Origin of the sequence: Pararhizobium capsulatum DSM 1112 (assembly GCF_030814475.1) — a bacterium.
Classification (GTDB): Bacteria; Pseudomonadota; Alphaproteobacteria; order Rhizobiales; family Rhizobiaceae; genus Pararhizobium; species Pararhizobium capsulatum.
This window is the reverse complement of sequence record NZ_JAUSVF010000002.1, coordinates 747,158-862,500: the sequence shown is the minus strand read 5'-3', so window position 1 is coordinate 862,500 and position 115,343 is coordinate 747,158. Positions and strand designations below refer to the sequence as shown.

General features: G+C 60.8%; 97 protein-coding genes (2 of these 97 running past the window's edge). 52 read left to right on the top strand and 45 right to left on the bottom strand.

Features of this window, described 5'->3' with window-relative positions; genetic code table 11:
• Window positions 1–1,395 carry the 3' portion of a beta-galactosidase gene (locus QO002_RS24325; protein ID WP_307234701.1) on the top strand. Its footprint begins 621 nt before the window's first position, so only the last 1,395 of its 2,016 coding nucleotides appear in the window; its start codon lies off the left edge, out of view; its stop codon occupies window positions 1,393–1,395.
• Between the two features lie 188 nt (window positions 1,396–1,583).
• Complete coding sequence (locus tag QO002_RS24320; protein ID WP_307234699.1) at window positions 1,584–2,552, top strand: HD-GYP domain-containing protein; 969 nt, start codon at window positions 1,584–1,586, stop codon at window positions 2,550–2,552.
• Window positions 2,553–2,792: 240 nt separating this feature from the next.
• On the opposite strand, the gene hutC (QO002_RS24315) is transcribed toward QO002_RS24320, so the two are convergent.
• Window positions 2,793–3,560: a histidine utilization transcriptional repressor HutC gene (gene hutC, locus QO002_RS24315; protein ID WP_307234697.1), complete on the bottom strand. Its 768-nt coding sequence runs from the start codon at window positions 3,558–3,560 to the stop codon at window positions 2,793–2,795.
• 212 nt (window positions 3,561–3,772) lie between these two features.
• Here hutC (QO002_RS24315) and QO002_RS24310 point away from each other — a divergent pair, with 212 nt between their 5' ends.
• From QO002_RS24310 to QO002_RS24280, 7 genes are all read left to right on the top strand, one after another.
• Window positions 3,773–4,591 (top strand): transporter substrate-binding domain-containing protein, encoded by an 819-nt coding sequence (locus tag QO002_RS24310; protein ID WP_370878592.1) that lies wholly within the window; start codon window positions 3,773–3,775, stop codon window positions 4,589–4,591.
• A gap of 160 nt (window positions 4,592–4,751) precedes the next feature.
• On the top strand, window positions 4,752–5,474 hold the full coding sequence (locus QO002_RS24305; protein WP_307234693.1) for an ABC transporter permease: 723 nt from the start codon (window positions 4,752–4,754) through the stop codon (window positions 5,472–5,474).
• Window positions 5,475–5,504: 30 nt separating this feature from the next.
• Window positions 5,505–6,215, top strand: coding sequence for an ABC transporter permease (locus QO002_RS24300; protein WP_307234691.1), 711 nt, complete (start codon window positions 5,505–5,507; stop codon window positions 6,213–6,215).
• Between the two features lie 47 nt (window positions 6,216–6,262).
• Window positions 6,263–7,033: an ABC transporter ATP-binding protein gene (locus QO002_RS24295; RefSeq protein WP_307234689.1), complete on the top strand. Its 771-nt coding sequence runs from the start codon at window positions 6,263–6,265 to the stop codon at window positions 7,031–7,033.
• A gap of 2 nt (window positions 7,034–7,035) precedes the next feature.
• Window positions 7,036–8,529, top strand: a complete 1,494-nt coding sequence (locus QO002_RS24290; RefSeq protein WP_307234687.1) for an HAL/PAL/TAL family ammonia-lyase — start codon at window positions 7,036–7,038, stop codon at window positions 8,527–8,529.
• 21 nt (window positions 8,530–8,550) lie between these two features.
• Entirely contained in the window at window positions 8,551–9,708 is a 1,158-nt protein-coding gene (solA, locus tag QO002_RS24285; RefSeq protein ID WP_307234685.1) for an N-methyl-L-tryptophan oxidase, read from the top strand.
• A gap of 2 nt (window positions 9,709–9,710) precedes the next feature.
• Window positions 9,711–10,634 (top strand): arginase family protein, encoded by a 924-nt coding sequence (locus tag QO002_RS24280; protein ID WP_307234683.1) that lies wholly within the window; start codon window positions 9,711–9,713, stop codon window positions 10,632–10,634.
• 6 nt (window positions 10,635–10,640) lie between these two features.
• Here the strand turns inward: QO002_RS24280 and QO002_RS24275 are convergent, their stop codons facing one another.
• From QO002_RS24275 to hutI, 5 genes are all read right to left on the bottom strand, one after another.
• Entirely contained in the window at window positions 10,641–11,174 is a 534-nt protein-coding gene (locus QO002_RS24275) for a HutD/Ves family protein (protein ID WP_370878591.1), read from the bottom strand.
• Window positions 11,175–11,281: 107 nt separating this feature from the next.
• On the bottom strand, window positions 11,282–12,955 hold the full coding sequence (gene hutU / locus QO002_RS24270) for a urocanate hydratase (RefSeq protein ID WP_307234680.1): 1,674 nt from the start codon (window positions 12,953–12,955) through the stop codon (window positions 11,282–11,284).
• On the bottom strand, window positions 12,952–13,770 hold the full coding sequence (gene hutG, locus QO002_RS24265; protein WP_307235065.1) for an N-formylglutamate deformylase: 819 nt from the start codon (window positions 13,768–13,770) through the stop codon (window positions 12,952–12,954). Before hutG ends, hutU begins: the two co-directional genes overlap by 4 nt.
• Before the next feature lie 2 nt (window positions 13,771–13,772).
• Entirely contained in the window at window positions 13,773–15,308 is a 1,536-nt protein-coding gene (gene hutH, locus QO002_RS24260) for a histidine ammonia-lyase (RefSeq protein ID WP_307234678.1), read from the bottom strand.
• Window positions 15,309–15,359: 51 nt separating this feature from the next.
• The gene (hutI, locus tag QO002_RS24255) at window positions 15,360–16,610 is read right to left on the bottom strand and encodes an imidazolonepropionase (RefSeq protein WP_307234676.1); all 1,251 of its coding nucleotides are present in this window, start codon (window positions 16,608–16,610) and stop codon (window positions 15,360–15,362) included.
• 99 nt (window positions 16,611–16,709) lie between these two features.
• Here hutI and QO002_RS24250 point away from each other — a divergent pair, with 99 nt between their 5' ends.
• Together QO002_RS24250 and hutC (QO002_RS24245) are read left to right on the top strand one after the other, a co-directional pair.
• A complete protein-coding gene (locus tag QO002_RS24250) occupies window positions 16,710–18,050 on the top strand; it encodes a formimidoylglutamate deiminase (protein ID WP_307234674.1) in 1,341 nt (446 codons plus the stop codon).
• Between the two features lie 211 nt (window positions 18,051–18,261).
• Window positions 18,262–19,008, top strand: a complete 747-nt coding sequence (hutC, locus tag QO002_RS24245; RefSeq protein WP_307234671.1) for a histidine utilization transcriptional repressor HutC — start codon at window positions 18,262–18,264, stop codon at window positions 19,006–19,008.
• A gap of 27 nt (window positions 19,009–19,035) precedes the next feature.
• Here the strand turns inward: hutC (QO002_RS24245) and QO002_RS24240 are convergent, their stop codons facing one another.
• Window positions 19,036–19,962: an AraC family transcriptional regulator gene (locus tag QO002_RS24240; RefSeq protein WP_307234669.1), complete on the bottom strand. Its 927-nt coding sequence runs from the start codon at window positions 19,960–19,962 to the stop codon at window positions 19,036–19,038.
• A gap of 191 nt (window positions 19,963–20,153) precedes the next feature.
• Between QO002_RS24240 and QO002_RS24235 the strand changes: the two genes are divergently transcribed.
• The 6 genes from QO002_RS24235 to QO002_RS24210 all read left to right on the top strand — a co-directional run bounded on the left by QO002_RS24235 (window position 20,154) and on the right by QO002_RS24210 (window position 29,164).
• Window positions 20,154–21,626 (top strand): alpha-glucosidase/alpha-galactosidase, encoded by a 1,473-nt coding sequence (locus tag QO002_RS24235; protein ID WP_307234667.1) that lies wholly within the window; start codon window positions 20,154–20,156, stop codon window positions 21,624–21,626.
• Window positions 21,627–21,738: 112 nt separating this feature from the next.
• The gene (locus QO002_RS24230; protein WP_307234665.1) at window positions 21,739–23,826 is read left to right on the top strand and encodes an ABC transporter substrate-binding protein; all 2,088 of its coding nucleotides are present in this window, start codon (window positions 21,739–21,741) and stop codon (window positions 23,824–23,826) included.
• A 128-nt stretch (window positions 23,827–23,954) separates the two neighbouring features.
• The gene (locus QO002_RS24225; RefSeq protein WP_307234662.1) at window positions 23,955–24,968 is read left to right on the top strand and encodes an ABC transporter permease; all 1,014 of its coding nucleotides are present in this window, start codon (window positions 23,955–23,957) and stop codon (window positions 24,966–24,968) included.
• Window positions 24,965–26,092 carry an ABC transporter permease gene (locus tag QO002_RS24220; protein WP_307234661.1) on the top strand — a complete coding sequence of 376 codons (1,128 nt, stop codon included), beginning with the start codon at window positions 24,965–24,967 and terminating at the stop codon, window positions 26,090–26,092. Before QO002_RS24225 ends, QO002_RS24220 begins: the two co-directional genes overlap by 4 nt.
• Window positions 26,093–26,105: 13 nt before the next feature.
• A complete protein-coding gene (locus QO002_RS24215; RefSeq protein WP_307234658.1) occupies window positions 26,106–27,776 on the top strand; it encodes an ABC transporter ATP-binding protein in 1,671 nt (556 codons plus the stop codon).
• A gap of 17 nt (window positions 27,777–27,793) precedes the next feature.
• Entirely contained in the window at window positions 27,794–29,164 is a 1,371-nt protein-coding gene (locus QO002_RS24210) for an alpha-glucosidase/alpha-galactosidase (protein ID WP_307234656.1), read from the top strand.
• Window positions 29,165–29,231: 67 nt separating this feature from the next.
• Here the strand turns inward: QO002_RS24210 and QO002_RS24205 are convergent, their stop codons facing one another.
• The 8 genes from QO002_RS24205 to QO002_RS24170 all read right to left on the bottom strand — a co-directional run bounded on the left by QO002_RS24205 (window position 29,232) and on the right by QO002_RS24170 (window position 38,497).
• Window positions 29,232–30,737: an aldehyde dehydrogenase gene (locus QO002_RS24205; protein ID WP_307234654.1), complete on the bottom strand. Its 1,506-nt coding sequence runs from the start codon at window positions 30,735–30,737 to the stop codon at window positions 29,232–29,234.
• A 21-nt stretch (window positions 30,738–30,758) separates the two neighbouring features.
• Entirely contained in the window at window positions 30,759–31,547 is a 789-nt protein-coding gene (locus tag QO002_RS24200) for an ABC transporter permease (RefSeq protein WP_307234652.1), read from the bottom strand.
• Between the two features lie 10 nt (window positions 31,548–31,557).
• Window positions 31,558–32,427: an ABC transporter permease gene (locus QO002_RS24195; protein ID WP_307234650.1), complete on the bottom strand. Its 870-nt coding sequence runs from the start codon at window positions 32,425–32,427 to the stop codon at window positions 31,558–31,560.
• Window positions 32,424–33,518, bottom strand: a complete 1,095-nt coding sequence (locus QO002_RS24190; RefSeq protein ID WP_307234648.1) for an ABC transporter ATP-binding protein — start codon at window positions 33,516–33,518, stop codon at window positions 32,424–32,426. Before QO002_RS24190 ends, QO002_RS24195 begins: the two co-directional genes overlap by 4 nt.
• 81 nt (window positions 33,519–33,599) lie before the next feature.
• A complete protein-coding gene (locus tag QO002_RS24185) occupies window positions 33,600–34,658 on the bottom strand; it encodes an ABC transporter substrate-binding protein (protein WP_307234646.1) in 1,059 nt (352 codons plus the stop codon).
• A 28-nt stretch (window positions 34,659–34,686) separates the two neighbouring features.
• Window positions 34,687–36,099 carry a sigma 54-interacting transcriptional regulator gene (locus QO002_RS24180; RefSeq protein WP_307234644.1) on the bottom strand — a complete coding sequence of 471 codons (1,413 nt, stop codon included), beginning with the start codon at window positions 36,097–36,099 and terminating at the stop codon, window positions 34,687–34,689.
• The gene (locus QO002_RS24175) at window positions 36,099–37,253 is read right to left on the bottom strand and encodes a PAS domain S-box protein (RefSeq protein ID WP_307234642.1); all 1,155 of its coding nucleotides are present in this window, start codon (window positions 37,251–37,253) and stop codon (window positions 36,099–36,101) included. The genes QO002_RS24180 and QO002_RS24175 overlap by 1 nt, the downstream gene beginning before the upstream one ends.
• Before the next feature lie 314 nt (window positions 37,254–37,567).
• Window positions 37,568–38,497: a helix-turn-helix domain-containing protein gene (locus QO002_RS24170; protein WP_307234640.1), complete on the bottom strand. Its 930-nt coding sequence runs from the start codon at window positions 38,495–38,497 to the stop codon at window positions 37,568–37,570.
• Window positions 38,498–38,692: 195 nt separating this feature from the next.
• Here QO002_RS24170 and QO002_RS24165 point away from each other — a divergent pair, with 195 nt between their 5' ends.
• The 11 genes from QO002_RS24165 to cydX all read left to right on the top strand — a co-directional run bounded on the left by QO002_RS24165 (window position 38,693) and on the right by cydX (window position 49,168).
• Window positions 38,693–39,841 carry an amine dehydrogenase large subunit gene (locus tag QO002_RS24165; RefSeq protein WP_307234638.1) on the top strand — a complete coding sequence of 383 codons (1,149 nt, stop codon included), beginning with the start codon at window positions 38,693–38,695 and terminating at the stop codon, window positions 39,839–39,841.
• Complete coding sequence (locus QO002_RS24160) at window positions 39,838–40,383, top strand: MauE/DoxX family redox-associated membrane protein (RefSeq protein ID WP_307234636.1); 546 nt, start codon at window positions 39,838–39,840, stop codon at window positions 40,381–40,383. Before QO002_RS24165 ends, QO002_RS24160 begins: the two co-directional genes overlap by 4 nt.
• A 45-nt stretch (window positions 40,384–40,428) precedes the next feature.
• Window positions 40,429–41,028 (top strand): redoxin domain-containing protein, encoded by a 600-nt coding sequence (locus tag QO002_RS24155; RefSeq protein ID WP_307234634.1) that lies wholly within the window; start codon window positions 40,429–40,431, stop codon window positions 41,026–41,028.
• Window positions 41,029–41,053: 25 nt separating this feature from the next.
• Window positions 41,054–41,587 (top strand): methylamine dehydrogenase light chain, encoded by a 534-nt coding sequence (locus QO002_RS24150; protein ID WP_307234631.1) that lies wholly within the window; start codon window positions 41,054–41,056, stop codon window positions 41,585–41,587.
• A complete protein-coding gene (locus QO002_RS24145) occupies window positions 41,580–42,035 on the top strand; it encodes a c-type cytochrome (RefSeq protein WP_307234629.1) in 456 nt (151 codons plus the stop codon). The genes QO002_RS24150 and QO002_RS24145 overlap by 8 nt, the downstream gene beginning before the upstream one ends.
• Window position 42,036: 1 nt before the next feature.
• On the top strand, window positions 42,037–42,486 hold the full coding sequence (locus tag QO002_RS24140; protein ID WP_307234627.1) for a c-type cytochrome: 450 nt from the start codon (window positions 42,037–42,039) through the stop codon (window positions 42,484–42,486).
• A gap of 383 nt (window positions 42,487–42,869) precedes the next feature.
• On the top strand, window positions 42,870–44,552 hold the full coding sequence (gene cydD / locus QO002_RS24135; protein WP_307234625.1) for a thiol reductant ABC exporter subunit CydD: 1,683 nt from the start codon (window positions 42,870–42,872) through the stop codon (window positions 44,550–44,552).
• Window positions 44,549–46,237 (top strand): thiol reductant ABC exporter subunit CydC, encoded by a 1,689-nt coding sequence (gene cydC, locus QO002_RS24130; protein ID WP_307234623.1) that lies wholly within the window; start codon window positions 44,549–44,551, stop codon window positions 46,235–46,237. The genes cydD and cydC overlap by 4 nt, the downstream gene beginning before the upstream one ends.
• Before the next feature lie 48 nt (window positions 46,238–46,285).
• The gene (locus QO002_RS24125; protein ID WP_307234622.1) at window positions 46,286–47,866 is read left to right on the top strand and encodes a cytochrome ubiquinol oxidase subunit I; all 1,581 of its coding nucleotides are present in this window, start codon (window positions 46,286–46,288) and stop codon (window positions 47,864–47,866) included.
• A gap of 6 nt (window positions 47,867–47,872) precedes the next feature.
• Window positions 47,873–49,027 carry a cytochrome d ubiquinol oxidase subunit II gene (gene cydB, locus QO002_RS24120; protein WP_307234620.1) on the top strand — a complete coding sequence of 385 codons (1,155 nt, stop codon included), beginning with the start codon at window positions 47,873–47,875 and terminating at the stop codon, window positions 49,025–49,027.
• Between the two features lie 12 nt (window positions 49,028–49,039).
• Window positions 49,040–49,168, top strand: coding sequence for a cytochrome bd-I oxidase subunit CydX (cydX, locus tag QO002_RS24115; RefSeq protein WP_307234618.1), 129 nt, complete (start codon window positions 49,040–49,042; stop codon window positions 49,166–49,168).
• 102 nt (window positions 49,169–49,270) lie between these two features.
• On the opposite strand, the gene QO002_RS24110 is transcribed toward cydX, so the two are convergent.
• Window positions 49,271–50,290 carry a LacI family DNA-binding transcriptional regulator gene (locus QO002_RS24110; protein WP_307234616.1) on the bottom strand — a complete coding sequence of 340 codons (1,020 nt, stop codon included), beginning with the start codon at window positions 50,288–50,290 and terminating at the stop codon, window positions 49,271–49,273.
• 278 nt (window positions 50,291–50,568) lie between these two features.
• On the opposite strand from QO002_RS24110, the gene QO002_RS24105 reads away from it, so the two are divergent.
• The 5 genes from QO002_RS24105 (at window position 50,569) to QO002_RS24085 (ending at window position 56,173) form a co-directional block, all read left to right on the top strand.
• A complete protein-coding gene (locus tag QO002_RS24105; protein ID WP_307234614.1) occupies window positions 50,569–51,615 on the top strand; it encodes an ABC transporter substrate-binding protein in 1,047 nt (348 codons plus the stop codon).
• 71 nt (window positions 51,616–51,686) lie between these two features.
• Entirely contained in the window at window positions 51,687–52,505 is an 819-nt protein-coding gene (locus QO002_RS24100; protein ID WP_307234611.1) for an ATP-binding cassette domain-containing protein, read from the top strand.
• A complete protein-coding gene (locus QO002_RS24095; RefSeq protein WP_307234608.1) occupies window positions 52,502–53,752 on the top strand; it encodes a sugar ABC transporter permease in 1,251 nt (416 codons plus the stop codon). The genes QO002_RS24100 and QO002_RS24095 overlap by 4 nt, the downstream gene beginning before the upstream one ends.
• Window positions 53,753–53,770: 18 nt before the next feature.
• Complete coding sequence (locus QO002_RS24090; RefSeq protein ID WP_307234606.1) at window positions 53,771–54,499, top strand: SDR family oxidoreductase; 729 nt, start codon at window positions 53,771–53,773, stop codon at window positions 54,497–54,499.
• 39 nt (window positions 54,500–54,538) lie between these two features.
• Window positions 54,539–56,173, top strand: a complete 1,635-nt coding sequence (locus tag QO002_RS24085) for an FGGY-family carbohydrate kinase (RefSeq protein ID WP_307234604.1) — start codon at window positions 54,539–54,541, stop codon at window positions 56,171–56,173.
• Window positions 56,174–56,179: 6 nt separating this feature from the next.
• On the opposite strand, the gene QO002_RS24080 is transcribed toward QO002_RS24085, so the two are convergent.
• Together QO002_RS24080 and QO002_RS24075 are read right to left on the bottom strand one after the other, a co-directional pair.
• Window positions 56,180–57,358 carry a low temperature requirement protein A gene (locus QO002_RS24080; RefSeq protein WP_307234601.1) on the bottom strand — a complete coding sequence of 393 codons (1,179 nt, stop codon included), beginning with the start codon at window positions 57,356–57,358 and terminating at the stop codon, window positions 56,180–56,182.
• 86 nt (window positions 57,359–57,444) lie between these two features.
• Window positions 57,445–58,902, bottom strand: a complete 1,458-nt coding sequence (locus QO002_RS24075) for an aminotransferase-like domain-containing protein (RefSeq protein WP_370878574.1) — start codon at window positions 58,900–58,902, stop codon at window positions 57,445–57,447.
• A 109-nt stretch (window positions 58,903–59,011) separates the two neighbouring features.
• Between QO002_RS24075 and QO002_RS24070 the strand changes: the two genes are divergently transcribed.
• Window positions 59,012–59,875 (top strand): DMT family transporter, encoded by an 864-nt coding sequence (locus QO002_RS24070; RefSeq protein ID WP_307235061.1) that lies wholly within the window; start codon window positions 59,012–59,014, stop codon window positions 59,873–59,875.
• A 183-nt stretch (window positions 59,876–60,058) separates the two neighbouring features.
• Entirely contained in the window at window positions 60,059–61,207 is a 1,149-nt protein-coding gene (locus tag QO002_RS24065; RefSeq protein ID WP_307234596.1) for a ceramide glucosyltransferase, read from the top strand.
• Between the two features lie 80 nt (window positions 61,208–61,287).
• Here QO002_RS24065 and QO002_RS24060 read toward each other — a convergent pair whose 3' ends face one another.
• From QO002_RS24060 to QO002_RS24045, 4 genes are all read right to left on the bottom strand, one after another.
• On the bottom strand, window positions 61,288–62,529 hold the full coding sequence (locus QO002_RS24060; RefSeq protein ID WP_307234594.1) for a D-arabinono-1,4-lactone oxidase: 1,242 nt from the start codon (window positions 62,527–62,529) through the stop codon (window positions 61,288–61,290).
• Window positions 62,530–62,744: 215 nt separating this feature from the next.
• A complete protein-coding gene (locus tag QO002_RS24055) occupies window positions 62,745–63,566 on the bottom strand; it encodes an arylamine N-acetyltransferase family protein (RefSeq protein ID WP_307234592.1) in 822 nt (273 codons plus the stop codon).
• An 87-nt stretch (window positions 63,567–63,653) separates the two neighbouring features.
• Window positions 63,654–64,115, bottom strand: a complete 462-nt coding sequence (locus QO002_RS24050; RefSeq protein WP_307234590.1) for a cupin domain-containing protein — start codon at window positions 64,113–64,115, stop codon at window positions 63,654–63,656.
• Between the two features lie 216 nt (window positions 64,116–64,331).
• The gene (locus tag QO002_RS24045; protein WP_307234587.1) at window positions 64,332–65,789 is read right to left on the bottom strand and encodes a CYTH and CHAD domain-containing protein; all 1,458 of its coding nucleotides are present in this window, start codon (window positions 65,787–65,789) and stop codon (window positions 64,332–64,334) included.
• A gap of 277 nt (window positions 65,790–66,066) precedes the next feature.
• Here QO002_RS24045 and QO002_RS24040 point away from each other — a divergent pair, with 277 nt between their 5' ends.
• Together QO002_RS24040 and QO002_RS24035 are read left to right on the top strand one after the other, a co-directional pair.
• On the top strand, window positions 66,067–66,771 hold the full coding sequence (locus QO002_RS24040) for a GntR family transcriptional regulator (RefSeq protein WP_307234585.1): 705 nt from the start codon (window positions 66,067–66,069) through the stop codon (window positions 66,769–66,771).
• Between the two features lie 120 nt (window positions 66,772–66,891).
• Complete coding sequence (locus QO002_RS24035; protein ID WP_307234583.1) at window positions 66,892–67,854, top strand: dihydrodipicolinate synthase family protein; 963 nt, start codon at window positions 66,892–66,894, stop codon at window positions 67,852–67,854.
• Between the two features lie 77 nt (window positions 67,855–67,931).
• On the opposite strand, the gene QO002_RS24030 is transcribed toward QO002_RS24035, so the two are convergent.
• The 3 genes from QO002_RS24030 to QO002_RS24020 form a co-directional block, all read right to left on the bottom strand.
• A complete protein-coding gene (locus QO002_RS24030; RefSeq protein ID WP_370878573.1) occupies window positions 67,932–68,966 on the bottom strand; it encodes an Ldh family oxidoreductase in 1,035 nt (344 codons plus the stop codon).
• A 176-nt stretch (window positions 68,967–69,142) separates the two neighbouring features.
• Window positions 69,143–69,361 (bottom strand): hypothetical protein, encoded by a 219-nt coding sequence (locus QO002_RS24025; RefSeq protein WP_307234581.1) that lies wholly within the window; start codon window positions 69,359–69,361, stop codon window positions 69,143–69,145.
• Window positions 69,362–69,757: 396 nt separating this feature from the next.
• The gene (locus QO002_RS24020) at window positions 69,758–70,552 is read right to left on the bottom strand and encodes a TIM barrel protein (RefSeq protein ID WP_307234579.1); all 795 of its coding nucleotides are present in this window, start codon (window positions 70,550–70,552) and stop codon (window positions 69,758–69,760) included.
• A gap of 337 nt (window positions 70,553–70,889) precedes the next feature.
• Between QO002_RS24020 and QO002_RS24015 the strand changes: the two genes are divergently transcribed.
• From QO002_RS24015 to QO002_RS24005, 3 genes are all read left to right on the top strand, one after another.
• Window positions 70,890–72,254, top strand: a complete 1,365-nt coding sequence (locus QO002_RS24015; protein WP_307234577.1) for a glutamine synthetase family protein — start codon at window positions 70,890–70,892, stop codon at window positions 72,252–72,254.
• Between the two features lie 37 nt (window positions 72,255–72,291).
• Window positions 72,292–73,581, top strand: coding sequence for an NAD(P)/FAD-dependent oxidoreductase (locus QO002_RS24010; RefSeq protein WP_307234573.1), 1,290 nt, complete (start codon window positions 72,292–72,294; stop codon window positions 73,579–73,581).
• A 279-nt stretch (window positions 73,582–73,860) separates the two neighbouring features.
• Window positions 73,861–78,516, top strand: coding sequence for a beta strand repeat-containing protein (locus QO002_RS24005; RefSeq protein ID WP_307234571.1), 4,656 nt, complete (start codon window positions 73,861–73,863; stop codon window positions 78,514–78,516).
• Window positions 78,517–78,624: 108 nt separating this feature from the next.
• On the opposite strand, the gene QO002_RS24000 is transcribed toward QO002_RS24005, so the two are convergent.
• The 12 genes from QO002_RS24000 to QO002_RS23945 form a co-directional block, all read right to left on the bottom strand.
• Window positions 78,625–79,713 carry an ABC transporter ATP-binding protein gene (locus QO002_RS24000; RefSeq protein ID WP_307234568.1) on the bottom strand — a complete coding sequence of 363 codons (1,089 nt, stop codon included), beginning with the start codon at window positions 79,711–79,713 and terminating at the stop codon, window positions 78,625–78,627.
• A 9-nt stretch (window positions 79,714–79,722) separates the two neighbouring features.
• On the bottom strand, window positions 79,723–81,969 hold the full coding sequence (locus tag QO002_RS23995) for a glycoside hydrolase family 2 protein (RefSeq protein ID WP_307234566.1): 2,247 nt from the start codon (window positions 81,967–81,969) through the stop codon (window positions 79,723–79,725).
• 9 nt (window positions 81,970–81,978) lie between these two features.
• Window positions 81,979–82,794 (bottom strand): carbohydrate ABC transporter permease, encoded by an 816-nt coding sequence (locus QO002_RS23990; RefSeq protein WP_307234564.1) that lies wholly within the window; start codon window positions 82,792–82,794, stop codon window positions 81,979–81,981.
• Window positions 82,791–83,687 carry a carbohydrate ABC transporter permease gene (locus QO002_RS23985; RefSeq protein ID WP_307234562.1) on the bottom strand — a complete coding sequence of 299 codons (897 nt, stop codon included), beginning with the start codon at window positions 83,685–83,687 and terminating at the stop codon, window positions 82,791–82,793. Before QO002_RS23985 ends, QO002_RS23990 begins: the two co-directional genes overlap by 4 nt.
• Before the next feature lie 203 nt (window positions 83,688–83,890).
• Window positions 83,891–85,159 (bottom strand): ABC transporter substrate-binding protein, encoded by a 1,269-nt coding sequence (locus QO002_RS23980; protein WP_307234559.1) that lies wholly within the window; start codon window positions 85,157–85,159, stop codon window positions 83,891–83,893.
• Between the two features lie 133 nt (window positions 85,160–85,292).
• On the bottom strand, window positions 85,293–86,339 hold the full coding sequence (locus QO002_RS23975) for a LacI family DNA-binding transcriptional regulator (protein WP_307234557.1): 1,047 nt from the start codon (window positions 86,337–86,339) through the stop codon (window positions 85,293–85,295).
• 279 nt (window positions 86,340–86,618) lie between these two features.
• Window positions 86,619–88,328: a dihydroxyacetone kinase family protein gene (locus QO002_RS23970; RefSeq protein WP_307234555.1), complete on the bottom strand. Its 1,710-nt coding sequence runs from the start codon at window positions 88,326–88,328 to the stop codon at window positions 86,619–86,621.
• Window positions 88,325–89,278 carry a sugar phosphate isomerase/epimerase family protein gene (locus QO002_RS23965; protein ID WP_307234553.1) on the bottom strand — a complete coding sequence of 318 codons (954 nt, stop codon included), beginning with the start codon at window positions 89,276–89,278 and terminating at the stop codon, window positions 88,325–88,327. Before QO002_RS23965 ends, QO002_RS23970 begins: the two co-directional genes overlap by 4 nt.
• 42 nt (window positions 89,279–89,320) lie before the next feature.
• Window positions 89,321–90,871, bottom strand: a complete 1,551-nt coding sequence (locus tag QO002_RS23960) for a tripartite tricarboxylate transporter permease (RefSeq protein ID WP_307234551.1) — start codon at window positions 90,869–90,871, stop codon at window positions 89,321–89,323.
• Window positions 90,872–90,997: 126 nt separating this feature from the next.
• On the bottom strand, window positions 90,998–91,498 hold the full coding sequence (locus QO002_RS23955; RefSeq protein ID WP_307234549.1) for a tripartite tricarboxylate transporter TctB family protein: 501 nt from the start codon (window positions 91,496–91,498) through the stop codon (window positions 90,998–91,000).
• Between the two features lie 67 nt (window positions 91,499–91,565).
• Window positions 91,566–92,555 carry a tripartite tricarboxylate transporter substrate binding protein gene (locus QO002_RS23950; RefSeq protein WP_307234546.1) on the bottom strand — a complete coding sequence of 330 codons (990 nt, stop codon included), beginning with the start codon at window positions 92,553–92,555 and terminating at the stop codon, window positions 91,566–91,568.
• Between the two features lie 70 nt (window positions 92,556–92,625).
• Window positions 92,626–93,657, bottom strand: a complete 1,032-nt coding sequence (locus QO002_RS23945; protein WP_307234544.1) for a 4-hydroxythreonine-4-phosphate dehydrogenase PdxA — start codon at window positions 93,655–93,657, stop codon at window positions 92,626–92,628.
• A gap of 172 nt (window positions 93,658–93,829) precedes the next feature.
• Between QO002_RS23945 and QO002_RS23940 the strand changes: the two genes are divergently transcribed.
• Window positions 93,830–94,519, top strand: coding sequence for a GntR family transcriptional regulator (locus QO002_RS23940; protein WP_307234542.1), 690 nt, complete (start codon window positions 93,830–93,832; stop codon window positions 94,517–94,519).
• 161 nt (window positions 94,520–94,680) lie between these two features.
• Here the strand turns inward: QO002_RS23940 and QO002_RS23935 are convergent, their stop codons facing one another.
• The 6 genes from QO002_RS23935 to QO002_RS23910 all read right to left on the bottom strand — a co-directional run bounded on the left by QO002_RS23935 (window position 94,681) and on the right by QO002_RS23910 (window position 101,472).
• Window positions 94,681–95,991 carry an extracellular solute-binding protein gene (locus QO002_RS23935; protein ID WP_307234540.1) on the bottom strand — a complete coding sequence of 437 codons (1,311 nt, stop codon included), beginning with the start codon at window positions 95,989–95,991 and terminating at the stop codon, window positions 94,681–94,683.
• An 80-nt stretch (window positions 95,992–96,071) separates the two neighbouring features.
• Window positions 96,072–96,923: a carbohydrate ABC transporter permease gene (locus tag QO002_RS23930; RefSeq protein WP_307234538.1), complete on the bottom strand. Its 852-nt coding sequence runs from the start codon at window positions 96,921–96,923 to the stop codon at window positions 96,072–96,074.
• Complete coding sequence (locus QO002_RS23925) at window positions 96,920–97,801, bottom strand: carbohydrate ABC transporter permease (RefSeq protein WP_307234536.1); 882 nt, start codon at window positions 97,799–97,801, stop codon at window positions 96,920–96,922. The genes QO002_RS23930 and QO002_RS23925 overlap by 4 nt, the downstream gene beginning before the upstream one ends.
• 1 nt (window position 97,802) lies before the next feature.
• Window positions 97,803–98,900: an ABC transporter ATP-binding protein gene (locus QO002_RS23920; protein WP_307234534.1), complete on the bottom strand. Its 1,098-nt coding sequence runs from the start codon at window positions 98,898–98,900 to the stop codon at window positions 97,803–97,805.
• A 26-nt stretch (window positions 98,901–98,926) separates the two neighbouring features.
• Entirely contained in the window at window positions 98,927–100,435 is a 1,509-nt protein-coding gene (gene arfA, locus QO002_RS23915; RefSeq protein WP_307234532.1) for an arabinosylfuranosidase ArfA, read from the bottom strand.
• 116 nt (window positions 100,436–100,551) lie between these two features.
• On the bottom strand, window positions 100,552–101,472 hold the full coding sequence (locus QO002_RS23910; protein WP_307234530.1) for an ArsR/SmtB family transcription factor: 921 nt from the start codon (window positions 101,470–101,472) through the stop codon (window positions 100,552–100,554).
• Between the two features lie 253 nt (window positions 101,473–101,725).
• Here QO002_RS23910 and QO002_RS23905 point away from each other — a divergent pair, with 253 nt between their 5' ends.
• The gene (locus QO002_RS23905) at window positions 101,726–102,502 is read left to right on the top strand and encodes a siderophore-interacting protein (protein ID WP_307234528.1); all 777 of its coding nucleotides are present in this window, start codon (window positions 101,726–101,728) and stop codon (window positions 102,500–102,502) included.
• 117 nt (window positions 102,503–102,619) lie between these two features.
• Here the strand turns inward: QO002_RS23905 and QO002_RS23900 are convergent, their stop codons facing one another.
• On the bottom strand, window positions 102,620–103,201 hold the full coding sequence (locus QO002_RS23900; RefSeq protein WP_307234526.1) for a TetR/AcrR family transcriptional regulator: 582 nt from the start codon (window positions 103,199–103,201) through the stop codon (window positions 102,620–102,622).
• Between the two features lie 234 nt (window positions 103,202–103,435).
• Between QO002_RS23900 and QO002_RS23895 the strand changes: the two genes are divergently transcribed.
• From QO002_RS23895 to QO002_RS23855, 9 genes are all read left to right on the top strand, one after another.
• A complete protein-coding gene (locus tag QO002_RS23895; RefSeq protein WP_307234524.1) occupies window positions 103,436–104,428 on the top strand; it encodes an SDR family NAD(P)-dependent oxidoreductase in 993 nt (330 codons plus the stop codon).
• 439 nt (window positions 104,429–104,867) lie between these two features.
• A complete protein-coding gene (locus QO002_RS23890) occupies window positions 104,868–105,632 on the top strand; it encodes an amino acid ABC transporter ATP-binding protein (RefSeq protein ID WP_307234521.1) in 765 nt (254 codons plus the stop codon).
• Complete coding sequence (locus QO002_RS23885) at window positions 105,629–106,273, top strand: amino acid ABC transporter permease (protein WP_307234518.1); 645 nt, start codon at window positions 105,629–105,631, stop codon at window positions 106,271–106,273. The genes QO002_RS23890 and QO002_RS23885 overlap by 4 nt, the downstream gene beginning before the upstream one ends.
• Window positions 106,273–106,935, top strand: a complete 663-nt coding sequence (locus tag QO002_RS23880) for an amino acid ABC transporter permease (protein WP_307234516.1) — start codon at window positions 106,273–106,275, stop codon at window positions 106,933–106,935. Before QO002_RS23885 ends, QO002_RS23880 begins: the two co-directional genes overlap by 1 nt.
• A 25-nt stretch (window positions 106,936–106,960) precedes the next feature.
• On the top strand, window positions 106,961–107,800 hold the full coding sequence (locus QO002_RS23875) for an ABC transporter substrate-binding protein (RefSeq protein ID WP_307234514.1): 840 nt from the start codon (window positions 106,961–106,963) through the stop codon (window positions 107,798–107,800).
• Window positions 107,801–107,867: 67 nt separating this feature from the next.
• Window positions 107,868–108,602: an aspartate/glutamate racemase family protein gene (locus QO002_RS23870; RefSeq protein ID WP_307234512.1), complete on the top strand. Its 735-nt coding sequence runs from the start codon at window positions 107,868–107,870 to the stop codon at window positions 108,600–108,602.
• 41 nt (window positions 108,603–108,643) lie between these two features.
• Complete coding sequence (locus tag QO002_RS23865; RefSeq protein ID WP_307234510.1) at window positions 108,644–109,783, top strand: aldo/keto reductase; 1,140 nt, start codon at window positions 108,644–108,646, stop codon at window positions 109,781–109,783.
• A gap of 55 nt (window positions 109,784–109,838) precedes the next feature.
• The gene (purU, locus tag QO002_RS23860) at window positions 109,839–110,729 is read left to right on the top strand and encodes a formyltetrahydrofolate deformylase (protein WP_370878590.1); all 891 of its coding nucleotides are present in this window, start codon (window positions 109,839–109,841) and stop codon (window positions 110,727–110,729) included.
• A 123-nt stretch (window positions 110,730–110,852) separates the two neighbouring features.
• Entirely contained in the window at window positions 110,853–112,136 is a 1,284-nt protein-coding gene (locus QO002_RS23855) for an NAD(P)/FAD-dependent oxidoreductase (protein ID WP_307234505.1), read from the top strand.
• Window positions 112,137–112,179: 43 nt separating this feature from the next.
• Here QO002_RS23855 and QO002_RS23850 read toward each other — a convergent pair whose 3' ends face one another.
• Complete coding sequence (locus QO002_RS23850) at window positions 112,180–113,127, bottom strand: LysR substrate-binding domain-containing protein (RefSeq protein ID WP_307234503.1); 948 nt, start codon at window positions 113,125–113,127, stop codon at window positions 112,180–112,182.
• A 95-nt stretch (window positions 113,128–113,222) separates the two neighbouring features.
• Between QO002_RS23850 and QO002_RS23845 the strand changes: the two genes are divergently transcribed.
• Window positions 113,223–115,343, top strand: partial view of a GcvT family protein gene (locus QO002_RS23845; RefSeq protein WP_307234501.1) — the 5' portion only. The gene runs 321 nt beyond the window's last position; only the first 2,121 of its 2,442 coding nucleotides appear in the window; it begins with the start codon at window positions 113,223–113,225; its stop codon lies beyond the right edge, outside the window.

Below are 115,343 nucleotides of genomic sequence, written 5' to 3'. Positions count from 1 at the left end.
AACAGCTTCGAGGAAATCGATCTTCCCAACAACCTCGTCGAGGAGCCGACGCCAACCCATCTCGTCGACTATTACCGCTTCTCGTCGGATCAGGTGAAGAGCTTCAACAAGGCGCAGGTCGATATCATCCGCGCCCATTCGCCCGGTCGTCCCGTCACCCACAATTTCATGTCGCAGAACACCGACTTCGATCACCACAAGCTGGGTGAGGATATCGATATCGCTTCCTGGGACGTCTATCCGATGGGTGGTCTCATCAACGGCCGCCTAAGCCCGGAGACCAAGGCGCGCTACCTGCGCGTCGGCGATCCCGACCAGCCCTCCTTCAACCACGATCTCTACCGCGCCGTCGGCCGTGGCCGCGTTTGGGTGATGGAGCAGCAGCCGGGTCCGGTCAATTGGGCAGCACACAACCAGTCGCCTGCCGATGGCATGGTGCGGCTGTGGACCTGGCTTGCCTATGCGCATGGCGTCGATATGGTCTCCTACTTCCGCTGGCGCCAGGCACCCTTTGCACAGGAGCAGTTTCATGCCGGCCTGCTGCTGCCGAACAGCGAGGAAGATCAGGGATATGTCGAAGTGGCGCAGGTGGCCGAAGAAATGAAGAGGTTGCCGAAGGGGGAGGTAAAGGCCAAGGCTTCGATTGCCATCCTCCTCGACTATGAATCCCGTTTTGCCACCCGCGCTTTGCCGCAGGGCCGCGGCTATGTCGCCTCGGCCATCGCACTCGACTGGTATTCGGCCGTCGCCCGTCTTGGCGTCGACGTGGATTTCATCGGCCAGCATTCCGATGTCGAAGGCTACAAGCTCTTGCTGGCACCTGATCTCGTCATCCCGGATGCGGATTTCATCGCCCGCCTCAAATCTTCGGGCGCCAAGGCGCTGTTCGGCGCCCGCAGCGGCAGCAAGACCCGCGACATGCACATTCCGGCCGATCTTCCGCCCGGCCCGCTGGGCGATCTCCTCGATTTCCGCGTCGCCCGCGTCGAATCCCTGCCGGATTTCCACCGCGAAACCGTGCTCTATGGCAACACCAGCCACCAGACGACCGGCTGGCGCGAGACAATCCGCACCACGGAGACGGTTCTCGCCACCTTCGAAGGCGATCATCGCCCGGGTACGCCGGCCGTGATCGGCAACGACAAGGCGCGTTACTGCGCAACGCTTCCGCGCGGCGAGTTCCTGTCGAAGCTGATGGGCGACACGTTGGGCTGGGCCGGTGTCGAGGGCTTGCCGGACCTCGGTGATCTCCGGATTGCTCGCCGTGGAAACCTGCACTTCGCCTTCAATTATGGCGGCGTTACCGCGACCGTGCCGGCGGCGGATGATGCGACGTTCCTCGTCGGGGGGCGTGACCTTGCGCCGGTGGACGTGGCGATCTGGACGCAAAGCTAAAGGCATAGAGGTGAAGGCAGTCGAGATTTCCTGATATGCAAGCGGGTCGGCCTTGGCTGGCCCGCAACAGGTCACATTGGGTCAATTGCAACCAATTTCATCGATCAACGCATCAAATTCTCAATGTCGATTTCGTACATTTTAATACATTCTGATGTATGAAAGTTGTAACGACGTTGGAGGGGGCGGTGGTCAAGAGAATTGAAAAGCACGAGCTTCGGGTTGGGATGTATATCGAAGCTTTGGAAGGCATGTGGTTGAATAGTCCAACGTCTGAGCGGCGTTTTCTTGTAAGCCGCCAGCGCGACGTGGAGGTGCTGAAGGCAAGCGATGTAACGGGCATCTACATTAATACCTCCAAGGGCCTGGACAGGGATGGACGACGGCCGAATAGCGCGGCTTCGGCAAACGGCCGGGAGGAGGCCGCCGGCAATGTCGTTCAACTTGAAAAGCAGCGCGCGACAGCCAAGGTTCTTCAGGAGTCGGTAGCCAGCCTGGAGAGTGTTTTCCTTGCAAGTCAAAGCGGTGCAGAGCTTGATACCGAGGCTTGCATGGCGGTGGCTGGAGAGATTGCCAATTCGGTCAAGGATGGTCCCTCCATTCTTCTTGGCATGACGCGGCTGAAATCGAAAGACAAGGTGACGTTCCTTCATTCCATCGCGGTGTCGGCGCTTCTTGTCCACCTTGGCCGGGAAATGGCTTTCGATGAGGCCACGGTTCGTTGCCTGGGGCTTGCGGGCCTCGTGCATGATATCGGCAAGCTTGCCATTCCGGTGGAGGTCCTGCAGAAGCCTTCCGGTTTGACGGAGGAAGAGCGCGCCCTGATCATGAACCACACCGTGCTCGGTCACGAGATTCTTGTGCAGCAGGGGCAGCTGCCGGACCTCGTTCTCGATATCTGTCTCAACCATCATGAGCGCGTCGACGGCAAGGGCTACCCCAACAGGGTTCCCGGAGCAAACCTGTCTATCTTCGCACGCATGGCTGCAATTTGTGATGTCTACGAGGCGACTACCTCGGTGCGCCCCTACAAGGAGCCGTGGTCGTCGAAATATGCTTTCAACTGGATGCTCCAGAGAGAAGGGCATTTCGACCACCAGCTATTGTGGCGGTTTATCTTGAGTTTTGACGCAACGGATCAGCGGGAAACCGCCTGACATGCGGGTTGCTGGGAGGGATTTAATTACCCGAAACCCGATTGCCGTCGAGCCGCTCAAATTAGGCGCGCGACGAGTTTTTGCACCAGAGCCCGGCCGTCGATGTTCGCGTTGATTCGGAGCTTGATCTCGGAATCGGGCGAGCTTAGTTTGTGGTCTTGCTGCGCGCTATGGGCGCTATGGCAAGATGAAGGGTTGCGGAAAACTAATCGTTTAGTTCCATATACAACCAATCGTTATTCAGTCCTCAGACATCACTCCGCTGCGCGATTCAAGTCGATAGCGGTTACCAGGATAAACGAGACGCGCGAAGGAAACGGCGCGTTTTGACGACCATGTGCGCCGGCGGATCAGCAGGCACGGCTCAGTGCGCAGGATTACCAGCAGCTTGCATTCCCAAGGCTGCGGCATTGCAGCTTCGACGATATGTTCGGATCCGCTCAAAGGCGCCTCCGCCGTTAGATAGGCGTTGGGCGTCAGCGTGGTGAAATCCTGATCGAGGTAACCGGGCGCAGCCTCGGGGTTCACAAAACGATCCTCAATCTGGACGGGAACGCCGTTTTCGCTGTGTACGATCAGCGAATGAAACACGTCTGCGCCGATCTGCAGTCCAAGGGCGTCGGCGACATCCGGGGAGGCTTTCTCGTTTGCCAGAACGATCACGGAGGCCTGATGCGTATGGCCTCGCTCGTTGATTTCCTCGGCAATGTTGCGCACTTCGAACAGTTCGGAATAGCCCTTCCGCTCGGCCACAAAGGAACCGACGCCCTGGATGCGGACAAGTTCGCCTTCGCTCGCCAGCTCGCGGAGCGCCCGGTTGGCGGTCATCTTGCTGACCCCAAGTTCCGCCACCAGTTCGTTCTCCGAGGGAACCCTGTGTTTCGGGGGCCATTCGCCGCTCTGTATGCGGTCGAGGATCATCTGCTTGACGCCGGCATAGAGGGGGGCGCCGTCATTGTCGGCGGTGTCCCACTTCAGTTGAGTATTCGGTTCGTTGTTGCGCTTCATCTGCTCATTCCTTGGGCGAATATAAATTTGCATCCAAATGTGACCGACCTCTTGCATAGCATAAAAATATGCATATGGTACCATATACAACATGGATGTTCAGGATCATTTATCCGCATCCATCAGGCCCTTTGTAAAGCCGGCGCAAGATCGGTGGACGTTGTTGAAGATAAACCTCAGAGGACGAGAACATGACCCTTTCCAAATTCCTGATGGCGGGTGCCGTCGCTTTCGCAACCTTGTCTGCTCCCCTGGCGCAGGCCAAGGACTGGAAGACCGTGACGATCACGCTCGAGGGTGCCTATGCGCCCTGGAACCTGACCAATCCGGACGGCACGCTCGGCGGCTTCGAGCCTGAGCTTGCCAAATATCTCTGCGATCACATGAAAGTCGAGTGCACGCTCGTCGCGTCCGATTGGGACGGCATGATTCCGGCGCTCAATGCCGGCAAGTTCGACGTGATCATGGACGCGCTGTCGATCACCGATGAACGCAAGCAGATCATCGACTTCACCATTCCTTACGCCCATACCCACGCTGCTTTCGCGACGCTGAAGGATAGCCCGCTCGCCAATGCGGCCGGCACCGGCACGGTCATCAAGCTCGATCCGGGTGCGACTGGCGTCAAGGAAATCGATGCCATGAAGGAAGCCTTTGCCGGCAAGACGATCGGCATCCAGGCAGCGACCGTTTATTCGAAGTTCATCTATGACAACTTCGGCGATATCGCCACGGTGCGCGAATACAAGACCGGCGCGGAACGCGACCTCGATCTCGAAAGCGGCCGTATCGACCTCGTGTTCGACGATGCCGTCTACCTGATCTCCGCGTTCGAGAAAGCCAATGGCACACTCGGATTTACCGGCCCTGAAATCGGCGGCACGATCTTCGGGTCCGGCGAAGGCCTCGGCATCCGCCAGGCAGACACCGACCTGCGCGATATGTTCAACAAGGCTATCGAGGCAGCCCTTGCCGACGGCACCATCAAGACGCTGTCGATGAAGTGGTTCAAGACCGACGTAACCCCCTGATTGTAACGTGCCCGTCGCTTGCTATTTCGCTTGCGGCGGGCACACTTTGCTGCGACAGGCCGCTCCAATTTGATAATTGGTCCGGCCTTCCACTTCACCTGATCATCGGGAAGCCGGCCTTGCCTGAAACGAGGCCCGGAAACGACGGGATGCCTGCGGCATGGCACTATTTCAATTGATCGGATTTGGTCCCACCGGATGGGGCGGGCTGCTTCTCGTGGCGGCATTGATGACGCTGTGCGTTACCGCGGTGGCGCTTCTGATCGGCGCCATTATCGGTGCTCTTGTCGCAAGTGCAAAGCTATCCGCAAGCAAGACATTAAAAACTCTCGGCGGGATCTACACCACGGTGTTCCGGGGTGTTCCTGAACTGCTGATCATCTATCTCGTCTATTTCGGCGGATCGAGTGCGGTGACAGCCATCGGCAAGGCGATGGGGTACGAGGGCTTTCTCGGCCTTCCTTCCTTCGTGGCCGGTTCGCTTGCCGTCGGCATCATCTCGGGGGCCTATCAGGCGGAAGTGTTTCGCGGGGCGTTTCTCGCCATTCCCAAGGGCGAGCTGGAAGCAGCACAGGCGATCGGCATGAACCGGGGCTTGCGCTTGCGCCGCATCATCGGCCCGCAGGTCTTCCGCTTTGCGATCCCGGGTATCGGCAATGTCTGGCAGCTCAGCCTCAAGGACTCGGCGCTGGTATCGGTCACCGGTCTTGCCGACCTGATGCGCACCAGCCAGGTCGCGGCAGGCTCCACACGACAGCATTTCGTCTTCTTCATCGTCGGCGGCTGCCTCTATCTGATCCTGACAAGTTTCTCCGACCGGCTTTTCACCAGCGCCGAAAAACGCGCCAACCGCAGCATGCCGACCAGTCTCGGCCAGGCCTGATCAACCCAAGCCCGATCAAGGAGAATAGCCATGGATATGGCCTTCATGTTCGAGACCATGAAAACGCTGTTGGCCGCGCTGCCGATGACGCTGGCGCTGTTTGCGCTGGCTATCGTCTTCGGCGGATTGCTTGCGCTCGTTATCGTCTGGATGCGAGTGAGCGGCAATGCCATCGCCCGCAATTTTGCTAAGGGATACATCTTCGTCTTTCGCGGCTCGCCGCTTTTGATCCAGATGTTCCTGATCTTCTACGGCCTCGGCCAGTTCGGCTTCATCCGCTACAGCTTCCTGTGGCCGGCGCTGCGCGAACCGTTCGTCTGTGCCGTCCTGTCGCTGGCGCTTTGCACCGCCGGCTATACGGCGGAAATCTTCCGCTTTGGCCTGCGGGCCATTCCGGCAAAGGAGATCGAGGCGGCGCGTTCGATTGGCATGTCGGGCTTCCTGCTCACCCGGCGCATCCTTGCCCCGATCGCTTTTCGCCATGCGCTGCCGGCCTATTCGACCGAGGTGGTGATGATGGTGAAATCCACCGCCCTTGCCAGCCTCGTCACGGTCTGGGAAGTAACCGGCGTTGCCCAACGGCTGATCTCGCAGACCTACCGCACGATGGAAGTCTTCCTCTGCGCTGCGGCCATCTACCTCATTCTCAATTTCATAATCCTGCAGGCCATGGCGTTTCTTGAATACAAGCTGACCCCGCACCGCCGCGCGGCACCGCTTTTCCCGGTACCGCAACGATGATCATTGCGCCACTCAATCAAACGACCCTCAACCAGACTGGAACGACCATGGCAGGCACGACTCGGCTTTCCGTCCGCAACATCCGCAAGAGCTTTGGCACCCATGAAGTGCTGCGCGGCATCTCGCTCGAGGCCCGCGATGGCGACGTCATCTCGCTGCTTGGCGCCAGTGGCTCGGGCAAGTCGACCTTCCTGCGCTGCATCAACCTACTGGAGATCGCCGATCACGGCGAGATCTCCGTCGATGGCGAGCTGATCCAGATGCAGCAGCGCGGCGGCAAGAATGTTCCCGCCAATCGTAAGCAGGTCGATCGCATCCGCTCCGAGCTCGGCATGGTGTTCCAGTCGTTCAATCTCTGGTCTCACATGACCATCCTCGAAAACGTCATCGAGGGGCCAGTGCACGTGTTGAAGCGGCCGCGGGCGGAAAGTATCGCGGAAGCAGAAGCGCTCCTCGAAAAGGTCGGCATTGCCGAAAAGCGCCATGCCTATCCCGCCCATCTTTCCGGCGGCCAGCAGCAGCGGGCGGCGATCGCCCGGTCGCTGGCAATGAAGCCGAAGGTCATGCTGTTCGATGAACCCACGTCTGCGCTCGATCCGGAACTGGTCGGTGAAGTGCTGCGCGTCATGCGCTCGCTGGCGGAAGAAGGCATGACCATGCTGGTCGTCACTCACGAAATGAGCTTTGCCCGCAATGTCTCCAACCGGGTGATCTTCATGAAATCCGGCGAAATCGACAGCGACGGCGCACCCGACGAGCTGTTCGGCTCCGGCGGTTCGCCCAGCTTCCGTCAGTTCATCGGCAATTTCGGAGGCTGATCGTGCATTCCATCAAGCTTGAGACGACGCTCGACTGGCGCGCCGTGGCAGCCGTTGCCGAGGGTGCCGCCCTCTCCCTTTCCGATGTTGCCGTAGCGCGTGTCGAAACGGCAAGCCGCATCGTCTCGGCGATTGTCGAGAGCGGTGTTCGCGCCTATGGAGTCAACACCGGCGTCGGGGCGCTGGCCGATACGGTCGTCGATCGTCCGTCGCAAAGCCGGCTGTCGCGCAACATCATCCTGTCCCATGCCTGCGGTGTTGGTCGGATTCTGGATGTGCGTGAAGTCCGTGCCATCATCGCGGCCCAAATCGGCAATTTCTCCCACGGTCACTCGGGCGTACGGCTGGAGATCGTCTCGCGGTTGCAACTGTTTCTCCGCGAAGACTGCATTCCCGATGTCCCCTCCAAGGGATCGGCGGGCTATCTTAGCCATAACGCCCATATCGCGTTGGTATTGATTGGCGAAGGCACGGCTCGGCTGAAGGGAAAGTCGGTGACGGGCGCAGAGGCGCTAACCGCGATCGGCGTCGAGCCGTTGGTTCTGCAGGCCAAGGAAGGCCTCAGCCTCGTCAACGGCACGGCCTGCGCCACGGGCCTCGGCTCCGTGGCACTTTCGCGGGCGAAGCGGTTTCTCGATTGGGCGGATGCTATCGCCACGCTGACGATCGAGGCGCTCGGTTGCCAGGCCGCCGCCTTCGACGAAGCGGTCCTTGCGATGCGCAAGTCGGACGGTATCCAAAAGGTTGGCCGGAGCCTGCGCGACCGTCTGGCTGGCAGCCGCCTGATCGCGGCCGCAAAAGGTGCGCGCACGCAGGATGCGCTGAGCCTTCGCTCGGTTCCACACGCCCATGGCGCGGGCTGGGACGTGCTGGGTTTCGCCGGCGCGGTCGTCGATCGCGAGCTTGCCTCCGTTACCGACAATCCGGCCGTTTCCGGCACACCGGAAGCGCCGGTCGTCTCCTCCGAGGCCCATGCCGTGGCCCCTGCGCTCGCGCAAGCGCTTGATAGCCTTGCCGTAGCGATTGCGCAGATTTCGATGATGAGCGAGCGACGCATCGATCGCCTCGTCAACCCTCTGGTAAGTAATCTTCCGTCGTTTCTCGCGGCCGACCCGGGTGCGGGTTCCGGTTTTATGATCGCGCAATACACGGCAGCCGCGCTTGCTGCGGAAAACCGGCGGCTTGGTACACCAGCAAGCCTTGACGGCGGCGTCACCTCAGCACTGCAGGAGGATTTTCTGGCGCATCCGACGGCGGCGGCCAACAAGCTTCTGGCCGTCATCGACAATGCGGAGCAAATTCTCGGTATTGAGTTTGCCGCAGCCGCCCAGGCGCAGGACTTCAAGGTCGGTGTCGCATCCAGGGCTGTCGGCACCGATCTGCTCTACCGCCATATCCGCGCCACTGTGCCAACCTACGCAGACGACCGGCCGCTCGGCTGGGATCTTGAAAAGGCGCGCGATCTCCTGCGTGCATCCCCGCCGCCCGGCCTGTGAACTCCCGAAAGGATACCACCCATGACTGCCCATTTCGACGTCGCCGTTGTTGGTCTCGGTGCCATGGGCAGTGCCGCCCTGGCGCATCTGGCTGCCCGGGGCGTCAAGGTCATCGGCATCGATGTCTACTATCCGGCCCATGCCCTGAGCTCGTCGCACGGCGACAGCCGACTGATCCGCCTCGGATATTTCGAAGACCCATCCTATGTGCCGCTGCTCCAGCGGGCCTACGAGAACTGGCGGGCGCTGGAGGCGCGGTTGCGCGAGGATATCCTGACGATCACCGGCGTCCTGCAGATCGGCAAGCCGGACAGCAAGATCGTCAGCGGCACGCTGAAAAGCTGTGCGCTCCACAATCTGCCGCTGGAAACCCTTTCGCCGGATGAGATGCGCCGCCGTTTTCCGGTATTTTCGCTGGATGCGGACGAGGTGGCCCTGCTTGATCCGCAGGGTGGCTATCTGCGACCGGAAGCGGCCGTCATGGGGCATCTTAAACTGGCAGCCAGTGATGGTGCTGCCCTGCACTTCGGCGAAAAGGTAACGGAAATCGAAACAGGCGCGGGCGGGGTCATCATCACCTCGAATACAGGACGCTACAGCGCCGCAAAGGTCATCGTCGCGACCGGCTCGTGGATCGGTGAGCTGGTGCCCGATCTGCGCGGACATGCCGTGCCGATCAAGCAAGTCGTTTCATGGTATAAGCCGACAGATGGTTTCGTTACCACGCCGCAGCGCATGCCGGTGTTCATCCGCGACGAGGGCGACAATGGTTCGTTCTTCGGTTTTCCGGCGATCGGCGTCGATGGCGTCAAGGTTGGCCGTCATGCGCATTTCCGCGAGCCGATCGATCCGAACCAACCCAATCCTGACGTCAACGACCGCGATACCGACCTGTTAGACACCTTCATCAAGCGCCGGCTACCCGCGGCGGCGGGCCTTCGCGTGCGCTCCACGACCTGCCGCTATACCATGCTGCCGAGCGAGGATTTCCTGCTCGATCTGTTGCCGGGTGATAACCGCGTCGTCGTGGCCTCGCCATGCTCCGGCCACGGCTTCAAGTTCACCAGTGTCGTCGGCGAAATCCTTGCGGATCTGGCTTTGGAAGGCGGCACGCATCTGCCGATCGGCGCTTTTTCCTTCGCGGCGATGAACCGGTTTCTCGCAGCGCGGGCGGCATGAGCATGGCTTACAAGCTTCGACCTGCAATGGAAACTTTTCTCGGCATAGGGTCGGGTACCAAGGCCACCGCCGGATCGGTCGTCCTTTTCGGCGCGGTGCATGGAACGGCCTATCCTAATGCCGTCGATATTCCATCTGACGTCGCGGCTCCCGATGCCGTGCGTCGTGCGATCACGGCGGCTTCCGTCCAAATTGACCATTGGGATTTCGATTTCGACGGGCCGTTGCTCAATGATGGTGGCTTCGAGGTTCTCGACCTCGGCAATGTTGCGACGTCATTCGGCGACAATGCGGGCAACCGCTCGGCCATCGAGGCGGTAACGCGCGATATCCGGGCGGCAGGAGGCGTGCCGATCCTGATCGGTGGCGACGATTCGGCGGCCATTCCCTTCATGGCGGGCCTTGGCGATGTCGAGGCGCTGCATATCCTGCAGATCGACGCCCATATCGACTGGCGCGACCGGATCGGCGACGAGCCGCTCGGCTATTCCAGCACCATGCGTCGCGCGTCCGAACTGCCGTTCGTGCGCTCGATGACGCAGGTCGGTATCCGTGCGGTGGGGAGTGCGCGGCGCGAAGAGGTCGAGGCGGCGCGGGCCTGGGGCTCGCGGCTGGTGACGGTGCGGCAGGTCAGGGCAAGCGGTGTGGCTGGGATTGCCGATGCCATCCCGCGTGACGGTGCGCTGCTGATCCATATCGACGTCGACGCGCTCGATCCGTCGATCTGCCCGGGTATCAACGCGCTGTCGCCCGGTGGTCTATGGCTGGAGGAAGTGACCGATCTCATCGCAGCAGGAATGGCCGGACGCCGTCTCGCCGGCTTCTCGATCGTCGAGTTCCAGCCGGCGAACGATGTCAACGACATTACGGCGACCGTCGTCGGCCGGCTGATCTGCCATGTGCTCGGCCATCTTGCCCGCAAATGATGGCTATCAACCTTCGACGATACGGATGATGTAAGCTTCAGTCGGCATATCCGACGTGATCGACACGATCCTGTCGATAAAGGCGCAATCGAGCCGGCCGAGTTCTTCGGCGTGACCGGCACTGTCGATCCGCAGGTTTCCCAGCGAAAGCAGCATCGTGACGCCGCCTTCAGCATCGAGCCGGTGTTCGCCTTCAAATTGGTGGCGTTCGACCCTATGCGACCATTGCCCGCGCCGTGTCATAACGTTCAGATCCGTGATGGTGCCCGACACCAATCGCGCAGAGGTGGCCGCATCAGCGGGGAAGGCGAGGGGTGCGGAAGACTGCGTGAGCATGGTGGGTGCACGACCCGCGATGTCGAGTTCCACACCTTCGCCGCTCAGGATCGAGAGGGTGCGGTCGATACCGGGGAAAGCCGAAAACGGCCCGTCGTTCGCCACCGTCGCCATACTGATGCGCCAGCCGAAGCCGGCGAGATCGGCATCCGGTGGGTACACGGCGATCTCGGTGGTTTCTCCGCCGCCATTCTTCCACGGCATGCGGCGATAATCGCTGTTGCGCAATACCTTCACTGCAAACCTCCTTTGACGCCGTGCTTGTCGTTCATCACCGGCGTCGAGAACGACCCGACGCCGGTGATGTTAACTCAATTCCCAAGAATCCCAGGCAACCGGAGACCCTTTTCCCTGGCGCAATCGATGGCGATGTCATAACCGGCATCGGCATGGCGCATGACGCCGGTTGCCGGGTCGTTCCAGAGAACGCGCTCCAGACGACGGGCCGCGTCGTCGGTGCCGTCGGCGCAGATGACGATGCCCGAGTGCTGGGAGAAGCCCATGCCGACGCCGCCGCCATGGTGCAGCGACACCCAGGTGGCGCCCGATGCAGTATTGAGCAGGGCGTTCAAGAGCGGCCAGTCGGACACGGCATCCGAGCCATCCTTCATCGCTTCCGTTTCGCGGTTCGGCGAGGCGACCGAGCCACTGTCCAGATGGTCACGGCCGATGACGACGGGGGCGGAAAGCTCGCCGGTCCGGACCATTTCGTTGAAGGCGAGACCGAGGCGGTGGCGGTCACCGAGACCAACCCAGCAAATGCGCGCCGGCAGGCCCTGGAACGCGATGCGCTCGGCAGCCATGTCGAGCCAGTTGTGCAGGTGCTTGTTGCCGGGTGTCAGTTCCTTGACCTTGGCGTCGGTCTTGCGGATATCCTCCGGATCGCCGGAGAGAGCCGCCCAACGGAACGGGCCGATGCCGCGGCAGAACAGCGGGCGGATATAGGCGGGAACAAAGCCCGGGAAGGCGAAGGCGTTTTCGAGGCCTTCGTCCTTGGCGACCTGGCGGATGTTGTTGCCATAGTCGAAGGTTGGCACGCCCATGTCCTGAAAGGCGATCATCGCTTCGACGTGCTCGCGCATGGAGGCGCGGGCGGCCTTTTCGACGGCCTTCGGATCGCTCTCGCGCTTTTCCTTCCACTGCGCCATCGTCCAGCCCTTCGGCAGGTAGCCGTTGACCGGGTCATGGGCCGAGGTCTGGTCGGTGACCATGTCGGGGCGGATGCCGCGGCGGACCATTTCCGGCAGGATTTCGGCGGCATTGCCAAGCAGGCCAACGGATTTCGCTTCGCCAGCAGCGGTCCAGCGGGCGATCATCTCCATCGCTTCGTCCAGCGTTTCGGCCTTTTCGTCGACATAGCGGGTGCGCAGGCGGAAATCGATCGAATCCGGGTTGCATTCGACCGCAAGGCAGCAGGCGCCGGCCATGACGGCCGCCAGCGGCTGTGCGCCGCCCATGCCGCCGAGACCGCCGGTCAGCACCCATTTGCCCCTGAGATTGTCGCCATAATGCTGGCGTCCGGCCTCGACAAAGGTCTCGTAAGTGCCCTGGACGATGCCCTGCGTGCCGATATAGATCCACGAGCCGGCCGTCATCTGGCCGTACATGGCAAGACCCTTCTTATCCAGCTCGTTGAAATGATCCCAGGTCGCCCAGTGGGGCACGAGGTTGGAGTTGGCGATCAGTACGCGCGGTGCGTCCTTGTGGGTGCGGAACACGCCAACCGGCTTGCCCGACTGCACCATCAGCGTCTCGTCTTCGTTGAGATCGCGCAAGGTCTCGACGATCTTGTCGAAATCCGCCCAGGTGCGGGCGGCACGGCCGATGCCGCCGTAGACGACCAGTTCGTGCGGGTTTTCTGCGACCTCAGGGTCGAGGTTGTTCATCAGCATGCGAAGCGGCGCTTCGGTCATCCAGGATTTCGCTGTCAGTTGTGTGCCGCGCGCAGCGCGGACATCGCGGATGTTGTGACGAGGATTGGTCATTTGCTTCCCCTTGTTTGCTTTGCCAGTGTCAGCGCCGCATCTTCGATGCGCGTGAGAATGTCCTTGAGGTGAGTGCGAAGCTTGGCCGCCTTTGTCGCGTCATACGCGAAGGGCGGGGCCTCGGTTGTCAGATGGCTGGATTGGGCCAGCTCCATCTGGATGGCGTGGACGCCGGTTTCCGGTCGACCGTAGTGGCGCGTCGTCCAGCCGCCCTTGAAACGGCCATTGAGAATGCTGGTGTAGCCGTCCGCATAGAGGGCCACATCCACGGCGGCGTTCTGGATCGCTGGATCGCAGGTCTTGCCGCTATCCGTGCCGATGTTGAAATCCGGCAGGGTGCCTTCGAACAGGAACGGGATGTCGGAGCGGATCGAATGGCAGTCATAGAGCACGGCGATGCCGTGGATTGCCTTGACCCGTTCGATTTCCGCGGCAAGGGCCGCATGGTAGGGCGCGTAAAAATCGGCAAGCCGGGCGGCGATATCCGCCTCGGTCGGCTCTTCACCATCCGCCCAGATCGAGACGCCGTCGAAATTCGTGCCCGGAATAAGGCCGGTGGTGTTCTGGCCGGGATAGAGGCTGACGCCTTCCGGATCGCGATTGGCGTCGATGACATAGCGATGGAAGGTGGCGCGCACCGTCGTCACGTCCGGCAGCAGGCCATCGTAGAGGTGATGGATATGCCAGTCGGTGTCGGCAAGGATGCGGCCATTGTCGTTCAGCCGTTCCCACATGGCGGCGGGGACGTCGGTTCCAGTATGGGGGAAGCCGAGGATAACGGGCGATGAACCTTGTCTTGTTTCGAAGACGGCCATCATCAAGCCTCCAGAACCGGCAGGATGCCCGACGATACGGCAGTATTCAGCCCGCCCGAAGCGATAAGCTCGCTTGCGGCCTTCAGGTCGGTTGCCATGTAGCGGTCGATTTCCAGCGTGGGCACGACCTTGCGGATCGCTGATATGGCAGCTGTGAGTTCCGGGCTGGTGACGAGCGGTGCACGGAAATCGATGCCCTGGGCTGCCGTCAGGGCCTCTATGCCGATGATGGCGAACAGGTTGTCAGTCATCTGGAGCAGGCGGCGGGCGCCGTGGCAGGCCATGGAGACGTGGTCTTCCTGATTGGCCGAGGTCGGGGTGGAATCGACCGATGCCGGATGGGACATCTGCTTGTTTTCCGACATCAGCGCCGCCGAGGTCACTTCGGCGATCATTAGGCCGGAATTGAGACCCGGTTTTTTTGCGAGAAAGGCCGGCAGACCATAGGAGAGGGCCGGATCGACCAGCAGAGCGATGCGGCGCTGGGAAATCGCGCCGATCTCGCAGATGGCAAGAGCGATCTGGTCGGCGGCGAAGGCCACCGGCTCGGCGTGGAAATTGCCGCCGGAGACGACGGAATTGTCCGATAGCACCAGCGGATTGTCAGTGACTGCGTTGGCTTCGATTTCCAGCGTACGGGCAACCGAGCGCAGGAGATCGAGGCAGGCGCCATCGACCTGCGGCTGGCAGCGGATGCAATAGGGGTCTTGAACGCGCTCATCGCCCTCGATATGGCTTTCGCGGATCACCGAGCCCTTGAGCAGGCCACGCAGGGCGGCGGCGGCATCGATCTGGCCCTTGTGGCCGCGCAGCGTGTGGATATCCGGATGGAACGGCGCCGACGAGCCCATGGCCGCATCGGTGGACAGCGCGCCGGTGATCAGGGCCGATTGGGCGGCGCGGTGGGCGCGGAAGAGCCCGGCAAGCGCGAGCGCAGTGGAGACCTGTGTCCCATTGATGAGTGCCAGACCTTCCTTGGCGGCGAGAACGACCGGTACGAGACCGGCGCGTTCGAGCGCGGTCCGGCCATCGAGCTGTTCGCCGTCGAAAAATGCTTCGCCTTCACCCATCATCACAGCGGCCATATGAGCAAGCGGCGCGAGGTCGCCGGAGGCGCCGACGGAGCCTTTTTCCGGAATGACCGGGATGACACCCTTGGCGAGCATACCTTCGATCAGCCGGACGAGTTCGAGCCTGACGCCCGATGCGCCGCGCCCGAGCGAGACGAGCTTCAGCGCCATGATTAGGCGCACGATGTTTTCGGCGAGCGGCTGGCCGACGCCGCAGCAATGGGAGAGGATCAGGTTGCGCTGCAGGGTGGCGACATCGGCGGCATCGATCTTGATCGAGGCGAGTTTGCCGAAGCCGGTGTTGATGCCGTAGACCGGCGCATTGCCGGCTGCGATCTCGGCGATGCGGGCAGCCGCCTTCTCGATGCCCTTGTCGAACGAGGGATCGAGACGGGCGGGTTCGCCTGTCCAGTAGATGGTTTCGAGGGTCGAGAGCGGGACAGAGCCCGGCTGAAGAACAAGGGTCATGGCAACTCCTCAGATGCGATGCGCGGAGCGGGGCTCACGCAGCTTGAAATGTCAGTGTCCGTTGCGGATGCGGGCATGGAGCGGGTTGAACCCCATGCGGTAGACAAGTTCGGCGGGCCGATCGATATTCCAGATGGCGAAATCGGCCCATTTGCCGGGTTCGAGCGTCCCCACCTCGTCGACGAGACCGAGCGCGCGGGCGGCTTCGCGCGTCGTACCGGCGATGCATTCGGCGACCGTCATGCCAAACAGTGTGGCTGCCATGTTCATGGTCAGCAACAGCGATGTCAGCGGCGAGGTGCCGGGGTTGCTATCGGTCGCGATCGCCATAGCGACGCCTGCCTTGCGGAAAAGATTGACCGGCGGCTTCTTCGTCTCGCGAATGAAATAGAAGGCGCCGGGCAGGATGACAGCCACGGTTCCGCTTTTTGCCATCGCTTCCGCGCCGGCTTCATCGGTATATTCGAGATGATCGGCCGAGAGCGCACCGTATTCGGCGGCAAGTGCGGCGCCATGCAGATTGGAAAGTTGATCGGCATGCAGTTTCACCGGCAGGCCGTGAGCCTTCGCCGCATCGAACACCTGCCGCATCTCGTCGGTCGAAAAGGCAATGCCCTCGCAAAAGCCGTCGACGGCATCGGCGAGCCCTTCGGCCTCGATGGCCGGCATCATTTCGTCGATAATCTTGGCGACGTAACCGGCCTGGTTGCCCTTGAATTCCGGCGGCAATGCATGGGCGCCGAGGAAGGTCGTGCGGATGGCGACATCGCGCTCTTCGCCGAGACGGCGGGCGGCGCGCAGGGTCTTGGCTTCGTTTTCGAGGTCGAGGCCATAGCCGGACTTGATCTCGACTGTGGTGACGCCTTCGGCGATCAGCGCGTCCAACCGGGGGAGAGTCTGCTTCACCAAGTCGTCTTCGCTTACCTTACGAAGCGAACGAACGGAGGACACGATGCCGCCGCCGGCACGGGCGACTTCCTCATAGGTGGCGCCGGCAAGGCGCATTTCGAATTCGTTGGCGCGGTCGCCGGCATGGACGAGATGAGTGTGGCAGTCGATCAGGCCTGGGGTAATCCAACGGCCTTCGCAATCGATGATCTCGCCTGCGTCTTTGATGGGAAAGGGCAGGTCCGTCGCGTCGCCGGCAAAAAGAATGCGTCCGTCCTGAACGGCAATGACGCCGTTTTCCACAAGGCCAAGACCCGGCAAGGCGGGGTTCAAGGTCGCGAGTCGGGCGTTTTTCCAGAGGCGGTCGCAAGCGGGCGGTCGGCTCTCGTCGGGTGCAGATTTTGCGGAAGACATCGTTTTCTAGCCTTTCCTTTTCGTGCTATTATGTATAGACATAAAGAAATGAAGCGCAAGTGGTTTTTTTGAGCGCGCAGTCGGGAAGGGGATGAGGTCTTGACCAGCATTCATGTGAAATCGGCTCTGACGTCGGCGGGATGGCAGAGCGATGTACGGTTGACGATCGCGGGTGGGCGGATTGCCTCGCTGGACGCTGGCGTTGATGCCGAGGCAGGCGACGAACGTCACGATATTCTCGTCCCCGGCATGCCGAACCTGCACAGCCACGCCTTCCAGCGCGGCATGGCAGGCCTTGCCGAAACGCGCGGCCCCGGCACCGACAGTTTCTGGAGCTGGCGCAATGTCATGTACCGCTTCGCGCTGACGATGACGCCGGATCACGTCGAGGCGGTTGCCGGCCAGCTTTATATGGAAATGCTGGAAGCGGGCTTTTCCCGCGTCGGCGAGTTTCACTATTTGCACCACGATATCGACGGTCGCCCCTACGCAGATATCGCCGAGATGGGGCAGCGGATTGCGTCCGCCGCCTCCGACACCGGCATCGGCCTGACGTTGCTTCCCGTCTTCTACGCCCATTCGACCTTCGGTGGTGCTGCGCCAAACGAGGGACAGCGCCGCTTCATCAACAACGTAGAAAGTTTCGAGCGTCTGCTCGAGGGCTGCCGTGCCGCCGTCAAGGATCTGCCCGAGGGGCGGGTCGGCGTCGCACCGCACAGCCTGCGGGCGGTAACACCGGAAGAGCTTGCCCATGTCGTTGCCATGGCAAAGGACGGGCCGATCCACATCCACGCGGCCGAACAGGTCAAGGAAGTCGAGGATTGTATCGCCTGGTCGGGCGTGCGGCCGGTAGAATGGCTGCTCGACAATATTGGCCTCGATAGCCGCTGGTGCCTGATCCATGCGACCCACATGACCGATGACGAAACGCGGCGCATGGCTGAAAGCGGCGCGATTGCCGGTCTCTGCCCGATCACCGAGGCCAATCTTGGTGACGGCACATTCAACGCCGTGCTGTTCGGGGAGGCGGGCGGCAAGTTCGGCATCGGCTCTGATTCCAACGTGCTGATCGGCCTGCCGGACGAGCTGCGCCAGCTCGAATATTCGCAGCGCCTGCTGCACCGCTCGCGCAACGTTCTGGCAGCGCCCGGCCAATCAACTGGCCGCGCGCTGTTCGACGGCGCCCTGGATGGCGGCGGTATCGCGCTCGCGGCGAAAACGGGGCTTGCCGTGGGCAGTCCGGCGGATTTCGTCAGCCTGCAGGTGCCGGATGGCGACCTGCGCGACGACGCAGGGCTCGATTCCTGGCTGTTTGCCAACGGAACCAAGCCGGATTGTGTCTGGGTGGCCGGCAGGAAACAGGTCGAGGGCGGCCGGCATCGCAAGCGCGGGGAGATTTCGGCCCGGTTCCGTTCGGCAATGACCAATCTGCTGGCATGATCGCCTCGATCGCTACGAATTTTTTCGCACGGGCGGTGCCCCGAAATTTCTGCTAGAGGTTGTCAGAGAAAAGTGGGAACCGGTGTTCCCGAAAAGACAAACGAAAACAAGAGAATCAAAAGGATGTCTGGTTCAATCTGAACCAGACATCCTTTAGGAGCGATCAGGTTTCAATGAGAATGGGCGTGTCGTGAAATCGCAGGATGCAGAGATGGATTTGGGGACAACGGTTGCCGAAGGGGCAAGCGACCTGTCGCTGCATCAGCGCATTCTCGGCGATATCGAGGAGCGTATTCTTTCCGGAGAATGGCAGCCAGGCTTTCGCATTCCCTTCGAGGTGGATCTCGCCGAGCATTACAAATGTTCGCGCATGACCGTGAACAAGGCGTTGACCCAGCTTGCCAAGACCGGGCTGATCGAACGGCGGCGCAAATCCGGAAGCTATGTCACCCAGCCGCGTGCCCAGTCCGCGGTGCTCGAAATCCGCGATATCAAACTGGAAGTGCAGTCTCTTGGCCTCACCTATGAGTACAAGCTGATCGAGAAGGTGAAGCGTCGCAGCAATGCGGACGATCGATCGCGGCTCAGCCTTGAGACGGCAGCCCCTGTGCTGGAGGTACTCTGTACGCATTTTGCCGCAAACAGGCCGTTCTGCGTCGAGGAGCGCCTGATCAATCTCTCCGCCGTGCCGGACGCGGCGGAAGAAAGCTTTGAGGATGTCGCACCGGGGCCCTGGCTCCTGAACCGGGTGCCATGGAGTGCAGCCGAACATACAATCCGTGCGGTCTCGGCGGATGCGCAGATCGCAACGGCTCTCGGTATCGCGGCCGGAACCGCTTGTCTGGTCGTGGAGCGTCGTACCTGGAGCAATGGCGCCTATGTGACGCATGTGCGGCTGATCTACCCCGGCGACCGTCACGCTCTCGTCGCCAATTTCACGCCGTCGCAACCCAAATAACGCGGCAGGTAGCCGGGGAAATCCCCGTCAGGTTTTTGCAGTGAGGGGCGTTTCCGCTCGCGGTTCTCTAACCGCGATGCTGGAATACATGCCGGTTGTGCGGAACTCGGTGGGGCTGGCGCCGAAATAGCGACGGAACACTTTGGCAAAATAATTCGGGTCTTCGAAGCCGGACATAACAGCCACTTCTTTCACCGAAAGATCGGCCGCTTTTGTCAGAAGCTTCGTCGCCCGCTGCAGACGCTTGCGCAGCACGAACTCCGCCGGCGGGATGCCTTCGCTTGTGGTAAATACCCGTGAGAAATGGGCACGGCTGAGGCCTGAAACATCTGCCAGCGTCTCGACGGAAAGCGGCTTTTCCAGATTGGCTGATATATGGTCGATGACGTGCTGCATGGTGCGATATTCCTGGCTGAGCACCGGATGGGACCCGAAGACATCGTCGTAAAGCACCATCGCCGCCTCATAGGCGATCGCTGACGCGCTGCCGGGTTGGTCGGCTCCGCCGGAGATCAGCCGCAGGCTGCAATCGGCGAGACGTTCTATAGTTTCGGGCTTCAGGTTGAGGATCGGGCCGGTCGTCGCAAGGATCGCCTTGTGGATGCGAAGCGCTTCCTCGCCGTTCATGGAAATCCAGAAGAATTCCCAGCGGCCGTTTTGTTCCAGCCAGTAACGGTGGTTGTGGGGTACCAGCACCAGTAGGGTCTCGCCCTCCTTGACACGGTAATTGCGGCTCTCGTAGCGCAGGTTTCCCGCACCTCCGATCGTGTGCTGCAGTACCGTGAACGGCGTTTCGCCGCGCTTGCGCCCGTCCCAGTCGTAGCTGGCGTCGGTGCGGATTTCATAGCCTGTGCTGGTCGGCATGGTGTGGAGGCTGTGGCGTCCGCGCGGCAAGGATACGGTCCTCATGACAGGCCCGTTCTCGATCAGTTTTTTCAGCACAAAATTACCCATAAAAGCATAATACCTCTCTGGCGACCTCCTGCATTATACGCATAATGCCCCTCAACAAAGCAAGATGACCGGGTTGGAGCGGCGTCGACAGGGAGAGCGGGAGGGCTGTGGCATGAGAAATGCCATGTTTTCTGTGCATTGAATTTACCCTGTTCGTTTTTCCCGGCCGAATGACCAGCGACGAGGACAGCATGAGCAGCTTCAAGATTGCCATTATTGGCGCCGGCAGCGTCGGCTTCACCAAGAAACTCTTCACCGATATTCTCTGCGTGCCAGAGTTCCGCGATGTCGAATTCGCGCTCACCGACATGAGCGAGCACAATCTCGGCATGATCAAGTCGATCCTCGACAAGATCGTCGAGGCCAACGACCTTCCGGCGAAAGTCACGGCATCGACCGACCGCCGCGAGGCGATTGCCGGCGCGCGCTACATTATTTCCTGCGTGCGGGTCGGCGGGCTCGCAGCCTATGCCGACGACATCCGCATCCCCTTGAAATATGGTGTCGACCAGTGCGTCGGCGACACGATCTGCGCTGGCGGCATCCTCTATGGCCAGCGCAACATCCCGGTCATTCTCGACTTCTGCAAGGATATCCGCGAACTGGCCGAACCGGGCGCAAAATTCCTGAACTATGCCAATCCGATGGCGATGAACACCTGGGCGGCGATCGAATATGGCAAGGTCGACACGATCGGCCTCTGCCACGGCGTCCAGCACGGCGCAGAACAGATCGCCGAAATTCTTGGCGCCGGCGAAGGCGAACTGGATTACATCTGCTCTGGCATCAACCACCAGACCTGGTTCGTGGATGTGCGCGTCAAGGGCCGCAAAATCGGCAAGGATGATTTGGTTGCAGCCTTCGAGGCGCATCCCGTTTTCTCGCAGCAGGAAAAGCTGCGCATCGACGTCCTGAAGCGTTTTGGCGTCTACTCCACCGAGAGCAACGGCCACCTGTCAGAATACCTGCCCTGGTATCGCAAGCGGCCGGAGGAAATTACCCGCTGGATCGATATGTCCGACTGGATCCACGGCGAAACTGGCGGCTATCTTCGCCATTCGACAGAGACCCGCAACTGGTTCGAGACCGAATATCCGCAGTTTCTGGAAGACGCCAACAAGCCGATCGATCCGGCCCGCCGCTCCAACGAGCATGCGAGCCACATTCTTGAAGCGCTGGAGACGGGGCGTGTCTATCGCGGTCACTTCAACGTCAAGAACAACGGCATCATCACAAACTTGCCGTCGGATGCGATCATCGAGAGCCCCGGTTTCGTCGATCGCTTCGGCCTCAACATGGTCGCCGGCATTACCCTGCCGGAAGCCTGCGCCGCCACCTGCATTTCCTCGATCAACGTCCAGCGCATGTCGGTGCATGCCGCCATCACCGGGGATATCGATCTGTTGAAGCTCGCCGTGCTGCATGATCCCCTGGTCGGCGCCATCTGCACGCCGGAGGAGGTCTGGCAGATGGTCGACGAGATGGTCGTGGCCCAGGCGGAATGGCTGCCGCAATACGCCCATGCGATCCCGGCCGCCAAGGAGCGGCTGAGCAAGCCGACCGTCAAGACCCGCGAATGGAACGGCGTTGCCCGCCGCGAAGTCCGCTCGATCGACGAACTGCGTGCGGAGAAGGAAGCGACGAAGCTGCGCGCTGCAAGCTGAGTGAATGACGGAGAAGGGGAGTGGCAAAGGAGAGCCGCGCGCCTTTCCTCCGGACTGAAATGCTGAGGAGCAAGCCGGTCCGCCGGCGTGAAACATAAGGGAGAGAGGAACGATGACATCCATTCGCAACATGACGCTGAGAGCCGGGCTTTTGCTTGGCGTCTCGGCTTTTGCCGTACACGCCTGGGCTTCCGAGCCAACGGTTGTACCCGAGCAACCGCCATTTCCCGCGCAGGGCAAGATCACCTATGTCCCGCGCGATTCCATCCTCGAATACAAGGCGCTGCCCGCGTATCACGAGCCGGATTGGGTCAGCGAGAAATTCGTCAAGACCGGCAAGCTGCCGCCGGTGGCCGAGCGCCTGCCGAAGGAGCCGATGGTCTTCAAGACCGGCAACATGCCGGATGGTATCGGCGTCTATGGCGACACGATGCGCCACGTCGTCGGCGGCCGCCCGGAAGGCTGGAACTATTCCGCCGGCCAGACCCAAGGCTGGGGCGGCATCGACATCGAAATGTTCGAATGCCTGACGCGCACCGCGCCGCTTTACCAGGTCGAGGCGAAGGACGTCGAGCCGCTGCCGAACCTGGCAAAAAGCTGGGACTGGTCCGAGGACGGCCACAAGCTGACCATGCACCTGATCGAAGGCGCAAAATGGTCTGATGGCGTTCCCTTCTCGTCGGAAGACGTGATGTTCTACTGGGATGACAACGTCGTCGACCCGAACGTCTCGCCGCTCAATGGCGCAACACCGGAAACCTTCGGCGAGGGCACGACGCTGAAGGCAATCGATGCCAACACGGTCGAGTGGACCTTCAAGGAAGCCTTCCCGCGCCAGTATCTCTATTCGATGGCCTATGGCACCTTCTGCCCCGGTCCGGCGCATATCCTGAAGACCAAGCATCCCAAATACAACAAGGACATGACCTACGATCAGTACAAGAACGGCTTCCCGCCGGAGTATCTGAACATGCCGGTCATGGGCGCCTGGGTGCCGGTCGAGTATCGCTCCGACGATATCATCGTCCTGCGCCGCAACCCTTACTACTGGAAGGTTGACGAAGCCGGCAACCAGCTGCCCTACCTGAACGAGATGCACTACAAGCTCTCGACTTGGGCCGACCGCGACGTGCAGGCAATTGCCGGTTCCGGTGACTTCTCGAACCTCGAGCAGCCGGAAAATTTCGTGGAATCCCTGAAGCGTGCGGCGGATGAAGCAGCACCGGCCCGTCTCGCCTTCGGCGCCCGCCTGATCGGCTACAATCTGCGCATGAACTTCTCCGGCAATGGCTGGGGCGAACCCGACGAACGGGCGCAGGCTGTGCGCGAACTCAACCGCAATGAGGACTTCCGCAAGGCCGTCACCATGGCGCTCGATCGCAAGAAGCTCGGCGAATCCCTCGTCAAGGGACCTTTCACCGCGATTTATCCGGGCGGCCTGTCCTCTGGCACGAGCTTCTATGATCGCCAGTCGACGGTCTACTATCCCTACGATCTGGACGGTGCGAAGGCACTACTTGAAAAGGTCGGCCTGAAGGACACGGATGGCAACGGCTTCGTCAACTATCCGGCCGACAAGCTGGGTGGCAAGGATGTCGAGATCGTGCTGCTGGTTTCGTCGGACTACAACACCGATAAGAACCTTGCAGAAGGTGTCGTCGGTCAGATGGAGCAGCTTGGTATCCGGGTCGTGCTCAATTCGCTGGATGGCAAGCAGCGTGATGCGACCAACTATGCCGGCCGCTTCGACTGGCTCGTTCTTCGCAACGGTGCGGAGCTGGCATCCGTAGTGCAGAACACGCCGCAGCTTGCTGCGACGGGTCCGCGCACCAGCTGGCACCACCGCGTGCCGGAAAGCGGAAAGCTTGACCTGATGCCCTTCGAGCAGGAGCTTGTCGATATCGTCAACAAGTTCATCGGCAGCCAGGACAATGACGAGCGGGCGCAGCTGATGAAGGACTATCAGAGGGTGGCCACCACCCACATCGACTCCATTGGTCTCACCGAATATCCGGGTGCGCTGATCATCAACAAGCGGTTCTCGAACATCCCGACCGGCGCGCCGATCATGATGTTCAACTGGGCCGAGGATACGATCATCCGCGAACGGGTCTTCGTGGCTGCCGACAAGCAAGGCGACTACGAGCTGTTCCCGCAGCAGCTTCCGGGCAAGCCGGGCGAAGGCGGCCCGATCAACTGATCTCTCCCAGAGACCGCCTCGGCTGCAGACCACCGCGGCCGGGGCGAGACCCAGAAGATAGGACTGAAGCGTGAAAACGATCCTGATGGACCGCGACACGCTTCAACACACAAGAGAACCTAACAGCCATGTTCCGATTTCTGCTTGTGCGCATCGCATCCGCAATCCCCGTGCTCTTCGTCTTGAGCGTCGTCACCTTCGCGATCATCCAGGCGCCGCCGGGAGATTATAGCGACTACATCCGCTCGCAGCTCATCAACCAGGGTGGCGCATCCTTCGATGAAGCCGACGCCCAGGCCAATGCCTACAAGATTGCCAACGGCCTCGATAAGCCGCTACCGGTGCAATACGTCAACTGGATCACCGGCATCCTGACACGCGGCGATTTCGGCCACAGCCTTTTCTACAACAAGCCCGTGTCGGAAGTGGTCGGCGAACGCCTGCCCCGGACGCTGGCGCTGGCGCTGGTCTGCCACATCCTCGCATCGATCATCGGCATCACCTTCGGCATTCTGGCCGCTACCAGGCAATATTCCTGGGTCGATAGCCTGCTGTCGGGCATCTCGTTTCTGGGCATGACGGTGCCGCGCTTTCTCATGGCGCTGATCATCGTCTATATCCTCGTCTTCCATTTCAACGTGACCGAGATCAACAGCTTCCACTCCGCCAAATATGGCGGCGCGCCCTGGTCCTGGGACAAGTTCGTCGATCTCCTGAAACACGTCTGGCCGGTTATTGCCATCGCCACCTTCGGCGGTCTCGCCTACAATATGCGGGTGATGCGCGGCAATCTGCTCGATACGCTGAACGCGCAATATGTCGAGACGGCGCGGGCCAAGGGCCTGTCCGAAAGCAAGGTCATCCTGCGTCACGCGGTGCCCAACGCCCTGCATCCGCTCGTGATGTATCAGGGCGTCGTGCTGCCCTACATGCTGACCGGCGAGATCGAGACCGCGATCATCTTCGCGTTGCCGACAGTCGGCCCGGCCATCGTTGGCTCCATGTGGGTGGGTGACGTCTATGTCACCGCCACCTTCATGCTGGTGTTGTCGGCAACCCTGATCGTCGGCAACATCATCGCCGACATGCTGCTGGCGATGCTCGATCCGCGTGTCCGGCTTGGCGGAGGAGCGCACGCATGAAGTTCGAATCCGCGCAGACCATCACGCTCTCCGTGCCGGTGCCGCCCGACCAGCATCACAACGAAACCTATATGGCGCTGGTCTGGCGCCGGCTGAAGCATTCCTGGACCGGCATGATGGGCCTCGTGCTCGTCTGCCTCCTGATGCTGATGACGATCTTTGCGGAGTTCTTCTCTCCAGTCGATCCGAAGCTGACGGGTGTCGCCTTTGCGCCGCCGCAGACGATCAGCATCACCGATCAGGACGGCAGTCTTGTCTGGCCGCGCACCTACAAGGTCGGCGAGGGCACCGAGCTCGACCCAATCACCTTCCAGCCGATCGTCGGGCCGGACTATGCCAATCCGCTGGAGCTTGGCTTCTTCGTGAAGGGCTTCAAGTACAAGCTGCTCGGCCTCGTGCCCACGGAGCGGCATTTCTTCGGCGCCACCGATGGCACGCCCGTCAACTTCCTCGGTACCGACAAGTTCGGCCGCGATGTGCTCTCGCGAATCTTCTACGGCTCACGCGTGTCGCTGACGATCGCATTGACGGTGGTGTTCATCGTCACTGTCGTCGGCACGACAGTTGGCATGGTCTCCGGTTATTTCGGCGGCCGTTTCGATGTCTGGATGCAGCGCTTCGTCGAGCTGGTGCTCGCCTTCCCGCAACTGCCGCTCTATCTGGCGCTGACCTCGCTGATCCCGGTGACGGCCCCGACCAATGTGTTCCTCGCCTTCGTCATCTTCGTGATGTCGGCGCTCGGCTGGGCGCAGATGTCACGCGAGGTGCGCGGCAAGACGCTGGCGCTCGCCCGCATCGATTATGTCCGGGCGGCGATGGCGATCGGGGCGACCGACCGGCGCATCATCTTCCAGCATATCTTCCCCAATGTCATGAGCCACGTCATCGTCGCAGTGACGCTGGCGATCCCGAACGTCGTGCTGCTCGAATCCTTCCTCGGTTTCCTCGGCTTTGCGGTAAAGCCGCCGCTGATGTCGTGGGGGCTGATGCTGCAGGATACCGCCACCTATTCCGTCATCGGGTCCTATCCGTGGATCCTGTCCCCCGTCGCCTTCGTGCTGATCACCGTCTTTGCGTTCAATGCGCTGGGCGACGGTCTGCGCGATGCTGTCGATCCCTATTGAGGAGGAGGCACCCATGGCGCTCCCGGAATTGAATACACTCGCCCCCCAGCAGCGGCACGACCACGCCGCCGCCATCGGCAAGCCGATCATCGACGCCCGCAACGTCGCCGTGACCTTCAAGGTGGAGAACGGCATTGTGGATGCGGTCAAGGACGTTTCCTTCCAGCTCTATCGCGGCGAGACGATTGCCGTGGTCGGCGAATCCGGTTCGGGAAAATCGGTGACGGCCCGCACCGTCATGGGCCTGCTCACCAAGCGTGCCAAGGTGGCTGATCGGTCCACCATCGAATATGACGGCAAGAACGTACTGAAGTTCTCCGACCGCCAGCGCAGGGCGCTGCGCGGCAACCGGATCTCGATGATCTTTCAGGAGCCGATGAGCTCGCTGAACCCGGTCTATACGATCGGTGCCCAGATCATCGAGGCGATCCGTGTGCACCAGAAGATGAGCCGCGCGCAGGCGACGCAGCGCACTCTGGAGCTTCTGCGTCAGGTGCAGATTCCCGACCCCGAAGCCCGTCTCAACCAGTATCCGCACCAGCTTTCCGGCGGCCAGCGCCAGCGCATCATGATCGCCATGGCGCTCGCCAACAGCCCCGATGTACTGATCGCCGATGAGCCGACGACGGCGCTCGATGTGACCGTGCAGGCGCAGATCCTCAACCTGATCCGCGATCTGCAGAAGACGTTGGGCATGGCGGTGATCCTGATCACCCATGACCTGACGGTGGTGCGGCAATTCTCCGATTACGTCTATGTGATGCAGAACGGCGAGGTAAAGGAGCACAACACGACGTCGGCGCTGTTTACCAATCCGCAGCATGCCTATACGCGCCACCTGCTGTCGTCCGAACCCAAAGGGATCGCCAATCCCATGCCGGTGGACTCTGCGGCCATTCTCGAAGGCCGCGATGTCAAGGTGTCGTTCATGCTCAAGCATGGCGGCTTCTTCAAGCCGCAGCTGAAGGAGCTGGTGGCGGTCGACAGCCTGTCGATTAAGCTGCATCGTCATGAAACGCTCGGCCTCGTCGGCGAATCCGGCTCCGGCAAGACGACGTTCGGGCAGGCGCTGGTCAAGCTTCTGCGCGCCGATGGCGGCGAGATCCTGTTCGATGGCCAGTCGATCGAGAAGAAGACCCGCGAAGAGATGCGGCCATTGCGCTCACGCATGCAGATCGTCTTCCAGGACCCGTTCTCGTCGCTCAATCCGCGCATGTCGGTCGGCCAGATCATCGAGGAGGGGCTGATCGTCAACAAGCTCGGTGCGAACCGAAACGAGCGGCTCGACCGGGTCCGCGAGGCGCTGGCCAGCGCCGGGCTGCCGACCAATATCCTGTCGCGCTTCCCACATGAGTTCTCCGGCGGTCAGCGCCAGCGCATCGCCATCGCCCGCGCCGTCGCACTGGAGCCCGAGTTCATCCTGCTCGACGAGCCGACTTCGGCGCTCGATCTCTCCGTACAGGCCCAGATCATCGAACTGCTGCGCAAGCTGCAGGACGAAAAAGGACTGAGCTACCTCTTCATCTCCCACGATCTGAAGGTCGTGCGCGCGCTCTGCCACCGGGTGGTGGTGATGCAGCACGGCAAGATCGTTGAAGAAGGCCCCGTCGAAGACGTCCTTACCCATCCCAAGACCGCCTACACCGAACGGCTCGTCCGCGCCGCCTTCGAAGTAGCTGCATAATCCAAGAGGCATATCCCATGACCAGACAACCCAAGATTACCTTTATCGGCGCGGGCTCGACCGTGTTTATGAACAACATCATCGGCGACGTGCTGCAGCGCCCGGCGCTGTCGGGCGCAAAAATCGCCCTGATGGACATCAATCCGCAGCGGCTGGAAGAGAGCGAAGTCGTCGTCCGCAAGCTGATCTCGACGCTGGGTGCCACGGCGACGATCGAGCTGCATTCCAACCAGCGCAAGGCGCTGGAAGGCGCAAACTTCGTCGTCGTTGCTTTCCAGATCGGTGGCTACGAGCCCTGCACGGTCACCGATTTCGAAGTGCCGAAGAAATACGGCCTTCGCCAGACGATCGCCGATACGCTCGGCGTCGGCGGCATCATGCGCGGTCTTCGCACCGTGCCGCATCTGTGGAGGATCTGCGAGGACATGATGCAGGTCTGCCCGGAGGCGATCCTGCTGCAATACGTCAACCCGATGGCGATCAACACCTGGGCGATCGCGGAAAAATATCCCAAGATCAAGCAGGTCGGCCTTTGCCATTCGGTCCAGGGTACGGCGATGGAACTCGCCCACGACCTCGATATCCCCTACGAGGAAATCCGCTACCGCTCGGCTGGCATCAACCACATGGCCTTCTACCTGAAATTCGAGCATCGCCAGCCGGACGGCTCCTACCGCGATCTCTACCCCGATCTCGTGCGCGGCTACCGCGAAGGCCGGGCGCCGAAGCCGACATGGAACCCGCGTTGCCCCAACAAGGTGCGCTACGAGATGCTGACCCGCCTTGGCTACTTCGTCACCGAAAGCTCCGAGCATTTCGCCGAATACACGCCCTATTTCATCAAGGAAGGCCGCGAGGACCTGATCGAGAAATTCGGCATTCCGCTCGATGAATACCCCAAGCGCTGCATCGAGCAGGTGGAGCGCTGGAAGGGGCAGGCGGCCGCCTACCGTTCCGCCGAAAAGATCGAGGTTTCGCAATCGAAGGAATACGCCTCCTCGATCATGAACTCGGTCTGGACCGGCGAACCCTCGGTCATCTACGGCAATCTGCGCAATAATGGCTGCATCACCTCGCTGCCGGACAATTGCGCTGCCGAAGTGCCTTGCCTCGTCGATGAAAACGGCATCCAGCCGACCTTCATCGGCGACCTGCCCCCGCAACTGACAGCCCTCATCCGCACCAACATCAACGTGCAGGAACTGACGGTTGCGGCGCTGATGACGGAAAACCGCGAGCACATCTACCACGCCGCGATGATGGACCCTCACACGGCCGCCGAACTCGATCTCGACCAGATCTGGTCGCTGACCGACGACCTGCTCGCCGCTCACGGTGAATGGTTGCCGGAATGGGCACGGGGCGCTCGGAAGACCCAGGCTGCCTGATCGATGTTCTCCATCACCGAATGTCTGGTGACGTTCGGTGATGGACGGATTGCCAAGGTATCTGGGCTCAGCCCAGATTGACCCAGACGGATTTCGTCTGTGTGTATTGGGTCAGCGCTTCCAGGCATTTGTCGCGGCCGTTGCCGGTCTGCTTGTAGCCGCCCCAGATCGAGGTCATGTCGCCGTGGTCGAAGCAGTTGACCCAGACGACGCCGGCTTCAATATCGCGGGCGAAAATGTGGGCCTTCGAGATATCGCGGGTCCAGATCGAGGCGGCGAGGCCGTAGATTGAATCGTTGGCGATCTCGATTGCATCTTCGACACCATTGACCGGAATGACGGTGGCCACCGGCCCGAAGATCTCTTCACGGGCGATTTGCATCGTGTTGTTGACGCCGGTGAACAGGGTCGGCTCGACATAGGCGCCGGCCGGAGCGGAGCTGAATGTGCCGCCGCCGAACCTGAGCGAGGCGCCTTCCTTGCGGCCGATATCGATATAGCTCAGCACGCGCTGCTGGTGAGACGACGTGACAAGCGGACCGATGGTCGTGGACGGGTTGAGCGGATCGCCGAGCACGAAGTTTTCCTTCGTGCGGGCGGCAAAGCGCTCGACGAAATCGTCATGGATGCGCTTGTCGACGAGGATGCGGGAGCCGGCATTGCAGACCTCGCCCTGGTTGCCATAGATGCCGTTGACGGCATAGGTGACGGCGGTATCGAGGTCGTCATAGTCGCCGAGAATGATCTGCGGGGTCTTGCCGCCGCATTCGGTCGTCACCCGCTTCATGTTGGATTGGCCGGCATAGATCATCAGCAGCTTGCCGACTTCAGTCGAGCCGGTGAAGGCGATCTTGTCGACGTCGTTGTGCAGCGCCAGCGCCTTGCCGACTTCCTCGCCAAGACCATGGACGACGTTCAGCACACCGGCCGGACCGCCCGCTTCAATGAAGAGTTCGGCGAGGAGATTGGCCGACAATGGCGATTGTTCGGCCGGTTTCAGCACGACGGAGTTACCGGTTGCGAGCGCGGGGCCGAGCTTCCACGCCGCCATCATCAGCGGATAGTTCCATGGCACGATGATGCCGACGACGCCGAGCGGCTGGCGCAGGATATAGTGCAATGCATTGGCGGCTGTGTTGGTGACGGCGCCTTCGATCTTGTCGATGGTTTCGGCAAAGAACTTCAGGCTGGTGACCGAGCCGGGGATGTCGATGTTCATCATGTCCATCACCGGCTTGCCCATGTCGAGGCTGTCCAGCACGGCAAATTCCTCGGCATTGGCTTCGATAAGGGCCGAGAACTTTTCAAGCACGGCCATGCGCGCGCGCGGGTCCATGCGCGACCATGCGCCGGATTTGAAAGCCTTGCGGGCCACCGCAACGGCGTGATTGATTTCGGCGTCACCACCGCGGGCGACGTCGATGATGGTCTCGCCGGTCGCCGGATTAACGCTCGGGAAGGTGCGGCCATCGGCGGAGGGCACGTAAGCGCCGTCGATGAAATGCTGAGTGCGGAATTTCAGGCCAGAGGCTTTGCCGCGCCAGAAGTCGTGGGTGTAGGTCGATGCATCCATGCTCTTTCTCCCTTATATGGACTATGATTGATCGCGTTCACGCAGCAGCGTGACCGACAGGATGATGAGGATGAACGAAGCGGCGACGATCACGGTGCCGATTGCGTTGATCTCCGGTGTGATGCCACGCCGGAGCGTGGAATAGATATAGATCGGCAAGGTCACTTCGCGACCTGTCAGGAAGTAGGTGACGGGGATCTCGTCGAATGAGAGCGTGAAGCAAAGCAACGCCGAGCCGATGATCGAGCTGCGGATCGACGGCAGCGTCACCCGGCGAAAGGTTTCGACCGGAGTCGCGCCTAGGTCCGCCGAGGCTTCGAACTGGCGACGGTTGATCTTGGCAAGCCGCGTCATGACCTGCGAGACCACGACCCCAAGCAAAGCCGTGGCATGGCCGATCACCACGGCGGTCAGGCTCTGCGGAATGCCGATCTGCTTGTAGAAGTTCAGCATGGCGATACCCGTGACGATGCCCGGCAGACTGAGCGGCAGCAGGATGGCGTTCTGGAAAAGGCGTTTTCCGGGAAACTCGTAGCGATCGAGCGCCAGAGCCGCGGTCACGCCGATGGCAACGCTGAGCGCTGTGGCAAAGACGGCGACGACGAGGCTGTTCCAGAAGGCCCGCAGCATCGTGCCGTTTGCCAGAAAGGCCTCGTACCAGTGCAGCGTGAAGCCGGCGAGCGGAAAGGATGTGACCTTGCTGTCGTTGAAGGAGAACATCACCAGCATGACGATCGGCAGGTAGAGGAAGGCGAGCACGCCGAGGCTGACGCCAACCATGCCCTTTTGCCACCATCTCAGAGAACGCATGGGTCTCTCCTCACGCCAGATCGATGTGGCCGGCCCGGTCGAGCCGGGTCGAAATCTGTAGAAGCACCAGCACCAGGGCCAGAACGAGCGTGGCAAGCGCCGAGCCGAGCGGCCAGTTGAGGGCCGCGCCGAACTGCGTTTGCAGCAGGTTGGCGACCATCGTGCCATCCGGGCCGCCGACGAGGACTGGGGCGACGAAATCGCCGAAAGAGAGGCAGAAGGTCATGGTCGCACCCGCGATCACCCCGCCGAGCGAAAGGGGGAAGATGACCTTCCAGAAGGTCATGAACGGACCGACACCGAGATCTTCCGAGGCTTCGATCAGGCGCTGAGGAATATTGTCCAGGACCGTGAACAGCGGCATCACCATGAAGGGCACGAAGATATAGACCAGCGTGATGACCATGGCGGTCTGGTTGTAGAGAAAGATATCGAGTGGGGCATCGACGATGCCGGTCGAGACCAGCAGGGAATTCAGGGCGCCATCGGTGCCGAGGATGATCTTCCAGGTATAGGCGCGCAGCAGGTAGGAAACCCAGAGCGGCACGATCACCAGCATGTAGAGCGCGTTGCGCAGCGCCGCCGAGCGGATGGTGAAGACGAGGAAATAGGCCAGTGGATAGCCGAGCAGTAGGGCGCAGACGGTGACGATCAGGGCGATTTTCAGCGTCCGCAGGATGACCGTCGTATATTGCGGATCGGAGAAGATCAGGGCGTAGTTGCCGAACTGGAAGTCGGGGTAGAAGAGCGGGAACTGCCGCGTCCAGAAGCTGACCGAAATCATAATCCCATAGGGCACGATCAGCAGCAGCAACACCCACGCCAGAGGAAACGAGAAAAGGGCGGCGAAACCCGGAAATGTCCGGCGTGTCAGCATCATCGGGCGTCTCCTTCGAAGACGAGGATGTCGGCCGGATCGACGTAGAAGGTGGCTTTTTTGCCGGGATAAACATCCAGCGAGGCGGAGGCCGTGCGCGGCAACTCGGCAAAGAGCGGTTTGGTGATCCCATCAAGAGCCAGTTCGACGCGCAGACGATCGCCCTGAAACAGGCTTTCCAATACCGTGCAGTGGAGTGGATTGAGACCTTCGATACTGTTTGTCTGGAAACGCTCCGGGCGTATGCCGATGGTCGCCTTGCCCGTCTTGGCGGAGGGGCCGCGAGTGCCGCGGATGATCATGCCGTTGCCAAGGCGAAGGGTGGCCAGGCCATTCTCCTGGCCGATAATCTCGGCATCGATGAGGTTCGTTGCGCCGATGAAGTCAGCGACATAGGGACTTGCCGGATTGTCGTAGAGATCTGTCGGAGAGCCGATCTGGGCGATGCGACCCTGGTTTATCACCACGATCCGGTCGGAAAGCGCCAAGGCTTCCGTCTGGTCATGGGTGACCATGACGAAGGTGATGCCGAGTTCCCGGTGCAGGCGCTTCAGCTCCACCTGCATGCCTTCGCGCAGCTTGACGTCGAGGGCCGAGAGTGGCTCGTCCAGCAGCAGAACCCGCGGCCGCCTGACGATGGCGCGGGCCATGGCGACGCGCTGGCGTTGGCCGCCGGAAAGCTCGCCCGGGCGGCGATGCGCCATGCCGTCCAGCCCGACCATGGCAAGCGTATCGGCCACGCGCTCGGTCCGCTCTGATTTCGGTACATTGTTGGATTTGACGCTAAGACCGTAACCGATATTTTCGGCAACGCTCATATGGGGAAAGAGCGCATAGTCCTGAAACACGGTGTTGACGGGCCGGTGGTAGGGCGGGCTGTGGGTGACATCCTTGCCGTCGATGGCGACCCGGCCGGTACTTGCCTGCTCGAAACCGCCGATCAGCCGCAGCGTCGTCGTCTTGCCGCAGCCGGACGGGCCGAGCAGTGTGACGAATTCACCCTCGGCGATATCGAGGTCGATGGCGTGCAGCGCCGTGAAAATCCCATAGGTCTTGGTGACGCCGGAAAGCGCCACGATCGGGTTGGAAGTCATACGTTCCCCACGAACTTCTTGGCTGTCGTTTTGTGGGAGACGCCCCGCGCGCAAGGCGGGGGCATCTCCATTGGAAAGGGATCAGGGAGCGGCCTTCACGGCGTTCCAGACTTCCAGATACTTGTCGAGGCGCTTGGGCTGCTGCCACATCACGAGGCTCTTCACGAACTCGACGTTATCGACCTGCCGATCCTTCTTCATCTGGTCGTCCATGCAGCCGGCGACGGCTTTCGGATTGACCGGGAAGTAGCCGGTGGATTCGGCAATGCCACACTGACCGTCCGCCGAGTTCATGAAGGACATGAATTTGTAGGCGCAGTCCTCGTTCGGGGTATCTTTCACCAGCATCATCGAATCCATCCAGCCCTCGGCCTTTTCCTTCGGAGTGAATTCGACGACCTCGAAACCCTTCTTCAGGTTGTTGACGTCCTTGCTGGTGAGGCCTGTCCAGGCGTTGGAGATGAAGACCTCCTGGTTGGCCATCAGTTCCGTAAGTTCGCCGGCCGAGGCCCAGTATTTGCGCACCAGCGGCTTCTGCTCGATGAGCTTGGCCTTGACCGCTTCCAGCTGTTCGTCGGTCAGGTCGAAGACGTTGTCATAACCGAGATAGCGGGCGGTCCAATAGATCGCGGACTTGTCGTCCCACATCGAAACCTTGCCCTTGTTGGCCGGGTCGAACAGGACGCCGATCGAATCCGGCGTGGTTGCAAACTTGTCCGGGCGATAGATCAGTGAAACCGAGCCCCAGACCAGCGGAACGGCCCAGGTTTCGCCGTCCGCCACCACATCGCCCGACTTGGAAAATTCCGGGTAGAGATCGCCATGACCCTCGACCTTTCCCGTGTCGATCGGCTGGACGAAGCCTGCAAGCCGCATCATCGGCACGGTATCGAGCGAGGGGGTGATAATGTCATAGACACCGCCGCCGGCGGCAAGCTTGGCGGCGAAATCGTCGTTCGAGCCGACATATGAGGCCGTTACCTTGCAGCTCGAAGCGGCTTCGAACTTCGAGATGAATTTCTCGGCCGTATATCCCTCCCAGGTGAGGATGTTCAGCTCGGCTGCGGAGGCAGCATATGCCTGCGATAGAAGGCTTGCGGTGGTTATAGTAAGGATGGTGAATGCGCTGAGTTTTCTCATTCTTATTCCCCTTTGGTGGTTTTGAAGTCTATCGTTTTCGTTTCGTCTTCCTGACGAGGGTGGCGATATCGATCCCGAGCGCCTTTGCGGCACTTCGCTTGCTTCCATTTTCTGCGATGGATTTTTCCAGAACCCAGGTCTCGAACTCCTGGACCAGATCCTTGAAGGGTGTCGCCGAAGCCTCCAGAGACTCGGGCGTAGTCGGCCCAACAGGCAGTGCCACGGATGAGCGTGTTTCCAGAGCAGACATTGGTGCGATGAAATGCTCGGCACGTCCCACATCGTCGGCAACGGCGGCGACCCGCTCCAGGATATTGGCCAGTTCCCTGATGTTGCCCGGATAGGAATGGGCGTGCAGCTTGGCGAGAAACTCGGCGGACAGTCGCAGTTGGGGTTTGCGGCCGAGATTGAGGCTGCGCAGATGATGCTCAATCAGGGCATCGATCATGCCCGCCTGCTCTCTCAAGGGCGGCAATTCGAACGGCATGACGGCAATGCGGTAGTAGAGGTCGCTTCGAAAAGCACCGGCCGCGACGAGATCGGTGAGGTTCTCGTTGGTGGCGGCGATGATCCTGATACGGGCCTGCCTACGCTGGGCCGACCCCAGCCGGCTGAAGGTCTGGGTTTCGAGGAAGGCTACCAGCTTGGACTGGGCGGCAATCGAGAGATCGGTGATTTGATCGAGGAAGAGAATACCGCCATCGGCCGCCTCGACATAACCGAGCTTGCCGCGGGTCGAGGTATCCATGGCCGAGCCGGGTTCGATCCCGAACATCTCCGCATCGAACTGGGCATCCGACAAAAGGCCGCAGCGAACATGCACGAAGGGTGCAGCCCCCGCCTCGCTGCCGCTGCCAATCAACCGGGCGACTTCACTCTTTCCGGTTCCTGTCTCGCCGGTCAGCAGCACGCTCGCGCCGCGATCGAGCGCGGTTTCCGCCTGCTTGACGATTGCGTCGATCTCCGGTGTCCTGACGAAGCTTGTCCTCGTCACGCTACCGGTCTCGGCGTCAAAGCGGAAGTTTTCCGAGCCTTCGTTGCGCGACTGGCGGCTGGCCTCGCGCATGGTGAGCAGTGCCCCATAGGCGCCGCCATCGGCGGTGCGCAGGATGCTAAGGTTGGCAACAACACTGCGCTGGGAGTTCAGCGTTCCCGAGACTTCGACACGCTTCAATTGATGCAGGGCTGTCGAAAGTTTCTGGATCACCGGACCGGCGGTCTTGGCATGCTTGGCAAGTTCGGAACCGACCAGATCGCCGCGGGCGAGGTTGAGCAGCAGTTCGAGCTTGCCATTGACCAGCTTGATACGACCATCAGCTTCGATCAGGGCTGCACCATCCGGCAGCGCTTCGAGGAATGTGCCAAACTGCGGATCATCGATGAAGCCGGGACGCAGGCGGCGATGGGAGAGACTGGTGACGTCGTTGGCGTAGAACTTCATCACACGGCCTCCTCTGCGAGACGGCGCGTTCGTCGTTTTGTCTTGCGTCGGGCAGTGAGCACATAGCGCCGGGTCTCGCCCTCCATCAGGGCGGAGCGGAAGCGCCAGACATCGCGGCTGTCGTCGAGCGAGATCATGCCGAGATCCAGTTCGCCGTCATCGTCCTCGAGTGCGATGTGCCTGAGCTTGTCGGCGGCATTCCGTGTCTCAATGAAGTGTTGGATCGAACGGCCGAGGATCTGTTCGGCACTGCGTCCCCAGGCGGCTTCGGTTGCCGGATTGGCGGCAAGCACCATACCCTCTTCCGAAATCACCAGAATTGGATCGGGCGTTGCACTGAGAATGTCGAGCATCGTGTCGGCGCGGTCCGAGAGCTGCTGCTCGCGCTGTTTGTAAGGGCCGATGTCGCGTGTCGTGCCCCAGAGGCGGATGAGAAGTCCGTCCTTGATCGCAGCCCGAAAATCGTTCTCCACCATAATCTCGCTGCCATCATGCCGGCGGTCGACGGCGGCGGCATGATCGAGCCGGTAGTTCGAGCGAACGAGATCGCGGATCATCTGGCGGTTGATGTCGGTATCCGGAAAATATCGCGCGACCGGCTGGGTGTTGAAATCGAGGCCTTCCGGCACGCGGTAGAGCCGCGCCATCGCCTCGTTGCAGGCCCGCCAGCGGCTTTGGTTGGAAAAGATCCGGCTGACGATTTCCTCTTCTGCAAGCGAGGTATCCACCGGCTCCAGAAACTCGATGCACCAGCAGGCTTCGGTGGCGGCACCAATCATCTGTGACAGGATTTCGACACGTTCGACGAGTTCCGGGCCGATACCCAGGACATCAGGGGAAAGGGCCTGTTTGATCACAGCGAGACCCCACGTCGCGTCGCGGACGACGCTCGCGACCATCGGGATTTCGCTGTAGCGCGGTGAATTTATCCACACCGGAAAGCTTGTCTCGGCTGTCTGCTCGCCTCGCGCGATCGCTTTCAGCAATTGTGCCGAGGTGCTGCTGTAGATGCGCTCCAGCGCCAGACTGCCGGTGGCTTCGATCCCCAGCTCGCGAGCCTCGAAGTCATTGATCGCGAAGATGTGCCCATCCCCATCGATCCAATCGATCATGAGGGTGTCGAGCTCGGCGGTGGACAGCGTCGGTTTCTTCATTGTCTGATCCTGCTGTTGAAGGATCGCGTCCTTCCCACAGCGGCTGGCTGCAGTAACGCAGCAATCCAGCCACAAGGGATGGTTTTCGCAATCCGGAAACCCGAATGGTGAAACGAAAAAAGACAATTCAAGAAAATCGTATGCGAAATCGCAGCGTATCGCTGCGGTATTGCGCATACCTGACGATTATTTTTAGGAAAAAGATGTTGTCGGTAATGGAAACATTACCGTGTGCAACGCTTCCGACCCTCAATGCGATGAAGGAGGGATCCGTGATGGTGAAATCCGAGAGGTAGTTGCTGCCGGCAGGATTGTCAGGCGAAAGTCAGCGTCTGCCTGCCAAAGTTTCGCACGGTTTCAGAGGGTGTCTCGCCGAAGTGCTGGCGATAGCGGGCGGCAAAGCGACCCCAATGGAAGAAGCCCCAGTCCAGCGCGACGTCAGAGACTTTTCGCGGACGGTCGCGGGCGGCGATAAGGTCGCGGCGGGCGTGGTTGAGACGGCGGATCAGCAGGATGTCATCCAGCCGGTAACCGGTGAAGGTCTGGCACGCGCTGCGCAGCCGGGCCGCCGGCAGCTTGAGCGCCGCTGAGAGTTCGGTCACGGTCACCGGCTCCTGCGGGTGGCTTTCGAGCCAGTCGACAAGCAGGCGATAGTCCTTGAGATCGGACGGATGTCGAATTTCCGGCTGTGCAAGATCTCCGTGTTCAAGCAGGAGGGTCATCCGATCCTTGATCATATCAGCGAGCAGGTCCTCCGTCTGTCCGGCGACCGCGCCGTGGTCGCGGGCGTGGAGATCAAGCAACGTTTCGAGCCAATCGTAGAGACCCTGCGCCTGATTGGCTGACCGGCCGGAAAACACCCCGACCGGCGGTTGCTGACGGATGCCGAGCGACGCGAGATCGAGAACGACCATCACCATGTCGCTCATGCACTGGCTCACAGCCAATCGTTCCGACCATCGACAGCCGAAGCCGAGCGTGCTGCCGCCATGCAGGTTGCCGTTGACGTAAAAACCGCCGGATGCCGGGGCGTGGCCGTAGAAGATCAGCGAATCGTCAGGGGCGGAATAGAACTGTTCGAGCGCCACATTCACCCGCTCACGGATGATTGTCACGCCGTTCAGTTCCAGCAGGGCGACCTCGCCGGCATAGGAGCCTTGAGACAGCTGCAGATACTGCTGCTGCCAGCCCGGAAGGGCGTTTTCCTGGTCTGACGCGTCCTCATAGGACCGCTGGCTGAACATGCGATGGGATCCTGATCTATGTTTTAGCGTTCACAAATCATCATCCGAGGGGATCTGTCCAGAGAAAAATGAGCGATATATGGGCAACGGCGCTCGTGCTCAAATAATAAGCAAAATGCTTTTCGAAGGGTGGATAGATTCTCCAGTCGACCGACTCTAGCTTCGCACAAAATGCAATCGAATGGAGACGATACCATGCGCTTTCTCAGTCTGGGCCTGACCGCTATGGTCGGCATAATGGCTGCCGGCCAGGCTCTTGCCGAAGAGCAGTTCGTGCCAGAAAAGGTTACGGTCCTTGAGAAGATCAAGCCGGGTCCGAACGTGTTTGCGGTCGACCAGAGCTGGGACGGCGCGAGCCGCATCAATGTGGTCGGGGCGAAGGAACTGGACCGCAAGGGCATCCTCAGTGTCGGCCTTGTCACCCAGTTTATCCTGACCAAGGACCGGAAGACAGCCTACACGGCATCCGCCTATGCCAAGCGTATCACGTCCGGCCCGACGGAAGCGGTTCTGCAGGAGTTTGACGTCGATACGATGTCGGCCAAGCGCGAGATCATCATCTCCGAAAAGATGGCCCAGGTGGCTCCGCAGAAGAGCCTGCTGCAGCTTTCGGCGGATGAGAAATATGCCTTCGTGCAGAATGCCACGCCCGCGACGTCGGTCACCGTCGTCGATCTGGCGGCCGGAAAGCCGATCGCGGAAGTGCCGACGCCGGGCTGCTGGTCGGTCCATCCGGCAACATCAGGCCTGCGGTTCACCACGCTCTGCGGTGATGGCACAATGCAGACCTTCACGGTCAAGGCGGATGGCAGCTTCGGCGCCCCCGAAAAGAGCGAGAAGATTTTCGACAGCGACACCGATGCGCTCTATGCGATTAGCGAACGCGCCGGTGAAAATCTCGTCTTCCTGTCCTTCAAAGGCAACGTCTATACGGTCGCCGACAAGGATGGTCCGGCAAAGCTCGTCGACAAGTTTTCGATCACCGAAGGCAAGGAGGGCGCCTGGGCGCCCGGCGGCATCGAGGTGATGACCTATAACGCAGCCAACGACATACTTTTCGTGGCCATGCATCCCGATGCCAAGGAAGGCAGCCACAAAGATGCGGCCCATGAAATATGGCCGGTTGATCTTTCGACAAAGACAGTACTCTACCGATCGGTCGTGGAAGGCGTGAAGTCCATTTCGGTGACGCAGGGCAAGGAACCGGTGCTCTTCGGTTTGAATGACGACGAAGGCATCCTGACCCGCTACGACATCGATCCTGCGACGAAGTTTGCGGCCAGGCTTTCCGGCAAGGTGGAAAGCGTCGGCAAGTTTGCGGCGCTGGTTTACGCAGGCGAATGATGGACGGCGTCTTCCAGACCGCATTTCCGGGCATGGTGGCGGCATCCGCCACCACCTTCACGGCGCTGCTGTTCCTGCGGGCCGCATGGCACAAGGCCTCCGATTTCAGCACCTTAACCGGCTATGTCGCGGACTATCAGCTTCTGCCAGAAGGTCTGGTTGAGCCCGTCGCACGCCTGCTGATCGCGGCTGAAATCGCAACCGTGCTGCTGCTGGTTCTGCCGATGACGGCGGGGTTCGCTGCGTCGCTCGCGATCCTTCTGCTTGGAACCTATGCCGCTGGCATCGCCATCAACATCGGGCGGGGTCGCACCCGGATCGAGTGTGGCTGTGGCGGTCCTGACCAGCCGCTGTCGGCAGCCCTGCTCGTGCGCAACACGCTTCTCGCCGGGATCGCCGCAATGGTGCTCATGGTCACGGAGCGGCCGCTCGGTATTGCCGAAGCAGCGGTGGCGCTCGGATGCGGTCTCATGGCTTGGCTCATTTATGCGGTGATCGAGCAATTGCTCGCCAATGCGGGGCATAGCCGCCTGACGCGCTAGGCGGGCGGCTATGCACATTCTGACAACGAACTGCCGGATAAAAACATGAACGCTCTCATCTTTGCCGTCGTCGTGCTCTGGGCCCTGGTTCTGGTCCTCATCGGCGTCATCTTTGCTCTTGCCCGCCAGATCGGAGTGCTGTTCGAACGCGTCACGCCTGTCGGTGCCCTGGTTAATGATTCCGGGCCGAAGATCGGCGAGGCGACGCTCAATTTCACGCTGCCCAGCCTTAATGGCGGTGCGATCTATATCGGCCCGCGCGGACAGCGCAGCACGCTCGTCTTCTTCCTGTCGACCACCTGCCCGATCTGCAAGAAGATGCTGCCGGCGCTGCAGTCGATGCGCCGCAGCGAAGGCCGCTGGCTCGACATCGTGCTGGCAAGCGACGGCGAGGAAGCCAAGCACAAGTCCTTCATCGAAAAGGCCGGGCTGCAGGAATTTCCCTACGCGCTTTCCGCAGAACTCGGCATGGCCTACCGCGTCTCGCGCCTGCCATTTGCCGTGCTGATCGACGGCGAAGGTATCGTCCGGTCCAAGGGCCTGATCAATAGCCGCGAGCAGCTCGAAAGCCTGTTCAACGCCGCCGAAATGGGTGTCGATTCTATCCAGAGTTTCCTGCACGCCCCTGCTCCGGCGCATTCCTGACATTTTCAAACTTCGGAGACACACGATGATACAGTTCATTGAAAGCCTTCTTCGCCTGATGGACAAGGCTACCGAGGCCGGCAGCCGCCATGCGGCCCGCCAGTATGGCCGGCGCAGCGTGCTCGCCAAGACGGGTGCGGCGCTGATCGGCGGGGCGCTGTTGCCCATGCTGCCCTTCGACCGGACCGGCGGCTCTGCCTTCGCCGCAGAGGGCGAGGACGAAACCACCTGTGACTACTGGCGCTACTGCGCCCTCGACGGCAATCTCTGCAATACGTCGGGTGGCACCACCACGGCCTGCCCGCCGGGTTCTTCGGCGTCGAAAGTCTCCTGGGTCGGCACCTGCCGCAACCCGAACGACAACAAGGATTATCTGGTTTCATACAACGACTGCTGCGGCAAGGCCTCTGTTTCAGGCTCGACCTTCTGCTTCACGTCGGAGCGCGAGCGTCCCGGTTATCGCATGGGTCTCTACAACGACATCAACTGGTGCATGGCCAATACCGACAAGGGCTATCACTGCACCGTTGCCGTCCTGGTGGGTGTTGCGGATGAGTGATCGGCATGGCTTGTTTGCCCTTGCCGCCATGGCGCTCATCACTGTTTCCCCCGCGCCTGCGCTTGCCGCCGACCATGGCAAGGACATGTTCGTGGCGGTTTGCGAAGCCTGTCACGGAGAGGGGGGCGTCGGCACCGAAGGTGTTGCGCCGCCGCTCGTCGATCCGGCACTCTGGTCACGCCTTGGCGACAAGGCGCCGACCTACATTGCCGGCGTGCTTGCCGGCGGCCTGAGCGGCAAGATCAGCGCCAACGGCATCGACTATATCGGCCTGGTCATGCCGCCGCAGACCGAGGCAGGCTCCCTCGAGGAGCTGACGGCCGTCGCCAACTATGTGCTCAAGGATTTGAACGGTCTCGGGAGCTTTGCGCACACGGCAACAATCGATGCCGCGCTGAAAGCGCCGCAGGCTCATAAACAGCTGCGTGCCATGCGGGAGGGCCATTGACATGGCTCGGCGCCCGCGGCTGGCAGCACTCCTGGGCGGTGGTCTGGCCCTGGTCGCGGTGTCGGCCCAGGCTTCGGATCACTCGGCCCGGTTCAACTACATGCTGCGCTGCGCCGGTTGTCACACCGAGACGGGCGAGGGCCTACCGCATGCCGGCATTCCGCAGTTTCCGGGCTATATAGATGCATTCGCAGCCGATGACGAAGGCCGCACCTATATGATGCATGTGCCGGGTGTCGTCGGTTCAAGCCTCAGCGACGCGCAGATCGCCGCCGTTCTCAACTATGTCGTCAAAAGCTGGGGTGACCCATCCATTGTCGCTCCGTTTACGGCTGAGGAAGTCACCACCCGGCGAGCAAAGCCTGTGCCGGACGTCGTCGCCTACCGGCGACAGTTGGTAACTCGCCTAAAGGCAGAGGGCGCGAAAATCGCCGAATATCCCTGGCCGTGAGGGCTCGATAGCGATCTCCGACGTCGAAGGTGGATTGATACCGCTTGCCGGAAGTGAAAATCCCTCGGTTTCCACTCTTCCTGATTTCTCCGAACCCGGAGAGTTGGTTGCGAGTTCCCGCATGGCGCTTCCTTCCCCCAGCTGCCTTGCCGCGTTTAAGCGCAAATCAAGCCTTGGTACTTTCACTGAAAAATCGGTTGGGCCGAGGCCGCGGCATTTATGCGCCGGGATACGGTGAATTTTCCCTTGCAACCTTGGCGTTATCCGTACCTATGTAGGCCGGGATTGATGCGTATCAATTTGTGCGACGCCGTAAGACTGTAAGTCCATGCAGAAGGGGCACGGTGCGCGTGCCTTCAACCAAGGCAGAGGTGACTTCAACCATGAGTGCCGAGTTACCGGGGCAAGGCATCGATCAGCAGCTGGGTTCGAAGGAAAAAGGCGACCATCGTGGTGTCCTGGCCAGTATCGTCGCCGTCGTCGCGGCTGTGCTTTGGGCGCCTCAGGCCTGGCTGATTGCCTCGACGGTCGGGGAACTGGCGACGCAAGGCAAAGCCGAAAATCTTCTTCCGGTCTCGCTGGCGGTCGCAGCGCTTGGCACGCTGCGCGCCGTTCTGGATGCGGCTGCGACGCGGCTCTCTTTCAAGGCCGCTCGTCCCGAGCTAAGTCGGCATCGTGCCGCGGCAACCGCCGGATTGTCAGAACGGTCGCCGAGCGAGAAGGCATCCGGGGAGTGCGCCAGCATCCTCGGGGAGCAGGCGGACATGCTGCTACCCTATCTTGCACGCTATAATATTGCCCGACTGAAGGCGGTTGCGATTCCGACGGTGTTCCTCGCCGTCGTGGCCTTCCAATCCTGGGTGGCGGCTCTCATTCTCCTCATTTCTGCGCCCCTCATTCCCTTGTTCATGGCGCTCATCGGCTGGCGTGCCCAGGCAGCCAGCGAAAAACAACTGGCGGCAACCGGCAGCCTGAACGGCTTCCTGCTCGATCGCCTTCGCGGCCTGTCGACGATCCGATCTTTGAAAGCCGTGGATATGACCGCGGAACGGCTTCGCCGGGATGCAGACAGCCTGCGGCACCGCACGATGGCCGTCTTGCGGATCGCCTTTCTGTCCTCCGCCGTGCTGGAGCTCTTCGCCGCGCTCGGCGTCGCGCTGATCGCGGTCTATGTGGGTTTCGCGCTCCTCGGCACCATCAACGCTGCGACATGGGGAGATGCGCTCGACCTGTCCACGGGTCTCTTCATCCTCCTTCTGGCACCTGCGTTCTTCGAGCCGCTGCGTGAACTTTCAGCAGTCTGGCACGACAAGGCAGCGGGAGTTGCTGCGCGTATGTCGCTGGAGAGTTTGGCCAAACCGGCGGGTACTGCGCAACGGATGCCCGACCCGGCGGTTTTGCCCGCCAAGGCGGATGGCCGCCATGCCGTCGTAATCAAAGATGTTGTCTATGCCTATTCCGCAGACTGTCCCATCATCCTTGATGCTCTGAATATCGCCGTGCGTCATGGAGAAAAGCTGGCGCTCGTCGGAGCGAGCGGATCGGGCAAGTCGACCGTGCTCGGACTGATCGCCGGGTTCCTCACACCGCAAAGCGGCCAAGTCCTTGTCGACGGCAAACCGCATTGTCGCCAAACACCCGCCACCATCGGCTGGATCGGTCAGGCGACCCATGTTTTCGCGGGTACGATCCGCAGCAATATCGCCATGGGCCGCGATCTGCCCAGGGGGGCAATTGACGAGGCCATCAGGGTGGCCGGTCTTGAACGGGTGGCTGCTGCCCATGGCCACAGCATCCTTGGAGAAGCCGGCGTCGGGCTCTCGGGTGGCGAGATCGTTCGGCTTGGCATCGCCCGCGCGGCTGCGGATGAAAACTGTTCCATCATTCTCGCGGATGAACCCACGGCTCATCTCGATTCCCTGACGGCAGCCGAGGTTATCGCCGGCCTGCAGCGGCTGGCTCGCAACCGTACCCTGATAGTCGCCACCCACGATCCCGTGCTTGCATCTCAGATGGACCGGAGCGTCGTGATCGGTGGTACGGTTCTACGGGAGGCCGCGGAATGAGACGAATGCTTTCTCCCCTCTCACCCGTCGCGCGACTTTTCCTTGCCGATCATCGCGGCCGGCTTCTGGTTGGCGCCCTGCTTGCGCTTTCGACAGTGCTGGCTGGAATGGCGCTGCTTGCGGTCTCCGGATGGTTCATCACAGCAACAGCCCTTGCGGGTCTCTCGGTCACTGCCGCCTATGCCTTTGACGTGTTTGCCCCTGCCGCCGGCATCCGGTTCCTCGCCCTGGCACGCACGGCCAGCCGTTACGGCGAGAGGATTGCTACCCACGATGCGACCTTGCGCGTGCTGGCTGGCCTGCGGGAGCGTGTCTTCCGCGGTGTGGCTGTGCCCGGAGCCGCCCAGCGGCTTATCCTGCAGCCCGCCCTGATGCTCCATCGCCTGACGTCGGATATCGACGCACTGGATTCGCTTTATCTGAGGATCATCGTGCCCGCATCGGTCGCGCTGCTTTCGGCACTGATGCTGGCATTGGCACTTGCCTTCATCGATCCGTTGCTCGGACTTGGCGTTGGCCTCCTGCTCGCTGCCGCCGGCCTGTCCATCCCGCTTCTCGCTGCCCGAGGCGCCATGAACGCCTCGCGGCGGCGCGCGAAGGCGATCGAGGTCCTGCGCGCGAAGGTGATTGATCTGGTATCGGGGCGAACCGATCTTCTCATGACCGGACGAATGGCAGCCCAACAGGCCGCAATCATGCGCGCCGATGGGCTGGCTGCGCGAGAAGAGGACAGGCTGAACCGTATCGAGGCGCGAACAACGCTGGCTTTTGGTCTCGTCTCGGCGCTGTTGCTTGCGGCAACGCTCTGGTTCGTTGGGCAGCTTGTTGAAGACCGCGCCATAACCGCGCCGGTCGCGGCCCTGGCGGTGCTTGCCGTCATGGCCGGGTTCGAGCCTTTCGCGGGCCTCAAGCGAGGTGCGCTGGAATTCGGTCGCACCCTGTTTGCCGCTCGCAGGATCGCCCCCGACATCGTGCATGAGCCAGCCACTACAAAGGCCGGGCAGGGGGGCAGCACACCTGCCTTGTATCTCGACAACGTCTCCGCACGCTATCCCGGAGCAGCGCTGCCTGTACTCAACGGCGTGTCGTTTCGTCTGGAGCCGGGGGAAAGGATCGCCATCACCGGTGCAAGCGGGGCCGGGAAATCGACCTTGCTTGGGCTTCTTGCAGGAGAACTCGAGCCTGAGCAGGGAACGGTTTCAAACTGGCAAAGCGCGCTGATGACCCAGCGGACGGAACTGTTCAAGGACAGCCTGCGCGACAACCTGCTCATGGCATCACCCGCTGCGAGGGACGATGTGTTGAGGCATGCGCTGTCTCAGGCAGGCCTCGCCGTCCATGTCGCCGAACTTCCTGCCGGGCTCGACACACTCCTCGGAGAGGGTGGTACAGGACTTTCCGCCGGTCAGGCGCGACGGCTTTCGCTGGCAAGGCTGATCCTGCACGGTGCACCGCTCTGGCTGCTCGACGAGCCAACCGAGGGTGTCGATGGGGCAACTGCCCGCGACATCCTGGGGCGGCTTGCCGGTATGCGTGACATAACCGTGGTCATCGCCACGCATATGCAACGAGAGGCCGCCATCGCCGACCGCATAATCCTCCTTGAAAACGGGCGCATGACAACGGTTGCCCGCCGGGGAGAAAGCGAATTTCAACGCCTGCTCGAACGCCTCCGATCCGATTGAGATCGGTCGCATCCGTATACCGTCCAGATATCCAATGGGAATGAAGCCATGGAATTCGACATCGTCTCCTTATCTCGCTTTCAGTTCGCACTGACAGCCCTCTACCACTTTCTCTTCGTGCCGTTGACACTTGGGCTTTCCATGCTGCTTGCCATCATGGAAACCACCTATGTGATGACCGGCCGGCAGATCTGGCGCCAGATGACCAAATTCTGGGGTACGCTCTTCGGCATCAACTTCGTGCTGGGCGTGGCCACCGGCCTCGTCATGGAGTTCCAGTTCGGCATGAACTGGAGCTACTACAGCTATTATGTCGGCGATATCTTCGGGGCGCCGCTGGCGATCGAAGGGCTGATGGCCTTCTTCCTCGAGGCAACCTTCGTCGGCCTGTTCTTCTTCGGCTGGGACAAGATGTCGAAGGTCGGCCATCTCACCGCAACCTGGTGCGTGGCCTTTGGTTCGAATTTCTCGGCGCTCTGGATCCTGGTCGCCAATGGCTGGATGCAGAACCCGGTGGGCTCGGCGCTCAATCCGCAGACGATGCGCATGGAGATCACCAGCTTCTATGACGTGGTCTTCAATCCCGTCGCCCAGGCGAAATTTGTACACACGGTCTCGGCCGGCTACGTCTGTGCGTCTATCTTTGTGCTCGGCGTGTCCGCCTGGTATCTTTTGAAGGGCCGGCATATCGACCTTGCCAAACGCTCCATGACGGTCGCAGCTTCCTTCGGCCTTGCCTCTGCACTATCGGTCGTCGTCCTGGGTGACGAAAGCGGCTATCTCGCCACTGAAAACCAGAAGATGAAGCTCGCCGCCATCGAGGCTATGTGGGAAACCGAGCCGGCGCCCGCTGCCTTTACGGCCTTCGGCTTTCCCAATCAGGAAACACGCGAAACCCATTTCGCCGTCCATATCCCGTGGGTCATGGGTCTGATCGGCACCCGTTCGCTGACGACGGAAATTCCGGGCATCGACAAGCTGGAGCTGCAGGCGGAACAACGCATCCGCGACGGCATCAAGGCCTATGACGCGCTGGCGAAAATCCGCGCAACACCGGTCAACACCGAAGTCGCCGCCGATGTCAAAACCTCGTTCGAGGATCTCGGTCATGACCTCGGCTACGCGCTGCTCTTAAAGCGTTACGTCGATGATCCGCGCCAGGCGACGGATGCACAGATCAAGCAGGCGGCGATGGATACCATCCCCCATGTGCCGACCCTTTTCTGGTCGTTCCGCATCATGGTCGGGCTCGGCATGTTCTTCATCCTGCTGACGGCCGTGTTCTTCTGGCTGTCGGCGCGCCGGCATCTTGATCGCTACCCCTTGCTGCTGCGGATTGCGGTTTTTGCCATTCCGCTTCCGTGGATCGCCATCGAGGCGGGTTGGATCGTCGCGGAGATCGGCCGTCAGCCCTGGGTGATCGAAGGGGTGTTGCCAACGGCGATGGCTGTCTCAAGCCTCGGCGCCGGTACCGTGCTGCTCACCATTGTCGGCTTTGCCGTTCTCTATACCGCCCTGATCGTTGTCGAGATGACGCTGATGATCAAGGCGATCAAACAGGGGCCCGAACCGGACCATGAGCCGGAAGCGACGTTGATTTCCCCCAATATTGTGCCAGCCGCGGAGTAACGCGCCATGATCCTGCACGAGCTTATCGACTATCAAACCCTGCGTCTCATCTGGTGGCTGCTGCTTGGTATCCTGTTGATCGGTTTTGCCGTCACGGACGGTTTCGATCTCGGCGTCGGCACGCTTCTGCCCTTCGTCGGCAAGACGGATACCGAGCGGCGCATCGCCATCAACACTATAGGGCCCGTCTGGGAAGGCAATCAGGTGTGGCTGATCCTCGGTGGTGGAGCGATCTTCGCCGCCTGGCCACCGCTCTATGCGGTATCCTTCTCCGGCTTCTATCTAGCGATGTTCGCCATCCTCTTTGCGCTCATCCTGCGTCCGGTGGGTTTCAAGTATAGGTCGAAGCGGGAAAGCCCGAGATGGCGCAACAACTGGGACTGGGCCCTGTTCATCGGTGGTTTCGTGCCGTCGCTGATCTTCGGGGTGGCGGTCGGAAATGTGCTTCAGGGCGTGCCCTTCCGCTTCGCCGATGACATGCGCATCTTCTATGATGGGTCGTTCTTCGGCTTGCTTAATCCCTTCGCGCTGCTGTGCGGCCTGCTTTCCGTGGCGATGCTCGTTACCCATGGCGCTGCCTGGCTGGTGTTGAAGGCGAGCGGCCCGGTTGCGGATCGGGCGCGGGGCTTCGGAGGCTACGGGGCTCTTGGTGTTATCCTGCTCTTCGCACTCGCCGGTCTATGGCTGTCCTTCGGCATCGACGGCTATGCAATCACCAGCGAGGTCAGCCCCATCGGGCCATCCAACCCGCTGTTGAAGACCGTTGCCGTGAAGCCCGGCGCTTGGCTTGCAAATTATGGCACCCATCCCTGGATGATGATCGCGCCGGTGCTCGGCTTCCTGGGTGCAATTGCAACGTGGTTCTGCTTCAGGGCCCGGATGGAAGTTGCGACGCTGCTGTTCAGCAAGCTCTCGATTTTCGGGATCATTTCGACGGTCGGCCTGTCGATGTTCCCGTTCATCCTGCCGTCCTCGGTCGATCCGAAGTCGAGCCTGACGGTCTGGGATGCGTCATCGAGCCATATGACGCTGTTCATCATGCTCGTAAGCGTGGTGATCTTCCTGCCGATCATCCTCGCCTACACCGCCTGGGTCTACCGGGTTCTGTGGGGCAAGGTCGACGAGAAGTCTGTCACCGACAAGAGCGGCCACGCTTACTGAAGGAGAAAGAGAATGTGGTATTTCGCCTGGATACTCGGCCTGCCCCTGGCCGCCGCTTTCGCCGTGCTGAATGCAATGTGGTATGAACTTATGGATGATCGCGCCAAGAGCGAGCCAAGGGGCACCCTACCCAAGCGCTGAAAGCAGCGGTTCGAATGATCAGGGGAGCAACCGCCATGGCGGTTGCTCCGGCCATTTTCCGGACAGGCTGTTGGGAGACCTAATTCGGTAGGCTTCGATTTTCTAGCCGGTTCCCATGAATACCGGCGGGATTTCGATCACGGTCGTCTGCGCCGGGCCATGATCGATAATGTGGAAGACGGCGTCGAGCATGGCTGGCACATCCTGCCGGACCATTTCGATCTCATCCCCCATCAGAGCCGCAAAGGGATCCCAGTCGAAGCAGCCGATGATCGGCGAGTGGCCGTCATAATGATGTGAGCGCTTGATCCAGCGCATCACGCCCTCGAGCGAAATCGTCGAGTTGACAAACATGCCGCGGGGCAGATCACCTTCAGAGGCCGCGAGTGCCTGCAACGAGCTTTCAGCTTTTTCCGGGGCATAACCGCAGGCAAGGATGTGGGTTTCGTCGATAGAGACGCCCATGTCCTGATGGGCAGCGCGAAAGCCGCGGATACGTTCGGCGGTGTTATGGTCGCTGCCGCGGCCACCGATGAAAATCAGGGGCAACGCCGCCCCGAGTTTGCGCTCGCAATTTGCAAGGACCCGCCGCGTCAGTTCTCTTGCGCCGGCAAAGTTGTCGGAAATGACGGAGGGAGCCTTGGAACCCGGCAGGTCGAGATTGAGGCTCCTGACGCCAGCCGTCGCGCAGAGATCGCTGATGCGGTCCGGGTCTGTCGCACCCGTCGAGACGATCCATTCCACCTGATAGGACAGCATGGTCCGGGCGGCTTCCAGTTCCAGTTCAGGATCGCGACGGGTGCAGGTTATGATCGGGAACAGGCCACGCTCGCGCGCCATGGTCTCGAAGGTCTCAACGATCGAGCCGAAATAGCGGTTGTCGTATTTGGGCACGATCATGCCGATGATCTTGGATTTTTCACGCCTGAGAAGGCTGGCCTGCATGTTAAGCGCATAGCCCTGCTCTTCGGCGATCTTCGTGATTTTTTCGGCCAGTTGACTGCTGATCCGGCGCTTCTTCCAGTTGCCGTTCAAGACGGCGCTGACGGCACTGGCCGATGTGCCGGCAAGCTCGGCCAGATCGTAGATGGTGGTCTTTTTTGTCTGTTTTACGCGGGTCACGAAGGCCTCCATTTCAAGGCAGCTTGACATTATTGGAGAGAAGTGGCAATTGTTGCTTCATCGATTGAGCAAGTGTGCTCAATCGATGAATTTGGTTGACTGTGGAGGGTCGACCGGGAGGCTTCCGGCTAGAATCCACGATCATCCTGCGCTGATTCCGTCAGTGGGGGTGGCGGTGAAGCTTTGTCTTTCGAACGGAAAGGCGGGCTCCAAGAAAGCCTGGACAGGAACCGGACAGCGTCTCTCGACACGAGGTTCGTTTATCTAAGGAGGAGACTATGAGATTTCGTTCTATTCTGATGGCGACAGTCGGCTTATCCGCCCTGTTTGCCAGCTCGGCCATGGCGCAGGATGCCGCGACTGTTGCGTTCCTGATGCCCGACCAGGCATCGACCCGCTATGAGGAACATGACTATCCGGGCTTCAAGGCGGAGATGGAAAAGCTCTGCGCGAGCTGCACGGTCATCTACCAGAATGCCAATGCCGACACGGCCCTTCAGCAGCAGCAGTTCAACTCGGTGATCGCCCAAGGCGCCAAGGTTATTGTGCTTGATCCGGTGGACTCGTCCGCCGCTGCCGCGCTCGTCGAGATCGCTCACTCCCAGGATGTGAAGGTCATCGCCTATGACCGCCCGATCCCGGACAAGGCGGCCGATTTCTACGTGTCTTTCGACAACGAAGGAATTGGCTACGCCATCGCCAAGTCGCTCGTCGATCACCTGAAGGCCAGCGGTGCCGCCGAAGGTTCAGGCGTGTTGCAGATCAATGGTTCGCCAACCGATGCGGCAGCTGGCCTCATCCGCGACGGCATTCATCGCGGCCTGAAGGACAGTGGCTTCAAGACCCTTGCCGAATTCGACACGCCGGAATGGGCACCGCCGAAGGCTCAGGAATGGGCGGCCGGCCAGATCACCCGCTTCGGCGCCGATATCAAGGGCGTGGTTGCGGCCAATGACGGCACGGGTGGCGGTGCTATCGCGGCCTTCAAGGCCGGTGGTGTCGATCCGGTTCCGCCAGTCACTGGCAACGACGCGACGATCGCAGCACTGCAGCTCATCATCTCGGGCGACCAGTACAACACGATCTCCAAGCCATCGGAAATCGTTGCTGCTGCGGCCGCAAAGGTTGCGACGACCCTTCTCAAGGGCGAAACGCCGGAACCGAAGTCGACGCTCTACAACACGCCGTCGGAACTCTTCGTGCCGGCGGTTGTCACCTCGGAGAACATCAAGGCCGAAATCTTCGACAAGAAGATCCAGACCCCGGAAGAGGTCTGCACCGGCGAATATGCCGAGGGTTGCAAGAAGCTCGGGATTACCCAGTAATCTCTCAAGGGTGTCCGGTCGGGTTTTGTCCGGCCGGGCACCAAGTCTATATCAACAGAAGAGTGCACGCCATGGTGCGAGACAGCATTCCGCTCCCCGAGAAGGGCAGCACGATTTTGCGGCTAAGCAATGTTTCCAAGAATTTTGGCGCGGTGTCGGCTTTGACCGATATCGAGCTTGAGGTGAAGGCCGGAGAGGTGGTCGCCCTCGTCGGAGATAACGGCGCCGGCAAGTCGACACTGGTCAAAGTTCTGGCAGGGGTTCACCAGCCAAGCTCGGGGCGGATCGAATTCTGCGGCCAGGAAGTGTCGCTCGATAGCCCGAGTGCTGCGCTCGAACTCGGCATCGCCACGGTGTTCCAGGATCTCGCGCTCTGCGAAAACCTCGACGTCGTCGCCAATCTTTTTCTCGGCCACGAAATGTCGCCTTGGAACCTCGATGAAGTGGCGATGGAGGTGCGCGCCTGGACGCTGCTCAAGGAACTTGCCGCGCGTATCCCCTCTGTCCGGGAGCCGATCGCCTCCCTTTCCGGTGGGCAACGCCAGACGGTCGCCATCGCACGCTCCCTGCTGCTCGACCCGAAGATCATCATGCTCGACGAGCCGACGGCCGCTCTTGGTGTCGCCCAGACGGCGGAGGTGCTGAACTTGATTGAGCGCGTGCGTGACCGCGGCCTCGGCGTCATCATCATCAGCCACAATATGGAGGATGTCCGGGCGGTCGCGGACCGTGTCGTGGTGCTGCGGCTCGGCCGCAACAACGGCATCTTCAGTCCTGATGCCTCCAATCACGAACTCGTCGCTGCGATCACCGGCGCCACGGAAAATTCCGTGTCGCGCCGCATCGAGCGTAAATCCAGTCATACCGATTTGAGCGGGAGCACCGCATGAGCCAGCAGATTTCAAAAGACGGGCCGACCCTCGATCGCAGCGACGTACGCGTCAAGCATGACGACGGCATCATGGGCATGGTCAGCAGCTTCATCAACCGGGTGCGCTCCGGCGATCTCGGCATGCTACCTGTCGCCGTCGGCCTGATCGTCATTTCGACCGTGTTCAGCATCCTGAACCCGATTTTTCTTGCCCCGAACAATCTCGTGAACCTGCTCTTCGATTGTGCAACGGTCGGCATCATCTCGCTCGGCATCGTCTGCGTTCTGCTGCTCGGCGAAATCGATCTGTCCGTCGGCTCGATGAGCGGCCTTGCCTCCGCGATTATTGGTGTTCTCTGGGTGAATTCCGGCTGGCCGATCGCCGGTGCGCTGCTTGCCGCGCTGGTCATGGGGGCCGCTGTCGGCGCGCTCTATGCGGTTCTCTACAATCGCCTGGGCATGCCGAGTTTCGTCGCGACACTTGCTGGCCTGCTCGCCCTGCTCGGGATGCAGCTTTATATCCTGGGGCCGACAGGTAGCATCAACTTGCCCTATGCCTCGGCACTCGTCCGCTTCGGCCAGATCCTCGTCATGCCGGCCTGGGTTTCTCATACGTTGGCGCTCCTGCCGGGCGTCATAATGATTGTGTCGGGGATGCGCGCCCGCCGTCGCCGCCAGAGCGTCAATCTCTCGTCGCAGCCGCTCAGCACGCTGATCGTCAAGGCTGCCGTCCTCACTCTGGCGCTGGAGTTTGCGGTTTACTACCTCAATCTCGGCCGCGGCGTGCCGTGGATGTTCGGCCTGCTCGTTGCACTGGCGATCATCCTGAACTACGCGCTGACCAAGACCAAATGGGGACGCTCCATGTTCGCCGTTGGCGGCAATCGGGAAGCTGCCCGTCGCTCCGGCATCAACGTGCGCCGCATCTATCTCAGCGCCTTCATGCTGTGTTCGACGCTTGCGGCGCTCGGCGGCATCCTCTCGGCCTCGCGTCTGGCTTCGTCCAGCCAGCAGGCCGGTACGGGGGACGTCAACCTGAACGCGATCGCCGCAGCCGTCATCGGTGGCACCAGCCTGTTCGGTGGCCGCGGCAGCGCCTATTCGGCTCTGCTGGGGATCATCGTCATCCAGGCGATTTCCAACGGCCTGACACTTCTCAATCTCAGCTCGTCGCTGCGTTACATGATCACCGGCGGGGTGCTCGCGATCGCCGTTATCGTCGATTCGCTCGCCCGACGCTCTCGCGTCAGCCACGGCCGCGCATAACATTCAGGAGAAGATTCCATGACTGATCTCATGACGGGAAAGGTGGCCGCCATTACCGGTGCGGCCTCCGGGATCGGGCTCGAATGCGCCCGCACGCTGATTGCCGAAGGCGCGACTGTCGTTCTTGTCGATCGCGCCAAGGACAAGCTCGAAGCGCTCTGCAAGGACCTTGGCGAACGGGCAAAGCCGCTCGTCGTCGATCTCCTGGCGCCGGCTGAAGTTTCCGGCATGCTGCCACGCATTCTGGAGCTTGCGGGCCGGCTCGACATCTTCCACGCTAATGCCGGCGCGTATATTGGTGGACCGGTGGTGGAAGGTGACCCGGATGCCTGGGATCGTATGCTGAACCTCAACATCAATGCTGCCTTCCGTTCCGTCCATGCGGTCCTGCCGCACATGATCGAACAGAAGACCGGCGATATCCTGTTCACCAGCTCGATCGCCGGGGTCGTCCCGGTCGTCTGGGAGCCGATCTACACGGCCTCGAAATTCGCTGTCCAGGCCTTCGTCCACTCCACCCGCCGCCAGGTCGCGCAGTATGGCGTGCGCGTCGGGGCTGTCCTGCCCGGCCCAGTCGTAACCGCGCTGCTCGATGATTGGCCGAAGGCCAAGATGGAAGAGGCGTTGGCCAATGGAAGCCTGATGCAGCCAAAGGAAGTGGCCGATGCCGTTCTCTTCATGCTATCGCGGCCACGCAACGTGACGATCCGCGATCTCGTGATCCTGCCCAACAGCGTCGATCTCTAATTGCCTCGCATTCCCTTGTCCAGTGAGAGCCCGAAGACCATGAACACAGGAACGAACATGTCGCCGGAGGCTGCCCGCTACGTCATCGGTATCGATGTCGGAACCGGCAGCGCCCGTGCCGGCCTGTTCGATCTCTCCGGTCGCATGCTGGCTGTCGCCAAGCGGGATATCTCGCTGTTCAAGGAAGCGGGCTCGATCGTCGAGCAATCGAGTTCGGAAATCTGGAATGCCGTTTGCAGCATCGTGCGCGAGGTGGTGACTTCATCCGGAGTGAACGCAGGCGATGTCATCGGCCTGGGTTTCGACGCGACTTGCTCATTGGTGGTTCTCGGCGAAGGTGGGCAGTCGCTCCCCGTCGGTCCGTCCGAAGATGCCAACCGCGATATCATCGTCTGGATGGACCATCGCGCCGTTGATCAGGCCGAGCGCATCAATGCGCAGGGCCACGACGTACTACGTTATGTCGGCGGGCGCATCTCGCCGGAAATGGAAACGCCGAAAATCCTGTGGCTGAAGGAGAACCGGCCGCAGATATTCCGCGCGGCATGGCAATTCTTCGATCTCGCCGATTTCCTGACCTGGAAATCGACGGGCGACCTCGCGCGCTCCACCTGCACCGTCACCTGCAAATGGACGTATCTCGCGCATGAACAGCGCTGGGACCCTGGCTATTTCCGCGGCATCGGGCTCGACGAACTCGTCGATGAAGCCTTCGCGCGCATCGGCACTGATATCGTCGAACCCGGTACGCCGTTGGGTGAGGGGCTCACCACGGCTGCGGCAGAGGCTATGGGCCTGAAGCCGGGAACCGCCGTGGCGGCCGGCATGATCGATGCCCATGCGGGCGGTATCGGCACGGTCGGCATTGGCGGCCGGCCGGAAAAGAACCTTGCCTATGTCTTCGGCACGTCCTCCTGCACCATGACCTCCACGAGCGATCCGGTTTTCGTGCCCGGCGTCTGGGGACCCTATTATTCTGCCATGGTGCCCGGCATGTGGCTCAACGAGGGTGGCCAGAGTGCCGCCGGCGCCGCCATCGACCAGCTTCTCTTTTTTCATCCCGCAAGTGCGGATGCTGCATCCAAGGCATCCGAGATGCGTATACCGCTTCCGGTTCTCATCGCGGATGCTGCAGCAATGCGCACGGACAACAACTCAGATGTCGTGCGGCTGGCGGAAGGCCTGCATGTCGTCCCCGAATTCCTCGGCAATCGCGCACCCTTCGCCGACCCCCACGCTCGCGCGACCGTCGTCGGGCTTGGCATGGAGCGCGATTTCGAAAGCCTTGTCGCGCTTTATGTGGCGGGGCTTTGCGGCATCGGCTACGGCCTGCGCCAGATAATCGAAACCCAGGCCGGTGCCGGGGCTGATGTCGAGCAAGTTGTCATCAGTGGCGGCGCGGGACAGCACGATCTGGTGCGCCAGCTGCTCGCCGACGCTTCAGGCAAACCCGTCGTTGCAACTGTGGCGGAAGAACCCGTGCTGCTGGGCTCGGCCATCCTCGGTGCCGTCGCTGGCGGAGCGTTTGGCGATGCAAATCAGGCGATGATGGCGCTCACCAAAGTTGATAAGGTCTATCAGCCTGCCGAGGGTGTCGTGGCCGGCATTCATGCGAAGCGCTATGCGGCCTTCAAGACCCTCCAGGCCTGCGCCCGGGAAATCCGGGCGCTTTGACGAAACCTATTGAGGCGCCTGCGAGGGGCGTTTCAGAGCGGTATATTCCCACAGGGCGACAAGGAGCAGGATCGTTGTCGCCACGGCCTGGATCACGAAATTAGCGGCGTAGGGCACGAGCAGGGCGGACGCTGCCAACAAGGCGATGCCGGCAGCGTGAGAATAGGGGATGATCCTCGACGACGCAGCCTTCATCCACGCCGTTCCCGCCAGAAACAGGATCGGACCGCCGAGAATGGCGACGGCATGATTGTAAGCGCTTTTTGCTTCGGCATAGGACAGCGTGAAATCCTCACCGACGGCCGTCAGCAGGATGCCGGCGACGATGGGCAGGTGTCCGTAGATGAAGAGGTGTTGGGCAGTCGCCTGCGGTTCGCTGGTTGCTTCCGCCTTGTCGGCGGCTTTTTCCTGACCGTCGTGAAAATAGATCCACCACATCAGCACCGTTGTCAGGAAAGCCAGGGCCAGCACGGCGGCGGTGCCTGCATTTTCCAGATTGGTGGATGCGTTCTTGCCCGTCGTCAGGATCGTCTCGCCAAGCGCGATGATGACAAAGAGCGCGCAGCGCTCGGCAAGGTGCTCACCATCGATGTCGAGCGTTTCCGGCGGTGAGGCGCCGATTGAGGGTACCCAGTATCGCAGCAGGGGACCCATGTACTCGACGACAAGGGCGGTAATCCACAAGATGACGCGCAAGTGGGGATCGGAGAGTCCACCCGCGATCCAGAAGATGGCCGAAAGCGAAAGCCAGAGGGTAATCCGGACAAAAGCCCTGAACGACGCACCGTCAGTGTCGCGGAAGGCATAAAGCGCAAACAACGACCGGCTGAGCTGCATGGCCGCATAGGCAAGCGCGAAGACGAGCCCCATGTCAGCAAAAGCCTTGGGAAGCGCAATCGCCAGCACGATGCCAAGAAACATGAGGCCAAACAGCAGCAGCCTGACCGGCTCGATTTCCGAATCCAGCAGGTTTGTAACCCAGGCCGTCTGGATCCAGACCCACCAGAGCGCGAAGATGAAAAGCAGGGCCGCCGCCGCAATGCCGAAGGTGAAATCTTCCACCAGCGTTTCGGAGAGCTGGATCAGGGCGAAGACGAAGACCAGATCAAAGAACAGTTCGGGAAAGCTCGCTTTCGTCGAGGAGGAACCTTCTTTTCGAAGCCAGTGTTGCGTATTCTTGGCCATAATGCTCCCCGATGGCGACAGACAAAGCTGTGCCTCCGGTCAGTGTGGCACGGAATGAAACGCAGATACATTGTGTTAGGTTCGGTTTACCCGCGACCCGCTGCAGCAAATTCCTCTCGCGTACCCGATTGGGAAAAATCAGGCTTGCGCACCGTGTCCAGTGCGTCACCCAGCACGTCGAACACATGCGGATCCAGCGTTTGCGAAACGTTGAAGCGCATGAAGCTGCTGGCTGATTGGGAGAGGCTGAAGACGTTTCCTGGGGCCAGCACGATGTTTCTTTCCAGGGCAATACGCGCGACATCGGCGGCGTCGATATCGTCCGGCAACCTGCACCAGAGGAAAATACCGGCCTGGGGTTCAAGCCAGGGAATTATTCCGAGAGCTTTCAACCGGGTCGAAACCGTCGCCATCGCCTGGGCAAGACTATGGCGCAACGCTTCCACATGCTTGCGGTAACTGCCGTCGCTCAAGGTCGCCAGAACCAGTTCGGAGCTTAGACGCCCGCCTGCGAAGGAGGTTGCTATCTTGAGATCGGTCAGCCCATCGATCCATTCCGGCCGTGCCGCGACGAAGCCGCAGCGTGCGGAGGCCGACAGGGTTTTCGAAAAGCTGCCGATATGGATGACCCGCGTCAATCCGTCGAAGGCGGCAAGGCGCGGAGCTGGCACATGTTCGAAATCCGCGAAGATATCGTCCTCGACGATCGTCAGGTCGAATTGATCAGCAAGTTTCAGGACGCGGTGCGCCACGACCGGTGAGAGCGTCGCCCCCGTTGGATTGTGGATCGCAGAATTCGTGATGTAGAGGCGCGGGCGATGGTCGGCGAGCACGCGGGCGAGAACCTCGATATCGGGTCCGGAAGGCGTGTAAGGCACGCTGACGATTTTTGCCCTGTGGGCGCGGAGCAGGGCATGAAAATTGAAGTAGCAGGGATCGTCGATGAGAACTGTGTCGCCTGCTTCGAGAAGCAACCGGCAGATGAGGTCGATCGCTTGCGTGCCCGATTCCGTCAGCATGATCTGATCGGGAAACGCTTCCATGCCCCGTTCGGCCATGCGCCGCGCAATGAGCTGCCTCAGTGACGGCAGGCCGAGCGGTGAACTGTAGTCGGCCAGGACCGGTCCTTCCGCCCGCGACATGGTCCGAAGGGCGCGACGCATGCTTTGCTGCGGTAGCCAGCCCGAGGGAAGCCAGCCGCAGCCGGGTTTCAGGATGTCGTCGCTCGTCTCCAGGGATTGGCGGGAAACCCAGAAAGGATCGACGACCCGATCCAGCTGGGGACCAGCTTCAACGAGCGAAAAGGGTGCGGCCTGGCCTGCCACATAGAAGCCGGATCCGGGCCTGGACAGGATGGCGCCTTCGCCGACAAGCCGCTCATAGGCGTCGACCACTGTCGACGTCGACACTTTCAGCGCTGCGGCGAGGCTGCGTACCGAGGGCAGCTTGGCGCCGGGCGTGAGGCTACGCCCCGCGATCCTTTGCCTGATCGTGGCCATCACCATGACCACCCGCGTCGCGCCGCCTGTCTTTTCCCCGGTCATCTGTACTGCTTCCACATCCATAACAGTTTGACGAAACTGTATCAGAGTGTCGCTGGCCCCACCATCCATCTTCGGAGATAACGGCGCAAAGCATGAGGAAGATGTGATGATGGATAAAACAACGTCTGGACTGTTGAATGGCTTGGTTGGTGTGGTGATCTTCAGCGGCTCGCTGCCTGCGACCCGTGTTGCGGTCATGCAGTTCGATCCCGTATTCCTGACCGTCGCGCGCGCCGCCACCGCCGGCATTCTTGCTCTGGCATTGCTGGTCGTTTTTCGGGAAAAGCGTCCTCAAGGCCGCGATTTCCTGTCTTTGGCCGTCATCGCAGGTGGCGTGGTCGTCGGATTTCCGCTCCTCACGGCGCTGGCGCTGCAACACGTGACATCAGCCCATTCGATCGTTTTTATTGGCCTCCTGCCGCTTGCAACAGCGCTGTTTGGCGTTCTTCGCGGAGGTGAAAGGCCAAAGCCGGCCTTCTGGTTCTTTTCTGCGCTCGGCAGTGTTCTGGTTGCTGGCTTTGCCGTGACGCAGGGGATTTCGACGTCGCCTGTTGGCGACATGCTGATGCTGGCGGCTGTCGTTGTCTGCGGTCTCGGTTATGCCGAGGGCGGCCGGTTGTCGCGGACGCTTGGCGGTTGGCAGGTCATTTCCTGGGCGCTTGTCCTGTCGTTGCCGCTGACGATTGCTGTGTCGCTTTACACGATGCCCCCCAGCTTCGCGGAGATCGAGACGCCTGCGCTGATCGGATTGGCCTATGTCTCGTGCTTCAGCATGCTGATCGGTTTCATCTTCTGGTATCGTGGGCTTGCCCAGGGCGGCATTGCCGCCGTCGGGCAACTGCAATTGCTGCAGCCCTTCTTCGGTCTGGCGCTGGCGGCAACCTTGCTGCACGAGTCCGTAAGCTGGTCGATGCTGGCCGTGACGGTGGCTGTCATCCTTTGCGTCGCTGGTGCGCGAAAATTCGCGAAATGAACGGGGTCCAGGCTCTCCGCGTCGAAACGTCCTTGGAAAAAGCCTTGCAAAAGATGAACGTGTCGATCACGCGCCACCCTCGTGTCATCGCGATGTCATGTGACAATGGTGTCTCTCGGACAGGATGAACGCTGCCTGTTGCGCTGAATCGGCGCAATTGGCGCCTGACTGGAGTAATTGCGCATGGAGATGGCACTCAGCCTTGCTACAGGATTTCTCGTGGCTCTCAACCTGGCGAGCGTCGTGGTCGCCGGCCGGCGAATGACATCGAAGCATGCGCCTTCGCCGATCATCTCCGGTAACCCGCCAGTCTCGATCGTCGTGCCGATGCGCGGGATCGAAAACTTCACGACGGAAACGCTGCAGGCCGCTTTCCAGCTGAACTGGCCCGACTATGAACTGATCTTCTGTGTTGCGGATGTCGATGATCCGGTTCTCAGGGATATCCGCAAGATGATCGCCGCGCATCCTCTCGTGGAGGTGCATATCCTTACCGGAGACGATCGGATCAGCGCCAATCCGAAGCTCAACAATTGCGTCAAGGGCTGGCGGGCGGCGCGCCATGACTGGGTCGTCCTTGCCGATTCCAATGTGCTCATGCCTGCGGATTATGTCCAGCACCTGCTTGCGGGCTGGCGGAAGAATACGGGCGTGGTCTGCTCCACGCCCATCGGCTCGCGTCCGGATGGTTTCTGGGCTGAAGTCGAGTGTATGTTCCTCAATACCCAGCAGGCGCGATGGCAATATGCCGGCGAAGCGATCGGTTTCGGCTTCGCCCAGGGCAAGAGCATGCTTTGGTACAAGCCGATGCTGGACGCAAACGGCGGCATTCAGGCGCTCAACGCCGAGATTGCCGAGGATGCAGCGGCAACCAAGCTGGTGCGCCGGACTGGCCGGAGCGTCCATCTGGTATCCTGCCCGTTCGACCAGCCCCTCGGCCGGCGCAGCATGCATGACGTGTGGTCGCGTCAGTGCCGCTGGGCGCGGCTTCGGCGCGTGACGTTTCCAGGCTTGTTCACCCCGGAAATCGTTCTAGGCGCCTTTCCGCCTTTGCTTCTCGGGCTTCTCGCCGCTGCTTCGGCAGACATCGGTCTCCCGGCGATGGTTCTCCTGATTGCCGCCTCCATCTACCTGCCGGAAATGGCGCTTGCTGCGGCAAAGGGCTGGCGGCTTTCCCGATGGTCCCTGCCCGCCATGATCGTCAGGGATGTGATGATGCCCTTGATCTGGGTCCGCAGCTGGATTGGCGGAACCATCGACTGGCGAGGCAATACGATGACGATTGGCACCGCGGTCTGCGAACTGAGCGAAACCCCGGTTCACTCAGCCTAGAATTTGTCAGGGAAAAGTGGGGACCGGTTGTTCCGAAAAGACATCCTCCAGGGCATGACGTCTCCCGGCCTGCGTGGCTTCTAGCTGAAAACAACGTCTTCGAGCCACGGATTGGAGAATTTTCCGCTCGGGTCCAGCCGCTCACGGAGCTGTTTGAAGCGCGCGATCATGGGATAGCGGCCGCCCATCGGCGTGCGCGAAAACACCTTGCCCCAGTGTGGCAGGGCATCGAAGGGCGCTAGCGCGTCTTCGATAAGGCGAACGGCAGTCTCAACTGCGACCTGATCGCGGACCCAGGTGAAATGCATGGAAAGCGTGTCGCGCTTGTATTGCGGGCTGAGCCAAAGAGCGTCGGCCGCCACCGTCCGAAACTCGGCGACCTGGGCTAGGTGGGCAAAGCTCTTGCGAATGGATGCAACGGCCTCGATGGCGGCTGCCGCATGGTGCCGCGGAACATGGAATTCCGACTGGATTTCATCGCCGTTGCTCGGCGTAAAGCCCATTTTGAAATGGGACAGCCGATCTGACCAAAGGCCACGGGCGCCCAGCTGGTCCGTGGCATTTTCGGGATCGACGCCGCTGATTGGATGTCGTTTCACCGCCGCCAGCGTGGCGCCGAATATCTCGTCGGGCAGGGGTTTCGATGGTTCGGCGCTCTTTACCCAGACCTGACCTGCGGTGTCGCCCCAGGCCGTGAAAACGCTGACGCTGTACCCGGTCGCCATGATGGCATCGAGATTGTCGAGCAGCGCGGCCCATCCCAGACCTTCGTAGACGCTCTGGGAAACCTCGAAGGCGGGCTGGGTATCAAGCGTCACCCGCGTGACGACACCGAGCGCTCCCAGATGAACCACCATGCCGTCGAAATCCGGATCGCCGCGTTTCGTGGTGAGAAGCTTGCCGTCGGCCGTGACGATCTCCAGGCCGCTGACGGCGGTTGCCAGATTGCCGTTGCCATCACCCGAGCCGTGCGTGGCTGTCGCGATCGCCCCGGCGATGGAGATATGCGGCAGGGACGCGAGATTGTGTACCGCCAGCTTGTGGTTCGCAAGAAATGCAGCAAGGTCCCCATAGGTCGCGTGGCCGGCGATCGACACCTGCCCGCCATCGGCCTCGATGACAGGATCAAGCGGCATGTGCCCCAGCACAATCGCCACATCACCATCGGCAATCGCGTTGAAGGAGTGGCGCGAACCCAGAACTTTCAACCGCGACGCGGTGGCGACAGTCGATTGCAATTCCTCACGTGAAAAGGGCATAAGGCAATCGCGAAACCCGTAGTGATAACTCTTTGACCAATTGGTGCGGGGGATCTGGGTCATGCTGTTGTCCTAGCCTATCGATTCTGCCGGCGACTTTATCGCAAGCAGGTTGCGATGGAAGTGGAGAAGACAATCCTGGGGAAAATGTTGGAGCATGTCGCGCAAAAGTGTTCAGCGGTTTTGCGCAAACGACATGCGTAAGGCGTCATATTCCCGACAAGGAAGCCGAGCCCTTGCGTTGCCCGGCTTTCCCTGCCTGAACGCCGGCGTATCTGTTACGCCGCTTTGTTGTGGCTCAGGACGGCCTGCACCCTTACCCAGACCTGGCCGTGGCGTGGCACGTCGAGCGCGAAGACATCGGACAGCGTGGTTGCAAACTCATCCATGGTTTCGATGAGATGTTCCACATCGCCGACGGCGGTGACCGTGCGAAAACGGTTGTTCTGGAGGGAAACGTAACCCTCCCGTGTATGGCGCAGGATTGCCAGCGTTCCGGTGAAGGGTGAACCGGAATCGCGCATCAGCCAGGCCTGGGCAGCGGCAAGTGCGGTCTCGTCCTGATGATCGGCGCGGAAGTCGAAGCTTCGGGCAAGACCAAGGGGATGGTTGTAGAAACGCAACCAGCTGTCGTGGGTCGGCATGATCGAAAAATCGAAACCGCGCTGGCTGAGCGGACCGATTGCCATGGGAACCGGCTCGACGATGGCGTCGGCTAGTCCCACCTCCGCCAAATAGGGCCGATCGAGATCGACGCGGAGTGTCAGGTGGTTGCCGATGGCGGCATCACCAAGCTTTTCCCGGTCGACGCCGCCGCAAAGGCGGGTTACTCGAAACCCCAGACCATCGAGGGCGGCCCCAAGCAGGCCGTTCATTTCGAAACACCAGCCGCCGCGTTTGCGGGTCACCATCTTGGTGAATATCGTTTGCGGATCGACCGATGACGGCCAGCCCATGAAGGCATCCAACGCCTCCCAGGTGAAGGTCATCAGATGGGCGCGATGAATGGCGGCAAGCGCTGCGAAGTCAAGCTTGTCCGGTCGTTCGACGCCGATGCGTTCAAGATAGAGGTCGACCTGATGCGGGGTAAGTTTTTGCATGTGGTTCTCCATGGACGTGCACCGTCCTTCGATCGGTGGATCGTTGAAGGTGTCGGGGTAGGGGTGTGAAGGGTTTTCGGGTTGCGCTCAGGCCGCGTTCTGGTCTTCCGGCGGAAGGAATGTCAGGCCGAATTCGGCTGCGATCGAAGCAATTTCTTCCGGCGTCTGCGGCTTGCCCAGTTCCACGATAGGAAAGAAGCTCTCGAAGCCGCCAGGCATGACGACCACCATCAGGTGGCCCTCCACCTTGCCGACATTCTGGAAGCGGTGGGGTACGCCGCGGGGGAGAGCGATGCAGCCTCCGGCGCCAAGTTCGAGATAGTCTCCGGCGCACCAGAAACCGAAACGACCTGATAGCACACGGAAGAACTCGTCTTCCCGATCATGGATATGAAGCGGCGGGCCGCCGCCCGGTGGCACGAACGCCTCCAACATGCCGAGGCTGCCGCCGGTGTTCGCGGCCATCATGCGGATGACGTGTTTTCCGAAGGCCATGGCAGGGGTTCCATGGTCAGCCGGTGAGACGGCGGCGTATTTGAAGGGTTTCAATATTGTCTCCTGCGTTGCATGTTGCTGCGCCGCCGGACGATTCTGCCTTGGCTTTTGGTGTTCCGACGTTGCAGGAACAATCTGCTGCAGCGCGACTGCGTTTGATGTTCCGCCGGTGACATGACGCCGGGGGCGAGGCAAGGCGCTATAACTGCGGGTCCCATGCCAAGCCCCTTAACACAGGTGCGGGGCAGTTTGCCCGCAGCAACAGGTCCGTCACTCGCGCCAGAAGCGCTTGGCCTCAATCAGCTTGTCGAGCGCCCGCTGGGATACTGTGATTAGTTTTTCCTTGGCCTCCTCGTTGATGCCATTCTGGGTCGCTGCAATGTCGGTCAGTCCGGCTGCTTCGTAAACTGTCGGTGCCATGACCAGGTCATTCAACAGTCCCAACCGGTCCTGAAGCTTCTCCATCCGGCCGATGAACTTCCCGTAGCGTTTTCGCGCGCGCGCACCGGAGAAAAGCGAGGTGAAGAATTCGCAGGCATAGCGAAGCTTCTTCGCAGCCTTGCGAGCCTCATGACGTTGTTCGTCACCGATCGCCGCAAGACAGCGTCCCGTTTTCTTCAGCTTCCTGCGCTGGCGGTCGAGGGCCTGCAGGGCAAATTCCGCAGCAGGCGTGTTTCTAAGTTCTGCGGTTTCCGGCAATTCCAGATACTCTCCGCAGCGAAGCCATTTGTTGAAATCCAGAGCCAGGGCTCTCGCCCGCGACGAATGTACTTCCTCTATAACCCTCTCGTAGGCTTCGCTTCGGGCCGTCTCCAGCCTCTCGTGCAAATCGCCACTACCGTGCTTTGCCATCAGCACATCGATATCGCGTGCCTTGCCGAGGGTATTTGCAAGCCATTTCAGTTCGTCTTTCAGGCGAATGGATTCTGCGTCCGGAACCATCGCCTTGTAGATGGAAAATGCGGAACGAAGCCGCCTCAGCGCTATGCGCGCCTGATGCAGGGACGATGCATCCCGATTTTGCAGGAAAAGATCCTCGTTCAGCCGGAAATGCCGGAAACAGGCTTCAGCCATGGCCTGAAACGAGGATGCCGCCGTCATATGGCGGTCGAGCAGGATGGGTTCGGATTTTATGGCGGGCCGCAGTTCTTCCCGCAGGCTGTATCCACGCTCTGCCTTCGAGCGTACACCGAAACGGAAGGGTGCGATCTCATCGATTTTGCGAGCAAAAACAAACAACCCGTTTGCCCCGCCACCCTTCAGCTCCAGTTCCAGTTCACGCAACGGTAACCGGCGATCGCCCGCGATGATCTGGCCATCATCGAGCGCCACTTCGATACGCGTGTCCCCCTCCTCGACATTCCACGTCCGGCGCAACACTTCGACGGAGAACTGCGCCAACAGAGCCTCGGCGGTGATGTCGAGGTCGGTTTTCAGCGGCGTCGTGTAGTCGAGCACGGGTCTGTCGCCGGTTATGGGCATCTCCCATTCGTCGCGTGCGAACAGTGCGCTTGCCGCTCCGCTCGCCTTCACCGTTTGCATCTGGCTGGCGCCGCTGGTGCGAATTCGAAGCGAGAAACCTGCTTTGCGCAATCGGTAGTCCGGCGTGTCGAAGTATATGGAGCGCAGTTCCTTTCTCGATGTCGGTTCGCCAAGGAGGCCGGAGGCAAGCAGCCTCTCCTCCGCATCTGCCATCAATTCCAGTTTCAACTCGGTTTCAGTTGGCAAGCTTACTCTCCATGTCCTGGTATGTTGTGAGGACGTGTGGATTTTCTCTCGAACTGCGGAGATAAAGCGGTCGCGTAACAAAACAAAGACGCGCCTTGCAAAACCCGTGTTGTTCAGTTTAACGCCGTTTTGGATCGACCGCCAGTTGTAGCCTCCGTGTGTGCCAGTCGCTGCGGCGCTTGCTTCAGATGGCAATGCAGGGTTAGGCATGTGCAGCGGGTCAAATTGAACCTTGGCCGGCCGGAAGCCGCGCACGCGGCCTGAGAAGGATTACCGGATGACCGAGACTGACATTGTTTCCGCTCCCGAACGCAAACGCGGCTCCGGCGCCAAGATGGTCTACGATCTCCTGCGCGACGAGATCCTCGATCTTGTGCTGGCGCCGGGAAGCCCGATCGACGAGGTGCAGCTAGCCGAACGTTTCAAGATGTCGCGTACGCCCATTCGCGAGGCACTTGTCCGGCTGGCTGGCGAAGGGCTGATCGACACGCTTCCCAATCGCTCCACCATGGTATCGACTATAGATTTCTTGAACATGCACACCTTCTTCGACGCCCTGGTGCTCATGTATCGCGTTACGACGCGGCTTGCGGCGCAGTATCATCGGCCTGAAGATCTGGAAGTGATCCGCGCCCATCAAGACCGGTTTGCCGAAGCGGCCAGGGCAAGGGATGCGCTTGCGATGATCGCGACCAACGCGGCGCTGCATTCGGCCATCGCCGAAGCCGGGCGCAATCCTTATTTCATCGGGCTGTTCAACCGCTTGCTGGACGAGGGACGCCGTATCCTGCGGCTCTATTACCAGTCCTATGGGGACCAGCTTCCGCAGCAGTTTGTCGATGAGCATGAGGAGATGATCGCCGTCATTGCCGCGCGCGATACAGAGGCCGCCGACCGGTTGGCCAAAGCGCATGCCGAACAGATCGTGCGCCAGATACAGGCCCTCTTCACGCGCAATGAAAGGTTGGAGATGACGATTTGAATTCTTGTATTTTTCTTGTCGACAAATAAAATACAAATATGTATGATCTCGTCATCAAAGGCTCAGGACGGGTGCGCCCTGAACTGACCTTACCGACCCATTGACTTGAAGGAGCAAGACATGAAGGTGAAGATTTTTTCCGGCGTCATCCCGGCATTGATGACCCCCTGCAAGGATGACCGCAGCCCCGATTTCGATGCGCTTGTTCGCAAGGGCAAGGAGCTGATCGCCGACGGCATGTCCGCCGTCGTCTATTGCGGTTCCATGGGCGACTGGCCGTTGCTGACCGACGCACAGCGCATGGAAGGTGTCGAACGCCTCGTGAAGGCCGGCATTCCGGTGATCGTCGGTACGGGTGCTGTCAACACGGCCTCGGCCGTTGCACACGCGGCGCACGCCCAGAAGGTTGGCGCCCAGGGCCTGATGGTCATTCCACGCGTCCTGTCGCGCGGGTCCGTGATCGGCGCCCAGAAGAACCATTTCAAGGCGATCCTTTCGGCGGCTCCCAATCTGCCAGCCGTCATCTACAACAGCCCTTATTATGGCTTTGCCACGCGCGCCGACCTGTTCTTCGCTCTGCGATCCGAGCATTCCAACCTCGTCGGCTTCAAGGAGTTCGGCGGTCCAGCCGACATGCGCTATGCGGCTGAAAACATCACCAGCCGCGATGACGGCGTGTCGCTGATGATCGGCGTCGATACGGCCGTCTTCCACGGCTTCGTCAATTGTGGCGCAACCGGCGCCATCACCGGCATCGGAAACGTGCTGCCAAAGGAAGTCATCCATCTCTGCAACCTGTCGCAGGCGGCTGCCCAGGGTGACGTCGATGCACGCCTGCGGGCGCTGGAACTGGAAGCGGCGCTTGCGGTGCTCTCCTCGTTCGACGAAGGCCCGGATCTCGTGCTCTACTTCAAGCATATGATGGTGCTGAAGGGTGACGCGGAATATACGCTGCACTTCTACGAAACCGATGCCCTGACCGACAGCCAGCGCGGCTATGTCGAAACCCAGTTTAAACTGTTCAACAGCTGGTACGCGGGTTGGAGCAACCTTCCAGGCGCGGTTGCCAAATACAAGGCCTGAGTCGGATCGCTATCGAAAAAAGAAAAGGGCCCTTCGCGGGGCCCTTTCTCGTTTGCGGCGTCGCGTGCGCAGAGAACTCAAGCGACAGAACCGAGGCCCAGGTCCTCAAGACGATCGAGCTGCTTGATCTCGTCGGCCGTAAGCGTAATGCCGGCTTCCCTCGATATCGCGCGGGCGGCATAGCGGCGCTGGGAGGGCAGACGGGCGCCCTGTCCGGCGATTGCCTCAAAAAGTGCCTCGGCACGGGCAAAGGGATCGCCGGGCCGGCCGGCGGCGAAGGCCTCGGGAGAAAAGGCGAGAATAAGTTCGCCGTGGCGCGGCGCGAGCGTCGTCGTGCCGAGGTAATCGAGCACTTCCGGGCTAGTCAGGTCGCCGATCATGATGCCCGCCAGAAGTTCAATCATGGTGGAAATGGCTGAACCCTTGTGGCCGCCAAATGGCAGCATAGCGCCGGTAAGCGCCGCTTCAGGCTCCGTCGTCGGTTGGCCATCCGCGTCGATTGCCCACCCTTCCGGCAACTGCTTTCCTGCGCGGCGATGCAGCTCGATCTCACCGCGGGCGGCAACCGAGGTTGCGAAGTCGAAGACGTAGGGAGAACCGCCGGAACGCGGCCAGCCGAAGGCGAATGGGTTGGTGCCGAGCAGCGGCTTGGTACCGCCCGTCGGCGCGACCGTGGCATAGCTCGGGCACATGACGAGGGCGGCCAGACCGCGATCCGTTACCGCCTCGACTTCCGGCCAAAGCGCAGAAAAATGCGTGCAGTCATTGATGACGAGCGCCGCAAGGCCGTTCGAGCGTGCCCGCTCTGCAAGCGCATCAACGCCCAGTTCGAACGCAGGATTGGCAAAGCCGCCCTTAGCATCGACCTTGATGATAGACGACGCTTTCTGATCAACAAGTTCCGGTACCGCGTCGGGATTGACCTTGCCAGCCTTCACGGTGCGCAATGCACCTTCGATGCGGTAGATGCCGTGGGATTTGCAGGCATCGCGTTCGCCGGCCACGATTACGCGCGACAGCGCTCCGGCCTGGATGGCATTCAGCCCGCTCTTGCGAAAAATTGTTTCGACGCGCTCCTGCAGCGCTTCAATCGTCAATGTCTGGCTCATCATTCTCTCTCTCTCGCCGCCCGCTCCCAGTCGGGGAATGCGCACGCAGCGTATATAAAGTTGGGGCGCCCGCAAACCGTCATATCCGCACGACATCATGCGACAAAGGCATGTCGCAATGGCGTTTCATGGAAGGATTTCGCGAGATCGGCTGGATTTTGGAGGTCTGCCAACTTCTGTCAGGTGGCGCGCTTGAAGGTCCATTGAACGACGTAGTTGCCGTTGGCCTTGATTTTCGTTCTGGTTTTCAGCTTGACCGGACCACCGAGGGTCAGTTCGGCTTCGTCAAAGGCCCGGCGCGCTTCGGACATGGCCTTGTGGTAGGCGCTATTGTCGCGCTTTGGACTGTCCGCCATCGCCTTGATGAGGGCGATCATATTTTCGTCGTTCTCAGCCATTGATCGTTCCCGCTTCACTGCGCAGGTGCTGGCTTATCGTGCGGGGAGAAATCGCTCAATCCATTCGAGCGGAGATTATCGGAGTTCAGACGTCTTCGCTGCCGTCGAATTGCGAATTCGCTTCCAGCTGATGAGAACCTTTCAGGAGGCTCTGTGCCGCGCCTATGATCCCTGCCCAGCAGGCCGCGGAGAAGAGCACGGCAACAATCAGTCCACGCAAGCGAATCGTCATCAATAAAGGCCCAGTCCATGCCATGAGCAGAGAACCTGCACATTCGAGATGGCAGGAATAGGCCGGGACTCATCGCGATTTTGCTATCCAAGACGTTCAAAATTTAGCGAATTCGCGGTTTTTCCGCCGCGATGCTTCGATCTGCGGTATGGAAAAATTGTGTGTCACACGGAGACGCTGAAGGCCTCGCGGAAGCGGTGCAACGCCAGTTCATCGTCGCCGGAGGGCCAGGCTTCGAGGCCGATTGTGCCGCGATAGCCCATATCGACAAGCGCTCGGGCGATGGCCGGATAGTTGATCTCACCGGTACCCGGCTCCATCCGCCCCGGCACATCGGCGACCTGTATCTCGCCAATATGGGGCAGGGCCCGTCGGCAAAGTTCAATCAGATTCCCCTCGCCGATCTGCGCGTGATAAAGGTCGAGGTTCAGCTTCAACGACGGTCGGTTCACGGCGGCGACGAGGCTGATCGTATCGTCGGCCTTGGCAAACGGCGTCTTCGGATGATCGACGGCCTCGTTGAGATTTTCGAGCACGAAGGTCACACCCTCCTGCTCGCCAAGATCGGCGATGCGGTTGAGCGTGTCGCGTGCCTTGAGCCACATGGCGCCTGTCACGCCCTCCGACTTGACGATTGGCAGACCCTGCCCATCCAGCCCCGTCCCATGGAGATTGAGCCGCAGGCAATTTAGCTTCTTCGCAACGGGAATGGACTGGCGCGCGGTGGCGAGCAGTTCATCTGCGCCTGCATCATCGGCAAGCGTGCCCGCGATGTAACCGGTCATGGACGAGAACGTTGCTCCGGATTTCGCGAGCGCGTCAATATTATGCTTCGTCCAATCCCAGAGTTCGACCTGGAAGCCGAGCTCGGTGATGCGCTTGACGCGGTCGAGCACGGGCAGGGAACGGAAGAGCATTTCCGCGCAGGCGGCAAGCGTGAAGGGGGAGGATGCGCTCATGGCGGGTTCCGTTGGAAGCAAGGGATATTATTGCAATCGAGGGCAGGCTGGACGAGCCTATTAAGAGACGTGATATTATGCAAATTATATTTCATTGACTATAAAAATAGAATTTTTGTTTCATTTTCAGGACGCGATACGCGGGCGCTGGCGGCCAGCAGGCGTGATTGTCCCCTGTTGAAATGGCGGTCACTGCGCAGCCGTCTTGACCAAAGGTCAGCGAATGATGAGATAGCGCCAAAGTCCACCGGGATCCGCAAGCGTTCGTCACTACCGCTTCGCCCCATCGATCACGCGTTCGAACGTGGGCCGTCACAAGCCCGTGGAGCGCTGCCAAATGAACGGACCATCCCGCCTGTCGTCTCACGAAAACCCGGCTTCTTCTTCCGTGTCCGAGCAATCTCCAGCTGCTTACGCCTACGCGGCGATCACCGATATGAACGGTATTTTCCGCGGAAAACGGGTGGCGGCTTCCAAGCTCGACAAGCTGCAGAAGGATGGCATCCGCATGCCGCTGTCCTCGATCGGCGTCGATATCTGGGGAACGGATGTTGCGGGCACGAAGCTGACGCTTGAGCGTGGCGATCTCGACGGTATCTGCGAGGCGACGGGAAGGGGTGTTCTTGACCTCGGGCTCGGCGGACCTGTCCTGCCGATGTGGATGAGGAAGGAAGGCGGCGCTCCCTATTTCGCTGACGGACGTCATCTGCTGGTCGACGTGCTTGAGCGCTATCGTAAAGTCGGCCTGACGCCTGTGGTCGCGGCAGAGGTCGAGTTCTTTCTGCTCGACCCGAATGAGGATCAGCCTTCACCCGCCCATGGCAGTCCGGGCAGCCCGCCGCGGCATATCGACAACATCTATTCGCTGGAAGAACTGGCGGAAGTCGGGCCGTTCCTCGATGAGGTCTATGTCATGGCGGCGGCTTGCGGCATCACCGTGGATGCGGCGATCGCCGAGGGTGCGCCGCGCCAGTTCGAATTCAATCTCATGCACCAGCCGGATGCACTGAAGGCGGCGGAAGACACGCTTTATTTCAAGCATATCATCCGGAATGTTGCGCGCCGACATGGCTATCTCGCCTGCTTCATGGCTAAACCCTATCCGAGCTATGCCGGCAACGGATTGCACGTGCATTTTTCCATGCTGGACAGTGAAGGGCGCAACGTCTTCGACGACGGTACGGAAAAGGGTTCGGACATCATGCTCGCTGCCGTCGCCGGCCTGCTCGATAGCATGGCCGACATGACGCTGGTCTTCGCTCCGCATCTCAATTCCTATCGTCGGCTCTGCCCCGGTGGACTGGCGCCAACCACCGTTGGCTGGGGGTATGAAAACCGCACGGCGGCCCTTCGCATTCCCGCAGGCCCCCATGCCGCTCGGCGCATCGAACATCGCGTGGCTAGTGCCGATGCCAATCCCTTCCTCGTGTTTTCGGCCATCCTGGGTGGTGCACTGGATGGCATCGTGCGCAAGCTCACGCCGCCAGCGCCCGTCGGCACAAACTCACACGAGCTTGCCCTGCCGACCCTGGCAAAGGACTGGCGCCAAGCGCTGGAACGCTTCGAAGCGGCCGAAAGCACGGCCCGGATCCTGCATCCGGAATTCGTGTCCTGCTTTGCTGCCTGTAAGCAGCAGGAGCAGGATGTCTTTGCCGCGCGGGTGACGGATTTCGAGATTTCGACCTATCGCGTCAGCGTCTGACCTTTCACGTTCCAGATTCGATCAGGAAAGCGCTTCAATGGCCGAACCCTATTGCCAGTCCTATTATGCCGCAACGGCCAACCAGCCTGAGCCTTTTGGCCGGCTTAATGGCCGCCTGGAGGTAGATGTCGCTGTCATCGGTGGCGGGTTCACTGGTGTTGCGACGGCTCTGGAACTGGCAGAGAAGGGTGTTTCCGTCGCGCTGCTGGAAGCCAATCTGATTGGCTGGGGTGCCTCTAGCCGCAATGGCGGGCAGATCACCGGCTCGCTGTCGGGTGATCAGGCCATGCTCCGTCAGTTCCGCCGTGTGTTGGGCGACGGGGCAGAGGATTTTGTCTGGAATCTGCGTTGGCGAGGGCACGACATCATTCGCCGCCGCGTCGAAAAATATGCCATTCGCTGTGACCTGAAGTTCGGCCATATGCATGCCGCCTTCAAATCCTCTCACGTTGCCGAGCTCGAACAGACCTATCGTGCCGCCCGCGCCCATGGCACGGGCGACGACGTCGAGATGGTGTATGGCACGGCCGTGCGCGACGTGATCGGCACCGATATCTATGCCGCTGGCCTGATCAACCGCCGCAACATGCATGTGCATTCGCTCAATCTCTGCCTTGGCGAAGCCGATGCAGCCCGCAGTCTCGGCGCTCGCATCTTCACTGGTACCAAGGTCAATGAAATCAGGCATGGCCGGCGTGTCGAGCTGGTCACCGACGGCGGTAGCGTTCATGCCGAAAGGGTGTTGCTGGCCGGCAACGCATCTCACAGGCTGGCGCGCGCCAAACTCAGCGGGCTGCTCTTTCCCGCCACCCTCGGCATCGTGACGACGGAACCGCTTTCTGAAGCGATGGTTCAGGATATCAACCCGCAGGACCTGGCCGTTTACGACACCCGCTTCGTGCTCGATTATTATCGGCTGACCGCAGATCGCCGGCTTTTGTTCGGCAGCGGCACGAATTACACCGGCCGGGAGACGGCGAACCTCAAGGATGCCTTGCGTCCCGCAATCGAAAAGACCTTTCCGCAACTCAAGGGTATCGGCATCGATTTTGCCTGGCAGGGTCAGGATGGGATTACCATCAATCGCATTCCCCAACTCGGCCGCATCGCCGACAATGTCTTCTATGCCCAGGGCTATTCCGGCCATGGTGTTGCCACCTCCCATATCGTAGGCGAAATCATGGCGTCCGCGCTGACCGGCGATCCGCGCCAGCTGGATATATTCGCAAGCGCCCGCCATTGGCGGTTGCCCGTCGGTCGGTTCCTTGGCAATCAGGCCCTTGCTATCGGCATGTGGTATTTCCAGCGGCGCGAAAAGCGTCGCTAGATTTTCAGGTCGAGATTTTCACCTTCGCTGAAGTGCGGGGAAATTCCTGCCCGCCAAACGTGTCCCTGAAAGCCTGGGGCAAGCCTGCTCGCGCATGTATGGCACGCTGCGCGAGGAAGCTGGAGTGCCGATTCTCCTTTTTGCCGCGATGGAGACAGCCGGTGACGGTTGCCATCGATGGGCATGGGGGGTCTCGAAAACCCTTCGGATGACCGTTGCAGCGTGAAGATTGCCGTACGCGTTTTTTAATCAACGGAATAATACCAAAGGGCTTCGTTTATGACCTCGACCATCCCTTCGCTGAGCGTCAGCCAGATCAGGTCTCTGTCAACAGCGGCAATTGCCGCCTGGACGACGGAAGACATCGCGGCGCTATCCACGACGCAGGTTAAGGCCCTTTCATCCGGCCAGATCGGTGCCCTTGAAACAGAAGATTTCGCAGCCTTCTCGACCGCACAGGTCGGCGCGATCGCACCAGCATCTATTGTCGGATTGAACCTCGATCAGCTGCTGCTTTTGACGACGGACAAGATCAGCAGTCTTGCAACCGGCCAGGTGGCCGCCCTTAAAACCAGCCAGATTGGTGCCCTGGATTCCACCCAGATTGAAGCCCTGAACACGGCGCAGGTTGCAGCGCTCACCTCGTCGCAGCTTGCAACGCTGTCAACCGATGAGATCGTGACCTTTACGACGGCGGAAATCGCGGCCCTGAAGCCGGCCGCCTTTGCCGGCCTTTCCACCGCCAATATCGGGGTTCTCAGCTCCGAGCAGACGGCAGCGCTCCGAACCAACCAGATCGCCGCCCTGAAGACTGTCCAGGTCGCCGCGTTGACATCCGGCCAGATTGCGGCGTTGACGACGACGCAGATCGCCGCCCTCACCTCCGCGCAGATCAAGGCGCTTTCGACCGCAACCATCGCAGCGCTGTCCACTGACCAGATCGCGGCCCTGAACTCGAAGGCCATCCCGGGGCTGACCACTGCACAGGTCGTGGCGCTTTCGACGGAGCAAGCCGAGGCCCTGTCCTCGACGCTCGTCGGCGCCATGAGTTCCGCCCAGATCGCGGCGCTGAGTTCTGCAGACCTCGCGACCTTCTCGACGGCCGATATTGCAGCCATCAGCGCGTCGGCGATTGCGGGTCTGTCGTCAGCCAGCATGGCCGTCTTGAGCACGGCACAGATGGCCGTCCTCAAGACGGCCCAGCTTGCGGCCCTGAAATCTGTCCAGATTGCCGCCTTGACCACCGACCAGATTGCGGCTCTGACGACAGCGCAGATCGGGATGTTGAACGCGGCACAAGTGAAAGCGCTTTCCACCGGGAACATCGCAACTCTTTCGACCAGCCAGGTTGCGGCCATCAGCACGCGCGCGGTTCCCGGTTTGACGTCCGAGCAGATTAGCGTCCTCTCGACCGCACAGGCCGAGGCTCTGACTTCGGTGCTGGTCGGTGCGATGAACGCCACCCAGCTCGCCGCCTTGAGCTCGGCTGATCTCGCAACATTCTCGACTGCCGATATCGCGGCAATCAGTTCGTCCGCCATCTCCGGCCTGTCCTCGTCGAGCATCGCAGCGCTTAGCAGCGAACAGTTGGTGGCCCTGAAAACCAGCCAGGTCGCGGCCCTGAAAACGAGCCAGGTTGCAGCGCTGACCACGGCACAGATTGCTGCCCTGTCCACGGTGCAGGTCGCGGCTCTCAACTCGACGCAGCTCAAGGCGCTTTCCACTGAAAGCGTGGCCGCCTTTTCGGCCGATCATATTGCTGCCTTGAACGCAAAAGCCGTGGTGGGTTTGACATCCGGCCAGATCGATGCGCTCTCCACTGCGCAGGTCGAGGCGTTGAGCTATACCCAGATAGCAAACCTTAACTCGACGCAGATCGCCGCCTTCAGTACGGCGGATCTTGCAACCTTCACCGAAAACGAGATTGCGGCGATCACGGCTACGGCCGTGGCCGGGCTTTCGACAGCGAATGTTGCGGCGCTGAGCTCCGATCATACGGGCGCTCTGAAGACGACGCAGATCAGCGCCTTGAAGACGACGCAGATTGCGGCCCTGACTTCCGCGCAGATTACGGCTTTGAGCACCGGCCAAATTGCTGTCCTGAGCTCGGCGCAGCTGAGGGCGCTTTCCAGCGACAGCATTGCGGCGCTCTCGGTAGATCAGATCGCGGCGCTGAGCACCAAGGCGCTCGCGGGATTGAGCTCGACGCAGGTCGCAGCGTTAACCACCGCGCAGGTCGAGGCCCTGACGACAGTCCAGATATCCAAGCTCAGCGCCCCCCAGGTTGCGGCCCTGACCAGCGAAGCGCTCGCCACTCTTTCGGAAGAAGAGATCGCGGCCTTGAGCTCTATGGCCGTTTCCGGGCTTTCCACCGACAATATCGCAGCGCTTAGCTCCACGCAGGCGGCCGCTTTCACGGCGACGCAGATTGCAGCCTTGAAGACGACGCAGATCGCGGCCCTGACGTCGGCACAGATCGCGGCTCTCGGCACCGATCAGATTGCGGCGCTCGGCTCGGCGCAGGTCAAGGTTCTGTCGAGCGACAGCATCGCGGCCCTTTCGACAGACCAGATTGCGGCTCTGAATACCAAGGCCATCGCTGGCCTGACAACCACCCAGGTCGCGAGCCTGACCACCGCGCAGGTCGAAGTGCTGACGACGGCGCAGGTGGGGCTTCTCGGCTCTGCGCAGATCGGTGCGCTCAGCACGGGAGCGCTGGCCACCTTCTCGGATGACGAGATCGCGGCCATCAGTGCCGCCGCCATCAAGGGCCTTTCCACCGGCAATATTGCAGCCCTGACACCGGATCAGACGGCTCTCTTGAAGACAACCCAGATTGCGGCCCTTTCTGCAGATCAGGTCGAGGTTCTTTCCTCGACCCAGATTGCGGCGCTGACGACCGCGCAGATTGCCGCCTTGTCGGCAACCCAGGTTTCGGCCCTGGCGACAGGCAGTATTGCCGGCCTCACGGCCGATCAGATCGCTTCCCTGACCACGAAAGCAATTGGCGGGTTGACGACGACGCAGGTTGGGCTTCTGTCCACCGCACAGGCGGAGGCACTGACCTCCACGCTGGTCGGCGTTTTGACCTCCAGCCAGATCGCCACCCTGAGTTCCGAGGACCTGGCAACGTTCTCGCTTGATGACATCGCCGCCATCAGCACATCGGCGATCGCCGGCCTGTCTTCAGACAATCTCGCGGCCCTGACGGCGGAACAGGTCACGGCCCTGACCGCGGCACAGATGGCAATGCTTTCGTCCACGCAGGCCGGCGCGCTGACCTCTGCACAACTGGCCGGCTTGAGTACGGATCAGATTGCGGCGCTGAGTTCCTCGGCCCTTTCGGGCCTGTCTACCGCCAATTTGGCCGCCCTCTCAGTCGATCAGATTTCGGCGGTCAGCACCAAGGCCATTCCCGGCCTGTCATCCGCGCAGATCGATGCGTTGTCGACGAGCCAGATCGACGTGCTTTCAACGGCCCAGATCGCCGTGATGGGCTCTGCCCAGCTGGCCGCCCTGGACAGCGCCGATCTTGCGACGTTCACAGACGAAGAGATCGCCGCCATCAGCACGACGGCGCTTGCCGGCCTTTCGGCGGATACCATCGTTACTCTGGATCCCGACAAGATCGCTGCACTGACTGCAACGCAGGTCGCTGCGTTCGGCTCCAGCCAGATTGCTGCCCTGACCACGGGGCAGATTGCATCGCTCAGCACCGACAAGATCGCAGCCCTGGGTTCGGCGCAGATCGCAGCATTCGCCAGCGGTGGCATCGTTGCCTTCTCGACGGATCAGATCGCCGCGCTCAGCACCAAGGCGATTGCCGGCCTGACGACGAGCCAGATCGGCGTCCTGTCGAGCGGGCAGGCCGAGGCGCTGAGCTCGACACAAATCGCGGGTCTGTCGTCCTCGCAGATCGGTGCGCTGAACACCGAAGGGCTTGCCAAATTCTCGACCGATGATATCGCGGCGATTACCGCGGCAGCTCTTGTCGGTCTTTCGGCCGCGAATGTGGAGACCTTGAGCCCGGCCCAACTGGCCGCGCTTGCGACAGGTCAGGTGGCAGTCCTATCGCCCACCCAGATCGGCGCGCTGACGACGGCACAGCTCGCGTCCCTTTCTACGACGCAGATCGGTGCGCTGAGTGCTGCCGGTGCTGCCGGTCTTTCGACGGGAACGATCAGCGCACTGACAACGGACCAGATTGCCGCTTTTGGCACCAAGGCGATCTCCGGTTTGATGACGGCACAGCTCAATGCCCTGACTACGGGCCAGGTGGAAGCTTTGACGCCGACGCAGGTCGGTTCACTCAGCTCGACCCAGATAGCGGCCTTCGGCACTGAAGATATCGCCACCTTCTCCACCGACGATATCGCGGCGATCAGCGCCGCTGCGATTTCCGGCCTTTCTACTGGAAACATGGTCGCTCTCAGCTCCAGCCAGCTGGCGGCGCTGAAAACCACCCAGATTGCAGCGCTCAACTACAATCAGGTCAAGGCGCTGACCTCGGGCCAGATCGGCAGCTTGACGACGGAGCAGATCGGCGCGCTGAATGCCATCCAGCTTGCGGCACTGGGCACCGCCAACATCGCGGCATTGTCGACCAGTCAGGTCGCCTCGCTGGGCGCGAAGGCGATCATCGGCCTGACGACGGCGCAGATCAGCGCCTTGACGACGGAGCAGGTCGAGGCCCTGACCCCGACACAGGTTGCCGGCATGACGTCGGCACAGATCGCGGCTCTCGCCACCGAAGACCTTCTGACGTTCTCGACAGGCGATATCGCGGCAATTTCCACCGCGGCGCTGGCTGGGCTTTCAACCGACGATATCCGGCATCTGACCAGCGCACAGCTGCAGGCCATTACCCAGACCCAGATAGAAGCATTGAACGCAGATCAGATCGGCGCCATCATCTCGGCCTATCAGTCGGTCTAGTCGATATCATCGACGTATAAAAAGCAGCCGGGTGTTTTGTGCGCCCGGCTTTTTCATTCTCAGGGAATGGTCGGCGATCGAGAAGTGCCACGTGGGGCAAAACCCTCTTCAGCGAATACGGACCCCATCCTTGTCGAAGAGGAAGGAGCTCGTCACGGAGAGCCCGACGGTGAGCTTGTCGCGATTGGCAACAGCACGCGAATCCTCGCGCTCGATGATGATCCGCTCTTCCGACGAGACGTGCGCATAGACATAGCTCGTATTGCCGAGATGTTCGGCAACGTCGATATCGACCACCATGTCGGCGTCGCCTTCGCCTGCGGCGCGGAAATGTTCCGGCCTGATGCCGAGGCTCACATCGTCGCTGACATGGATTGCGGTTGACGTGATCGCGAGATCGAGCTGGACCTCGGGCTGGTTGAGAAGCGCAAGCCGCACCTTACCATCACCAATAGACACGACGCGCGCCTTAAGGAAATTCATTCGCGGCGAGCCGATGAAGCCGGCGACGAACATGTTGGCAGGGTCATCATAAAGATCGAGCGGCGCACCGACCTGCTCGACCACCCCTGCGCGCAGCACGACGATCTTGTCGGCGAGCGTCATGGCTTCGACCTGATCGTGGGTCACGTAGATGACCGTCGATTTCAGCGTCTTGTGCAACTTGGCGATCTCGACGCGCATGTGGACGCGCAGTTCGGCATCGAGGTTGGACAAGGGTTCGTCGAAGAGGAAGACATCAGGGTCGCGCACGATGGCGCGGCCGATCGCCACCCGCTGGCGTTGACCGCCGGAAAGCGCCTTGGGTTTTCGATCCATCAGCGGCCCAAGTTCGAGGATACGGGCAGCCTCGTTGACCCGGGCGTCGACCTCTTCCCTGGCGGCGCCGGCAAAGCGCAGGGCAAAGCCCATGTTTTCCCGCACGGTCATGTGCGGATAAAGCGCATAGGACTGGAACACCATGGCGATGCCGCGTTTGGACGGATCGACATCGTTCATCACCTTGCCACCGATGGTGAGTTCGCCGGAGGTGATGTCCTCGAGCCCGGCGATCATCCTCAGAAGCGTCGATTTCCCGCAGCCGGAGGGGCCTACGAAGACCACGAACTCGCCGGTATCGATGGAGAGATCGACGCCCTTGATGATTTCCAGCGCGCCAAATCTCTTGCGTATGTCGGTCAGGCGGACATCGGTCATGGGTGTATCTCAGTTGATCGTGAAGGTGACGGTCTGGGTGTCGAAGCGGCGGCTCTTGACGGTCAAGCTAAGCTTGCCCGCTTCGTCTCCAGCCTCGATCCAGAAGCCGGTCGCGCCACCCTTCAGCGTATGCTCACTTGGTCCGATGATGCGGCCTGGTCCTTCCAGGATCAGCGATACCGGTTCCTCGAAGAAGGGCAGGAGGTTGCCGCACTGGTCGAGCGCGCGCACCACGACGCGGGTCGCATCCTTTTCACCGCTGCGCAAGGTCGTATCATCCGGCGTGACTTCCAGCGTGGTCGGAACCGGATCTGCCGGCATGGTGATCGACTTGACCGCCTCGCCATTGACGTAACCCGTGATCGTGCCTTCGCGCCAGACGCGGCCCCAGGTGCCGAATTCCTCCGGCGTCACCGTGCGCAGGTCGAGCACGACCGGCGGATGGGGAAGGTGCGGATAGTTTTCCTTGTCCGGATAGATGCGTTTTGGTGCCCATTCGCCGAACTTCACGTCGATATAGTCGCAATTGGTCAGCACGATCAGCGGCAGCACGCCGCCGATGTTGCGCTCGCCGCGCGCCCAGAAGGTCACCGGCTGCAGCACGACATTGTCCTTGGTATCGCCCTGCGAGGCATAAGCGTAAGCCGCGAGCTTGGGAATGCGGTACATGTCGAGCACGCCGTGATAGCAGATGCGGTCGCCGGAACCGAAATCCTTGTGCGTGTTGTAGTCGAACATGCACCAACCGGTGGAGCCGGAAATATTGCTGTCTCCAGCCACCGCATTGAGGATCAGAAGATGGCGGGTCACATGCTCGGCCTGACGCTGCTCCTGGTCGAAGCGCTTGGTCGGATACATGTGGCCGTTGTATTCAGTGATCATGTAGGGGATCGGCTTGGTGATCCCGGTTGTCTCCACCCGGTCGCGCAACACGACGCGGCCGCGATTGTTGCCCGGCATTTCCTCCTGGCCGAGGATGAAGTCGTTCATCGTGTAGACGTCTTCGAGCATCTCGGAATTGGTGATGAAGCGCACGCCGCCGGTCTGGCGGGTGCTGTCGAGCTCGCGGGCGAGGCGGTTGGTCTCGGCGTAGAAGGCGTGGTTGTCCTGGCTTTCGTTGATGCGCACACCCCAGATGATGATCGAGGGATGGTTCCAGTCGCGCTCGATCATGCGGCGGACGTTTTCGATCGATTCCCGCTGCCAGGCTTCGCCTCCGATATGCTGCCAGCCGGGAATTTCCTCAAAGCAGAGCAGGCCGATCTCGTCGCAGCGGTCTAGGAACCATTTCGACTGCGGATAATGCGACGTACGCACGATGTTGCAGGCCAGTTCGTGCTTCAGGATATCCGCATCCTTCTCCTGCGCGCGCCGGCCCATGGCGTAGCCAGTGTGCGGCCAGGCCTGATGGCGGTTGAGGCCGCGCAGCTTCAGGGGCTTGCCATTGAGCAGGAAGCCGTCCGGCGTGAATTCCGCGGTACGGAAGCCGAAACGATGGGTAAGCACGTCTTCGCCGTGTTCCGTTTCGAGCTTCAGCGACAGGGCGTAGAGGGCGGGGTTGTCGATATCCCAGAGCTCTATGCCAGTGAGGTCGGAGAAGGTGAAGAAGGCTTCGTTGCCTTCGACCGAAACCGTTGCCGAACCGACGTCGCCGCCACCCGGCTTGCGGATCTTGGCGGCCAATGTACCGGAGATGGCAAGCCCCTGCGGATTGGCGAAGAAGACACGCGCGGTGACGGTCTTCTTTTCCGCCAGTGCATCCGGGGTCTCGATCTTCACATTGGCAATCGAGATGGGGCTTGTGACCTTCAGCCAGACATCGCGATAGATGCCGGCATAGCAGAGATAGTCGATCTGACCGCCAAAGGGCGGGATTTCCGGATTTTCCGAACCATCGATATTGACGGTGATCAGGTTCTCGCCGCGCTGCAGATGCGGCGTGAGACGTGCTTCGAAGGGCGTGTAGCCATCCTTGTGGGCGATGATCTCCTCGCCGTTCAGATAGACGACGCTGTCGGCCATCGCCGCATCGAAGATGAGGGAGACTTCGCGGCCTTCGAATTCCGGCTGCCAGTCGAAGTGTTTCTGGTAGGTGAACGGCTTCTGGTATTCGGTCTCGTCGAAATAGTTGTACGGCAGTTCGATCGCGCTATGGGGCAGGCGCACGGCTTCGCCGGACCGCAGGCTGTTGACGCTTGCACGTTCGAAGCCGTGGCTGAAGATCCAGTTTCCGTTGAAACTCTCGGTAATGCGCATGGGAATTTCCTATTTCACTGAGCCCAGCATGCCCTGCACGAACTGGCGCTGCATAACGAAGAAGACGAGGAGCGTGGGGAGCGTGGCGAGAATGGTGCCGATCATCACCACGCCGTAATCCGGGTAATAGGCCGAGGCGAGCGACGAGACGACGAGGGTGATCGTCTTGGTGTCGTTGGATTGCAGCACGATCAGCGGCCAGAGATAGTTGTTCCAGTTGGTCATGAAGACAATGACCAGCGCTGCGGCATAAGTGGAGCGCATGACGGGAACGTAGATGTAGAGGAAGATCTGCCATTCCTTCAGGCCATCCACCTTGGCGGCGTCGCGAAGCTCGGTCGGGAAGGCCTTGGTCGACTGGCGGAAGTAGAAGATGATGAAGGCGGAGGCGATGGTCGGCAGCATGATGGCGATATGGGTGTTGATGAGCCCGGACTTTGCCATCATCATGAACAGCGGGATCATCAATGCCGCAAAGGGCACCATCAGCGTCAGGAGCACGAGCGAATAGATGCGGTCGCGCGCCTTGGACTTGAACATCTCGAAACCATAACCGGCGAGCGACGAAACGACGATGGTGAGCACGGTCGCCGAGATCGCGACCTTGGCCGAATTCCAGAACACCAGCGGCACGTCGACCTGGGTGAAGAAGTGCGCGACATTGGTTGCGAAGGCGGCACCCAGGCTCGTCTTTCCGCCGATGATATCGATCGATGTGTTGGTCGAGCTGATGACCATCCAGACGAACGGAAACAGCGAGAGGAATGCGGCAATGCCGAGAAACGCATATTGCAGGCCGGTGCTGAAGAGGCGGGAAAGGTTCATGACCGGTCCCTCACGGCATAGAATTGAAGGAACGAGAACAGCGCCACCATAAGCACTACGACGTAGGACAGGGTGGCCGCGTAGCCGAAACTTGGCATGAAGCGGAAGGTCAGATTGTAGATGTAGAGCGAGAGCGTCAGCGTCGAATTGGCCGGGCTGCCGCGACCTTCCGTCAGGTTATAGACCTCGTCGAACAGCTGGATCGTGCCGATGGTCGAGATGATGGTGGTGAAGAGGATCACCGGCTTTAACATCGGAATGGTGATGTAGAAGAAGCGTGCCCAGGCCGGAACGCCATCGATCCTTGCGGCTTCGTAGATCGATTTGTCGATGTTCTGCAGGGCTGCGAGATAGAAGATCATGTTGTAACCGGTCCAGCGCCATGTGATGGCGAGGATCACCAGCAGCTTGGCCCAAAAGGGTTCCGTCAGCCAGCCGATCGGCGAACCGACCAGACCGATCGCCATCAGCGCCTGATTGACGACGCCATCGACGGAAAACATGCTCTTGAACAGCACGGAATAGGCAACCAGCGAGGCAACGCAGGGCAGGAAGATCGCCGTGCGGAAGAAGCCGATGAATTTCAGCCGGTCATTGTTGAGCACCGATGCCAGCATAAGCGCCAGCAGGATCATGATCGGCACCTGCACCACGAAGAAGGTGACGGTGTTCTTCAGTGCTTGAAAGAAGACTGGATCGTTCCAGAGACGGATGACATTGGCGGTGCCGCCGAACTTCATCATCATGCCCTTGCCGGTGAAGAAGGACAGATAGAGCGAACGGAAGATCGGATAGACGAGAAAGATTGAGATCAGCGCGATCGCCGGGGCAATGAAAAGCCAGCCGTTCAGATTGTAGTAGCGCTTCAATCCACCTGTTCTGCCGGCTGCCATGAATGAACCTTTGTGCAAGGGCTGTTGTCTACGCGCGTCCAACGCCTCCTCCGTCATGGTCGGCCTGACCCGACCATCCATCAGGCTCCCGATGTAGCGAGAGGCTGACGGATCCTCGGCTCAAGGCCGAGGATGACAACGAATGTGCGGTGAGGCGTGTCGATAAATGCAGCAGGCGGTTTCCCGCTTGCCTCAATATCAGATTACTGGATCTGGCCCTGGGCCTGGCTGTCGATTGCCTTGAGGACATCATCGACAGGCTTGCCTTCGCCGAGTGCCGGAAGGTTTGCCGTGACTGCAGTGTCCACCTCGTTGGTGAAGACGCCGTAGTTCACAGCGGGAACCTTCGCGAGCCAGTCGGAGAAGTTCTGCCAGACCTTTTCGCCGCCGAAGAAGGCGTCGGCTTCGGAATAGGCCGCACCGGTGCGAGCGGCTAGAAGCGAGCCGACGGCACCGCGCTCGGTCAGGATCTTCTGATAGAAATCGACATCCTTGGCATAGACTTCATTCAGGAAGTCGATTGCCTCGTCCTTCTCGGCAGAGCCTGCGGTGACGTACCAGCTGGAACCGCCGAGGTTGGAGGCGTGGCCTGCGCCTTCGACATTGAGCTTCGGAATGGGAGCCACGCCCCACTTGCCGGCCTGGTCGGCCTGCGCCTTGACGGTGCCGGTGATCCAGACGCCGGTGGTCACGCTTGCGACGTCACCCGAGGTGAAGGTTCCGACCCATTCGGTCCATCCTGCTGCCGGCTTGTAGATGCCCGCCTGAAGGATCTTCTGTTCGGTTTCAAGCGCCGCCTTCAGCGCCGGATTGCCGTTGACCGACAGGTTGTTGTCCTTGTCGAAGTACCAGCCGCCTGCGGACTGCATCAGGATGCGGATGAAGCCTGCATCGTTGACGTCGAGACCCAGCATCTTCTTGCCGGTCTTTTCTTCGACGGCCTTGCCGATCTCGATGTAGCGGTCCCAGGTCAGGTCCTGCATGTCTTCCGGCTTGAAGCCGGCCTGCTCGAGATAGTCCTTGCGATAATAGAGGCCGGTGACACCGGAATCGAACGGCATGCCGTAGACGGCGCCGTCCATGGTCATTAGCTGCACCTTGTAAGGCGCAAAGCCCGAGAAATCGATCTTGCTGGAAAGCTCGGCAAAGGCGCCGGGGAAGGACTGGAGGTATTTCTGCGCGCCGTAATCTTCGATCAGCACGATATCTGGCAGGGCATCGGTGGTGCCCGAAGACAGTGCCGTCTGCAGCTTCTGCTCGACGTCGGCCTTGGCGAAATCAACGATGTTGAACGTGGTTTCAGGATGCTTGGCGGTGTAGCGCTCGCCGGCTTCCTTCATGATGGCGACGTTGAAGTTCGGGTCCCAGCACCAGACGGTGATTTCGCCGGCGAAAGCGGCGGTCGATGCAAACAGGCTTGCGCCGCCGAGAGCGGCCGCGGTGAAGCGCGACAGGATGGACTTGCGATACATGGTTTCCTCCCAAGGAAATTGGCGCCAGCCTGGTCTCCTCCCAGCCGGCTGCGCAAGATTTACCCAAAACGGAAGGCGACGCAACAGAAATTTAGTAAATATTTATCGCACTGCGAAAGGAATCTGGAAAGTCTCAGGATTCCAGCGGGTTGCGGCAGCTGTCGCGCCAGATCAGCTCGGTTGCGATGCGCACCTGCTTGCCATAGGGGCGGCCTGAAAGCCGCTCCAGCAGCAGATCGACGGCCACTTCGCCGATATGCTCGCCATGAATGCGAACGGTCGTCAGCGGTGGCGTGAGAAACTGGGCGACGGGGATGTCGTTGAAAGAGATCACGGCGATATCGTCAGGAATGGCGAGGCCGAACTCGCGGATCGCCCGGTAGGTGCCGATCGCCATGTTGTCGTTTGAGGTGATGATGACGTCCGGCCGCTCCGGCAGCGCCAGCAGATCGCAGGCCAGCCGATAGCCGGTATCGAGCCGAAGGCTTTGTCCGGAGGAGCAGTCCGAGAGCGCCAGCAATGCCGGATCAAAGCTTTCATGCCTCTTTTGCCAGTCGATATACGCGACGCAGCGACGTTCGGCGAATTGCTGCACGGTGCCGTTCAGGTTCTCGTGGCTGCCGATGAAGCCTATCCGCTTGTAACCGCCGGTTCTCAGGCTTTCGAGGATCTTCTGCGTCGCCAGGCCGACATCGGCAAAGACGCTGTCGAGCCTATCGTCCTTGGGGTCGAAATCGGCAAAGACCAGCTGGCGGGTATGGTTCGCCAACCACTCGATCTCGTTATCGGAATGTTTGCCAATGACGATCACGCCCGAAGCGTCCTCCAGAAGCGAGGCTTCGGGCAGGGCGTCGGAGTGGAAGACCTTGACGATCTCGGTCCTCAGATCGCGACAGCGATTTTCGATGCCGAGCCGGACGCCGATATAATAAGGATCGGCGATTTCGTCGGACGGTTCGAGAAAATGCACGATGACGAGCTTGGTCAGCAGGCTTGATGCGGGCTGGCCATTGGTCTTGTTGCGGTTGCGCGGGGTCTCGTAGTTCAGCGCTTCCGCCGTCTCAATGATGGCCTGACGTTTGACGGGTGAAATGGAAAGCGCCGGGTCATAATTCAGAACCCGCGACACCGTGGCCGGCGACACGCCGACGGCCTTGGCAATTTCCTTGATCGTCACCATCCCGATTTTCCGTCTTTATTTTGTGCAGAGAATGCCACAACACTCCCTTTTCGGGAACATATTTCAGTAAATTTTTACCTGGAGATCAGTCCGGTCGGCGGGAGCGTGAGATGATCACGGGTATCTTGCTGAGATCTAGGGCTTATAGCCAAGCCGGCGGGTTTTCTCAAGCGGAGGCCAAGGAAGCGTTTTCAGTCGGCGGGGCCTGCTCGCTGCACAAACGAAAGCGCCGCGCGTGGCATTACCTCGCGCGGCGCAGCAGATGTCTGGCCATAAGCCTCAGTTTGCGGCGATGGTTTCGCCAGCAACTTTGGCAACGAGCGCCAGCGAGATCGCGCCGGCATCCGGGTGGCCGATGCTCTTTTCGGCAAGCGGCCGGGCACGGCCGAGTTTGGGCGTGAGAGACGCGGTTGCATCGGCGGCCGATTGTGCGGCAGCGGCAGCGGCGGCCCAGGAATCAACGAGGGACTTGCCGGATGCGGTGTTCTTCTCCAGCGCTTCGACGAAGGGCACGAGTGCATCGACGAGCGTCTTGTCGCCGAGGCGAGCACGGCCGAGACGGGTGACGCCCTCAAGCGCGAGACGAGCACCCTTGACCACGGCATCCGTCTCGATGGCATCGGTATCGCTCAGTGCATTGCTCCAGGAACGTAGCAGTAGACCCCAGATGGCACCGGATGTTCCGCCGGCGCGATCGGCCCAGGCGTCACCAGCAACGGCCAGCACGCTTGCAGCTCCCGCACCGGCAGCCACGGCGGTATTGGCGGCGTCGAGCGCTGCAGCAGAGCCGCGGCGCATGCCCTGGCCATGATCACCGTCGCCGGCAATGGCATCGATGCGGCCGAGTTCTTCTTCCGCACCTTTCAGCGTCTGGGCAATCTTCTCCACGATGCCGGCGATGCATTTTCCCTCGACCTTCGACGCGTCGGAGGCGGCGGCGAAGGTGAGCTTGCCTTCGGTATCGTCCAGCGCGTCGGTTGCCGGCTCGGTCGTAAACGTCGCGCCCCGGCGCAGCACCGGCGTATCGCAGGCGGCGGTCCAGAGCTGTTCCAGTTCGTCGTCCAGCCAGAGCAGTGTCAGTGAGCATCCCTGCATGTCGAGGCTGGTGACGAACTCGCCGGCTTCCGGGAAGACGACATCAAGGCCTGCATCCTTCAGTCGCGCGGCAACCTCCGTCCAGAGCACGAACAGCTCTTCGTACTTGGTCGCGCCCAGGCCGTTCAGCACGGCGCCGACGCGGTTGGTTCCGGCCGGACGTTCGGCCAGGAGCTTGTCGGTCAGAAGGGTGGCGAGATCGGTGGCGGAGACGATATCTTCCTCGCTGATGCCGGGCTCGCCATGGATGCCGAGGCCAAGCGCCATCTGGCCCTTCGGCACGCTAAACAGCGGATCGGCAGCGCCGGGAAGCGTGCAGCCCTTGAACGCGACGCCGAAAGACACGGTGCGGTCGTTGGCATAGCGGGTCAGGCGCTCGACCTCATCAAGGTCCATGCCGGCTTCGGCTGCCGCACCGGCGATCTTGAAGACCACGAGGTCGCCGGCAATACCGCGCCGCTTCGCAGCGGTTTCAGCCGGTGCGCTCGCCACATCATCGGTTACCGGGACGATGCGCACATCAATGCCTTCAGCATGCAGGCGCTCGGCGGCAACGCCGAAATTCAGGACGTCGCCGGCATAATTGCCGAAGCCGAGAAGGATACCGCCGCCCTGATCCGCAAGGCGGCAGACGCGTGCGACGGCAGCCGTCGAGGGTGAGGCGAAGACGTCACCGGCGACAGCCGCATCCGCAAGGCCCGGTCCGACATAGCCGGCAAAAGCGGGGTAATGGCCGGAGCCGCCGCCGATAACTACGGAAACCTTTCCCTTCGGCACCTTGGTTGCACGAACCACGCCGCCCTTCACCAGCCGGACATAGCGGCTGTAGATCGCGGCAAAGCCGGCCAAAGCGGTGGTTGCGAATTCCTCCGGGGCGTCGAAGATCGTGGTCATGGCTGATGTCCTTGGTCGCGAGGCAGGATGCGCCTCAGATAATCTCGGTTCGAAGCGCAGACGGAAAGCCCGTCGCCACCATAATGTTCACAAAGAAACGGGCTCGAAAACCCATGCGCCAGCGCCATGCGGATGGCGGCGCGATAATTGATGATGCCGGATTCCAGTGGCGCCGGATGGGTGACGATGACCCCGGAGGCCGGATCTTCGGTGCGGGTGTAATTCTTGACGTGCCAGTATTTGGCGTAGGGCGCGACCTTGGCCATCATCTCCTGCCAGTGCTCCATCGGGCGGTGCAGACGGATCAGGTTGCCGAGATCGGCATTGATGCCGACATTGGGCAAGTCGACCTGCTCGACGAACCGAACGGAACTTTCCGCCGTGCCAAGGTAGGTATCCTCGTACATCTCAAGCGAAACCTCGATGCCGAGCTCTTCGGCGTGGCGGCCAAGCTTGCGGATGCGCCGCACGGCCTTGTTCCAGATTTCTGGATCATCCGGGTTTTTAGCCCCGTCCACGGTCCAGAACCACAGGGCCTTTTTCTGCGCCTCCGTCAGCGGTTCGAAAAAGCCGAAGGAGACCGAGCCTGCGCCGATGTCCTTGGCCGTGTCGATGACGCGGTGGCAATAGGCGAGATATTCATCGCCGTGTCTGGCATCAATCACGCTACGGCGGGAGGTGGAGATCGCGGGAATCGTCAGGCCGAGGGAGTGTACCAGTTCCATGAAGGCATTGAGCCGCAGCGGAGCGAGATCGGCAAGCCGCAGCCAGCTATCCGTTGGGTCAAGCTCGGTGAAGCCGGCATCCACCACGTCAGCCAGCGTTTCCGCCCATTCCTCGACAGACTGATCCTGCACGGAGCGGCCATCGGCCAAAATGTTCGGATACTGGATCATCGCGGCCGCAATCGGCCAGTTGTCCCTGTTCCATCGACGCGGTTCGGCTGTCATGGGTCTTTCCTTGCAGAAATTGGTTGGGATGGGCAGCGGCTGTCAGGCCGCTGTCTTGCCGTCGCGGACGTTATCCGGCACGGCCGGTACAATCTCGACCTTGTGGCCACGAACGCGCCCGATGATCCAAAGCAGAGCCGGTGACAGCAGCAGCGCCAGGCCGAGCAGCATCAGGCCGCCGACGAGCCAGTTCGACCAGAAGATCGATAGCGTGCCGTTCGACATCAGCATCGACTGCCGGAACGCATCCTCGGCCTTGTCGCCGAGCACCATGGCGAGAACCAGCGGCGCCAGGGGATAATCGAGCTTCTTGAAGACGTAACCCAGTACGCCGAAGGCGATCACCAGCCAAATATCGGTAATGCTGTTGGCCACCTGATAGGCGCCTGAGAAGATCACGGCGACGATGATCGGGCCGATGATCGAGAACGGCACGCGCAGGATGGAGGCGTAAAGCGGCACGGTGGCGAGTACCAGGATCACGGCGACGATGTTGCCGAGATACATGGAGGCGATCAGGCCCCAGACGAAATCCGGACGATCGGTGAACAGCGTCGGGCCGGGGGTAAGCCCCCAGATCATCAGGCCGCCCATCATCACGGCTGCGGTCGCCGAGCCGGGCACGCCAAGCGCCAGCATTGGCAACAGCGCCGAGGTGCCGGCGGAGTGGTCGGCCGTTTCGGGTGCGACGATGCCGCGTGGGTCACCCTTGCCGAACATCGATTTGTCACGGGCCGAGCGGCTGGCGACGCCATAGCTCATGAAGGATGCGGCGGTCGGGCCGGCGGGCGTGATGCCCATCCAGATACCGATGATCGTCGAGCGCAGGATGGTGAACCAGTAGCGCGGCATCTCCAGCAACGTGCGGCCGATTTCGGACAGCTTGACCCGCGCCTTGATGCCTTCAAAGCGAAGCCCCTCCTCGGTCGTGAGCAACAGTTCGCCGATGCCGAACAGGCCCATGACGGCGATCAGGAAGGAGACGCCCTTGATCAGTTCGGGAATATCGAAGGTCAGGCGAAGGTTGCCGGAGATGGTGTCCATGCCGACGGACGCCAGTGCAAAGCCAATCATCATCGAGACCAGCGTCTTGAACGGCGATTGCGCGCCCATGGAGATGAAGCTCGCAAAGGCGAGGAAGTAGACGGCGAAATATTCGGGCGACGAAAAGCGCAGCGCGAAGTTCGCGACCCAGCCGGAAAGCAGGGTGATCATGACGACGCCGGCCAGTGCGCCGATACCGGCGGATACGAAGGCGAGCGTCAGTGCCCGGCTTGCCTGGCCAGACTTTGCCATGGGGTAGCCGTCGAAGGTCGTGGCGACGGACGAGGGTTCACCCGGAATGTTGAAGAGGATCGACGTCGTCGAGCCGCCGAAGAGCGCGCCCCAATACATACACGACAAGAGAATGATCGCCGAGATCGGGTCCATCGAGAAGGTGAGTGGTAGAAGCAGCGAAACACCGTTCGGGGCGCCGAGACCCGGGAGCACGCCGACGAGAATGCCGAGCGTCACACCGAGCATCATCAGAAGAATGTGGTTGAAGCTGAGGATATGGCCGAAGCCGTCCATCAGGAGACCTATATTTTCCATGTCTTTCCTCCCGGAGCGTGATGTTTCTTCGAACCATCACGTTCTAACCCTTTGTTTCGACGCGGGATGCCGGAGACCGCGCACACCTTCCGGCATCCCGCTTTAAAGACTTGAAGCCGGGCGGGATCAGTAAATCCCGAACCACGCCTCGACCGGGCCTTTCAGGAGCGGAACCTTGAAGCCGATTTCAAAGATGACGAAGAAGAGCGCCGAGACGGCGATGCCGCTTGGCAGGCCGATCCACCACTTGTATTTGCCCTGCAGCGTCATCGCGCCGGCGATGTAAAATGCCGTGCCGATATAGAGGCCGAGGAAGGTGGAGACCGCCGCAAAAGCAAGAAGCGGCAGGAAGAACGTGAGGACGGCCTTGAAGCGTTCCGTTTCGACGAAAATGGCGCCGCTGCCGCGATGCTTGACGAAAGCGCTGACGAGATTGGCGAGACTGCCAAGAATGATCAGCAGGCCGATATAGAAGGGGAAATAACCCGCATCCGGCCCCATTTCCGTCCAGCCCATGCCGGCCTCGCGCGAACCGAAGCAGACGGCGACGCCGAAGGCGCCGGTCAGAAGCGCTATGGCAATTTCCATGGAGAACCGGGACACGCCCTTGTTGCTGCTCTCGCTCATCGCTCAAACCTTTCCGATGGGGAAGCGGGCGCCGTCATGGCGCCCGCGAAGAACCTTGGGAGGAGGTTCAGTTTGCGAGCCAACCTTCGCGCTTCAAAACTTCCGAAACCGAAGCCTGGTCCTTCTTGATGAAGTCCGTCAACTGCGGTCCGTTCATGAAGTTTGCTGACTGCGAGGTGTCGGCGAGGTATTTCGCCCATTCCGGCGTCTCAGAGACCTTCTTCAGGACGCCAGCGTAGAAATCAACGACGTCCTGGTCGACGCCGGCCGGCAGCCAGACGGTGCGCGGCATGGAGTAGCTCTCGATGGCGATGCCGCTATCCTTGCAGGTCGGAATATCGCTCCAGCCCTGATCGCCGGCGACCTTGGCGTCGTTCTTAAGCTTCTCCGACTTGAAGACGCAGAGCGGTTTGACCATGCTGGCCTGCCACTGGCCGAGGTTTTCGCTCGGGTTGTTGACGTTGGCGGCGATGTGTTCGCCGGCCAGCTGCACGGCTGCTTCACCGCCGCTCTTGAAGGGGATGTAGCCGAGCTTGCTGCCGGTCGCGTCATTGATCATCGAGGTGAGGATCTGGTCGACGTCCTTCGACTGGCTGCCGCCAACCTTCATGTCAGCCGATTCCTTGGCCTTGGCGACGAAATCCGCTGCAGTCTTGAATTCGGACTTGCCGTTGACCCACAGGATGAATTCATCAGCGGCGAGCGAAGCGACCGGGGTCAGGTCTTCCGACTTGTAAGGAACCTTGGCGCGGATCGGCAGGAGATAGGCGTTGTTGGTGCCGAAGGCGAGCTTGTAGGCATCGCCATTGTAGCCGGCCGCGTAGACGAAGCCCTCGGCGCCACCGGCGCTGCCCTTGTTGGTGACGACGACCGGGGCCTTCATCAGCTCGTACTTGCCGATGATCGACTGGATCGTGCGGGCGAAGATATCCGTGCCGCCGCCGGGGCCGGCGGTGACGACGAATTCGACTGGGCGATCCGGCTCGAAAGCCATGGCCGGGGCGGCAAAGCCGAATGCGGCTGCCATGATGCATGCGATGGAAACTGAGTTTTTCATTTTCACTCCTCCGTTTTGAATGAACGGCATGGCCCTCCGCCATGCCGGTAGCGACAGAAATCGATGGAATTCAGGCCGCGGCCTGGGCAGCGCTCCTTTTGGCCATGCGGGCTGCGAGCAGGATGGCCTCGCGGCTGGCGCCGGCATCGGCGATGCCCTTGCCAGCAATGTCATAGGCGGTGCCGTGGGCAGGCGTGCAGAGCGCGAAGGGCAGGCCGCCCATCATCGTCACGCCCTTGTCGAAGCCCATGAGCTTCATCGCGATCTGGCCCTGGTCGTGATACATGGTGAGGACGGCGTGATAGCCTTCCTTCAGCGCGCGCAGGAACACCGTGTCCGCTGGGAACGGACCTTCGACCTCCCAGCCGCGCTGGCGGGCGAACTGCACGGCGGGCTCGATGATATCGATCTCTTCCATGCCGAAGCTGCCGCCATCGCCGGCATGTGGGTTGAGGCCCGCAACCGCGATGCGCGGATTGGCGTGGCCGGCAGCGATCAGGCACTGACGGGTCAGCTCGATTTCCGCAAGGATGCCATCGACCGAGAGATGCGCGGCCACGTCCTTCAGCGGGATATGAGAGGAAACGCGGGCGTTCCAGACTTTTTCCAGAACGTTGAATTCACGAACCTTGCCGGTGAAGCCGATCACGTCGGCCACGAAACGAATTTCGTCGTCGTAGCCCGGATAGGCAAAGCGCATCGCCTGCTTGTTGAACGGCGTGAAGCAGACGGCCTGGGTTCGACCGGCGTTTGCAAGCTCGAGCGCCGCGCGAAAATTGCGGGTGGCGAACGTGCCGCCAGCAAGCGTTGCCTCGCCGCGCTGGACGTCGGCCGGATCGAGATGGCCGAGATCGATGAAGACGTGGCGGCTGGTGCCAGTACGTTCGAAATTCTCAAGCGAAGCCGATGCGAGATCCAGTTCCAGACCGGCGCAGGCAGCCCCTTCGTCGAGGATGCGACGATCGCCGATCACGACGAGATGCGCGGTGTCGCTGATGTCATCCATCGAGAGAAGACGGGCCGTCAGCTCAGGGCTGATGCCGGCCGGGTCGCCCATGGCGAGCGCGATTACGGGGCGCACGTCGTTGGCGCTCTGGGTCATGGTGAAAGTCCTCCGCTTCCTGTCTTGGGAGCTGTCATACGCCATTCAAAATTCTGCATCAAGTCTTTTGTATTCTGTATGCAGCATTTTTTGTTGACCCTAAATCCGTCAAAGGTCATGGTTCGTCAACCGGGCGATTCAGCACGGATGGGGAAGGAACAGGTTTTTCAACATGGACGAGACTTCAACTTTGCAACGCCGTCCCGAAGGTTCCGGTCACGGACCGATCCGGCGCACCGCGTTGCACGACACGCTCGTCAACCATCTGCGCGACATGATCATCGAGGGGGAGCTGGAGCCCGGCACCCGCCTGCATGAAGGCCAGCTCGGCGAACAGCTCGGCGTTTCCCGCACGCCGTTGCGGGAGGCGATCAAATATCTGGCGAGCGAGGGGCTGGTGGAACTCGTTCCGAGCCGCGGCGCGGTGGTCAAGCGTTTCAGCGCCAAGGATGTCAGGGATATGCTGACGGTGCTGCGCACGCTGGAGGAACTGGCGGGCAAGCTCGCCTGCGAGGTCGCGAGCGACAACGAGATCGCCCATGTGCGTGCTCTCCACGATGAAATGATCGACCGCTACCGGGCCGGCGACCGGCTGCAATATTACAAGCTCAACCAGGATATCCACACGGCGATCGTGCGCCTGTCACAAAACGCTTCGCTCGCGGATATCCACATCATGCTGCAGACCCGGCTGAAGCGCATCCGGTTCATCGGCCACGAAGGTCCGGAAAAATGGTCGGCCGCGGTTGCCGAGCATGAAGAGATGATTACGGCACTGGAAGCCCGCGACAAGGATCGGCTTTCGGAGGTTCTCGGCCGGCATCTCTTCAATGCATGGGATCGGGTGCGGGATTCTCTTTAAAGTCTGGATACTCACCCAGCGGATACGCTCACGGCGTGGCTGCGCGGTGAGTTTTTGCACGCCGCCCTTGTCTCGAAGTTACGCGCGAAGTCATCAAAACAAATCGGGGCGCGGAGACCGAAGTCCCCACGCCCCACTCTGGGAGGTTGTTTGTCGCCTAATTAGATATTGGCGAGCAGGTCGTTGATGCGGCTTTCCGCGCTGGTCAGGGCTTCATCGACTGTCTTGTCGCCATTCACAGCTGCGCCGACTTCTTCGCCGATGATGTCCTGGATGGCAAACTGGCGCTGGACGGCGCCCGGCAGCGAGCGGCCGGTCTGGGCGATCTCCGCGATGTTTTCACGATGCGGCAGCGCCTTGAATTCTGGCTTGTCGAAGACGGCCTTGACGGCCGGCAGGTGACCGGTGCGGGCCCATTCGTAGTCGTTGTCAGCCAGGAACTTGAAGAGCTTGCCGATGGCTTCCGTCTGTTCCGGCGTACGATCCTTGTGCGGCATGACCCAGCTGTGTCCATCGGCATAGGTGCTGTCCTGGCCCGGATAGAGCTGCGGGACCGGATAGACGGTGTAGCCCTTGGAAAGGGCGGTGCCGTGCTTCTCCGACTGGGCGACGAAATCGCCGATCAGCCAGGTGCCGTTGACGGCGATGCCACCATCGCCATTGGTGAAGGCTGTGACAGCTGCCGCATAGTCGAGACCGGTGGTGGTCAGGCCTTCGTCCTTGATCTTCTTCATCAGTTCGACGACGTTCTTGGCTTCCGGCGTGTTGAGCACGATCTTGGTCGGATCGGCGAAGAAGTCCGACTTCTGCTGCTGCAGCATCGTGTAGAGAATACGGGCGTAGGCAGCAGTTTCGTTGGCAAGGATCTGGACGAGATACGGCTTGCCGGTCTTTTCCTTGAACTGCTTGCCCTGGGCAATCAGTTCATCGACGGACTTCGGCAGGATCGGCGTGCCGTCAGCGTTGACGAGGCCAGCTTCCTTCATCAGGTTCAGGTTGACGTGGAAGAGCATGGTCCAGTTGTCGAAGGGCAGGCCGTAGAGCTTGCCTTCCTTGGTGACGCCACCGCGGGCAGCATCGGTGAAGCTGTCGGGCGAGATGCCCTGGGCCGCCAGAACGTCATCGACCGGATCGATCAGGCCGCGCGACTGGTAGTCGGAGATCGCGGAATAGTGCATCGACACGACGTCCGGTGCGGCGCCAGACGCCATCTGGGCGTTGAGCTGGTCGTAGCCCGGCCATTCGACAGTGGTGACGTTGACGTCGATATCCGGATTGTCAGCCTCGAACTTGTTGACCAGCGAGGTGATGATGCCGCATTCGCCGACGGCCTTGGACACGTCGGTGACGGAACCGTAATCGGCGTCACAGGCGCCGAAGAAGCGCTGCAGCTCGATCTTCGTCTGGGCGTGCGCCGAGGTGGCGCAGGTCAGCGCAATCAGGGCTGCGGTGCTGAGTAGAAAACGTCTCATGGTATATCTCTCCCTTTGAAGGGGCTCCTAGCCCCTGGTTGAAACCTGCTGTGGCCAATCCCTCCCGGCCGCAGCAGCAGTCACTTCACAGCACCACCCGAAACCGCGGTGACGATATGGCGCTGGAAAATCACGTAGACGATCAGAACCGGCAGGCTGGCAAAGACCGCCTGGGCGCTGAGGAAACCAAGCCCTTCGCTCTGGGCGAAGTTGGTCTGGGATGAGGCAATGCCGATTGTGAGCGTGAACATCTCCTTTTTCGTCGCGGAGATCAGCGGCCACCAGTAGTCGTTCCAGGCATGCAGGAAGGTGAAGATGCCAAGCGTTGCCTGGGCCGGCAGCGTCAGTGGCAGGAGCACCTTCCAGAAGATGCGCAGCGGCGAGGCATTGTCCAGCAACGCGGCTTCGTCGATTTCCTTCGGGATCGCCTTGAAGAACTGGGTCATCAGGAAGACGCCGAAGGCGGCCGACAGATCCGGCAGGATCAGGCCGATATAGGAGTTGTGCAGGCCGAACCAGTTGAACATCTGGTGGCGGGCGATGATGACCGCCTGTTCCGGCACGGCAAGACCAAAGAGCACGATAACGAAGATCGTCTTGCGGAACGGAAACTCGAGGCGGGCAAAGGCATAACCGGCAAGCGACGACAGGATGAGAACCCCGGCCGTCTGGCCGATCGCCACGACCAGACTGTTGAAGAACCAGCCGAAGGCCTGCGACGAGTAGATGATGTTGAGGTAGTTGACGAGCGTGTAGGGGAACTCGAATACGGATTCCGTTCCGAGCATCAGCTCCTTGTTGTCCTTGATCGACAGGCCGACGAGCCAGGCGACGGGTGCCATCATCACGATCGAGAGAATGATGGCGATCGTCAGCAGCGTACGGTTGCCGGTCAGGGCTTCGGGACGGTAGGTTGTTTGATCGGTGCTCATTCGGAGGCCTCCGACTTGCGGGTCGAGACCACATATTGAGCCATCGCCGCCACGAGAATGATGAGGAACAGGAACTCGGAAGCTGCTGCGGCCTTGCCGACATCCCAGCGGACGAAGCCCACTTCGTAGATGTACATGACGAGCGGACGGGACGTGCCGTTCGGTCCGCCATTGGTCATGATCTGAGCTTGGCCGAACAGCTGGAACTGCATGACGATCTGGATGATCGTGACCAGCATGATCGTGCGGGCAATCGAGGGCAGGGTGACGCGGACCAGAACACGCCAGGGGCTGGCATTGTCGAGCGCTGCTGCTTCGTAGAGATCATTCGGGATCTGCTGCAAAGCGGCGAGAAACAGCATCATCGGCAGCCCGAGGCACCACCAGACGGTGGCGACGCCGACCGAAAACAGCGACCAGCCGCTTGTCGAGAGGAAGTTGACCGGCTCTATCCCGAACTGTTCGGAAAACACCGCCAGCAGGCCATCGCCGGGAATGAAGACGAAACGCCAGATCAGCGTTACGATCGTTACCGAAAGAACTGAAGACGAGAAGAACAGTCCGCGCAGGAATGACGTTGTTCGTGTCGTCTTGTTCAGTGCCAGCGCAAGAAACAGGCCGAGCACCACCAGTGAGGGAACGCTGACCAGCACGAAGATGACGGAATTGCGCAGCGCCTGCAGGAAGACCGGATCGGCCAGAACGCGGGCATAGTTGCCGAGGCCGACGAAGCGGCCGGGGCCGAAGAGATCGACCTTGTGGAGGCTCAGCCAGATGCCCCAGATAAGCGGGAAGACCAGCAGCACGACGAAGAAGCATAGATACGGGAGAACGAAAAGGCCGTTGCTCCACTGGCTGCGGCGATAGCTCTCGGCCATGTCAATCGCCCTCCGAGTGGTGGGCGATGCCGGCGGCGTCGAAAAGATGGATTGCGGTGGTGTCGAGGGCAATCTGAAGGGTGTCGCCGTTGCGGGCCTCGCTGCGTCCGTCTGTCTCGGCCGTCAGCTTCGTGCCGTCGGCCAGCTGGCCGTAGATCAGCGTGCGGTCACCGAGGCGTTCGACGACTTCAGCCTTGAGCGGAATTCCTGCCTGACCGGCCGGCAACACGACCACATCCTCTGCGCGGATACCGAGACTTGCACCATCAGGTGTAAAGCTGGATGGCAGGCGGAAGGCGGCATGGATATCGCCAAGGCCGCTTGTCCGGACAGTCAGCGTGTTGCCGTTGTCGGTCACGGTCTTTAGCGGCACGAAGTTCATGGCCGGCGATCCGACGAAACCTGCGACGAACCTGCTTGCGGGGCGGCGATAGATTTCCATCGGCGTGCCGATCTGCTCGATCTTCTTGTTGTGCATGATGACGATGCGGTCGGCGAGCGTCATCGCTTCCACCTGATCGTGCGTCACGAAGATCATCGTGCTACCGAGGCGGCCGTGAAGCTGGGCGAGTTCCAGCCGGGTGCGGCCACGAAGTGCGGCGTCAAGGTTCGAGAGCGGCTCGTCGAACAGGAAGGCCTTTGGCTCCTTGACGATGGCGCGGCCGATGGCCACGCGCTGGCGCTGGCCACCGGAAAGCTTTGCCGGCTTGCGTTCGAGAAGATGGGCGATTTCGAGCGTTGCCGCGGCTTGGCTGACGCGGCGCTCGATTTCAGTCTTCGGAAGGCCGATGTTTTCGAGGCCGAACGACATGTTCTGGGCGACCGTCATATGCGGATAGAGTGCATAGGACTGGAAAACCATGGCGACGCCGCGTTTGCCGGGCGGCAATGTATCGACGCGCTGGCCAGCCACCGAGATCGTGCCGTTGGTCACGTCCTCCAGACCCGCGATCATCCGCAGAAGCGTGGACTTGCCGCAGCCCGAAGGGCCGAGGAAGACGACGAACTCGCCGGCCGCAATGGACAACGAAATGTCGTCCAGCACGGTGAGCGCGCCGTAGCGCTTGGTAACATTGGTGATTTCGATCGATGCCGACATGGTTTCTCCTCCCCGTCGTTGCCGTCTTATGCGCCGAGCCGGATCATCCGGTAACTCAGCGGCGCGATGGCGGCGACGAGATGGCTGTCGGTGACCGATGCGCCCGAACCATCGCGCGGCTCGATCGTTTCGGCCCCGGGCCCGTTGACGGCACGGAGGTCGTGACCTTCCATGACCTTGTCCATGATAACCTTGCGGTCGCCAAAGCCTTCGAGGGAGAGATCGAGATCGATCGCTTCCGTCTGGTGGCGGTTGACGATGAAGAAGGTGAGCGCGCCGTCGGTCTCGGTGACGACGGCGGAAACGTCGAGATAGGAGACGTTTTCGGCGAAGTCGGTGGAATAGCTCGGGCCATCCAGCGACAGGTTCAGCGCCGTGCCGCGACCATACTGGGAGGCGTAGGCGTAAGGGTAGAACGTCGTCTGGCGCCAGGCCGGGCCACCCGGAACGGTCATGATCGGGGCGATGACGTTCACGAGCTGCGCGAGGCAACCGACCTTCACCACATCCGAACGGCGGATGAAGGTGTTGAGGATGCAGCCGACCTGAAGGACGTCTTCAAAGTTATAGATGTCTTCGAGAAGTGCCGGGGCATGCGGCCAGCCGTCATTGCCTTCCAGAACCTTCCGGTCGGCTTCGCGGGAGTGATACCAGACGTTCCATTCGTCGAAGGAGATATAGACATCCTTCTTCGAGCGCTTCTTGGCCTTGGTATAGGTGATGACGCCGGCGATGGTGGCGATGTAATCGTCGAGGCGGGCGTTCTGGGCCAGATAATCAGCCGTGTTATCGGCATGATTGTCGAAATACATGTGCAGGCTGATGTAGTCGATGGAATCGTAAGTGTAGTCGAGAACGGTCGCCTCCCAGGCCGGATAGGTCGGCATCTTCGGCGACGACGAGCCGCAGACGACCAGTTCGATCGACTTGTCGAAGGCGCGCATGGCCTTGGCAGTCTCGAAGGCGATGCGGCCGTATTCTTCCGCCGTCTTCTGGCCGATCTGCCACGGGCCGTCCATCTCGTTGCCGAGGCACCACATCTTGACGTTCCAGGGCTCTTCGCGGCCGTTCTTGCGGCGAAGATCCGACCAGTAGCTGCCGCCGGGATGATTGACGTATTCGAGGAAGGCGCGGGCCGAATCCAGGCCGCGCGAGCCGAGATTGACGGCGAGCATCATGTCAGTGTTGGCGGCTTCAGCCCAATCGGCGAATTCGTGGATGCCGACATGGTTGCTCTCTGAGCTGTGCCATGCGAGGTCGAGGCGCACGGGGCGCTCTTCCTGCGGGCCGATGCCGTCTTCCCAGTTATAGGCTGATACAAAATTGCCACCGGGATAGCGTACGATCGGAACATCGGCTTCGCGAACGAGGTCGATGACGTCCTGGCGCATGCCGTTCTTGTCGGCGGTCGGATGATCCGGCTCGTAGATGCCCGAATAGACGGCGCGGCCGAGATGCTCGACGAAAGAGCCGTAAAGGCGTGGATCAATAGTACCGATAACGAAACCGCTGTGAACGGTGCCGGCTGCGCGCATGCTTACCTCCCTGTATATCTGAAAATCAGATATATATCCTTTTGTCGGGTACAATACACGCGATTGATCCGCGGTCAACCCGGTTTTGAGGCAATCGACTTCAGGAATGGGGATACTCAGGTGTGGAGGCGCAGGACGATATCCTGATCGTAATTGCCGAAGCCACGGCCGAAAATGTTGATTCCGCCGGGATGTTCAGCTGTTTCCGGCACTTCGATGCGCAGTCTGATCGAGCGGTGTTCGAGCAGGCTAAGATCGGCAAGGCTCGTATCAGAAATCCTGATTCCGTCGATAAACGTGCCGGTGTCGGTCACACGAAAATATTTGAGCACACCATACTGGCTGCCACGAAGCTTCCACCAGTCCGGGGTGTATTTCCCACGACGGTCGCCGAAGTCACCGGGGGAGGTCCAGGCGCCGATGCCGTGGCCGTTTATCGAGAGCGTGATGTCGGACGGCCAGTTGTCGGAGGTGCCGGGAACTTCTGAGGAAAGCTCCAATGCGATTTCCAGTTCCTTTACCTCGGCGCCCTTGATACGGGCGTTGTTGGGAAACTGGTATTCGACATATCCCCTTGTAAACCAAAGTAAACCTGCCTTCATGCGGTCGGGGGTAAGGAAGGTGTCAGGGCTGTCTAGATAGCCGATGATACCGTCACGCGAGCACATGCCGCAGGGGGCGGCGACCTCGTAGCCGCTATAGAGACCGACCGGCATGGCGACCTCGATCACCTCCTGGGCGGTCTTGGCCGGGCTTGCGAAGGAGAGCACGATTTCCTCGTGCACGGCGTGGCAGACCTTCTGGCTGCCCTTGCGCGCCTTGGAGACCTCGGTGCGGATCAGGCCTGCTTCTTCAAGCAAATTCAGATGGGTGGAGGTCGTCGATTGCGGCAGGTCCAGCGCTTCGGCGATATCGTTGACATTGAGCGGTCCGCGGGCATGCAGAAGCTCCAGCATGGACAGCCGCGCCGGGGCCGCCAGGCACTTCAGCACTTCCTTGCCATCCTCCGGGCCGATCATCAGAAATCGCGTACTCATGGTTCCTCCCCGGATGCGATATCGGATGTGTATCAGAAATTTTGATACGATCAATGCTTATTGAGGAAGAAGGGATATGCGCGGGATGGTCGGATGAAACCACGCCGACGTCGTTCACGAGAACGTGCAACAAATAATTCCGATATATCTTGATTTTCGATATATCGGAAAATATATGAGTTTTATAGTAATGTTTATAGAGCGGGTCGATGACGTCTGTCCACGGCGGCAAATCCGCAGAAGGAATTTGCAGATGAATGTTATGCAGGGTAGTCAAGTTGATCCCACGGGCGATCTCCCGCGTCTTGAGCGTTTTCGCCATGAGTTGAAGCGGCGCCAGTTGACGGTTGTGTCAACCGAGCGGCTGACGCCGAACATGATCCGCATTGCGCTCGGGGGTGAGGATCTGGCGGATTTTACGTCCTTGTCCGCAGGCGATCACGTTAAGATTTTCGTGCCGGACGGCGTCGGTGGAACCGCGATGCGCGACTACACGCCGCGACACTTCGATACGGCAAACCGAACGCTGGTCCTCGATTTTGCCGTGCACGATGCCGGCCCGGCGACCCGATGGGCTCTTGATGCCCGGGTGGGCGACGAAATCCAGATCGGCGGTCCGCGCGGATCTCTCGTCATCAGCGGGCCGATCCGCTCCTGGCTGCTGATCGGCGATGAAACAGCGCTTCCATCCATCGGCCGCCGCATCGAGGAAATGGCAGCGGGCACGCCGGTGACGAGCCTGGTCGGTATTCCGGGTGTCGAGGATGAGCAGGTCTTTGATACGAAGGCTGATGTGACGAGCCATTGGGTTCATCGCAAGGACCCGTCCGATGCCGCCGTTTTCATCGAAAGACTGCGCGATATCGCGATCGAGCCGCGCACTTTCGTCTGGGTTGCTGCCGAAGGTGCAGTGACACGGGCGATCCGTAGCTACCTCGTCGAAGAGCGCAAGCATCCGCTCGCCTGGCTTCGCGCCGCCGGTTACTGGGTGAGCGGCAAGGCGGATACGACCGAAAAATTCGAAGACTGATCTTCGAACGGGAATTCCCCTCTTCGTCATGCTTGGGTTTGACCCGAGCATCGTTCAGCCTTTCATGAGGGCAGCCTGAGATCCTCGGCTCGAGGCTCGAGGTTGACGTCGGGAGTGCTATTTTCTGCGCAAGCCGGCAATCAGGATATCGACGAGGCTGCGGGCGGATTGCCGCCAGTTCGGGCCGGCGCTGATATTCGAAACGCCGGCCAGTGCACGCAGGAGATCGAGCGGATCAATGTCGATTTCGATCTCGCCGCTTTCGACCGTGCGGCCGACCAAAAGATCAATGGCTTCCTTCGTCCGGGCGGCAGTGCCGGCAAAGAGTTCCGATGTTCCGCCGGCGAGCGAATTCAGGGCTTCGTACATGCCGTGTTTCGTAGCCATGTACTCGATGAAGAGCAGCATCCACTGTCGCAGCGCCTCAACGGGCGGTTCTGTTTCGGCAAGCGTTCGGGCAGCCCTGGCAAGCTGTTCGCTTTCGTTGTGATAAACGGCTTCGATCAAGGCGTCGCGGGTCGGAAAATGCCGGTAGAGCGTGCCGATGCCGACCCCCGCCCGTCGGGCAATTTCCTCAAGACTGGCCTGCGAGCCCTTTTCCGCGAAAATCGTCTTTGCGACATCGAGCAGGAGAAGACGGTTTCGTTCCGCATCGGCGCGCGGCTTTCGCGCGGCAGCACGCGTTATTTTTTCAGACACGTCGCAAACGCCTCTTGATAAACGGAGGATGCCTCCGTATTTATGTGGAGGCATCCTCCTTTTATTCCATTCGAGGGTGGCGGGCAAGCGCCTGCCGCCCGGGAAGATGCGTCCATGATCTAAAGCGTGCCGCGATCTTCAGATTCGCTTTTACGCTTTAGGTCTTTGTTTTTACGCATGTCTCTTTCGCAAAACCGCTAAGCACTTTTGCGCGACATGCTTTGGGAGATTATCATGACTGGACATTTTGGAGCGACTTCGACGACGGACGACGTGCTGGCAGGCATCGATCTCAGCGGCAAGCGGGTTCTGGTCACCGGCGTCTCGGCCGGCCTCGGCGTGGAGACCGCGCGCGCACTCGCGGCTCATGGAGCAAGTGTCGTCGGCGCCGCCCGGGATCTTGCGAAGGCGCAAGCTGCGACCGCCGTGGTTCGGGAACAAGCGAAGAACGGTGGCGGGCTCGACCTTATCGAGCTGGACCTTGCCTCGCTTGCCAGCGTGCGCGCTGCAGCGGATGGATTGGTCGCCGATGGCAGGCCTTTCGATCTGGTGATCGCCAATGCCGGCGTCATGGCCGCCCCCTTTGGCCATACGACGGATGGTTTCGAAACCCAGTTCGGCACCAACCATCTCGGCCATTTCGTCTTCATCAACCGCATCGCATCGCTGATCGCGCCAGGCGGCAGGCTGGTGAACGTCGCCTCCTCGGGCCACCGTTTCTCGGATGTCGATCTGGATGATCCGAATTTCGAACGCACGCCCTATGAACCGATGCAGGCCTATGGCCGCTCGAAGACCGCCAATATCCTGTTCGCCGTCGAGTTCGATCGTCGCCACAAAGGCAGGGGCGTGCGGGCAACCGCCTTGCACCCCGGCGGCATCCGCACGGAACTTGGCCGTCATATCGGCGAGGACGTGCTCGACGGCATGCTGGTGCGGATCAATGCGGAACTGGCTACCGAAGGCCTGCCCGCCTATCAGTGGAAGCCCATTCCACAAGGTGCGGCAACCTCCGTCTGGGCCGGCGTTGTCGCAGCGGCCGATGAAGTCGGTGGCCGGTACTGCGAAAATTGCCATGTTTCCAAGGTCACGGACGGCCTTATCAACCCCGTGAGCGAAGGGGTGCGCTCCTATGCGCTCGACCCGCAACATGCCAAGGCACTCTGGGCAAAAAGCGAGGAACTGGTCGGCGAACGCTTCCCGGAAGCTGCGGCGATCGCTGCCTGATATTCTTGCAATAGTAGCTCTCCCGCGAACGGGCGCTGGCCGGTTGCGGGAGAGTTTTTGTGTGGATTTAGCCGGAACACGGCCTCCACCATGAAGGCCCTCGTTGCCCGAGATTTCCAAAAAACAAGAAGATCGTTTCAGTTGGGAAGGTCGGGTTCCCGAATTTGGCATAACCTCAGGTTTGGTGGGGGCCTAGTTTTTTCACCCTGCCCACCACGCTCCCAAGTGTTAGAACTTATGACAATAAAAAGGGAACGAGGCCGTGTCCGGGAAATCTCGGCGGCTCACGCAAACACAAAGAAGGCAAATTCTGCAACCCGCTCGCGATTGCGCAGCGTGATTGTGCCTGCATGGGGGTCTTGATGATATGGACGGTGCCGTATTGTATCTCGGAGGGGCGGGCAAAACGCATTCCAGCCAAGGCGGAGCGCCGCGCGCAATGACGTTGACAGCTGGCAACACGTTGATCAGCCTGAAGGCGCTCAGCAAGCACTACGGTACGCACACGGTTCTCGACCGCATCGATCTCGAGGTCAAATCGGGCGAGGTGCTCGCCATCATCGGCCCGAGCGGATCGGGCAAGAGCACGCTTCTTCGCTGTATCAACTATCTCGAGCCACCGGACGGCGGATCGGTCACCATTGGCACCACGACGATTGATGCGACGAAGCCCGTGGAGCGTGCAGAGCTGTCCGGATTGCGCCGACGGGTCGGCATGGTCTTCCAGTCCTTCAATCTCTTTCCGCATATGTCGGTTCTGCGCAATGTCAGCCTTGCGCAGGAGCGTGTCCTGGGACGCAGCCGCAGGGAAGCCGATGAGCGTTCCATGCAGCTTCTGACCCGCGTCGGGCTTGCCGACAAGGCCGGACAATTTCCTGTCCGTTGTTCAGGCGGCCAGCAACAGCGCATCGCGATTGCCAGAGCCTTGGCGCTCGATCCGGAAGTCATGCTGTTCGACGAGCCGACATCGGCGCTTGATCCCGAACTCGGCCTCGAAGTGCTTGCCGTCATGCGCGAGCTTGCCGAGAGCGGTATGACGATGATCGTCGTGACGCACGAAATGGGTTTTGCCGAGAACGTCTCGGACACCGTGATGATCATGGCGGATGGGCATATCGTCGAAAAGGGGCCGTCGGCCGAGGTGATGCGCAATCCCCAGCAGGAACGCACCCGACGCTTTCTCCGGGCGGTGCACGACCGATGAGTGTCGCGGATCTCTTGCCCATCCTGCGTGGCCTGGGCTGGACGGTTGCCTTGACGGCTGGCGCTTTCATCATCGGTGCCATTCTCGGCGTGCCGTTGCTTGTCGCGCGTCAGAGCCGCCTTGCGCCGGTGCGCTTTCTGGCCATGACGCTGATCCAGATCATTCGCGCCATCCCGCCCATTCTGTGGCTTTTCATCATCTTTTTCGGGGTCGGCATGACACTTCTGCCGATCAGCCCGTTCAACGCCGCGCTGGCCGGCCTTGGGCTGATCGCAGCGGCCAATATGGCAGAGATCTATCGCGGCGCTCTCTCGTCGATCCACTTCGGCCAGTGGGAAGCATCTGCTGCGCTTGATCTCGGACGCTTCTGGACGGTTACCGACATCGTGGCGCCGCAGGCATTCCGCGTCGCCTTGCCATCGGCGGCGAGCTATCTCATCGGCTTGATGAAGGAAACCGCCGTGGCCTCGACGATCGGTGTAACCGAGCTCGCCTTTCAAGGAAATCAGCTGTCGCAGATGACCTTCCGCGGCCTTGAGGTCTTCGCGATGGTGGGCCTGTTCTATGTGCTCTTGAGCCTACCCATCGCCTGGCTCTCGCGGGTCGCGGATGGCTATCTCCAGGCAAAGGTGGCGCGCTGATGCTTCCAAGCTTTGATGAAATCTGGACCTGGCTGCCCGAGCTTCTCGGCGGGTTGTCGATCAGTCTGCAGGTCACGGCGCTCAGCCTCCTGTTCGGCATTCCTTTCGGCCTTCTCCTGGCGCTGGGTGTTCTGGCGCGCAAGCGTTCGGTGCGGGGATTGAGCCTTTTCCTGGTCGAGGTCGGACGCGGCGCGCCCGCTCTCGTCTTGCTGCAGTTCATCTATTTCGGATTGCCGAGCACCGGGTTGACGATCGGCTCCTTTGCAGCCGCCGTGATTGCGCTTGCCTGGAACACCGGCGCCTATACGAGCGAGATCATCCGCGCCAGCCTGCAATCGATCGCTCATGGCCAGCGCGAAGCTGCCATCGCGCTCGGCCTCAATCGCCTCGACGAATTGCGGTACGTGCTCCTGCCGCAAGGCCTGCGGGTTGCGCTGCCGGCACTGCTCGGCTTCTCGATCCTGATTTTCCAGGGCACGTCGCTGTGCTTCACCATCGCCCTGCCGGAGTTGGTCAGCCGCGCCTATGAAATCGGCTCGACCACCTTCCGCTACTTTCCGGCACTGCTGTGTGCCGGCGTCCTCTACGCCTGCATCTCCATTCCCGCCGCACTGCTCGTCAACCACGTCGAGAAACGCGCCGGTCTCTATGCGCAACGTTGAACCCCAGTCTGAAAAGGATACCGGCATGCCCCCAGTGAAGATCACGACCCAGCTCCTTCTTTCCGGCATCGCAGGCGTACTGCTATCGGCACAGATCGCTGCCGCGCAGGATTGCACGCCAAAGCATCAGTTCACGACCATCGAACCCGGCACGCTGACCGTGGCGGTTACGACCTATGTGCCGCATTCGTTCATTGACGACAGTGGCAACATGAAGGGTATCGATGGTGATATCGCCGCGGAATTTGCAAAGCGGGAATGCCTGAAGGTCAAGGCCGTTGCCGTCGATCCTGCTGCCGCGATCCAGTATGTGCTTTCAGGCCAGGCGGATATCACCACGGGCGACTGGTACCGCACCGCCGAGCGCGCAAAGGTCATGAGCCTTTCCGCTCCGCTCTATACCGACCAGATGGCAATCTATTCGAAGGACGGCTTCACGACGGTTGCCGATCTCGAAGGCAAGCAGGTCGGCACCGTTCAGGGCTATCTTTGGGTCGCCGATCTCAAGACCCTCCTGGGTTCGTCCCTGAAGCTTTATCCGAACTCGGTCAACATGCAGCAGGACCTCTTCTCCGGCCGCATCGACGTCGCCGTTGACGGTTATTCGACGGGTGTCGTTGCAGCGCAGAAGGGTGCGCTGAAAGATGTTAAGGTCAATGTTGCGGCATCCGACGAACGGGTGAAGGCAACGAAGGAAGCCGCCCAGGCTGCATTCCCTTACGCCACAAACGCCACGGAGCTGGGTGTCGCACTCGATGCCGCAATCAACGAGATGCATGCGGACGGTACGATCGTTACCATCCTCAAGTCCTATGGCCTTGATGGTACCGCCGGCGAGACGGGCGCTCCGCGTCTCGTCGAATAGCCATTGCATCCGGGGGAGGGCGACTTCCCCCGCACTTTCCTGACATCGAATATCGGAGACAAAAACGATGACTGTCTACACGGTCACGCGCAAAACCCAGTCGTGGTATGGCGAACAGATCGGCGTCCTCATTCTCGACGCGGCCTACCCTTGCGTTCCGGGAAATGTCGGTAACGCCACGACCTATGATTACCCCGTCCGTTTCCAGGAAGTGCGGGGCGCATCCATCGATCGCCTGCTGAACCAGCGCGATCCGGCTTTGAAGGACATGTTCGTTGAGGCCGCTGTGGAACTCCGGAACCGCGGCGTCAAGGCCATCACGGGCGCCTGTGGTTTCATGGCCTATTTCCAGGAGGAAGTGGCCGCAGCCGTCGACATTCCCGTCTTCCTTTCAAGTCTTATGCAAATCCCGTTCATGCATGCGTTGACCGGCGGCAGCGTCGGCATCATCACGGCCAATGCATCGCGGCTGACTGCCCGGCATTTCGAGGCTTGCAGGGTGCCAGGCACTGTCCCGCTGGCGATTGCCGGCATGGAAGGCCAGACGGAATTTCGCGAGGCAATCCTCGAGGAAAAAGGCACGCTCGATTCTTCCGCCATCGAGCGTGAGGTGACCGAAGTTGCGCGCCGATTGGTGGAAGAACATCCCGAGGTTCGCTCCATACTCTTGGAATGCAGCGATCTTCCGCCCTATGCTCACGCGGTGCAGGCAGCGACGGGCAGACCCGTTTTCGATTTCATCACCATGATCGACTACGTGCAGCAGGCTACCGCCCGTCGCGCATACCGCGGTCGCATGTAGTCGTAGACCGGCAATCACCCGGGTTTCTGACAGGATCGCCCATGTCTCTCGATCACTACTATCTTCTCGGCCGGTCCGGCCTGCGTGTCAGCCGGCTGGCGCTGGGAACCATGACATTCGGGAACGGAGGTATCCGCGGTATCGGCGGAACCTGGGGATCTGACGAGGCGTCCGCTCGCGCGATCTTCGATCGTTATGTCACAGCCGGCGGCAACTTCATCGATACGGCCGATTCCTACGCTGGCGGCCTCAGCGAAAGCCTTGTCGGGGAATTCGTTTCGGAGAAGGGATTGCGCGACCAGCTGGTCATCGCCACCAAATTCTCCAACAGCCTCTCCCCTGGAAATCCGAATGGCGGGGGCAACGGGCGCAAGAACATCATGCGTGCGGTCGATGCCTCGCTGAAGCGTCTGAAGACGGACTATATTGACCTCTACCTCCTCCACACCTGGGACCGGATGACCCCGGCGGAGGAAGTGATACGCACGCTGGATGATCTCGTGCGTGCCGGCAAGATCCGCTATGTCGGGCTTTCCGATGTCCCCGGCTGGTATGCAGCCCGTGCCCAGACCTGGGCAGAGGCGCATGCGCTCACCCAGCCGGTCAGCCTGCAGCTTCCCTATTCGCTAGTCGAGCGCAGTATCGAGCCTGAATTCGTGCCTTTGGCGCAGACCCTTGGGCTGGGCATAACAGCCTGGAGCCCTCTGGCGATGGGGCTGCTTTCCGGAAAATACAGTGCCAAGAATACGGCGCAGGGCCGGCTTTCGCTCGATTCGTCCGGGGGTGGCCTCGGTCTCTTTACGGAACGCAATGTGCGCATCGTTGCCGCACTTGAGAAGGTTGCTACGGATCTCGGGCGCAGCATGGCGCAGGTCGCGCTCAACTGGGCCGTCAACAGACCGGGCATCGCGGCCGCGATCGTCGGCGCAAGCCGCGTGGAACAGCTCGAAGACAATCTCGCCGCGCTTGATTTCCTGATCCCGGCGGAGAGCAGGGTGGAGCTGGATACCGCCAGCGCCATCGAGATGCCGTACCCTTACGCGCTCTTTGCAGACGACTACCAGGCCGGAATCCTGAATGCCGGTGTTGCCGTCGGCGACAAGCCGCGCGGCTACAATCCCGAAACCTTTTTGCCGAAGGTCACGGATTATGTTTTCGGCCAGACGAAGCCGAAAGTCTGACCGGCGTTCCCCATAAGCGAACCAATTTTTTGAAAGGAACTGAGGCATGACCCTGATGCCCGCACCCGCTATGCTTGGCGAAACCACAGCTGCGCCCACTGCCTTTGTGCTGACCTTATCCTGCGACGACGGCCCGGGCATCGTTGCGGCCGTGACCACGGAACTTGCGGCAATGGGCGGAAACATCGGCGAAAGCGCTCAATACCGGGATGTCGCAAGCAACCGGTTTTTCATGCGCATCGCCTTTTCAGCACCGGGTGGTGTCGTGACAGCGGATATCGAGCGAGCGTTGAAGCCGGCCATGGAGCGCTTTGGCATGCGTCTTTCCGTTCACGATGCAGCACGTCGCCCAAGGCTTATAATCATGGTCTCCCGGTTCGATCACGCGATGCTGCATCTGCTCTATCAGATCCGCGTCGGCCGGTTGAATGCCGAGGTGGTCGCGGTCGTCTCTAACCACGAAGATAGTGCCGCCACGGCGAGCTATGAGAACATTCCCTATCATTGCTGGAAGGTGACGAAGGACAACAAGGCCGAGCAGGAAGAAAAACTCCTGCAGCTTGTCCGTGAAACGCAGGCCGATCTCGTTATCCTGGCACGTTACATGCAGGTTCTGTCCGACAATCTTTCCACGCGTCTCTACGGAAAAATAATCAACATCCACCATTCCTTCCTGCCGTCTTTCAAGGGCGCCAAACCCTACCACCAGGCTCATGAGCGTGGCGTCAAGCTGATTGGTGCGACGGCGCATTACGTCACGCCGGATCTCGACGAAGGCCCGATCATTGAGCAGGAGACGGAACGTGTGACCCATTCCATGGGTGCGGAGGATTTCGTGGCGACCGGCCGGGATATCGAAAGCCGCGTCCTGGCACGGGCGGTGCGGTTGCATCTGGAAAACCGCGTGATGCTCAACGGTCATCGCACGGTCATCTTTGCGCAGTGACAATTGCATGGCGGGCTTTGCAAGAGTGAGCATGTTTTGCTTCGCGAAGTCTTGAAAAGCGCGCTACAGAGAAGGAAAAAGGGCAGCAAAACACGTGCAGCCGCCCGCATTAGGAAGACGACGATGCTCAATGATCCCCGTTCCCATGGACTTTGGGAAAAGACCGCGCCGGAACCGCCCCGGACCAGTGCGCTTGCAGGCGAGGTGACGGCGGATGTCGTCATTGTCGGTGGCGGTTTTACCGGTCTCTCGTCCGCTCTGCACCTGGCGGAAGCCGGCCGCAACGTTGTCGTTCTGGAAGGTAACGAGATCGGGTTTGGCGGTGCGGGTCGCAATGTCGGTCTCATCAATGCCGGCATGTGGGTGATGCCCGACGATCTGCCCGGTGAGTTGGGTGATATCCACGGCGAACGGCTTCTCGACCTGCTGGGCAACGCGCCCAGCCTCGTGATGGAACTCATCGAAAAACACGGGATCGCGTGCGAACTGGAGCGCAAGGGTACGCTTCATTGTGCCGTGGGCGAGGCGGGTCTGAAGGAGATCACCGATCGCGCCAACCAGTGGCAGAAGCGTGGCGCACCGGTTACGCTTCTCGACGCGTCGCAGACAGCGGCGCGCATCGGCAGTTCCGCCTATGCCGGATCTCTACTTGATATGCGTGCTGGAACGCTGCAACCGCTGGCTTACGTGCGCGGTCTGGCTCACGCTGCGATCAAGGCCGGAGCTGTCGTCCACACCGGGTCGCGCGTTGTCGCAAGCGAGCCATCGGGCACGGTATGGAAAATCAGGACCGATCGCGGCTCGGTGACGGCGCCCTGGGTGATCGTGTCGACCGATGCCTATAGCACTGGTCCCTGGGAAAGCGTGCGGCGCGAGCAGGTGCATCTGCCCTATTTCAATCTTGCGACCCGGCCGTTGCCGGCGCACCTGCTCTCGTCCATCCTGCCGGGACGGGAAGGTGTCTGGGATACCAAGGAAATCCTTTCTTCCTTCCGCATGGATCAGGCGGGGCGTCTCGTGTTCGGCAGCGTCGGCGCGTTGCGTAATACCGGGCTTGCCGTGCACCGCAGCTGGGCGCGCCGCGCGCTCGCCCGGCTTTTTCCACAGCTGGGCTCCGTCGAGTTCGAATGCGAGTGGTATGGAAAGATCGGAATGACCGACAACGCGCTGCCGCGTTTTCATCGGTTTGCGCAGAATGTGGTCGGCTTCTCCGGCTATAACGGTCGCGGCATCGCGCCGGGCACCGTCTTTGGTCGCACATTGGCGCGCCTGGTGCTGGGCGAAATCAGCGAGGCCGACTTGCCATTGCCGCTGACCGACCCGAGCGAGCCGTCCTTCCGCGCCTTCAAGGAAATCTATTACGAGGCCGGCGCGCAGGTGGCACATTTTGCAGGGGAACGGTTCTAGAGTTTGTCAGGGAAAACCGGTTTCCACTTTTCCCTAACAAATTCTAGGAATGAGCCGACTTGCCGCTATCGGTGGGGAGTTCGGCATCGGCTCCCTGTTCCAGCAGCCAGTCGCGAAAGAGTTCCGTGCCACGCTTTGGCGGGCGAAGGGCCGGCATGACCACATGGATTGCACTTCCCGAACGGTAGATGGTCGAGAGCGGCACCACCAGTTTGCCTGACGTCAGGTAATCATGCACCAGATGCTTCCAGCCCAGTGCAATACCCTGGCCGAGGACGGCGGCCTCGATCGAACCGAGCGCGTCGGTAAATACGAAATCCTGCTTCAGCCGGGCCACCGGTACGGCATTGCGCTCCAGCCACTCGCGCCAGTCCACCCGCGACCGGTGGCGCTCCTCGAAGCTCAAAAGCGTATGCTCCAGCAGCTGTATGGGCTCGGTGATCGGGCCGTGTTCGGCGAGATATTCAGGGCTGCAGACCGGCAGTACCTCTTCCGTGACGAAGTGCCAGGCGTGAATACCCGGCCAGCGGCCTTTACCAAGCCGGGCCGAGAGGTCGATATCCTCCTCTATCAGATCCTGGTCATCGCGGCTGCTCTCCTCGATGCGAAGAGAAACGTCGGGATGGCGCGCCTTGAAGTCCTTCAGGCGAGGCAGGAGCCAGAGCTGAACGAAGGAAGAGGAAAACGAGACACGGACGATGTCGTTTGAATGCTTCTTCTGCAGCGATGAGATCACCATGTGCAGATGGTCGAACGCCTCCTGCACTTCCTTGTAGAGCCGAAGTCCCTCGGCGGTGAGTTCCAGTCGCGTATGATCGCGGCGGAAAAGCTTGAGCCCTGTCGCCTCTTCCAGAAGCCGGATAGTCTTGCTGACGGCCGGCTGGCTGACATTCAGCTCCTGGGCGGCAGCGGTGAAACTGCGCCGCCGGGCGGCCGCTTCAAAGCAAAACAGATAGTTGGCGGACGGGACGAGAGAACGAAGTCGATGCATAATCTCAGGTTATGCCCCTCAACAATTTTTAGCAAGATTACAATGATGGCCGGCGTTTGTAGGGTCGGGACAAACCAATTCGAGGGAACCTTTTCATGCAAACTCATGCTCGCGCCGTCGTCATCGGCGGTGGTTGTGTCGGCGCCGCCATTCTCTACGGTCTTACCAAGCGCGGCTGGACCGATGTCGCCCTTCTGGAGCGCACGCAGCTGACGGCTGGGTCAACCTGGCATGCCGCCGGCCTCATTCCGTCCTATGCCCGCAGCATCAATATCGGCCGGATGATCTCCAAGACGATCGAGATCTACGAGGGGCTGGAAGCGGAAACCGGGCAGCATGTCGGCTGGCACAAATGCGGCCAGTTGCGCATCGCCAACACGCGCGACCGGCTGGATGAATACAAGAGCTATATGAGCGTTGCTGCCGTGCAGGGCATCCGCGCGGAGCTGGTGACGCCGCAGGAAGCACGCGACCTCTGGCCACTCCTGGAAAACAACAAGGAGATGCTGGCCGCTCTCTACCATCCCGACGATGGCCATATCGCTCCAGCCGACGTGACCCAGGCCATGGCCAAGGGCGCGCGTGATCGCGGCGCGAAAATCTACCTCAACACGGAGGTCAAGGGTTTCGAGCGGCTGGCCGGCGGAGAATGGAAGATCATCACCAACAACGGCGATATCATCTGCGAGCACATCATTTCGGCAACTGGCAATTATGCGCGCCAGACCGGCGCCATGCTTGGCCTCGAAATCCCGGCGATCCCGATCGTCCATCAATACTGGATCACCGATGCTGTTCCCGAAGTCATGGAGCGCAAGCGTCAGGGCCTGCCGGAAATGCCGATCCTGCGCGATGAAGGTTTCGAGGGCTACCTGCGCGAAGAAGGCGATGGCCTGATGTTCGGCCCCTATGAGAAGACCGAGCACCTGAAGCTCTTCGCCGAAAACGGCGTGCCGGAATGGTTCGGTGCCGACCTGCTCGAGGAGGATTTCGATTCTGTTTCCTGGAACTGGGAGCGGGCGATGGAACTCGTGCCGGCGCTCGGCCGCGTCGGCATAAAGGCGAACGTGCGCGGTCCCTTCCAGATGACGGCGGACGAACTGCCGCTGGTCGGCCCGGCCTGGGGGCTGGAGAACGTTTGGATTGCCGAAGGCGTACCCGGCGGCATCCTCTGGGGCGGCGCCATCGGCTATTACCTGTCCGAGCGCATCGTCGAGGGCGCCAACAGCCTCGATACGTCGGAGCTCGATCCACGCCGCTTCGGCAACTACGCCAACAAGGAGTGGACGCGGCAGAAGGTGCGCGAAAGCTGGGGCACCCATGCTGAGCAGCATTATCCCGGCCAGGACATGCCGGCCGCCCGTCCGCAGAAGACCGCACCCTCCTATGATATCCTGACCCAGCGCGGCGCAGTCTGGGGCGTGCTGAACGGCTGGGAAATGCCGAACTGGTTTGCGCCGGAAGGTGTTGAGGCGAAGGACCAATACAGCTGGCGCTGGACCCAGAAGGGGCACTATGTCGGCGAGGAAGTGCGTGCCGTGCGCAACGCTGTCGGCCTCGTCGAGATGACGCCGATGACCAAGTTCGAAGTCTCCGGCACGGGTGCGGAGGCTTGGCTCGATGGCATCCTCGCCAATCGTCTGCCAAAGGTCGGTCGCGTCAATCTCAGCCATCACCTGACGAAGAATGCTGGCGTGCAGGCTGAATATATAGTCTCGCGTCTGGAGGACGGCACGTTCTATCTCATCTCCACCCCACGGGCGGAGCGCTGGAACTTCGACGACCTTTCCAAGCTTCTGCCGAAGGATGGAAGCGTCCAGCTTCGCAACGTCACCAATGAGCGTGGTTGCTTCACGTTGGTCGGCCCCAAGGCGCGCGAGGTGCTGCAGCAGCTGACTGAAATCGATCTGTCCAACGAGGCCTTCCCCTGGTTCGGCGTCAAGTCCGGCACGGTCGGTCTTGCCAGCGACGTCCGCCTGCTCCGCGTCAACTATGAGGGCGAATTGGGCTGGGAACTCTACCATCCGCTTCCCTACCAGCGGCATCTTCTGGAAGCGCTGCTGGCCGCCGGCGAAGCCCATGGGCTCAGGCTCATTGGCCTGCACGCGCTGGAATCGCTGCGTCTCGAAAAATCCTATCGCGCCATGTACCGCGATATGAACCCGGAACTCACGGCCTGGGAAAGCAATCTCGATCGTTTCATCCGGCTCGACAAG

What these genes read in the sequence shown, in the direction of transcription:
- QO002_RS24070 (WP_307235061.1), top strand. Translation starts at nt 59,012, where the DNA reads ATGGATAAAACAACGTCTGGACTGTTGAATGGCTTGGTTGGTGTGGTG.
- QO002_RS24280 (WP_307234683.1), top strand. Translation starts at nt 9,711, where the DNA reads ATGGCTTACAAGCTTCGACCTGCAATGGAAACTTTTCTCGGCATAGGG.
- QO002_RS24230 (WP_307234665.1), top strand. Translation starts at nt 21,739, where the DNA reads ATGACATCCATTCGCAACATGACGCTGAGAGCCGGGCTTTTGCTTGGC.
- QO002_RS24015 (WP_307234577.1), top strand. Translation starts at nt 70,890, where the DNA reads ATGAACGGACCATCCCGCCTGTCGTCTCACGAAAACCCGGCTTCTTCT.
- QO002_RS24200 (WP_307234652.1), bottom strand. Translation starts at nt 31,547, where the DNA reads ATGCGTTCTCTGAGATGGTGGCAAAAGGGCATGGTTGGCGTCAGCCTC.
- QO002_RS24185 (WP_307234646.1), bottom strand. Translation starts at nt 34,658, where the DNA reads ATGAGAAAACTCAGCGCATTCACCATCCTTACTATAACCACCGCAAGC.
- QO002_RS24090 (WP_307234606.1), top strand. Translation starts at nt 53,771, where the DNA reads ATGACTGATCTCATGACGGGAAAGGTGGCCGCCATTACCGGTGCGGCC.
- QO002_RS24275 (WP_370878591.1), bottom strand. Translation starts at nt 11,174, where the DNA reads ATGCCGTGGAAGAATGGCGGCGGAGAAACCACCGAGATCGCCGTGTAC.
- cydB (WP_307234620.1), top strand. Translation starts at nt 47,873, where the DNA reads ATGATCCTGCACGAGCTTATCGACTATCAAACCCTGCGTCTCATCTGG.
- QO002_RS24300 (WP_307234691.1), top strand. Translation starts at nt 5,505, where the DNA reads ATGGATATGGCCTTCATGTTCGAGACCATGAAAACGCTGTTGGCCGCG.
- QO002_RS23945 (WP_307234544.1), bottom strand. Translation starts at nt 93,657, where the DNA reads ATGACCCAGAGCGCCAACGACGTGCGCCCCGTAATCGCGCTCGCCATG.
- cydX (WP_307234618.1), top strand. Translation starts at nt 49,040, where the DNA reads ATGTGGTATTTCGCCTGGATACTCGGCCTGCCCCTGGCCGCCGCTTTC.
- QO002_RS23910 (WP_307234530.1), bottom strand. Translation starts at nt 101,472, where the DNA reads ATGAGTACGCGATTTCTGATGATCGGCCCGGAGGATGGCAAGGAAGTG.
- QO002_RS23930 (WP_307234538.1), bottom strand. Translation starts at nt 96,923, where the DNA reads ATGAGCACCGATCAAACAACCTACCGTCCCGAAGCCCTGACCGGCAAC.
- QO002_RS23990 (WP_307234564.1), bottom strand. Translation starts at nt 82,794, where the DNA reads ATGAACCTTTCCCGCCTCTTCAGCACCGGCCTGCAATATGCGTTTCTC.
- QO002_RS23985 (WP_307234562.1), bottom strand. Translation starts at nt 83,687, where the DNA reads ATGGCAGCCGGCAGAACAGGTGGATTGAAGCGCTACTACAATCTGAAC.
- QO002_RS24105 (WP_307234614.1), top strand. Translation starts at nt 50,569, where the DNA reads ATGAGATTTCGTTCTATTCTGATGGCGACAGTCGGCTTATCCGCCCTG.
- QO002_RS24040 (WP_307234585.1), top strand. Translation starts at nt 66,067, where the DNA reads ATGACCGAGACTGACATTGTTTCCGCTCCCGAACGCAAACGCGGCTCC.
- QO002_RS24310 (WP_370878592.1), top strand. Translation starts at nt 3,773, where the DNA reads ATGGCGGGTGCCGTCGCTTTCGCAACCTTGTCTGCTCCCCTGGCGCAG.
- QO002_RS24080 (WP_307234601.1), bottom strand. Translation starts at nt 57,358, where the DNA reads ATGGCCAAGAATACGCAACACTGGCTTCGAAAAGAAGGTTCCTCCTCG.
- QO002_RS23865 (WP_307234510.1), top strand. Translation starts at nt 108,644, where the DNA reads ATGTCTCTCGATCACTACTATCTTCTCGGCCGGTCCGGCCTGCGTGTC.
- QO002_RS24235 (WP_307234667.1), top strand. Translation starts at nt 20,154, where the DNA reads ATGAGCAGCTTCAAGATTGCCATTATTGGCGCCGGCAGCGTCGGCTTC.
- QO002_RS24025 (WP_307234581.1), bottom strand. Translation starts at nt 69,361, where the DNA reads ATGGCTGAGAACGACGAAAATATGATCGCCCTCATCAAGGCGATGGCG.
- QO002_RS24155 (WP_307234634.1), top strand. Translation starts at nt 40,429, where the DNA reads ATGAACGCTCTCATCTTTGCCGTCGTCGTGCTCTGGGCCCTGGTTCTG.
- QO002_RS23935 (WP_307234540.1), bottom strand. Translation starts at nt 95,991, where the DNA reads ATGAGACGTTTTCTACTCAGCACCGCAGCCCTGATTGCGCTGACCTGC.
- QO002_RS24195 (WP_307234650.1), bottom strand. Translation starts at nt 32,427, where the DNA reads ATGATGCTGACACGCCGGACATTTCCGGGTTTCGCCGCCCTTTTCTCG.
- QO002_RS24160 (WP_307234636.1), top strand. Translation starts at nt 39,838, where the DNA reads ATGATGGACGGCGTCTTCCAGACCGCATTTCCGGGCATGGTGGCGGCA.
- QO002_RS23940 (WP_307234542.1), top strand. Translation starts at nt 93,830, where the DNA reads ATGGACGAGACTTCAACTTTGCAACGCCGTCCCGAAGGTTCCGGTCAC.
- QO002_RS23960 (WP_307234551.1), bottom strand. Translation starts at nt 90,871, where the DNA reads ATGGAAAATATAGGTCTCCTGATGGACGGCTTCGGCCATATCCTCAGC.
- QO002_RS23980 (WP_307234559.1), bottom strand. Translation starts at nt 85,159, where the DNA reads ATGTATCGCAAGTCCATCCTGTCGCGCTTCACCGCGGCCGCTCTCGGC.
- QO002_RS24240 (WP_307234669.1), bottom strand. Translation starts at nt 19,962, where the DNA reads ATGGGTAATTTTGTGCTGAAAAAACTGATCGAGAACGGGCCTGTCATG.
- QO002_RS23995 (WP_307234566.1), bottom strand. Translation starts at nt 81,969, where the DNA reads ATGCGCATTACCGAGAGTTTCAACGGAAACTGGATCTTCAGCCACGGC.
- QO002_RS23895 (WP_307234524.1), top strand. Translation starts at nt 103,436, where the DNA reads ATGACTGGACATTTTGGAGCGACTTCGACGACGGACGACGTGCTGGCA.
- QO002_RS24295 (WP_307234689.1), top strand. Translation starts at nt 6,263, where the DNA reads ATGGCAGGCACGACTCGGCTTTCCGTCCGCAACATCCGCAAGAGCTTT.
- QO002_RS24205 (WP_307234654.1), bottom strand. Translation starts at nt 30,737, where the DNA reads ATGGATGCATCGACCTACACCCACGACTTCTGGCGCGGCAAAGCCTCT.
- QO002_RS23855 (WP_307234505.1), top strand. Translation starts at nt 110,853, where the DNA reads ATGCTCAATGATCCCCGTTCCCATGGACTTTGGGAAAAGACCGCGCCG.
- QO002_RS24220 (WP_307234661.1), top strand. Translation starts at nt 24,965, where the DNA reads ATGAAGTTCGAATCCGCGCAGACCATCACGCTCTCCGTGCCGGTGCCG.
- QO002_RS23975 (WP_307234557.1), bottom strand. Translation starts at nt 86,339, where the DNA reads ATGGTGACGATCAAGGAAATTGCCAAGGCCGTCGGCGTGTCGCCGGCC.
- hutU (WP_307234680.1), bottom strand. Translation starts at nt 12,955, where the DNA reads ATGACCAATCCTCGTCACAACATCCGCGATGTCCGCGCTGCGCGCGGC.
- QO002_RS24210 (WP_307234656.1), top strand. Translation starts at nt 27,794, where the DNA reads ATGACCAGACAACCCAAGATTACCTTTATCGGCGCGGGCTCGACCGTG.
- hutH (WP_307234678.1), bottom strand. Translation starts at nt 15,308, where the DNA reads ATGACCCTTGTTCTTCAGCCGGGCTCTGTCCCGCTCTCGACCCTCGAA.
- QO002_RS23885 (WP_307234518.1), top strand. Translation starts at nt 105,629, where the DNA reads ATGAGTGTCGCGGATCTCTTGCCCATCCTGCGTGGCCTGGGCTGGACG.
- purU (WP_370878590.1), top strand. Translation starts at nt 109,839, where the DNA reads ATGCCCGCACCCGCTATGCTTGGCGAAACCACAGCTGCGCCCACTGCC.
- QO002_RS24215 (WP_307234658.1), top strand. Translation starts at nt 26,106, where the DNA reads ATGGCGCTCCCGGAATTGAATACACTCGCCCCCCAGCAGCGGCACGAC.
- QO002_RS23950 (WP_307234546.1), bottom strand. Translation starts at nt 92,555, where the DNA reads ATGAAAAACTCAGTTTCCATCGCATGCATCATGGCAGCCGCATTCGGC.
- QO002_RS24170 (WP_307234640.1), bottom strand. Translation starts at nt 38,497, where the DNA reads ATGTTCAGCCAGCGGTCCTATGAGGACGCGTCAGACCAGGAAAACGCC.
- QO002_RS23955 (WP_307234549.1), bottom strand. Translation starts at nt 91,498, where the DNA reads ATGAGCGAGAGCAGCAACAAGGGCGTGTCCCGGTTCTCCATGGAAATT.
- cydC (WP_307234623.1), top strand. Translation starts at nt 44,549, where the DNA reads ATGAGACGAATGCTTTCTCCCCTCTCACCCGTCGCGCGACTTTTCCTT.
- QO002_RS24060 (WP_307234594.1), bottom strand. Translation starts at nt 62,529, where the DNA reads ATGACCCAGATCCCCCGCACCAATTGGTCAAAGAGTTATCACTACGGG.
- QO002_RS24010 (WP_307234573.1), top strand. Translation starts at nt 72,292, where the DNA reads ATGGCCGAACCCTATTGCCAGTCCTATTATGCCGCAACGGCCAACCAG.
- QO002_RS23965 (WP_307234553.1), bottom strand. Translation starts at nt 89,278, where the DNA reads ATGACAGCCGAACCGCGTCGATGGAACAGGGACAACTGGCCGATTGCG.
- QO002_RS24020 (WP_307234579.1), bottom strand. Translation starts at nt 70,552, where the DNA reads ATGAGCGCATCCTCCCCCTTCACGCTTGCCGCCTGCGCGGAAATGCTC.
- QO002_RS24005 (WP_307234571.1), top strand. Translation starts at nt 73,861, where the DNA reads ATGACCTCGACCATCCCTTCGCTGAGCGTCAGCCAGATCAGGTCTCTG.
- hutI (WP_307234676.1), bottom strand. Translation starts at nt 16,610, where the DNA reads ATGTCTTCCGCAAAATCTGCACCCGACGAGAGCCGACCGCCCGCTTGC.
- QO002_RS24055 (WP_307234592.1), bottom strand. Translation starts at nt 63,566, where the DNA reads ATGCAAAAACTTACCCCGCATCAGGTCGACCTCTATCTTGAACGCATC.
- solA (WP_307234685.1), top strand. Translation starts at nt 8,551, where the DNA reads ATGACTGCCCATTTCGACGTCGCCGTTGTTGGTCTCGGTGCCATGGGC.
- QO002_RS24150 (WP_307234631.1), top strand. Translation starts at nt 41,054, where the DNA reads ATGATACAGTTCATTGAAAGCCTTCTTCGCCTGATGGACAAGGCTACC.
- QO002_RS24085 (WP_307234604.1), top strand. Translation starts at nt 54,539, where the DNA reads ATGAACACAGGAACGAACATGTCGCCGGAGGCTGCCCGCTACGTCATC.
- QO002_RS24035 (WP_307234583.1), top strand. Translation starts at nt 66,892, where the DNA reads ATGAAGGTGAAGATTTTTTCCGGCGTCATCCCGGCATTGATGACCCCC.
- QO002_RS24140 (WP_307234627.1), top strand. Translation starts at nt 42,037, where the DNA reads ATGGCTCGGCGCCCGCGGCTGGCAGCACTCCTGGGCGGTGGTCTGGCC.
- QO002_RS23905 (WP_307234528.1), top strand. Translation starts at nt 101,726, where the DNA reads ATGAATGTTATGCAGGGTAGTCAAGTTGATCCCACGGGCGATCTCCCG.
- QO002_RS23870 (WP_307234512.1), top strand. Translation starts at nt 107,868, where the DNA reads ATGACTGTCTACACGGTCACGCGCAAAACCCAGTCGTGGTATGGCGAA.
- QO002_RS24030 (WP_370878573.1), bottom strand. Translation starts at nt 68,966, where the DNA reads ATGATGAGCCAGACATTGACGATTGAAGCGCTGCAGGAGCGCGTCGAA.
- arfA (WP_307234532.1), bottom strand. Translation starts at nt 100,435, where the DNA reads ATGCGCGCAGCCGGCACCGTTCACAGCGGTTTCGTTATCGGTACTATT.
- QO002_RS24305 (WP_307234693.1), top strand. Translation starts at nt 4,752, where the DNA reads ATGGCACTATTTCAATTGATCGGATTTGGTCCCACCGGATGGGGCGGG.
- QO002_RS23920 (WP_307234534.1), bottom strand. Translation starts at nt 98,900, where the DNA reads ATGTCGGCATCGATCGAAATCACCAATGTTACCAAGCGCTACGGCGCG.
- QO002_RS24190 (WP_307234648.1), bottom strand. Translation starts at nt 33,518, where the DNA reads ATGACTTCCAACCCGATCGTGGCGCTTTCCGGCGTCACCAAGACCTAT.
- QO002_RS23970 (WP_307234555.1), bottom strand. Translation starts at nt 88,328, where the DNA reads ATGACCACGATCTTCGACGCCCCGGAGGAATTCGCAACCACCGCTTTG.
- QO002_RS24145 (WP_307234629.1), top strand. Translation starts at nt 41,580, where the DNA reads ATGAGTGATCGGCATGGCTTGTTTGCCCTTGCCGCCATGGCGCTCATC.
- QO002_RS24065 (WP_307234596.1), top strand. Translation starts at nt 60,059, where the DNA reads ATGGAGATGGCACTCAGCCTTGCTACAGGATTTCTCGTGGCTCTCAAC.
- QO002_RS23850 (WP_307234503.1), bottom strand. Translation starts at nt 113,127, where the DNA reads ATGCATCGACTTCGTTCTCTCGTCCCGTCCGCCAACTATCTGTTTTGC.
- QO002_RS24165 (WP_307234638.1), top strand. Translation starts at nt 38,693, where the DNA reads ATGCGCTTTCTCAGTCTGGGCCTGACCGCTATGGTCGGCATAATGGCT.
- QO002_RS23890 (WP_307234521.1), top strand. Translation starts at nt 104,868, where the DNA reads ATGACGTTGACAGCTGGCAACACGTTGATCAGCCTGAAGGCGCTCAGC.
- QO002_RS23880 (WP_307234516.1), top strand. Translation starts at nt 106,273, where the DNA reads ATGCTTCCAAGCTTTGATGAAATCTGGACCTGGCTGCCCGAGCTTCTC.
- QO002_RS24125 (WP_307234622.1), top strand. Translation starts at nt 46,286, where the DNA reads ATGGAATTCGACATCGTCTCCTTATCTCGCTTTCAGTTCGCACTGACA.
- QO002_RS24100 (WP_307234611.1), top strand. Translation starts at nt 51,687, where the DNA reads ATGGTGCGAGACAGCATTCCGCTCCCCGAGAAGGGCAGCACGATTTTG.
- QO002_RS23875 (WP_307234514.1), top strand. Translation starts at nt 106,961, where the DNA reads ATGCCCCCAGTGAAGATCACGACCCAGCTCCTTCTTTCCGGCATCGCA.
- QO002_RS24075 (WP_370878574.1), bottom strand. Translation starts at nt 58,902, where the DNA reads ATGACCGGGGAAAAGACAGGCGGCGCGACGCGGGTGGTCATGGTGATG.
- QO002_RS24000 (WP_307234568.1), bottom strand. Translation starts at nt 79,713, where the DNA reads ATGACCGATGTCCGCCTGACCGACATACGCAAGAGATTTGGCGCGCTG.
- QO002_RS24225 (WP_307234662.1), top strand. Translation starts at nt 23,955, where the DNA reads ATGTTCCGATTTCTGCTTGTGCGCATCGCATCCGCAATCCCCGTGCTC.
- QO002_RS23925 (WP_307234536.1), bottom strand. Translation starts at nt 97,801, where the DNA reads ATGGCCGAGAGCTATCGCCGCAGCCAGTGGAGCAACGGCCTTTTCGTT.
- QO002_RS24175 (WP_307234642.1), bottom strand. Translation starts at nt 37,253, where the DNA reads ATGAAGAAACCGACGCTGTCCACCGCCGAGCTCGACACCCTCATGATC.
- hutC (WP_307234671.1), top strand. Translation starts at nt 18,262, where the DNA reads ATGGATTTGGGGACAACGGTTGCCGAAGGGGCAAGCGACCTGTCGCTG.
- hutC (WP_307234697.1), bottom strand. Translation starts at nt 3,560, where the DNA reads ATGAAGCGCAACAACGAACCGAATACTCAACTGAAGTGGGACACCGCC.
- hutG (WP_307235065.1), bottom strand. Translation starts at nt 13,770, where the DNA reads ATGGCCGTCTTCGAAACAAGACAAGGTTCATCGCCCGTTATCCTCGGC.
- QO002_RS24180 (WP_307234644.1), bottom strand. Translation starts at nt 36,099, where the DNA reads ATGAAGTTCTACGCCAACGACGTCACCAGTCTCTCCCATCGCCGCCTG.
- QO002_RS24095 (WP_307234608.1), top strand. Translation starts at nt 52,502, where the DNA reads ATGAGCCAGCAGATTTCAAAAGACGGGCCGACCCTCGATCGCAGCGAC.
- cydD (WP_307234625.1), top strand. Translation starts at nt 42,870, where the DNA reads ATGAGTGCCGAGTTACCGGGGCAAGGCATCGATCAGCAGCTGGGTTCG.